Source organism: Acetobacter oryzoeni (assembly GCF_004014775.2).
Taxonomy (GTDB): domain Bacteria; phylum Pseudomonadota; class Alphaproteobacteria; order Acetobacterales; family Acetobacteraceae; genus Acetobacter; species Acetobacter oryzoeni.
Map to the genome: position 1 here is coordinate 115,344 of NZ_CP042809.1, position 114,476 is coordinate 229,819.

Sequence of the window (114,476 nt, forward strand, 5' to 3'; positions counted from 1 at the left end):
ACAATGCCGTGGATCGGCATGTTGAAAATGGTCGCGGCGGGCAGGCAGCATTAATCTGGCATTCCTGCGCCACCAGGGAACGGCAGGTGGTGACTTACCGGGAACTACAGGGCAGGGTGGCCGGTTTTGCTGGCGGCCTACGCTCGCTCGGCGTGGAAAAAGGCGACCGTGTCCTGATCGTTATGCCCACCATGATCGAAACAGCCATCGCAATGCTTGCCTGTGCGCGGATCGGGGCGGTGCATGTGGTGGTTTTTGCCGGTTATGCGGGGCCGGAACTGGCGCGCCGGATTGATGATGTGGCCCCCAAAGTCATCATCACCGCCAGTTGTAGCTTTCAGGGGCAGACGGCAATCCCATCTGCACCTGTCCTGAATGAGGCGCTGGACAAAGCGACGCATAGACCACAGGCCTGCGTGATCGTGCAGCGCAAAGCCTGTCCGGCCTCACTTCTGCCGGTGTGCGATCATGATTTCCACATGCTGGAGCAGTCCGCGCCAGCAGAGCCGGTCATACTGCGCTCCGAAGATCCCCTGTATATTCTTCATACATCCGGAACGACGGGTCATGCGAAAGGCATTGTGCGTGACAATGGCGGTCATGCTGTGGCCCTCGCCTTATCCATGGATTTGATCTACGGCTGCAAACCCGGTGACACCTTCTTTACGACATCAGATCTGGGCTGGGTTGTCGGTCACTCCTACGGCGTCTACGCCCCTCTGATCAGCGGCTGCACCAGCGTAATCGTGGAAGGTGGCGCATCTGCTTCCGCCATTCACACGCTCAGTCATGAGCACGAGGTGAAATGTCTGTTCACGACGCCAACACAGATGCGACTCATGCGACAGGAGAGCCGCCATCTGTCAGGAGCGATAGTGCCCGCGCTGAGCCGCATCTTTGTCGCCGGGGAATATGCGGACCCAACTTTGCTGGACTGGGCGCGGGCATATTTTCGTAAACCCGTCGTCAATCACTGGTGGCAGACCGAAACCGGCTGGAGCATTACCGCCCATTTCTTCGGCCTGCCCGAGCGTGAGCCGGTCTCGCTCATGAATGATATCGGGCGGCCTGCGCCGGGATTCCGTCCGGCCATAATGCCCTCCATACCGGCGGAACAGTGCGGCGAGATTGTTCTCTCCCTACCGCTGCCGCCTGGCTGTCTGGCGGGTGTCTGGAAGGACAGGGCGATCCATGCTCCTGCAGCGTATCTTGATGAAACACGTAGGCATTATCGCACCTTCGATGAAGGCATGATCGAAGCCAATCGCGCCGTGCATATGCTCGGACGTTCCGATGATGTCATCAAGGTCGCGGGCCGGAGGATTTCCGGCGTGCAGATCGAAAAGATCATTGCAGCACATCCGGCCGTTCATGCCTGCGCCGTGGTCGCGACCCCCGATGAACTGCGGGGACAGCGACCTGTCGCCTATGTGGTGACTGATCCCGGCATGAAATATGTTCCGTCTGCCGAGGAAATCGTTGCACGGGTCAACGAAGTCCTCGGGCGCTGGATTGGTCTGAAGGAGGTCCGCTTCGTCAGGCATCTGCCGACCACCGTATCGGGCAAGATCACACGCAAACGTGTTCTGGTGTCCTGATGTTATCGATGTTGGACCGGGTTATGCTTGTAGAAGAATGGAAAGCCATACCAAACACCTGTTGAACCGATGTTTATTGGTCGTTCGTAGCAGGGGTATCGGCCAAAATATCGTCGGGACAGGGATAGGTCCGGAAGATATTCTCAAGAAGATATCGTAATAATGGAGCACAAGAACCAGTTCATCTAAATACACCAATAATAAAACCGTCTTGTTTCCGATCGTTGATTATCACCAGATATAGATTTTCGATAATTACGGCCGGACCAGGATTTTTGGGGAAACACCCATGCAACCAACTCAAGATATAGCGTTGCTTCTTGCGCGTTTTCAGTTCGCCTTTACCGTAGGCGTCCATATTGTCTTTCCTGCCTTCTCGATCGGGTTAGCCGCCTATCTAGCGGTACTGGAAGGACTGTGGCTTAAAACCGGGCGAACGGCTTATCTGGATCTGTATCGGTACTGGATCAAGATATTTTCGATCGTTTTTGGGATGGGCGTCGTCTCTGGCTTGGTCATGTCGTATGAATTTGGCACGAACTGGTCGATCTTTTCCCGAAAGGCCGGCCCCATTACAGGCGTGCTACTGTCGTATGAGGTCATGACAGCCTTCTTTCTGGAGGCTGGTTTCCTAGGGGTCATGCTGTTTGGCATGAACAAGGTTGGACGCGGCCTGCATTATGCAGCGACATGCTGCGTTTCCGTTGGCACCCTCATCTCGATGACATGGATTCTGGCGTCAAATTCGTGGATGCAGACGCCACAGGGATATACGATTGATCCTGCCACCGGGCGCTTTATACCAGCAGACTGGCTTGCCATCATCTTCAACCCCTCATTTCCTTTCCGACTGGTGCATATGGGCCTCGCGGCCTTTCTTTCGGTTGCCTTTATCGTGGGAGCTACTGGAGCATGGCACCTGCTCAAAGCGCGCCGTGCAGGAACGCAGGCAAGTGAGCCGGTAAGACTGATGTTTTCCATGGCTATGTGGATGGCGGCGTTTGTAGCGCCCCTGCAAGTTCTTGCCGGTGACGCCCATGGGCTGAACACACTTAAATACCAGCCGGTCAAAATTGCCGCCATGGAAGGGGATTGGGAGTCAGAAAGGCGCGCTCCGGAACTGCTGTTCGGTATTCCCAATATGAAAACCGAGCATACAGATTATGCCGTCAAGCTGCCTCTGGTAGGATCACTTATCCTGACGCATAGCCTGAATGGCAAGGTCCCTGGCATGAAGGATTTCCCGCGTGACCAACGCCCCTTCTCGCCTGTTATATTTTTTTCCTTCCGCATAATGATTGCACTGGCCATGCTAATGGTCGTCGTCGGGTTCTGGTCGCTTTGGTTGAGGCGCAGAGGAGCACTATTCAGCAGTTCCGTATTTCATAGGGTCGCCGTAGGCATGGCACCTGCCGGCTTCATCGCTCTGCTATGCGGATGGATCACGACCGAAGTTGGTCGTCAGCCGTGGACTGTATACGGGCTTCTCCGGACATCGGATAGTGTATCCCCGATTGCCCTGTCCAATATGGCGCTAACGATGACTGTCTTTGTGGTGGTCTACGTGATCGTGTTCGGATCGGGGATCGGCATTCTATGTCGTCTTCTGACGCACGCGCCGGTGGAAGGTGAACATGAAACCAGCCCCTCTCATGCCCCGGACATTCTGGCCACAAGCACTCATCCCGAAGTCATCAATTCTTCGCCCGGTAAAGGAGCTTGAGCATGATGGACGTTGCATACTGGTTACCAATCATATGGGCGATCATCCTGATTGCAGCAATTTCGATTTACGTTGTCTTAGATGGATTTGATCTTGGTATCGGAATGCTCTTCGCCTTGGAGCGACAGGAAGCCCGCAGGGACGTGATGGTGAATACCATCGCACCCGTGTGGGATGGGAACGAAACGTGGATGGTCCTTGGAGGCGCCACTCTTTATGGGGTATTCCCAGGCGCTTATTCAACCTTACTCCCCGCGTTCTATCTTCCGATCGTCTTAATGCTGGTTGCCCTGATCTTCCGGGGCGTTGCATTCGAATTCCGCGTCATGACACGAGGAACAGGGCGTGAAAAATTGTGGGATATCGGCTTTATGGGAGGATCCGGCATCGCTGCTTTTTGCCAGGGTGTCATCCTCGGCGGGGTTGTACAGGGAATCAATGTGGTCGATGGGACCTTTGTTGGAGGTTCGATGGACTGGCTAACTCCATTCAGCGTGGTATGCGGATTGGCCGTCATGTGCGGTTATGCCCTCCTTGGTGCAACTTGGCTTATCTGGCGTACGACCGATGTGCTAGAAGCCTCCTGTCGTAAGTGGGCGAAGCTGCTTGCGATTGGGCTATTTGTATGTATCGTTGCTGTCAGTCTGTGGACGCCAATGTTGCATGCGCCCTATCTTCGCCGTTGGACCGAATGGCCCAATATCGCATTTGTCGCGCCTGTGCCTCTTCTCGTAATTATACTGGGCTTCCTGCTGACCATGGGTCTGCGCCGTGGGCACTCTAAAGGGCCGTTCCTGTGTGCACTCGGATGGTTTTTTCTCTGTCTCTCCGGCCTTGGGATTACAATATGGCCGTACGCTGTTCCGCCTGAGCTTACACTGTGGGATGTATCATCTCCCCCTTCCAGTCAATTTTTCCAGTTGGTCGGAACCGTCATTCTGTTGCCGATCATTCTTACATATACGGTCTACTCCTATCGTGTGTTTCGCGGAAAGGTAACGGAAGCAGATGGCTATCACTGAGTTCGTAGAAGGAAATGGGGACAACGCTCCCCAGCGGCTTGCTCGGCGCATCGGTTGGTTCGTCGCCATCTGGACGCTTAGCACGGTAGCATTGTTCGCAACCGCCTCGCTTATTCACATAATCATACCAAAATAATCGAAAATCCAATATCAGGTCTCGAACGGATAATATTGATAGACGCCGAGGCGGTCAGCTGGAGGGATCGAAGAACCGTTGATTGATGTGCTTGGCGGGTAATTTCTGGCTTTTGGCGATTTGATTGACGGTTTTTGCGATGGCATCCGGTCTGCGTTTTGAGCAGATTGGGAGCTGTTACCCGCTTGATAGCTACGCTGTGGTGCTGATCCGCTGCAGGAAGAGGAAGCGGCGCATGTTGTAGACGATATTGGCCAGCCCGATCCTCATGGTGGCCCGGGTAATACCGACAGTTCGGATGAACAATCCCGTCTGTGATTTCTGGTCGGCGAAAACATGCTCGACACGCGAGCGGATCATGGACTTTCCTGCATTGGACCGCTGGATATGGAGTGGCATGGGTTTGAGATGCGGCTTCTTCCTGTGAACCTTTGAGACAAAGCCATGCTTTTCCATGAAGTCTTCATTGGCTTTTGAGCGATACGCTGTATCAGCCCAGACGCTTGAGGCCGTATTGGTTTTATCCAGCAGCCCCTCTCTCAATCGCGCACCATCACTGGCGGCGGCATCCGTCGTCTTCCATTTTCGGATGAACCGAAACTTCCGATCGATGGAGACGTGGGATTTGTAGCCAAAGAACGGGATGGCAAGATCGCTGGATGGCATGGTTCCATCATCCTGCTGCTTCGCCTTCGTGAACTTCAGCGTCCATCGCGCATGCCTGTCCTTGTGCGACAGTTTAGATGGCTTGTCCTGCCAGTCTTCAGGAATACGGCCTGCTCGCAGATCCGCTTTCTCTGCGTTTGTATTGCGCTGCTTCGGAGCCGCTACGAGCGTGGCATCCAGGATCTGGCCTGACATCGGCAGATAACCAGCGCTGTGCAGGGTCGCATCAAAGCGCTCAAACAGTCTTTCAATGGCCCCCGCCTGTGTCAGGCGTTCACGGAACAGCCAGATTGTTTTGGCATCGGGCACCCGATCTGAAAGTCCCAGACCAAGGAAACGCATAAAGGAGAGGCGATCGTTGATGAGATACTCTGTCCGCTCATCAGACAAATTGTTGAGCGTCTGGATCACCAGGATCTTGAACATCAACACCGGATCAAATGTAAGGTTCCGGTGTGAGACGCCTTGTTGAGTTTATGGAGTGATGATGTGCTCTGTTCATGACAAAGCGATCAGAACAGAGAGATGCTTGTGTCGCAGCGACATTCGCTGCGACAGCATCGTGCGCCCCTCAACCGGTTATTGAAATTGTTGGCGAACGGCGTCGTGCCTATGATGACACGTTCAGGCGTCGGGTTGTGCTGGCGTCCTATGAAGCCGGTCAGTCAGTCCGTGCTATTGCGCGCCAGTTTGGTGTCCATGTCAGCGTCGTTTACCGATGGCGGCAGAAACTGGGTTTCGTAACCCCGTCTGCTAAAGAGCAGCTTTCTTTTGTGCCGGTTCATGTGACATCCCCTGTTGAAGGGCTGGGAGGAAACCCGTCCTGCAGGAGTGGACATGAAGCCAGCATTCTTTTCCCTGGTGGCGAGAAGCTGATGGTTGACAGCCGGATCGCGATTGAAGATCTGCGTAAACTCCTTCAGGTTTTACGCTCATGATCCATCTTCCCTCTGGCCTGAAGATATGGCTGGCGGCGGGGACGACAGACATGCGCCTTGGCATGCCCGGTCTGGCTTTGAAAGTTCAACAGTTTCTGGGGAAAGACCCCTATGTTGGTGATGTTTTTGTCTTCCGGGGTCGGCGCGGCGATCTGGTAAAACTGATCTGGCATGACGGGATTGGACTGTCGCTTTATGCGAAACGGATTGAACGTGGGTATTTTATCTGGCCCTCGGCAAAGGACGGGGCCCTCCATCTGAGTGCCTCACAATTAAGTTGCCTTCTCGAAGGGATCGACTGGCGTAATCCGCAGAAAACATGGCGGCCTGAACTGGCGGGATAACAAAAAGGGGAGCGGGTGTCATAGTCCTGTACCCTTTTGAACGGTTTTATGCTGAACTGTTTTTCATGACGGGAAGCATGGATGACATGACGGTTTTACGTGCGGCACTTGCTGCCGCCGAGGCGCGTGCCCGTGCCGCCGAAACCCGGGCCACAGACGCTGAAGCCCGAGCAGTCAGCGCCGAAGCCCAGATTGCCCATCTTAAACATCTTATTGCGCGGATGCGTCAGGACCGCTTCGGGGCATCCTCGGAACGGGGGCGGCGCCTGCTGAACCAGCTGGAACTTGAGCTGGAGGAGCTGGAAACAACGCAAGCCGAAGACACGTCCGAAAATGCGGCGGACCCCGCTGTCCGCGCAACAGCACCGCGGAATAACCGCGGTCGGCAACCCTTACCCGCCGACCTGCCCCGTGAACGGGTGGTTCTTCCTGCGCCAACACAGTGTCCGTGCTGTGGCGGGACGCGCCTGAGTAAACTGGGCGAAAGTATCACTGAGACGCTGGAAGTGATCCCACGCCAGTTCAAGGTCATCCAGACAGTACGGGAGAAGTTCACCTGCCGGGACTGCGAGAGCATCACCCAGCCACCAGCGCCTTTCTACCCGATTGCACGGGGCGTGCAGGGCCAGAACTGCTGGCGGGTATTCTGTGTGACAAGTATCTTCAGCATCTGCCTCTGAACCGGCAGAGTGATGCCTTTGCGCGCGAAGGGATTGATCTTGATACCTCCACTCTGGCCGACTGGGTAGGAGCCTGCACTGCAACGCTGGCCCTCTGAACGCGCTGATCCGGGCACATGTGCTGGCAGCCCAGCGTCTGCATGCGGACGACACCACAGTGCCGGTACTGGCGAAGGGGCGCACCGTGACCGGACGATTGTGGAATTATGTGCGCGACGATGCCCCATTTGGCGGTCTTGCGCCCCCAGCCGTGTGGTTCCGCTACTCCCGAGACCGTAAAGGTGAACATCCGGCCGACCATCTCACCGGCTGGACCGGAATCCTGCAATCAGACGCCTATGGCGGATACACCCACCTGGCAAAGCCGGGACGTCAGCCCGCGCCTGTTGTTCCGGCCGGCTGCTGGGCGCATGGACGCCGGGGACTGTTCAAGATTGCCGAAAAGGACAAGGCGCCACTCGCCATAGAGGCGGTGCGCCGGATCGACGCCATATTCGACGCCGAACGCGCGATCAACGGCAGTTCCGCCGCACATCGGCTGGATATCCGCAAGGAGAGCATCGCCCCGCTGGTCGAGGAGTTGCTCGACTGGATGCGCGATACCTGCCGGCGCATGTCGTCTAAAAACCCCGTTGCCCAGGCAATGAACTATATTCTCAGACGGGTCGATACATTCACGGTATTTCTTGAAGACGGTCGGATCTGTCTGACGAATAATGCGGCGGAACGTGCAATCCGCAGTATCGCACTGGGGAGAAAAGCCTGGCTGTTCGCAGGCTCCGATCGTGGCGGTGAAAGAGCCGCCGCCATGTATTCCCTCGTCGTCACCTGCCGCATCAACGAGGTCAATCCTCAGGCATGGCTCGCCGATGTGCTCGCCCGCATCAACGACACTCCCAACCCACGCCTCCATGAACTCCTGCCCTGGCATTGGAAACCCATTGCTCAAGGCGAGAATAACATCGCTGCCTGATCCCGCCCGCGTCTCTCACCGGATGGTTACGTGCAGTTCGCCCGATCTCCCGACAGACGGCCAGACACCAGGCCCATGACAGGATCATGACGCAAGGCATCATGATCGTTCAGGTCTTCGTAACCCAGAGCCAGCCCCATGATCCGCTGACGGACAAGGTCTTCAACCCGGTATTCCACATAGGCAGGATGCCGCTCATCGCGAAAACATGCTGCAAAACGGCGGCTGAACCCCAGACGATCATCAACCTGTTTTACCAGAATGACACCGCCATCCGAACTCATGCGACCCCCGTCAAAACGGGCCTGAACACGTCGCCCACAGGAGGCTGGAAAGTCATATGCGCTCATGCTACACTCTGTCTGCATCGGGTTTGTCTATTGGTTATGAAAACTTCTTTTCCACAAAAAAGACTTTTTCATAATCTAGCCCGATGTACAACCCTCGTGTGAGATATCCGCGTCGAAGGTTTCTATTACCCTAGGCAATTCGACATCCTGCACATTGGTTTCATCCAAAAGTCTCGCGAGGACGTCGATGCTCTCTATAAGCGCCTAAGTACCGATGGCTGGGAGGTGCAGGCTCCACGCGACACGCACGGCGCGTGGTGTTTCTACTTTAAAGCGAAGGGTGGCTACTTCATAGAAGTAACGACGTTAACACCGGTTCGGCCCACAGAAGCGTATCAGGGAAACCTACAATAATGCCCGGCATGAACGGCTGAGCAACCTGAACAGCCTGTCTGATCTACGATGCGGGATCAGACAGGCTGCAACTAACTTCATGTCGAACAATCCGAATCACAGAGGGATGATCTCAAAGCGGACGACGCTGGCCAAACTTTCTTGAGTGACTTTTATTCACTCAGGTGAGTATCAATGTCCGACAGGTCAATTTGGTATAAACTGGCGTTTCCTATCTGAAGGCTTGATAAAACGCGTGGCGAGCAACAGAGCGCCATGGAATAACGCGAGCAATGCAAATGTTTCAGCATAAGCTTCCGACCCGGCATGGGAGGGGCCGACCGTCGCAAGTCGCCACCCAAGGAACGTGGCGCATGCTGTAATCAATGTCGGCCCGCCAATCCTTTGCATGATGTTCAGCGCGGTCGTCGCCATCGGAATATCCTTGCGTGCGATCGAAGCGTATCCGGCGCTCATCGCCGGAATGCCGACGGCACCCCCACCACCACCACGCAATAACAATGCTATGGTCAGCAGGGTGACGTTCAGACCGTGATAGGCGAGCACCATCAAGACTACTGTTCCGACTAAGGACAAAAGAGCCCCGCAACCGGTCAGATCGCGCGCGTCAAACCGGTCACTCAGACGACCAATGAGCGGATAGACGCACATCATCCCCAGACCCAGGGGTGCCATGAACAGGCCCGTCCGCTCGGGCGAGACACCGCAGGCGTGGATCAGCCATACGGGTAGAAGCATCTGACCCGCGAACGACACCCCGTTCGTCAGAAACATGATGATCGCTGACACCGAAAAAGCGGGTGCACGCAGCAGGCGCAGGTCAATCAGCGCGTCATCGCCCTTGCGTCGCGCGGATCGGACATACAGGACGAACAGTACGAGGGACGCGCCTAAGGTCGCCTGTCCATAAGGCTGGGCGACATGATCCATGCCGTAGAGAAACGAGACGAGAGCGGGCGCGAGAAATCCGAGCCCTGTCAGGTCAAGTGGACGGGGGCGTTCGTCATGCCGATCGTCAGGGAGAAACAGAACGGCAAGGGCAAAAGCCGCAAGCCCGACCGGCACATTGAGAAGAAAGATCCAGCGCCAAGACGCGACGGAGAGAATGGCACCGGCGACGACGGGTCCAAGAAGCGGCGCGAGCAGAACAGGTGCCGTCATTGCGCTCGCAACCCTCGGCATCTGTCGGCCCGCGACACGAGCAACCGTCATCTGCGCCATAGGGGCAAGCAGGCCGCCCGCCATACCTTGCAGCAGACGGAATACGATCAGGGACGGCGCAGACCACGCCAGCGTGCACAGGCCTGATGTCAGCGTGAAGGCACCGAAGCACCATAAATAAACCGCTCGCCCCCCGAGGCGGCTTACGAGCCATCCATTCAGCGGCAACGTCAGGGCGAGCGCCAGCAGATAGCCGCTGACCACCCACTGTATGTGTGAAAACGGCGCGTGCAGGGTCGTAACGAGATCGGGGAGCGACACATTGACGATCGTGGCGTCCAGTTGCGCCATGAAAGATCCGACCGCCGCAACGCTCACGATTTTCCAGATTCCCGGAGGCAGTTGATCCGGGTCTGAGCCTGGCGACGACGTTCTGGCGTTCATGAATGATCTCGCTGGGAACTGCGAGACGCGCAGCCATGAGTCATGCGTTTACGCATTCAGCGCGATCGCGTCGCTCATCGTCACCCGGCCAAGACGGGGAAAAATCTCTTCGCAGGCAAAGCGGTGCATGTCTTCGGTGAATGTGGACATGACATCCTCGACCAGCACGACGTTGTATCCATGCTCATGCGCCGCTCTGGCGGTAGATTCCACACCCAGATTGGTGGCGATCCCGCCGAGCACGATGGTCGTGATACCACGTCGCCGTAACTGAAGATCGAGATCCGTGCCGTAGAAGGCACCCCATTGCCGTTTCGTGATGCGCAGATCGGTCGGTTCGGGAAGCCCCTCGACCAGTTCTGCCCAGTCTGGTGCGAAGCCGCCAGGCGGTGAAAAGGAGCGATCGACAACCGCATGCACGGCATCGGCGAAATCTGGCGCAAACGCTACATTAACCAGAATGACCGGAGCCCCGGCGGCCCGGAAGCGGGCTGCGAGTGCTTTCGAGCGCTCCACAATCGCCGCACCCGATGTCGGAGCCAGGGGAAGCCCCGTAATGCCCTTCTGGAGATCTATCAGAACGAGGGCCGTCCTGGTGGCCGGGAGTGAAATCATGGCAAGACCTTCCCTATCGGCGTTATACCAACCGTTGATTGCTATAACCCATGAGCCCAATTTCGCAGTCCGATTGACATGATGCGCCAAGGTTGATCGACGAGCTGGTTCCAGGCATGGCAGGCGATATCGATGATATCGTCATAGGTTCTGAATATCCTGTTTGAGAGCCACGTATTGCGCAGGAACTGCCAGAGATTTTCCACTGGGTTCAGTTCAGGAGCCCGGGGAGGCAGTGGGAGAATGGTGATATTGCAGGGAACATTCAGTTTCTGACTGGTGTGCCAGGCCGCCTGATCCACTATGAGGACGGCGTGAGCGCCCTGCGCGACCGTGCGTGAAATCTCCGCGAGATGGAGTTGCATGCTATGCAGGTTGCAGACAGGGAGCACGAGGCCTGCTGCCGTTCCCTTTTCAGGGCAGATAGCCCCGAAAATCCACGCGGATCTGGTGCGCAGGTCAGCTACAGCCCGGGGCCGGGTGCCCCGTTTCGCCCACCGCCGCGTCAGCTTCGTTTTCTGGCCGATCCGCGCCTCATCAGACCACCAGATTTCGATGTCTTTTCCCGGATGTCTGGCCCTGATTGCCGCCATGACACCGGGGAACTCTTTTTAAAAATGTCCTGCGCTTCTGTATCCTGGCGGTAGTGCCGTGGCCGGGCTGTCAGCAGACGAAACCCTTCACGACGTATAATCTGACCCAGACGGGTTTCCGACAGGGTGACGCCATAGCTCTCATGCAGCCAGGCGCACAGATCGCACAGTCTCCAGCGGACAACACCATGCACCGCAGGAATTGGCCCTTCTTCGAGCCGGGTTTTCAGGGCAGACAGCATCTGTGGTGTCAGGCGGGCTTTCTGTCCCCCGCCATGACGATCCACAAGGCCATCCGGGCCATCCGCATTGAAACGCACTACCCAGTCACGGATACTCTGACGGTCTGTCCCAGCAAGCAGGGCCGCCTCGCCGCGCGAGGCGCCATCATAAATCGCCGCAAGCGCCAGCAGGCGACGCGACTGACCTGCATGCCGGCTTCTGCGCGCAAGGCGCCGCAACTCCGAACTATCATGATCGTCACGCAGGGACAGAGGGCTGCCCATACAGAATGCCTCCTTCTGAGAATACTCAGCATCCTGTGAATCACATTTTTGACCCGATGGGTACCCCCTGAGTCACCTCAAGCAACGGTTGGTATTAGAACCGCCATCCCGAACCGTTGTCGGGAACATGCGGAAACGTTAAGAAGTTGAGTAGGCACTCAAACAGAGGTATTATTTGAGGATGGACTCAAATTCGTCAAGGGGTAAACGGACGTCTCTTCAGCCGATGCGCGCGGCTGGGCGTCAGCGCGTCGAGGAATTACTGGAGGCCGCGTCCGACCTCATGGCGGAACGAGGGTACGAGGCGACAACCATGGCGGAGATCGCCGCGCGCGCCGGGGCGAAGATCGGCTCGCTCTATCGCTTCTTTCCGAACAAGGAGGCTGTGGCGGACGCTCTTGTGCAGCGGCATATCGCCGTTCTGGAAGACGAATACGCGGCACTCGCCAAACGTGCCGCCACGCTATCTCCAGACGCTCTTGCGGACGTTCTGATCGAACTGCTTGTCACGCTTCATCCTCGCGTGAAATCTCTGTCTGCGCTGATGGAGGCACGGACTGACAAGATGGAGATCCGTGATCGTGCACGAGGACATGCCATAGTCGGAATTGCGGCAGCGTTGCGTGTCTGTGCGCCAGGGTTGGAGGAAGCACTGGCGAGAGATATTGCTGCGGTCGTTCTAAACACTATGAAAGTGTTGCGCGGCATGATTACGAAGAACGCGCCCACGACGCCTGACGCGCCTGACGAATTGCGGCGGATGCACCGTCTTTATCTAGCGGACCGGCTGGAGCCGTTTCGGCGTGCTCCAGACAGCATAACGGACGCAGAGCCATAATTTCGTGGATTGGTGCAGTAATCGCCCCACGACCTAAGAGCCTTGGTGCTGTCCCGGAGAGCGAGATGCCGTGGGAGCTTGCCCCGCATTGCTGCCGTTAAACGAACTGTTCGGCTTCTCCAATAGCGGCCCACTGCCGGTTTTTCTTGACGTAGGAAGCAGGAGCAGCCAGCGGTGAAGGTATGGATACGATCAGCCTTCTCGCTCTGCTTCTAACCCTCTCGGCAGGGTTCAGCATTCTCAATCACCACACATTTCGTCTTCCTGTAACGATCGGTGTGCTGGTCTTCTCATTACTGGCGTCCCTGCTGGTCATGATCCTGAATCCGTTAATACCGGCCTATGACCTTCAGGCTCTCCCGCGATCTGTGCTCGGAGCGATCAATCTCCCCACGGCCCTCCTGAATGGCGCGCTGTCCCTGCTTCTGTTTGCCGGGGCCACACAGGTAAACGTTGGACATCTGCGCGCAAAGCTTGCCTCTGTGGCTGCTCTCTCTGTTTTGGGAACCGTTCTGGCCGTTGCCTTTCTGGCGATCGCGGCATGGTATGTCTTCCCTGTGTTGGGTCATGCCATTCCTTTCACGTGGTGCATCGTCCTTGGGGCCATTCTCGCGCCAACTGATCCAGTTTCAGTTGTCGGTATGCTGAAACGTCTCGGACTGCCCGGCCCCCTTCAGGCCGTTTTCGCAGGGGAGAGCCTGTTCAATGACGGCGTAGGCGTGGTGATTTTCGGCGTCACGATCGGACTGGCAACCGGGGACAGTCTGGGAGTGACCGCCTCCGAGATTGCTCTGAGTTTCTGCCGTGAGGCAATCGGTGGCGGTCTGCTGGGCGCACTGACCGGATGGATTGCGCTCCGTGTGCTTAAGGGACAGCGGGATCCGCATATCGATCTGCTGACGTCGTTGGCTCTGGCGACTGGAACCTTCAGCATCGCCAACCAGCTTGGCATGTCGGGGGCTATTGCCGTCGTCGTGGCGGGACTGTGCTTTGGAACAAGCTATAGCCATTCCGTTTTCGATGAGGCATCCCGAAAGGAACTCGATATCGCGTGGACACTTATTGACGAAGTCCTGAACGTCCTGCTGTTCATGCTGATCGGCTTTGAAATCCTGGAGATCACGCCGCATCTGTTTACGGTGCTGGCGACACTTGCCGTGATCCCGCTGTCCGTTGCCGTGCGGGCATTGAGCGTGCTGTTTTCAACGTTTCCGGTTCACCTCAGGCAATGGGAACGAGGTCGTGTTCTTGGTATCCTGACCTGGGGCGGTCTGCGTGGTGGCATCTCGGTTTCGCTGGCACTTGGATTGCCACCAGGAAACTTACGCGAGCTGCTACTGCCTGTCTGTTACGGCGTCGTGGTCTTTACGATCATTGTGCAGGGACTAACCATGGAGCGAGTTGCCCGCAAGCTCTATCCGTCCTCTAAGCTTGGACCGCAATAATACGGCTTTGATTATTTGAATAAATATTCGTAGAGAGGAAAGTCATGGCAGCTTTTTCATGCTTTTCAACAGATAGAAGCCAGTCCGCTCCTTAGGCCAAATTTGTCATTCGTTACTCGTGAGGTTGTTGATAACTTGACGTAACAGATTCAGCAGTAATTCACCGTTTTCCACCGTTAGATGCATGTGACTTCTGGCATTGATTGCGGCAACGGCCGCAGAGATATCTGGCAATCTGTCCGCCGCCGAAGAAGACAATGATATCAAGGCACTTCTCCGGTCATTCGGGTCTGGGGTGCGCTGAATCAGTCCATCTCGTTCCATACGTGCGAGAGTCTTTGCCATGGTGGACTGCTCTACCGCAGCGAGACGCACCAGCTCCCGCTGTGGCTGCTGTTTTCCGTCGGCGAGGGCAAAAATTACGGGCAGTTGTCCCGACATGAGGCCAAATGGCCGTAAGGCTTCGTCCATCTCACGCGCAAAAAGTCTCGCTGCCCAGTTGACCATATAACCAAGCGATTGTTCCCGGGATTGCCATTTATATGGCTTGCTATCTTTATTCATGGCTAGCTATATAAATCTCCTAGGTTCATCGACGCAAGGACGATAACATGCAGAAGCTTCTCCGTCGCATCCACCCTCTGACAGGAGCGATGGCCATTCTGTGCATAGCCAGTTTCATGACAGCTTCCATCATTGCAGAACTATATGGAAATCCTCAGACCATAGCCGTCATGAAGCACGCCATTCTGTGGGGATTGCTGGTTCTCATTCCCTGCCTTGCTCTCACAGGCTTGTCTGGATACCGGACAACAGGGACAGCGCCACGCGGTCTGGCGCTCACGAAATTCAAACGCATGCGTGTCATTGGGATCAATGGTGTCTGTATCCTTGTCCCCTGTGCAGTTTTCCTTGCGCTCCGTGCATCTGAATTAAAATTCGACTGGTTATTTTATGGTGTTCAGTTGATTGAACTACTGGCGGGAGCAACCAACCTTGCGCTTCTCGGTATGAATTTTCGTGATGGACTACGCATGACTCGATCCTGATGAATGTCGACACGTAAATAGTATCTGCATATCTGAAATAACCTAGCTAATGACTTTATCCCGATTGTGAGTTGATGTCGGGTGTTCGCGCCGCTGTCCCAGAACCGGTCCTTCTGCTCTCCACCCCCCAATTGCTGCTGGTCGGCGCATGAATTCGAAGCAGACTGGCAGCTTCCGCCTCATGTCGGTCACAGAAAGAGCTATCAAAGTTCAGGGAAAGCAGACGATCTGCAACAGTCCTCGTTATTCGCCGATAATTGAGAGGGATTGTGCAGATTATGGGATGTGCAGTGTGGCCAGGAGCGTCAGGCTGATCCCGGTCAAGGCGAGCAGCGACAGGACCACCGCCGCCGTCACCCTGCCACCCGCTCTTGCCACGGTACGGATATCCACACCGAGTCCAAGCGCCGCCATGGAGACGACCGTCAGCAGCGTCGCAATGCGCCCGATCGGCGCGATGGCGGCGGTCGGCACCAGTCCCAGTGAGCGGCAGATCAGCAGCGCGGAGAAGCCGACAATAAACCAAGGTACGAGGTGGGCGATGTTTATCCGCCTGGCAGTAGGTGCATCGGATACGAACTCATCTTTCGGCGGCACACCCAGCGCAAGACGCGGCACTGCCAGCGACAGGACGAGACACACTGGGCCGAGCATCAGCACGCGCACCAGCTTGACTAGCATTCCCATCTGAACCGCTAGGGGACCCACCGGCGAGGCGGCGGCGATAACCTGCGGCACTGCGTAGACAGTGAGCCCGGCGAGAGTGCCGAAGGCGACCCCACTCAGGCCCAGGACCAACCCAAACAGCGGCAGGACAAACACGACCACCACGCCAAGTACCGCTGTAAAGGCAATGGAGGCGGCTACGTCATCGCTATCAGCATTGATCACTGGTGCTACCGCTGCGATGGCCGAATTGCCGCAGATCGAATTGCCGCACGCGATCAGCAACGCCATGCGCACCGGCAGGCCAAGCAGTCGGCCGATACCGAAACTGACAAGGATAGAGGTCGCCACCACGCCAGCGATTCCGATGAGCAGCGGCGCTCCAGCGGCCAGAATGATGCCGGTGCTGACGGAGGCGCCGAGTAGCACCACTGCTACCTCCAACAGATATTTGGCGCTAAAGACAATGCCCGCGTGCCACCTAGTGCCTGGCGTCCAGAAGCTACGCAACGCGGCGCCGATCACAATCGCGATCACCAATGCTTCCAGCCATGCCTTACCGACCAGCGCATATTCAGCCGCTTCCATCGCGTAGGCAACCCCGGTCACGGCAAGACAGAGGCCAATACCGGGCAGTAGCCTAAGCAAGAAGCCAGGCTGAACGATCGGGGAGGCGAGATGATGATGGGCGAGACTGGCCATGGCGGTATTCCTTCCGCCACACGATCTATGTCTTGGTAATCAATCAGTCCAACGCATTATTTATGTTATTCTGATCGCTATTATAGATTGTTTTATGCTATACAATGTTGCATGACGTTAGAGCAGCTTCGCATTTTTGTCGGCGTGGCCGAGCGCGAGCATATGACCGCCGCAGCTCGCGCATTGCACGTCACGCAATCGGCGGCTTCGGCGGCAATCGCCGCGCTTGAGGAGCGACACGCGATCGAGCTGTTTCACCGCGTAGGGCGTGGTATCAGGCTGACGGAAGCCGGACGACTGTTACTGACCGATGCTCGCGGGATTTTAGCCCAGGCGGACGCAGCCGAGGCGATGCTGGGAGAGCTCAGCGGTCTGAAGCGGGGTACGCTGCGCGTCGTTGCCAGTCAGACCATTGCCGCCTATTGGTTGCCGCCGATCTTGGCTGTTTTTCACGAACGCTACCCGGCGATCGATATCGAATTGGCGATCAGCAATAGCGAACAGGCTGCGACCCGCGTTCGTGACAGCAACGCCGATCTAGGCATCGTCGAGGGTGAAATCGACGATGCCGCGTTTGAGAACTGGTCGGTTAGCGAGGACCGGCTGCTGCTTGTCTGCGCCACGCCGTTTGGTGACGCTCAAATCGACGCCGGATGGCTACGACGAGCACGATGGGTGCTGAGGGAGCCGGGGTCGGGCACGCGTTCGACGTTCGACGGCCATCTGCGTAGCATAGGCGTCGATCCAACCACGCTCGATGTGACACTGACCATGCCATCCAACGAAAGCGTGCGAACGGCCGTAGAGGCCGGGGCAGGCGTTGCCGTTCTGTCGGCACTTGTGGTCGGGCCGGCTATCAAAGCAGGCATGCTGCATGTGGCGCCGATCACATTCCCTGCTCGCCCCTTCTTTGGATTGCGGCACAAGGAGCGTTATCGCACAAAAGCTACGGATGCGCTGCTTGACGTGATCGGGTCGTGGCAAAAATAGGTTCCGATGTAGGCATTCTCAGAACGTCATCGTCGTAGGAATGCTAGAGCACTTCCCACGGCAGCCAATGCTGCCTCTGTATCCAAAAATCGACAGTCGCCTCTCCCCTCCCAAGCTGTCTGTTGGCTTCAAGAACTAAGCAGACTGACTGCTTTCGCCTCACCTCGGTCATTAAAGGTGCCGTTCCAGTTTCCGTAAAGCGGACGGTCTGTAATGTTCTCGTTATCCGCCGATGTCCTCCTGCAGACTTCTGATTGCTGCATGTGCAGCTGATCAGGAGAAAGTATCATGGAAAAGAAAACGCGTTTTCCATCGCCTACGCTAAAGGCGTCCGTGCCTTGGAATGCAGGAAAAATGGTTGGCGCCAAGCGGGCGCTCAAAGAAAAGCACGTCTGGGCTATTCGGTTTTGGCTGGGGAGCGAACAGCGTGTCAGAGACAGAGCTTTGTTTGATCTTGCTCTCGATAGCAAACTCAGAGGCTGCGATCTTGTCAGCCTTCGTATCGGCGACATCGTTACCGGTGGTCAGGTGCGCCACCGAGCCATGGTCGTTAAGCAGAAAACCCGGCGACCTGTGCAATTCGAAATTACAGAAACAACGCGAGAAAGCGTGCGGGCGTGGCTGGAACATCGAGGTGGTGGCTTGAATGAGTATGTTTTTCCAAGTCGCCTAAGCGCCAAAACTCACCTGAGCACAAGGCAATACGCCCGGCTTTTGGATCAATGGGTCCAGGCGGTGGGACTGATCGCCGGGGAATATGGAACTCATTCGCTCCGCCGGACTAAGGTTGCCATGATTTACAAACGAACCGGTAATATCCGAGCCGTGCAGATCCTGCTGGGTCATTCAAAACTGGATAGTACGGTTCGATACCTTGGGGTGGATGTCGAGGACGCTCTGGCTCTGTCGGAAGCCACTGATCTCTGAAACAAACATGCCTCAGGAATTCTCTACCTCCTCCCTATGTGTACATGTTATGATGACACATAGGGAGGAGACCATGGGCCAGCATCTTTCAGATAACGTACCATTACCACAGAAAATCGGTGTTCGGGAGTTCCGGGGAAACCTGACAGCGTATCTGCGTCAGGTCAGGCAGGGCAGTACGATCTTGGTGACGTCTCATGACCAGGTCGTAGCCGAACTGCGGCCGCCAGCCTCTTCCTATCGCCCCCGTCGTCGACCCGGCGCATTGCGCGGACGGATCAGAATAAGCGAAGATTTTGATGAGACACCGCCGGACCTTCTTGAAAGCATGGAACGCGACTTGTGAAGGTTCTGCTTGATACGCATGCGTTGCTGTGGTGGCTTTCGGACTCCGACCGTCTGGGTGAGACTGCACGGGAAATCATCGCAGATCCGGTTCACGATATTCTGGTGAGTACCGTGTCTCTCTGGGAGATTGCGATCAAAATCCGTATCGGGAAGCTGGATGCGGATATGAACGATATTCTGGCAGCCATTCCTGAAGAAGGTTTCTCTCTATTACAAATACAGACCGAGCACCTACAGATCCTGATGTCTTTGCCTCTGCATCATCGTGATCCGTTTGACCATCTCCTTATGGCGCAGGCGCAAGCTGAACACGCCACATTTCTTTCGGAAGACGGACAAATGGATCATTACCCCATCAAGCGAATACGCTGTTCGTGAAGCAGAAACTGCCGTCAGAACCGCCTTCATCTCGGCCGTGTTCAGACTTGCTCAAAGTTTCGATAAGCAGACATTGTATATCGGCGACGCAAGCCAGGCCGCCAGTTGCTGGACCATGGATTTGGCGACACGGCCGGCGCCCAGCAGCGTGGCAGATGCGGGGCCACACCAGGAGCCATAACCCAGCAGCCAGAGACGTGGCTCCCTGACGGCCTGTTGCCCGTTAACACGAATCAGCCCATCCGGCTCGATCACGTCGAGTGATGCAAATACACTAAGCGCGGGTCGGAAGCCGGTACACCAGATGATCGTGTCGATGACTTCTTCCCGCCCATCGGGCCAGACGACGCCCGTCGCCGTCATACGTACAAACGGGCGCACCGCGTGGAGCACGCCCCGCTCCCGGGCGGCTCGCACTGGCGGCACCATGACGATGTCGCCAAAACCGCCGACAGGCATCGCGGATGGCACGCCGCATCACACGCCGAACAGGCGGCCAATCCCACCCGTCACGATCATCGCAACAATACCCCAGAACGTCACACGCAGCGCCGGGCGCAGAGGTGCCGCACCGCCGGCAAGCGCGCCGACGACGCCCAGAACAGCGAGAACCACGACGGATGTTAGGGACACGCCCCAGGATACCCACGCGACAGGGGTCAGAACAGCTGCCAGCACGGGCAGCAAGGCTCCGGACGAAAAGGCGGTTGCCGAGGCGAATGCCGCCTGTATGGGTCTTGCCGCCGTGGCCTCGGACAGACCCAGTTCATCCCTGGCATGAGCGCCGAGGGCATCGTGCTTCATGAGGGCGAGGGCAACCTTGCGCGAGAGGTCTCCATCCAGCCCTCTTTTCTGATAGATCCCGGCCAGTTCGGTGACTTCCCCGTCCCAGTCCGTGGCCAGTTCCTGTTTCTCGCGGGCGATGTCGGCGTGTTCTGAATCGGCCTGGGAACTGACCGAGACATACTCACCAGCCGCCATGGACAGGGCGCCAGCGACCAGCGCGGACAATCCCGCGACGAGAATGCTGCCGCGTGTCGCATGAGAGCTGGCAACGCCGACGATGAGGCTGCCGGTCGACAGCGTGCCGTCATTGGCGCCGAGAACGGCCGCGCGCAGCCATCCCAGTTTCTCGACGGCATGACGTTCGGCCAGAGGATGGAGACGCGACATAAGATGACCTGTTGCTTCTGATAAATACAAACCAGATTTAGGACCCTGTTTTTGCTACGGCAATAGGTATTTTATTCTGATATTGCGAGTTATTTCCAATAATATTTATGTTTTCGGAAAATCTGTTCTGTTCAGAATCCTGTCAGGTGAGGATGATATGAGAGTGGATTCAGATTCTTTTTGTGCCGAGAGATGTATGCCCTATCCAGTGCCAGACATTACCGACACCCTGCGCTACGACAGGCCGACGATCATCCTTCACTGGCTGACGGCTTTTCTGGTTCTGTTTCAGTTTGCCATGGGCGAGACCTGGAAGTGGCCGGCAAAACCCGTCCATCATCTGATGGTTGTCGCGCATCTGACCGCCGGTATCCTGCTGACGGTGATCATGGCGTTCCGCATAGTCTGGCGTCTGACGAAAGGGCGGCATCTGTCGGACCTTCTCCGTCCAGTGGACCGGGTATGCGCTCTCGGAGCGGAGTACGCGCTCTATGGGCTGCTTCTGGCGGAAATTTTGTTGGGCTACCTCTGGCGATGGGGAGCCGGGCAGACGATGAGTTTTTTCGGTCTTCTGATCCCATCCCCCTTCGCACGGTTCCCGGCGGAAACCGTGACGTGGTTTCACACGCTGCATGAGTGGAACGCCTGGCTGATCATGGGCCTTGCGACAGGCCATGGCGCGGCGGCGCTTTTTCATCAGTTCGTCCTGAAGGACAAAGTTCTCGGGCGCATGTTGCCGCAGTGTTCCTTGCCCCGTCAGTGAGGTTCTGTCCGTATGACCGGGCACACCGTGATGCTGGGCCGCCAACAAGTCAGAAGTGATGATTGTCTGTTGCCATCGGCAGCCACACATGAATGCCGGTGCATGGGAATTGTCTCCTGTCGAACGGGAAAATAAGAAAGTAACGACCGAATGACGATCGTGCCGCGTGGCGTGGGACCAGAAAGACCGGGGTCGGCTCTTGAGGTGCTCCTCATCTTCCTCAGACTGGGTGTCACCTGCTTCGGCGGGCCGATCGCGCATATCGGGTATTTCCGGGACGAATTCGTCGTCCGGCGCCGGTGGCTCAATGAGCGCGCCTATGCCGATCTCGTCGGGCTGTGCCAGTTTCTGCCCGGTCCCGCGAGCAGCCAGGTGGGATTTTCCATTGGCCTGATGCGGGCCGGTTATGCAGGCGGTCTTGCTGCATGGGCGGGATTCACTCTGCCTTCGGCGCTCATCCTAGTCCTCTTCGCCTATGGCGCGAACGCGTTTGTCGGCCCGACTGGTGCAGGCCTTCTTCATGGACTGAAACTCGTCGCCGTCGCCATCGTCGCACAGGCCGTATGGGGCATGGCGAGCACGCTATGTCCGGACCGGGCACGTGCTTCGATCGCGGTCACGGTCGCACTCATCGTTCTGTTCGCCATCTCACCGCTTGCCCAGATTGCGGCCATCGTTCTCGGGGGCCTCGCCGGCCTGTGGCTTTGCCGCTCTGTGCAGACGTCAGATGGCGAGCATATTACAGTGCCCGTATCGCGTCGTGCAGGGATCGTCGCACTGGCTCTCTTTCTGGCGTTGCTCTTCGGTCTGCCCTTTCTCGCCCGCCATGGCGCACCGGAGAGCATTTCCCTGTTCGACGCCTTCTACCGGTCAGGCGCACTCGTGTTCGGTGGCGGTCATGTTGTGCTGCCCTTGCTGCACGAGGCCTTTGTGGCCCCAGGCTGGGTGAGCGATGATGCCTTTCTCGCTGGTTATGGCGCCGCACAGGCGGTTCCGGGGCCGCTTTTCACGTTCGCGGCCTATCTCGGTGCGGTCGTCAGCCAATTTCCCCACAGTGTTGCCGGTGCCGCTTTCGGTCTTTTCGGCATCTTTCTGCCGGGCATCCTGGTCCTGATCGGAGCTTTGCCCTTCTGGGACACCTTCAGTAGCCAGCCGGCCGTTCGGGCGACGATGCACGGCGTCAACGCAGCGGTCGTGGGTCTGCTGGGGGCGGCGCTCTATACGCCGGTCTGGACGAGCGCGGTCAGGTCGGTGGCGGATTTCGGGATCGTGCTGGTCAGTTTCGTCCTTCTGACCGTCCGGCGGGCGCCACCCCTGGTGGTGGTCGGTATCAGCGCACTGGGAGGGATCGTCATTGGGCAGGTGGCATAATGAAATGTTCAGTCAGAGACCTACATCGAAGCGTGATCGCCATACCGTTTTTCAACGCACACATTCAATAATGATGCGTCGTTATATGGGCCGCGTTTCGTCCGTTTCCTGTGTAAGTCAGCCAGAAAACGGACAGGCAGTTTGCCCCCCCATAACTGTCGGAATAATGCGAGGCGGGTACAGTCATGTGAGATATCAATGATCTCGTGATACGGGATATTCTGGTTGGGGAGGGTACGGGAGTAAGAAGCAACGGCTACATGCTGTTTTTCCCTGAATCGTGAACCACGGATTTGCACTCAATGCTTTTTGGTGTCTTCTGGATCGCGGGAAAGGCAATCCATAGTCTCTGACATAGTAACAGACTGGCCGTAGGGCAGGGGGCATCCCGTTCTTTCGGACCAAGGGTGATAAAGGATCAAACGAAAGTAGAGAAAAATATTTCATTTTTTCAGTTAGTTAAATGTGCTGACAGCCGTTCAAGGAAGCCGCTGACAAGCGGCAGTTTTCTTTGGTTGTGTGCCCCCGCAACCATGTTTTCCGTTTAATATCAAACCCTTAGGCCGCCTCAAGGGCGGCCTTTTGCGTTTTAGCTCCACGCGCAGGATGCGTATAGGATGCAATCGGGAGTGAAACTCCAGCGTAGTTAGCGCTTAAAACGCGGCATTATCACGATAGCGTGATGCCCGTCCCAAGCCTCATTGCTCAGTGAAAATTGCGGGATCTGACGACGAGGTGTTCACTGCCAGAGTCTATGTCGGCGGTGGTATCTGCGGAGGATCGGTTCCCGACGTCCGCCAGTAACCCGGAGAGGTCGGTGATCTCCTTCGCCACCAGATGCACGACGTCGCCTTCTTTCTGGAGCATGCCTTTCACGGCCAGCATCTGGCCGCTAAGTACGACGCGCCGGTTGGCGTCGAATAGATCCGGCCAGATGATGACGTTCATGTTGGCCGTCTCATCCTCCAGCGTTATGAACACCACACCTTCGGCGGAGCCTGGCCGCTGCCGGACCAGCACCAGTCCCGCTACGGTGAGACGCTTGCCGTCCTTGGCGTTCAGGGCCTGTCGGCAGGGTAGGATGCCCTGTTCCTGTAAATCCTTGCGCAGAAAAGCTAGGGGATGATCCCGCAGGCTCAAGCCAAGCCGGTTGTAATCCCGCACCACCTCTGCCCCATCCCGCATGGGTTGGAGCAACACATCCGGTTCCTCTGCTTCCCGCGTGACCTGCGCTGCTGCAAATAACGGCAGCGGTTCATCGCGCAGAGCTTTGATCGCCCACAGCGCTTCGCGCCGTGCCAGCCCGAGCGAAGGGCGGAACGCATCCGCCTCGGCCAGATGGTACAGGGCTGCTGCTTTGACACCCGCCCGACGCCATAGGTCATCGACCGACGTAAACGGGCGTGAGGCCCGAGCGGCAACAATGCGGGCGGCATCGTCATTGGCCAGCCCCTTGACCAGACTCATGCCCAGTCGCACGGCGAACATCCCATCTGGTCTTTCCGGTCCTTCCAGTGTGCTGTCCCAGTGTGAGGCGTTGACGCAAACGGGCCGGATTTCCACACCATGTTCCCGGGCATCACGAACCAGTTGCGCGGGGGCATAGAACCCCATCGGTTGGGAATTCAGGAGTGACGCCAGAAACACGTCCGGATGGGTGCATTTCATCCAGGACGACGAATAGGCGAGAATGGCGAAACTGGCCGCATGGCTCTCGGGAAATCCGTAAGACCCGAACCCTTCGAGCTGCTGATAGATCCGTTCTGCAAAGTCCTCGTCATAACCGTTGGCGCGCATGCCTTCGATCAGGCGTGTCTGAAACTGCGAGACCGTGCCGGTATTTTTGAACGTCGCCATCGCCCGACGCAACTGATCGGCTTCGGCTGCGGTAAATCCGGCACAGATCATGGCCACCTGCATCGCCTGTTCCTGAAACAGCGGAATTCCAAGCGTCTTTTTCAGAACCTTTTCCAGTTCAGGTGTGGGATAGTCTTCCCGCTCTAGGCCCTCGCGGCGACGCAGATAGGGATGCACCATATCGCCCTGGATTGGTCCGGGCCTTACGATCGCCACTTCAATGACGAGATCGTAAAACACACGCGGTTTGAGCCGTGGCAGCATGGACATCTGCGCCCGGGATTCAATCTGGAACACACCGATCGTATCGGCCTTGCGGATCATGGCGTAGGTGCGCGGATCCTCCGCCGGGATGCTCTGGAGCGTGAAATGCTGGCCCTTGTGGTCCGCCAGAAGATCCAGCCCCTTTTTCATGCAGGTCAGCATGCCGAGAGCCAGAATATCCACCTTCATGAATTTCAGAACGTCGATATCGTCCTTGTCCCATTCAATAATCTGGCGGGCTTCCATGGAGGCCGGTTCGATCGGCACCAGTTCATCCAGCCGGTCATGGGTCAGCACAAATCCTCCGGGGTGCTGTGACAGATGGCGGGGCACGCCGATCAGGCAACGCGCCAGATCCAGCGTCAGGCGGATACGGCGGTCTGACAGATCAATGCCGCTGTCAGTCAGGGCATCATCGTCCAGCTTGCGCCCCCAGCCGTGAATCTGGCCCGAGAGTGTGCGGATCAGATCTTCCGGCAAGCCCATGACTTTGCCGACATCCCGCAAGGCCCCCTTGGCGCGATAGCGGATCACCACGGCCGTCAGGGCCGCGCGGTCACGCCCATAATGCTCATAGACCCACTGGATGACCTGCTCGCGTCGTGCATGCTCGAAATCCACATCAATGTCCGGCGGTTCGCCCCGTTCTTCAGAGACGAAACGCTCGAACAGCAGGGAGTTGCGGGCCGGATCAATGGCGGTGATGCCCAGCACATAACAGACTGCAGAATTGGCAGCCGACCCACGACCCTGGCAGAGAATGTCCTGAGAACGGGCATAGCGGACGATACTGTTTACGGTCAGAAAATAGGGCGCATAATTCATGCGCCCTATTAGGGCGAGTTCATGGTGCAGGCTTTTGCGAACCTCGTCCGGCACACCTTCGGGATAGGTGCGGGCTGCCGCCTCCCACGTCAGCGCTTCCAGCGCCTGTTGGGGCGTCTGACCGGGCACGGACACTTCATCGGGATACTGGTAGGCCAGATCATCAAGTGAGAACTGGCAGCGCTCCATGATATCCATGGTGCGGGCGACCGCTTCAGGGTAACGGCTGAACAGCCGGTCCATCTCCTGCGGGTGTTTAAGATAGCGGTCCGCGTGACGCTCCCGGACGAACCCGGCCTCGTCGATCGTGGTGTTGTGCCGGATGCAGGTCACGACATCCTGCAGGATGCGTCGGTCATGGGTGTGGAACAGCACGTCATTGGTCACAACGGTTGGCACCCGTGCCTGATGCGCCAGGTTCGCCAGTTCATACAATCGCATCTGGTCATTGGGACGGCGCAGGAGGGTGAGCGCCATGTAGGCGCGATCGGCAAAGACGTCCTTCAGCTTGCGCAGATGCAGACCGCAGGCATCATCTGCCGTGTCCGGGATCATGACGACGATCACGCCCGCGCCCCAGGCCACCAGATCTTCCCAGAGCAGATGGCATTTTCCTTTCCCGGCACGGGCCTTGCCGAGGCTCAGCAGGCGGCAAAGGCGGCCATAGGCGGCCCGGTCCGTTGGGTAGACCAGCACAGGCGGGAAATCCGCCAGATCGAGACGGCATCCCACGACAAGTCGGAGCCCGATCTCTTTTGCCGCGACATGGGCCTGCACCATCCCGGCCAGAGAGTTGCGGTCACAGATGCCTAGTGCCTCGATGCCAAGGGCCTTTGCCTGCGCAAACAGTTCGATCGGAGAAGACGCCCCACGCAGGAACGAGAAATAGGTTGTCACCTGCAATTCGGCATAACGCTGTGCCGAGGTGCTCATCCGAAAATCCCATGCAGAAACCAGCCCTGTGAGCCGGTTTCGCCATGCTCACCATCACCGGCCCGGTAAAGCCAGAACCGCTCGCCGCTCGTGTCCTCCACCCGGAAGTAATCGCGGGCAATGGTCAGTTCCGCGTCATTCTTCCACCATTCGCCGAAGACACGCTCCGGCCCGTCAGCGCATTTCACTTTCCGCCGCACACCCCGCCAGATGAAGAACAGCGGCGGCTGGTCCGGCAGTTCCGCCATGGCCTGCACCGGTTCCGGTCGTGCCAGCAGTCGGGTAGGGCGCGGCCAGTGCTCCGGCCAGTCCTTTGTCTCCTCGGGAGCCAGCGCGGGCACGCGGCAGAAGGAGCGTTCGGGGAGATCGCTTTCTACGGGGGCAAAGCGATACAGCGCCTGCATGCCGACACGGTTGGCCAGCGTGTCGATCAGGTCGGACACATCGGCTTCTTCCTCGGCGATCAGGGAAGACACGGTCTGTCGCCGATCCAAGGGCTCCGCCAGGGACGCGATCAGCACCATGCGCTCGATGCCGAAACCCGGATTGATCGTTTCGATTTTCTCGCACAGCAGGCGGGTCAGGCGCTTCACATCGCGTACCGGCATGGCGGTCGCGACCCGGATCGCCTCGGTGCGGCTGTCCACCCGATGCAGCAGCAGATCAAGACGGCGCACGCCCTGTCCGCGTTCGTCCAGCCCCGGACAGAGCAGCGGCACCAGTTTGCCGATATAACGGGCGATGGTCTCGGCTGCCCCGATCGGCTCGGCAAAATTACGGCTGACCTCCACGGGATCAACCGGGCGGACAGGCACGATGGCTTCACCAATACGTCCGAACGCCTGATCCAGCCTGCGGGCGATGTCGGGGCCAAACCGCAAGGCCAGCGGTGCGCGGGGCATGGCAGCCAGTGGCCCGATACGGGATACGCCCAGCGTGGCCAGACCCTCAATGATAGGGGAGGGCAGGCGGAGTGCTTCAAGGGGAAGATCGGCCAGAGCAGAGGTCGTTTTATCTGACGGGACAACAGCAATCGCTAACCGGCCATAGCGAGCCAGTGCGTGGGCCGCCCCCCAGGTGTCCGCGACTACGGCCCGAGCGCAAAAACCGGCTCCCGACATGCGGTGGACCATATCCTTGAGCATGGGAAGTTCGCCACCATGCAGGTGATCCGCCCCCGTCGTGTCCAGCACCAGCCCGTCCGGCGTATCGACGGCCACGATGGGCGCGATTCTGTGCTGGAACCACAGCGCCAGCTTTTCCAGTCCGAGCCGGTCGCCTTCGGGATCGGCATCCATCAGCACCAGATCGGGATAGAGCGCCTGGGCCTTGGCCACCGGTATGCCGGGGCGCAGCCCCAGCTTGCGGGCGGCGAGATCGACCGACAACACAACCCGTCGCCGTCCTTCACGTCCGACAAGGGCTAGTGGCGTCTCAGGCGCGGGCGCGTCTGGTCCAAGCCGCTTCCTGATCCGGTCGGTCGGCCAGAGCGGCAGGTAAAGCGAGACGATCCGCGACCGGGATATAGGGTGCGAGCCTTCCTTTGGCATCACAGGCCTCCACTTCAAAATCGGCACATTCGCCCGCACGGGCACGGATCAGTTCCAGCAGCCAACGGGGACGCCCCACACCGGGCACCGGTAAAGGCACGGATGGCAGGACGGACACCCGCCATCGGGTCACACTGGCAGTCGGCTGGCCAAAATCCGCAGCATCCGTCTGCCGCCGCCAGCGGCGGATGGCGATGCCAAGCGAACCAGACGTCTCGGCGGCGAGTTGCAGACGACGGGATGCGGTCATGGACAGACGCGCCACCTCGGCGACCACGGCCCCAAGGCCGCCATGCCGCAGTCCTTCCTCGAAACAGGCCAGCACATCGACGTCTGAACTGGCCTCGACAAAGATCGTTCGCCGTGCCGACAGCCCGACCTGTTTCAGGGAGGGGGCGAACACATCCTGACGGGTGACGATCCAGAGCACCTTGCCACGTGTGCGGGCCGCAATCCCGGCGCAGAACTGACCGGCGGCCGCGCTGTGAAGGGCATCATTGCCACCACCGGCCACCTCATGCAGGGCACCCAGCGCCAGACCGCCACCTGGTAGGCGGGCGTCGATCTCGCGCACGCCAAAAGGCAGCACCGTGCGACGTCGGTCGCTGTGCCCTTCGAGACGGCTGATCGCCGCCCGCAGCGTCTCCAGACCGGGTTTTTTATGGGTTTCAGCAGTCATGTCACGGCTCGGCGTTCTTTGTGCAGGCAAATTTCCTGATTATATGTTCCTGATTTGTTCCATACAGTCTGTCGGCGTCAACATTTATCTGTCGGGAGAGCGTATCGCTTCAAGTTTGTGGTAATTCGCAATCCGGGAAGATATCGTCCTAAGAAATTGAAAACAGGAAGCTTTGTCGGAAGAAGGCGAGCTGTTACCATCCTGCTCATAAAAAAGATCGCTGTCCGGGGGACGCCGATGAATACGGAGTCTCCTCATGCGCTCAGTCAGGATGGGAGGCACAGGTGCTTGTTCACGAGGGGGCGGAGCGTAACGCCAGCATCGACAGGCGTCTGGGCTGCTCGCTGGCGGCCATTGCCGGTGCTGTGAACGCCGCCGGTTTTCTGGCCGTGGGCTATTATTCGGCCAACATGACTGGCAATGTCTCCGCGCTGGCGAACGGCCTGCATGAAGGCCATCTGGAACTGGTCCTGTCCTGCTGCGGTCTGATACTGGCCTTTGTCGCCGGCGCGGTGCTGTCGGCGCTGCTGGTCAATGCAGGTCGTCGCCGTCATCTGCCGTCGATCTACGCACGGAGCATCCTTCTTGAAGCCTGCCTGCTCGGGCTTCTGGGGGCTGTGGATCTTCTGTTTTCGGCCCAGCCACGGGATCCGGTGCTGGCCTACGGGCTGAGTTTCCTCATGGGGCTCCAGAACGCCACGGTCACACGCATTTCCGGGGCGCGTGTCCGCACCACCCATATGACGGGAATGCTCACCGATGTGGGGCTGGAACTGGCGGACTGGCTGGAGAGCTTTTTCCATCCGGTTGACCCGGTCCGACGGACCGGTACGCGCGAACGCCTGGGTCTGCATGCCGCCATTGTACTGTCTTTCACGCTGGGCGGCGTGGCCGGCGCCTTTCTGTATGGCTGGTGGTCTGCTCTGTTTCTGCTGGCGCTGGCGGGGCTTCTGGCCTGTCTTGCCCTGCCGGGCGCGCTGTCGCATGAGCCTGTGGCGGAACATGAACCGGCGTTGGTTCCGGCTTGCGGGGAGAAGCATCGCTGATGTGCAATCTCTACGCCATGACATCAAACCAGAAAGCGATCAGGGAAATCGCAAAGGTTCTTGATGATCTGACCGGCAATCTTCAGCAATTGCCAGAGATATATCCGAATACAATGGCGCCTGTCGTGCGGAACGGGGAGGGTGGCCGTGAACTGGTCATGGCGCGCTGGGGCATGCCGACGCCGCCCGGTTACCTGAAGGGACACAAGGTCGACCGGGGTGTGACCAACATCCGCAATCCGTCCTCGACATGGTGGAAGCGCTGGGAGGGCGTGCAACATCGTTGTCTGGTGCCGCTGACGGCCTTCTCCGAGCCGGAACATCTGCCCGACGGGACATCACGACCGGCGTGGTTTGCGCGGAATGAGGGGGAGCCGTTGGCTTTTTTTGCCGGGATATGGTGTCGATGGACGTCCGTGCGCAAACTGGCGGACGGGGAGACAACGGATGATCTGTTCGGTTTTCTGACCACTGACGCCAATCGGGAAGTGGGCGCGATCCATCCGAAAGCCATGCCTGTGATCCTGGTGCAACCGGAGGATATGGAGCGCTGGATGACGGCACCGGCAGCGGAGGCTCTGGAGCTTCAGCGGCCGCTCCCCGATGGGCTTTTATGTCGGGTGCAGGCCGGCTCTGGCTGACTGGGGGGCGGGATCATACTGCCATGTTCGCGACGCTTGATACATCGCAACGACAGAGCGGCTTATTGGATCGTATGGATGATAAGATTTCTCGCTATCAGCTCTTTTCAGAAAAAGGACATGCGCCATGAGATACGCTCACAGTAATTACGAGGCTTATGTCCAGCCCCCGGCGCCAGAGGGTATGGAAGGACGATCAGCGTGGATCGTGGGCGGTGGTCTGGGAGGCATGGCAGCAGCAGCTTTCCTGATCCGGGACGCGGGCATGGCGCCTTCAGCCATCACCATTCTTGAGGCTTCGGACAGCGACGGTGGCGCGCTGGACGGAGCGGGGAATGCGGAGACCGGCTGGCTGATCCGCGGCGGTCGGGAAATGGAAGAGCAGTTCCAGTGTCTGTGGGATCTGTACCGCTCCATTCCCTCACTGGAAATTCCCGAAGCTTCGGTGCTGGATGAAGTCTGGCAGGTTAATCAGGCTGATCCGTCCACAAGTCCGGTCCGCGCCATGTGCAATCGGGGACGGCCCCTCGCCGATCGTGACAGGCTGACGCTCACGGGAAAGGCGCGGCGCGAGATCATTGCCCTGATTCTGACCGATGAGGATGAACTGGCGGGAAAGACGATCGCGGATGTGCTGTCCGGCGATTTCATGGCGTCGAATTTCTGGCTGTTCTGGCGGTCGATGTTCGCGTTCGAGACCTGGCACAGCGCCATCGAGATGAAGCGCTATCTCGCACGGTTCGTGCATCAGATCCTCGGACTGAAGGATCTGCATACGCTGAAATTCACCAGATATAACCAGCAGGAATCCCTGAGCAGACCACTGGCCACGTGGCTTGCCGATCAGGGCGTCGTGTTCCGTCATGGCGTGAAGGTGACGAATGTTGCCGTTGATGTGTCGGGCAGAACGAAAGTTGCGACCCATCTCGACTGGCTGGAAAATGGCGCGGCCGCCGGTGTTGACCTGGGTCCGGCCGATCTGGTGTTCGTGACCAACGGTTCCATGGTGGAGAATTCACGCTGGGGCGACCATCATACACCCGCGCCGATTGATACGACCATCGGAGAGGGGAGCGTCTGGCAGCTCTGGCGCAACCTCGCCACGCAGGATACCGCTTTTGGCAATCCAGATGTCTTCTGTGGCGATACAAAAAAATCCCGCTGGCTATCGGCAACCGTTACGACCCGGGATGCGCGGATTCCGGAGCTTGTAAAACGGATTACAGGGCGTGATCCGTTTTCGGGGAAAATCATCACGGGTGGCCCGGTCACGATCGCGGATTCATCCTGGCTGATGAGCTGGGTGGTCAGCCGTCAGCCTCATTTCAAGGGGCAGCCCGAAGGTCAGATGGTGGCCTGGCTCTACGGTCTGTTCAGTGACGTGCCGGGCGATTACGTGAAAAAGTCGATGCAGGACTGCACAGGTGAGGAAATCACCCGTGAGTGGCTGTTCCATATGGGCGTGCCAGTGGACCAGATCGACGACATTGCGGCGACAGGGACGACGACGCGTCCGTGCATGATGCCGTTCATCACGGCGCAGTTCATGCCACGCGCACCTGCTGATCGGCCGAAGGTGGTGCCGGATGGGAGCATCAATCTCGCCTTTCTCGGTCAGTTCGCCGAAACGCCACGCGATACGGTCTTCACGACGGAATATTCCGTCCGCACGGCGATGGAGGCAGTCTATACCCTGTGCGGCGTCAGGCGCGCTGTGCCGGACGTGTCGGACGGCATTTTTGATGTCCGGATGCTACTACAGGCGGCAGCGGAACTGCGGGATGGCGAGAAGGTCCCAGCGTCGGGGCTGATCAGGCACCTGACGCAGGGAACGGAGATTGACGATCTGCTGGAGCGCTACGGGCTGGTTTGATCTTATTGTCAGAAGCTGAAGCGGACTTACTGCTTTCGCCTCAACACAGACATCGAAGTGGTGATGGCGGTCGCCCGAAAGCCGACATTGTCAGGCGAACTGCGATAGGCAGAGTTTGGGACAAACCGGCCGTTCCGAGGTGGTGCCTCGAATGACCGCTATATCCCCGACATCCGACATAGAGAAAGTGTCGTCCGCTCCACGGAAATGTGCAAGACTGGCCGAATGCGGTCCTGGGCTATCCGTGGTCGAGAGTGGAAGCGGACGTCTGCAACGCTTAGATGTCATTTCAGTTTGACCAAGCCGACCTTGGCGTCCTACCAAAAACTTGGGGTTCGAAGCGTCTGGAGAGCACGCCCGAGACAGAGCGCTTAATGATCGCAACGGGCGAGTGCTGTTCGAGGCCCACAAGCTGAACGACGAGAGCCTCCCGCCGAGTTTGAGCCGCCAAGGGTAAGGGCACCCATGTTCAGCCTGTTGTCGCCGCGTTTGTGCCCGCCCGTTCTCGTAGGATTCGGCGCAAAAACTGAGGCGGCATGGTGCGGACGTGAAACTCCTCTTGCGGGATTACCCCGGCGTTCAATGCGGCGGTCATCCGATGAACGTGGAGGGCCCAGTCAGGATCTCGCAACGGCAACCTGCCCACGTTCACGAGAGGCGGTGGGGACATGCGATTCCGAAACAGAGGCATCTTAAGGGCCCGGCTTGGCCGCTGCGTCTGCACATTGATGACCTTCGCCCGCTTGGTTCCTTCGAGCCGGACCTCGTCCTCCCAGACCGACACCTGCTCATTCCCACGAAGTTCTGCAAGTCGATCGTGATCCGGCGTCCAGCGCGGCGGATCGTCGCCGGGCCTGAAGTAGATGTTGTCCAGCGCGTTGGCCCATTGAAACTCGTTGAGGGCCATCACGATGCTCGCCGAGGACAGCTTAACGACGTTACTGGCCGGATTACCCAGCGAATAGGCTTTTTCATCGTACAAGACGACTGCGTACTCGGGCGAGATGGGCATGACAAACTGCAGGCCGAGATTCGCCAACCCAAGAACCGAGACGTCCGCGCCGCTGTAGAGCCCGTTGTGCTTGACGGCCGGGTGGTCGCCCAAAACAAAGGGCGTCGAGCTCACATTGTGGAGAAGCTTGATCTTCAGATCGAGAATCACAGGAGTTTCCAGGAGCGCTGGCCGGAGCGCCTGCGCGGCGGGCTCGGTGAGTTCAATAGTTAGATCGTCGAGCACGGCGAGAAGTTCGGGCTCGGTCAGCGTGTACCGTAGCATCAATTTGCCGACCTTGCTGGCCATCTCATTAGCCGCGGCGGCGGCCTGTGCCGTACGCGCCGACTGGATGAGCAGGAAGGTTGCTAGCACGCGGTGATCGTCGCTGTATCGCGTCGGGGGCAAGCCAGTCGCGATCATCCGTCGCAGGACAGAGCTGGCACCGCCTTCGATCTGCCCCAGAACGTGCTCGGCCTTTCCGTCGCGGCCGTAGAACCAATCCCGGCAGGCTTGATGCTTGAGGCTCGCTCCTGTGACGATTCTGCCAGAGCGTAAGTTGTAAAGACCAACCGATGAGCCATTGACGGAGAAAAATCGCAGTAGGAACTGTGGCACGAAGTGATGGCTTTTGTTCTGCGGCATCGGATTTGAAATCCCCTTCCAAGCCCATAGCGACGAGCCTGACCGTGTATACAGGTGCACGCATTCTGCTCAGTCAAAGTTCGAATCTCACCAAGCGGACTAAGAACGATGAAGATGGGATCATGCTTACGTCATAGCGATCTTAGGCCTGCTATGATTCTCATCTTGGCGAAGGCAACGTTGGCGTGTCGGATTTCTGTCCAGAGATATTGTCAATCCAATCCAGAATTCCGTCGAGCACGGCGTGCTTCACGGGAAACCAAGTTCCAGTTCTCATGCGTGCAATAAGGGTATGAAGCGCACTGATAAAGGCATCCGCTGATGTGAAATGATGGGTGAAAGCGTGAAAAGAATTATAATCCATAACGAGGCCGCCGCCGCTCAACCCTGCGAGCTTCCCGCACGCCGTCGCATAGGCGTCACCCTCATCATCGAAAAGCTCCTTTACGATGGCTAGCCCGATGATCTGACGCCGTCCGATGGAGACTTCGACATCTTCACCGCCTACGACCAGTCTCGCTACCGCTTCGCGACCAAGATACCGAGCCGCACCGTTGATCTGGCGGATAGCGTCGTCGACTTCCTTACGGGTCGCAAGTCTCTTGCGATCAAGGGAGCGACTAAGACCAGCTTCCGTAGTCGGACTGTCCTTGGCCTGAATGAGAATGGCGACGGAGTCGGTCAGCACGAGATGGTCAAGTATCTCTTTGGACGTATCCTTACGTAGTGGATTCATCATGATACTCTCCGGCTTGAATGCACGTAACAAGCAAACCGAGATGTCGCGTTCCTGAAAATAGCCCGGATTAGTGCGCGTCAAAGAGTCGTGCCGGAATCCTGTACTTCCCTGGTAGCCATTCACTTCGGGTGTCATGTCGAGGACAAGGATATCATTGGGCGCCAGCTCACTCTTGAACACCGCTTGAATGGCACGATCATCGTCATCGCGCGTTCGCTGTCCGAACCAGTTTATCAAGACCTGATGAACGCTTTTAGCCGTCTCAGGATGGTAGGTGAGCAGATGAATATCCTCCTTGTCGGTGAGGCAGCTCCCACCATCCTCTAGAGCCGTCCTGAAGCTCATCCACTCATAGTTCTGGTCATCGAAGAAGTAGATATCGACTTCATCATACTTGAGAATGGCAAGTATCTCGCGGGAGAATGAGTCGTCTTCAAACAGAGGGGAGCGGATAATCAATGGCTGATCGTCATCATCAAAAAAGGCTGTAACTAGTGCGGTGGTCGTGACCGTCGTGGATGGCAGTGCCGGCAGGTACAGGGCAAATCCACCATTCATCTTCGCCGCTAATATTGCTTCTTTCTGCGTTTTTACAATCAGAGAATATTTTTCGTCCGTGCCAAGTCGAATAGGTATCAGGCCGTCGGCAAACTGCCCGACAAGCGACCTCACTTCAGGATGAAGGAGAGTCAGCATAAACGCCTCCGGGTTAGTAGGTTGCATTGCAGAATTTCACCGCCCGGGATCGACGCCCAAACTAGATGATATCGTCCGATACTGCAGCGGCAAAATAGAGCCAAGATATCGTCGGCTTTCAGTAGAGTCTTAAGGGTTTATCTGAACGATCGGAATAGAGTGAAGACCTTCGCGGGTATCGTCCATATGAATGTCCGGTTTTATCGATCGTCCTGTACAAAGCCGACAGTCCGCTTGCGCCCCATTGCGGTCAAATAGAGTTATTTTTGCAGCATCATTTCCGCCATCCCGTCCAGTTGAGCCTTATGTCGTTCCCAGTCCGGCATGGCACGTTCCATGAGCCCCCAGAAAGCAGGGCCATGATTGTGCTCCTTGAGGTGGCACAGTTCATGCAGGATGACGTAATCAATGCAATCACGCGGGGCTTTGACCAGATGCGGGTTTAGCGTGATGGTCCCACCCGGTGAGCAGTTGCCCCACTGGGTCTGCATCAGCTGAAGCTTCAGAGCGGGGGGCTTTGTCACCCACAGCGTTGTGGGAAGGAGGGCATTCAGACGGCTTCGAAACACCTCCTGCGCCCGCGTAAAATACCAGAGTTCCAGCATCTTCTGGATCCGCAGAGCGTGACGTTCCTGTACGGACACTTCCAGACGCCCCCGCAGCATCCGCACGGTCTCAGGCGTATCCGGCTGATGGTGCACTTTCAACAAATGCCGCCGCCCCAGATAGAAGTGGCTTTCTCCGCTGACATACGTGCGAGGCGTGGCATGTTCCTGCACCGCCCGGAAGTCCCGCAGCTTCTGCCAGATCCAGCGGGTTTTCTGGTGTAGCGCCTTGTCCAGATCAGCCTCTGTCGTGCCATCCGGGACAGAAGCCTCTACACGCAGATCCGGGTGCACCTTGATCCTCAGGGTTGTGCCGGGGCGCGCTCGGGGGATCAGGTTTACATGGATCTGCTCCCCTCCATAGGTCAGAATGCGAGAAGGGGTTTCTTCCATGTTCAGCCCCGTAGAGTATCAGCAGGACCAGCCCGCATGATCTGGATGACCTGCTCAATGATCTCCTGCGCCTTGTCCACGCCAAAGCCTGCTTTCTGGCCCGTGCTGAACAGCAGCGGCAGCAGTTCTTTCCTGACCGCCTTTTCCATATCCGGGCGACTGAGCGAGTTCTCCCGTACAGCCTTGTCCACGATGCTGTCGATCTCGAATGCCAGATCAACCCAGCGCTGGTTCTCCTCGTCCGTCTGCTTATGGTTGAAGATGGCCGCCAGTGTTTTGAGGAACACGCCATAATAGGCCTGCGCATGGCGATGCCCGTCAAAAACAGACGGAATATTGTTGAGTTTGCGTTTCGCTACCTGATCTTCAAATTCCTGAAACAGCATGAACTGCTTGAGAGGATGGTCGAACAGGCTCTCCGCCTCCTCAATCACCTTGCGCAGCAGGGCCGAGAACGCTTCCTTCGCGTACGGATCATCCTGCATTTCGTGGTCGATCATCTTCGTCACACGGGTGCGGATCAGGTCCGTCTCGTTGCGGGTTTTGTCCTCACTCCAGTTTTCGGGTTCGTTGTCTTCGGGCTTCTGGCCCATCTTGCCCACGGCATAGAGCCCCTGGGACTCATGCACTTTCACGCCCGCCACATGCCGGTCCAGCAGCTTTTTGACTTGCTCGGCATACTGGTCGAAGTCCACCGTCTCACCGGTATCCTGCATGACCATCTGGCGCAGGCTGGTCATCTGCTTCAGCGTTTCCTTGTAGGTGGCGCGGTCTTTTTCCGTAAAGCTGGAGTCTTCAAAGAAGGCCACAGATTGCAGCGCCACTTTCAGGCAGGCGGCAAACTTCGTCAGCGCTTCATAAAAGTCATCCCGACGCTTGAGGTTCACATCCACCATCTGGCCGTGTTCCTCCACCATGCGCGGCATCAGCACGGCGCGAAGCTGTTGGAGGTCGCTCCTGTTCTTCACGCCCTCAAAAATGGCCCAGAGTGCTTTGTGCAGAGCGGGGAGTTCGCGGTATTCCGTGCTCATCTGGCTATACAGCCCGGCAATGTCCTTCGGGTCATATCCGCCGACATTCTCGGCTGCCAGCTCGTCATACCGGGCCAGTGTGGTGTCCAGTTCCGCCAGAATACCCCGGTAATCAATCAGCAGCCCATGCTTCTTCTGGTCATGCAGGCGGTTTACACGCGCAATGGCCTGCAACAGGTTGTGCTGCTTGAGCGGCTTGTCGATATACAGCACAGCATTTTTCGGCTCATCAAAACCGGTCAGCAGCTTATCGACCACAATGATCAGCCTGAGGTCTGGATCCTTCTCGAAGCGCTCAATAACCCCGCGTGTGTAATCCTCTTCGTTCTGGCTGCCGACATTGTTTTTCCACCAGTCCTGAATCTCGGGCTGTTTGCGCTCATCGACTTCCGTATGGCCCTCGCGCGTGTCGGGCGGACTCATGACGATGGCGCTCTCAAACAGACCGACCTCATCCAGATACTGCTTGTAACGGATGGCAGACAGCTTGCTGTCACAGGCCAGCATGCCCTTGAGGCCGCTGTCGATATTGCTGTCAAAATGCGTCGCCAGATCCATGGCGATCAGCCTGATGCGGTCATCCGCCTTGTAAACCTGATTGGCGCGGGCAAAGCGCTTCTTGAGGTCCGTGACCTGCTCTTCGGTCAGCCCCTGCGTGATGCGCTCGAACCAGGCATCAATGGCGCGGTCATTCACATCCAGATCGGGCTTGCGCTCTTCATACAACAAAGGTGTCACGGTGCCATCCGAGACGGCCTGCTGCATGGTGTAGGAGTGGATGATCTTGCCGAACCGGCTGGTGGTCTCACTCCCCTTGAGCAGCGGCGTGCCTGTAAAGGCAATGAAGGCGGCATTGGGCAAAGCGTGCTTCATGCGGGCATGGTTCTCACCGCCCTGACTGCGATGCCCCTCATCCACCAGCACGATGATATCCGCACTGTCATTATGGCACTCGGGCAGCGTGGTGGCAGTGTGGAACTTGTTGATGAGCGAGAAGATGATGCGCTCCTGCCCATGTCCGATCTGCTGCGCTAAGCGGCGACCTGAAGTGGCCAGTGCCTCCTCCTTGTCCTTCTTGTCCGCCAGTTCGCCACCGGTGGAGAAGGTCATGCTTAACTGGCGTTCCAGATCCTTGCGGTCTGTGACGACCAGAATGCGGCACTGTTTAAGGTCCTCATCCAGAATGAGGGCACGGCTGAGGAACACCATCGTGAAGGACTTGCCGGACCCGGTCGTGTGCCAGACCACGCCGCCCTCACGCCCGCCGTCGGCGCGGCGGGACTTGATGCGTTCCAGCAGGCGTTTGATGCCGAAAACCTGCTGATAGCGCGCGACGATCTTGCCGGCCTTGCGGTCGACCAGCGTGAAGAACCGCGCCATGTCCAGCAGACGCTCGGGCGAGAGCAGGCCGATCAGCAGCCGGTCCTGATCCGTGACATGCAGCGGGCGAGACGTCCAGTCCTCGAACCAGTCCCGCGCAGGGGGCTTCCGGTCGGCAAACAGCGCGTCTTTCTGCGCTCCTGGAAGCGGCGTGTTCTTGAGCGCCTCCATCCGGCTTTCGGGAATGTCCTCTTCCTTCCAGCTTGCCCAGAATTTTTTGGGTGTGCCGCAGGTGCCATAGCGCCCGTCATGCCCGGTGATGGAAAGCAGAAGCTGGCTGTAGGCAAAAAGTTGAGGGATTTCATCCTTGTTCTGATTGCGGATGCTCTGGGAAATCCCGGCCTCCACTGTCGGGCCTTTGCCCGGCTGACCATCGGGGCGCTTGGCCTCGATCACCGCCAGCGGAATGCCGTTGACGAAACACACGATATCCGGTCTGCGCGTCTGTGTCAGATCCGTGCGTAGGACGCTGAACTCTTCGGTAAAGGTAAAGCTGTTATTGGCCGGGTTCTGCCAGTCGATGAGGGCGATGGTCGGGTTCGCCTTGCGCCCGTTGATGAACTCGGTAATGGCGATGCCGAACAGCAGATGTGTTGTCATCTTTTCATTGGCATCACGCAGGCCGGAGACGAAGTCCGGATGTGTGACGATGGAGACAAGCCGCTCAATAGCCGGATCGGACAGGGCGTGCTCCTGTCCTTCAAACGTAAAACGGCGTTTTTTCAGTTCCGCCCGCAGGAGTGTGTCCAGCACCACGGCACTCTGCTTGCCGCCCCGCAAGGCCAGTGCTTCGGACGGGGGCACAAATCGCCAGCCGAGGGTGCTGAGCAGAGCCAGTGCGGGCAGTTTGGCGCTGTATTCTTCCTGAAATTTCGGGGCGGGGGGCATAGTTTTCAAATATCCTGCGAATTGAAATGACTTAATCGACCGTCACGCGGCGCTTGCCGGTGAGAAGCTGTTGCATCAGGGCTTTCTTTTCCTGACGCAGACGGGAAAGGTCGGATTCAAGGACCATAATTTCTTCGTCTGCCGTTGTCAGGACGGCAGCGATGGCTTTTTGCTCAGGGAGAAATGGAGATGAAATTATAAAGTTTGAAAACGTTTTTTTGTTTATAATTGGAACAGCCTGCTTGGCCGTGAGCTTATCTATTTGTTCTTTGTTAGAAAAAATCTGATAATAAATGAACTCATTATTATAATTTTCTTTAACCTCTATAGCGTTAATTTGTTGATTTGTAATGCAATCCCGTGTTGCAATTCCCATTTTTCCAATGGTTCCGATACATGAGAAAAATATTGATCCTGCAGGGATCATACGAGAGATCGATGCACCTTTTTCACTCAACATCCGTTCTGATTTTTTTACATACTTGCAGTTGCCCAAATCAACAGGCGTAATAAATAGAAATTTTTCTCCGTACAGGCTTTCATCTTTTGTAGAAGGTGTGTTTCCTGTTGTTATATTTCCTACTTCATATAATTTGTAATTCTTCCACTCCCCCGTGAACCCCGGCAGGCGTTTTTTGCCTGTGAGGAGTTGCTGCATGAGGGCTTTTTTCTGCTGCTGGCTGTTGGCCAGAAGCTTCTCCGTCCCCTCAATCGCACGATCCCACGTCGAGAGGATCGCCGCGATCTTCTTCTGTTCGGGGAGAGGAGAATTGGGAATGTCTTAATCATTTCAGCGTTCAAGACGCCCATCGTGCCACCCTGCGCCCAACGCTTAAGAATATTTTGGGTAAAATTGGAAGCGAGAATGTACTGAATATACGCTGGAATAATACGGTCTTTATTTAACGAAATTCTTAAAAGACGTGGATTTATGATTCCTTGTTGGCACGAGTTCGATAGGAGTAGTGTTTGCCCAATCGTTCCGACAAGACTAATTAATATATCTCCGGGTGAAACGGAACAGGATTTTAGTTCATTATATTTATTTTCATCGATGAAATAGTCTCCATAATTTTCATCATTTGAAATTACTTGTTCTTGCCCGTAAATTTTATATCCGAATGGTTTATAATATTCTTTTTTTAGAGAAGATCCAAAAGGACCGGCTTTTACTGCTGGTTTCCCTTTTGCACCCAGATTTTCGATTGTAGCGTGTTTCCACCCTTCAGGAAGCATAACCCAGCTCCTTCAGATAAACGTCCATCTGGGCTTCCAGCTTCGCCAGTTCCGCCTTGATCTCCGCTCGTTCGGCCCGCACAGCGTTCAGGTCGATTTCTTCTTCTTCCTCAAACGTATCGACATAACGCGGAATGTTCAGGTTGTAGTCATTCTCCCTGATCTCGTCCGGCATGGCGAGATGGGCGTATTTGTCCACATCCTTGCGGGCACGGTAGGTGTCCACAATCTTGGTGATGTTCTCTTCGGTCAGCACGTTCTGGTTCTTGCCCGCCCTGAACTCGCGGCTGGCGTCAATGAACAGCACATCCTTCGTCTTGCGGTCCTTGCGGAAAATCAGGATGGCGGCCGGAATTCCCGTGCCGAAGAACAACTTTTCTGGCAGGCCGATCACGGCATCCAGCAGGTTTTCCTCAATCAGCTTCTGGCGGATCTTGCCTTCCGAACTGCCCCGGAACAGCACGCCATGCGGCACGACCACGCCCATGCGGCCCGTGCGGTCTTTCAGGGTGGCAAGCATGTGCAGGATAAAGGCGTAATCGCCTTTGGTCTTGGGCGGCACGCCACGGGCGAAGCGGTGATGCACGTCCTGCTCCGCTTCGTCATGCCCCCATTTGTCGAGACTGAAGGGCGGGTTGGCCGTCACTACGTCAAAGCGCATCAGGTGGTTTTTATCATCCAGCAGCTTGGGGTTGCGGATGGTGTCGCCCCATTCAATGCGATGGTTGTCTTCGCCATGCAGGAACATGTTCATCTTGGCAAAGGACCATGTGGAGCCAATGGCCTCCTGCCCATACAGGGCGTAATCCTTGCTGCCCTTGTGGTTCTGCGTCACCTGCCGTCCGCATTTCATGAGCAGCGAAGCCGAACCGCAGGCCGGGTCACAGATACTCTCGCCCGGTTGCGGGTTCAGAATACGGGCCAGAAGTTCGCTGACTTCCGGCGGGGTATAGAACTCCCCGGCTTTCTGCCCACCACTGGCGGCGAAGTTCTTGATCAGGAACTCATAGCCGTTGCCGATCACGTCCAGATTGCCCACGCGGGAAGGGCGCAGGTTCAGGTCAGGCTTGTGAAAATCTTCCAGAAGATGGCGCAGAATGGTGTTCTTCTGCTTCTCATCGCCCAGCTTGTCGGAATTGAAGCTGATGTCCTGGAAGACGCTCTTGCCTGCGTCTTTCAGTTTGGTGCCGTTCGCTTCTTCAATGGCGTGCAGGGCTTTATCAACCCGCTCACCGTTTCCGGGGGCGTTGCGCTCTTTATAGAGCGTATAGAAGTCCGAGCCCTTGGGCAGAACAAAGCGTTCCTGCGCCATCATGGCTTCGATCAGATCGGGGTTGTCGCCATATTCCTTTTTGTAGCTGTCATAATGGTCCTGCCAGACATCGGAGATGTATTTCAGGAACAGCATGGTCAGCACGTAATCGCGGTAGGTGTCGGGGCTGACGGTGCCACGAAAGGTATCGCAGGCGCTCCACAGCGCCTTGTTGATGGTATCCTGTGAAATCTGCTCGGTCACGAACTCAAATCCTGTTTCAAAACGTAAGGGAGTGTCAGCCCGCCAGAAGGTCTCTGGCAAGCCCGGTCATGATCTGTTGATTGGTCTGGCGCAGGCGGTGGAGAAGGTCTTCCTCGCGCTGCATGGCGCTGGCCAGACCGACAATCTGTTCCTGTCGAGGTAAAGAGGGCAGCAGAACGGGTGTGGCCTCCAGCACCGGCCGGGCAATGTTGCGGACGAGGGTGGAACTCTGGGCGTTCTGCTCCAGATGCCGCTGGGCGGGTTCCTGATTGAGCCACCACGCCAGATAGGCTGGCAGCACATCCGAGCGCGACACACGCAGCAAAAAGAAGTGCGGAGCGGCGACAGCCTGAAGGCTGCCGATGCTCTCATTGATCAGAACCGCCAGTGACACATTGCCACGGGCAGGGAAGAGAATATCGCCCGGACGCAGCCAGTCCGGCTCACGCCGTCCGGCCACTTCGGCACGCACGCAGGACGTCCAGTCCACCCCAGAAGGCGAGGTGTCACGCATCTGCACGACGAGCGTTTCCGCACCAGAAACGGGGTCAATCCGTCCTCTGAACGGATGGCCTGCCGAGATGCTGGCCACTGCCACAAGATCCGTTTTCTGTGCGCCATTTGGTTTCATGTTATTGTGGTAGGCGATCGTGAAAGCAACGTCAACAGGATTTTACCATTGGCTTTCGTGCAGAGAAACGCTCCCGTAAATTTTGTCTTTCTTGGGTTATGACACGTCATGACGGTGTCACGCAGGTGTCATTTCTATCGCGCCTTTGGTGCTCCCTTAAGTGCCAGAATGACGGCGTCATGACGCCACCTCAAATGGTGTCATGGGGCCAGTGACACTGTCAGGCCCTGTCATTGCAGCCGTCATGACGGGGCCATGACAGCTGTCACGCAAGGCGTCATTGATGTCATGAGTCCTGAAAAACGGCAGAAAACAGCCATTTCCCCGTTTTTCGGCTTGTCCTAGCTTTTGGGTGTGTGAGGGCACGCTACCTCAATTTCATACGCACCCTTCGGATGCATATGAAATTGAAGGGTTTTTTCTTCTCTATCGCGGCATTTTTGCGAAGCAAAAATTAAAGCCGCTCTTTTTCTTTGAGTTCAGGTCTCTTGCAGCTGCGCTGCGCCATGATGACGGGTGTGACGGTGTCATTTTTTCGAGCTGGGCGTTGTGAGGCGCATGACCCTAAATTCCCCAGAGGATTTTGTTCCCTGTATCGTTGGGGAGTGAGGATTGGGGTGGTGCGTCTCGTTCCTTCATGCTTTGAACGAGAGAAAACAATGTCTGATCGTACTACGATTTCGTCCGCCACCGAGGTGGACCTCATGCAAATTGTCGCCCTGCACAGGCTGCTTGATTTTGCTGCCAGTGAGGCTCTTGCCGGTAACGTGGATGACAGTGCCCTGGAAGGCGTGGTCATCCTGACACGCATGGTTGGCCACAAGGTCAGGCTGGTTGCCAACAGGGTGCTGGGTGGTGATGCCTTTTCCTGCGATAACTGCGACCCATACTGCGAATGAGCAGTAAGCCGCTACAGCTTAATTTTCCCTTTTCATAATACACGCATGTTCTCAGAATGCTCGCCGAGCAATGGGAAACGTGCGTCCACCTCACGGACACTTCAAATGACACCCGCTTTACCGAATAATGATCGTTTTAATAATGCTCTTCCCGCCTGGATGTTTGCTGGTTTTTTCCGCCCGAACGACATTGAGCGTTACGCTCAGCTTTCTCATGATCTGCTGGTGACGCCGACGCCGCAGATGCTGGAGTTCTGTGATGGAGGTCGCGAACTGGTCGAGCGATATAACCGCGACAAGGCCTTATGGCGCGCCTTTCGCCAGCGTGTGGCAATGTATCACCGCGATCTTCCCGCCTGGCAGGAGCAGGTTCGCGTCAATAACTACCGGATCGGCTCCATTGTGGAACTGGCTGTTTATCGGCGTTTGCTGCAAGAAAAGGAGAGCGGCCTCACGATCATGGTTCAGCCACCCATTCGAGGACTGGGAAACAGAGGATTTGCGGATTTCGGTCTGTATTTCAAAGGACACCCCACAGTCTACATTGAGGTCGCCGGGACCGTTACGAGTACCGGGCGGTCGGTCTCTGAAAATGCTGAGAAATTCCGTATTGGTATTGAGGAACGTCTGATGCGCTACATGGGCGTTGCACCTGTAGAGGTGATCCATATCGACGAGGTCTGCGATGTGTCCACACAGACCGAGCGGGTTCGTCAGGCAATTGAACGCGCAAAAATTGCATAATTCATTTTATCAAAAAACAACTGCTGACAGGGAAAATTGAATCTTACTGGATGGTCTCTATCCGGTGGCGCGGGCCAGTCGGTTCTGGCTGGTCCATATTGATAAACTCCCTATTGATCGTGAATTTGTGCAAATCTGTTTCCAGCAATCCTGGAAAGACTTGTCTTATGAAATCCGGGTCGCTGTATGTGCGATAAAGGCAGCAGTCAGGAGGTGGCCACCTCCTGACTGCTGGAGAGAGCGGGTCGGGTCAGGACAGGCCATAATGGGCCGCGAATGAGTATGACCGCCTCTTCTTTTCCTCGGGCCTGAACGGATACCTGGGAGAAAATCCCGGATGACAAGCATAGGACAATGGGAAATGGCACAAACATGCGCAAAGCTGGAGAGTAATGCCGTTGTTGTTGGCATTGACGTTTCCAAGGATCATCTTGATGCCGCTCAATATCCATCTGGTGACCTGATCCAGACTTCCAACGATACGAAAGGCCTCAGAACGCTTCTACGGTGGATTGGCAGGCAACGTGCTGTGCATGTTGTCTTCGAGGCGACCGGCCCTTTCCATCGTCAACTGGAGAGTCATCTGGCCAAGGCCGGCATCCCATTCTCACGGATCAATCCGCGGCATGCAAGAAAGTTTGCTGAAGCAACCGGAAAGCTTGCAAAAACGGATCGGGTAGATGCCGTGATGCTGGCTAGGATGGGGGCACTTCTCGAACCCAGGACGTCTGAAATCTGCAACGAGCAACAGTCTGCGCTCCAGGAACTGGCAGCTGCACGACGAAATCTGATCCGTGACAGGACAGCCCTGCTCAATCGCCAGCAAAACCTGCAGCTCAGTCTTCTGAAACGTCTGACACGCTATAGACTTCGTCAGATAGAAGCTCAGATCGCAGCCATCGATCAGGCAATCAGCGAACTGATCACGACAGACGGGAGCCTCTCTCGAAAACGCGCTATTCTGGTCAGTATTCCAGGTATTGGAGAGGCCACGGCAGCGATGCTAATTGCTGATATTCCCGAACTGGGAACACTGGAGAATGGACAGGATGCTGCGCTCGCAGGCCTGGCTCCTGTCACCAGACAGTCAGGAAAGTGGCAGGGTAAAAGCTTTATTCGGGGTGGTCGGATTCATGTCAGAAACGCCCTGTACATGCCTGCTCTGGTTGCTATGCGGCATAACCCTGATCTTCAAAGCATCTATCTTAGACTGACGGATAAGGGAAAGCATGCAAAAATGGCTCGGTAATCCCCCCACTTTTAGTGGGGTTCTGACTGAGAATTCAGGCAATTGCTTTTAGTTTCTGAGCGGGTGTGAACCCGGCGTTCCCCATGTTGGGTCTGTCATGGTTATATGTCCAGAGCCATTGTGTTGCGACCTCCTGTACGTCCTGAATGCTTTCAAACAGAGACTGCTCCAGCCATTCCTGCCGGACTGTTCTGTTGTAGCGTTCGATATAGGCGTTCTGTTGCGGATTGCCCGGTTGCCTATAGATCAAGGTAATTCCTTGTTTTGCGGCCCATGAAACCAACGTATGAGTGATATATTCAGGGCCATTATCCATTCTGATAGCCCCTGGCCTGCCGCGCCACTCCATAACCTGTTCCAGACAGCGGACAACCCGACAGGCCGGCAAGGAAAAATCAACCTCAATCGCCAGTCCTTCACGATTAAAGTCATCCAGAATGTTCAGGAGACGAAAAGCGCGTCCATCCAAAAGCCTGTCTGCCATAAAATCCATGGACCAGACCGTGTTGGGAAGGGTCGGAACCGAAAGTTTTTCAGGCTTTTCGCGAACCAGACGTCTGCGGGGTTTAATCCGCAGGTTAAGTTCCAGCTCCCGATAGATCCGATAAACCCGCTTATGGTTCCAGGGTTGTCCCTGCACATTACGTAGATACAGGAAACACAGGCCAAATCCCCATCTCCTGTGAGCCTGGGTCAGTCCCACCAGAAGAGCGGCAATCCGGTCGTTCTCCGCTGCCAGTCGCGGACGATAGCGAAAGCAGGTTTCCGATATCCCAAAAATCCGACAGGCCAGCGCAATGCTGACCCCGTGATGCGCCACAGCCTCTACGGCCAGTTCCCGGCGCTGGACTGGCCTCTTCATTTTTTTCCAAGGGCTTCCTTCAGGATATCCGTCTGCATGCTCAGATCCGCATACATACGCTTCAGCCGACGGTTCTCCTCTTCCAGAGCCTTCATTTGACTGATCATAGACGCATCCATGCCGCCATATTTCGCGCGCCACCGGTAAAACGTGGCATTGCTGATCCCATGCTCCCGGCACAGCTCTGGAACCGGGACGCCACCTTCAGCCTGACGGACCACACCCATGATCTGCGCGTCAGTAAAGCGATCACTCTTCATCAGAATCTCTTCATTCCATACGCTGAGAAAATTCTCATTCAAAAGCCACTCTTTTTATGGGGGGATTACCGGCGTGTCTGCACGGGCCGGCAACTCTATCATTAATTTCTGCACGTTTATCGCGATTAAGTGGTTTTTTCGATGATAAAAATCTCAGTCAGCAGAGAATTATCATTATCTTCTGGGTTTCAATAAATGTCGAAATACCTTAATTATGTTAGTCAATATTCTTATATTTCAGCATGTTAGTGATACCCTTAATTATGGGAAGGTCCCTTATTGATGCGAAAAAAGCCCATAATTAGGAGACAAAACGCGACCGCATGTTTATCAACGCACGGGTCTGCTTCCGCCTACATCTCGGTCGTTTGGACCACAAGATTATTTGTCAAATAGCGGACATCAGCGCTTCAAAGCCTCGTTGTAGAGCTTGTCTGGATTTCACTGATTACACCTATTGAATGATTCCAAGACACAGGCAGTCCCCCCATGGACGTTACGGTGAAAATTTCGGCGATACGGACTTTTGATCGGATCATATGACAAGCACATCCTTATATCCTTGTCATACTGCCCCATAGTATGAAAGGATACTCAAGGGCAGTATATTCGGAGTAAACGTTTCGTGCCGCACACACCAGCTGAGAAAAAGCGCGTTCTGACCCGCGTGCGCCGTATTCGCGGGCAACTTGATGCGCTGGAACAGGCTCTGGAGAAGGGGGCTGATTGCGGTCCGGTACTGCAACAGGTTGCGGCTATCCGGGGAGCGATCAACGGATTAATGGCCGGTGTCCTCGAAAGCCATCTGCGGGAAGAATTTGTTGAGTGTGCCGGTGATCGTGATGCTGCCAGTGGTTCGATCGAGAATGTGGTGTCACTCGTTCGATCCTATCTCCGGTAATGCCCTCGATGCTGGCTGATAGGTTATTTGGAGAAAAAATCATGAAATCACGGGCCGCAGTTGCTTTCGAGGCGGGTAAGCCCCTTGAGATTGTCGAGATCGATGTAGCGCCTCCTCGTGCTGGTGAGGTGCTCGTGCAGATCACGCATACGGGTGTGTGCCACACTGATGCGTTTACCCTGTCAGGGGATGATCCCGAGGGACTGTTCCCAGCCGTTTTGGGTCACGAAGGCGCGGGAATTGTCATCGAGGTCGGAGAAGGCGTAACCAGCGTTGCCCCCGGCGACCATGTCATTCCGCTTTACACGGCGGAATGCGGTGAATGTCTGTTCTGTAAGTCGGGAAAAACCAATCTCTGCATTTCAGTGCGCGCCACACAGGGTAAAGGTGTGATGCCGGATGGCACGACACGCTTCTCCTACAAAGGTCAGCCGATCCATCATTACATGGGGTGTTCGACGTTCAGCGAATACACGGTTGTCGCCGAGGTTTCTCTGGCAAAAATCAATCCCGCATCCAATCCAGGGCATGTCTGTCTGTTGGGATGTGGCGTCACCACAGGGATTGGTGCGGTACACAACACGGCCAAGGTGCAGCCGGGAGATACGGTTGCCGTCTTCGGTCTGGGCGGGATCGGTCTGGCGGTCATTCAGGGAGCGCGACAGGCAAAGGCTGGCCGGATTTTCGCTATTGATACCAACCCGGAAAAGTTTGAACTTGCCAAAGCATTCGGCGCCACGGAATTCCTCAACCCCAAGGATTATGACAAACCGATTCAGCAGGTTCTTGTGGAAATGACCGGCTGGGGTATTGATCATACATTTGAATGTATCGGAAACGTCAACGTCATGCGCGCGGCGTTAGAAGCCGCGCATCGTGGGTGGGGGCAGTCGATCGTCATCGGGGTGGCAGGGGCCGGTCAGGAAATTTCGACCCGTCCCTTCCAGCTTGTGACGGGGCGTTCGTGGCGCGGCTCGGCTTTCGGTGGGGTCAAGGGACGCAGCCAGCTTCCCGGCATGGTCGAAGATGCCATGCGTGGCGATATCGAACTTGCGCCTTTCGTAACCCACACCATGCCGCTCGAAGACATCAATACGGCCTTCGATCTGATGCATGAAGGAAAATCCATCCGTTCCGTCATTCATTTCTAAGGTCTGCGTCTCACCGCGCAACATCATTTCCAATGGTTGGAAATTACAGGAGAACGATCATGGCAGTTATTTCCGGTGACGGTGTTTTCTCTCACGTTTTTCTTGGGGCAGTGGATACTGCGGTATCCGCGAAATTCTATGACGCCGCGCTTGCGGCTCTGGGCATAAAAAACCTGGGGCCGTTCGGGCATGGGTGGATTCTGTATGGCCGCGAAAAGCCAGCCTTCATCATTGCACGTCCAGGCAACGGTGAAGCGCCCTCAAGCAACGGTGTCACCATCGGTTTTGCAGCAGCGACACCCGCCGAAGTGGAGGCTTTTCATGCCGCAGGTCTTGCCAATGGGGGAACCGATGAAGGCGCACCCGGCCCGCGAAGCCACTTACCGGGCGCTTACGCTGCCTATCTCCGGGATCCGGCAGGGAACAAGATCTGCAGTTATACCTTCACGGACGGTAACTGACATGCGCAAAAGGCAGTGAGAGCCATGGAACGCAAGGAAACACACGCCTCTTTTGGGGGTGTGCAGGAAGTCTGGCGACACAAGTCCGTGTCGTTGGGTGTGGAATCAAACTTCGCGATCTACCTGCCGCCGCAGGCAAAAACTGAAAAGGTTCCCGTTCTTTACTGGCTCTCCGGTCTGACATGTACGGAGCAGAATTTCATTGGCAAGGCTGGCGCGCAACGCGTGGCCGCAGAACTGGGCATCGCCATTGTCGCGTCGGATACCAGTCCACGGGGCGTGGGTGTGGCTGATGACGATGCGTACGATCTTGGACAGGGTGCCGGATTTTACCTCAATGCGACGCAGGAGCCGTGGGCTGCGCATTATCGGATGTATGATTACGTCGTCACGGAACTTCCTGCGCTGATTGAGGCGAGCTTTCCGGTTACGCAGCAGCGAGGCATTGCGGGACATTCGATGGGTGGATTTGGCGCCATCATGATCGCGCTGCGTAATCCTGGCCGCTATCGTTCTGTGTCAGCCTTTTCACCCATTGTGGCGCCAACGCAGGTACCATGGGGTGAAAAAGCATTCAGTGCTTATCTGGGTCCGGATCGTGCCAGTTGGGCAGCCTATGACCCGCTTGAACTTGTGCGGACAGCGAAGGAAAGACTGCCTGTTCTGATAGATCAGGGTCTGGCGGACCAGTTTCTGAAAGAACAGCTCAGACCAGAACTGTTCCAGGAAGCCGCACAGAATGCAGGGCAGGAACTCATCCTGAATCTTCGTCCTGATTACGATCACAGTTATTATTTTATAGCCAGTTTCATTGCAGATCATCTCAGACATTTCGTGAGTAAACTAGGATGAACAGATTGTCAGATTTTTTGGATCCGCGCTTTTCTGGCTTCGGGTGGAGACGAAATCTGTTAGGGGCGTCTTGGAAACTGTGGAATTAACTGGCGGCTTTCTGCATCTTTTGTCCGGAAGCAGACATTCCGTTTGCCCCTCAGAGCCGACATGGAGTGAGTCCTCGGCGTGAAATAAGCCCGACTAAGAACGGGCTTATTTTAACCTAATTAGAGGACTCGTTTTAACCCGAATAAGGGCATTTTCGCGGGGTTGAACGGCGCGAAAACGAGGATTCTCCTAATTGAGGAATTTCGACAAACCTTCCTTTTTCCGTGCGCCCACCTACTTGCAATAAAGGGGAGAAACGGACGTAGATTTTGTGGCAGAAAACCGTTGACTTTGGATATACAGCAAAATTCCTGGGCTGCTGTTTGTCTGAACAACCGCTATAAGCCTCAACATTCTGATTTATACGTCATTGACGTATGTGCTGTTGACGTATAATTTGCCGATAATGTCAAAGCTGCAGACCGTTGTCGAACTGCCTGAATTCATAAAACGGGCAAAAGCCCTGATGTCAGACGACGATCGTATGGCTCTGATTAACATGCTCGCGGCAATGCCAGAGTCTGGGGTTTCTCTGGGCGGCGGCCTGCGAAAGATTCGTTTTGCACGTGAAGGTAGCGGGAAGAGGGGAGGTTACAGAACTCTTTATGTCTTTGGCGGAAGACATATGCCTCTGTTCCTGCTGACTGTTTTTGCCAAAAACGAAAAAGACAATCTAACCCGATCCGAACAGGCCGCTCTAGTAGACTTGAGTAAGACACTGATTGCGAAATATGGAGAACCATCATGAGCACTTATGACAGCATTCTGCAGGGGCTGAATGAGGCTCTCGCATATTCGGAAGCTCAAGCACAAAACAGCATTACCCATAAGGTGCGTGTGCCGTCTGTGGACGTTGCTGCCATCAGAACCCGAACGGGACTGTCCCAGGCGCAGTTCGCCAGGAGCATCGGTGTCGCCAAGGGAACCCTTCTGAACTGGGAACATGGTCGTCGTCAGCCAACCGGACCAGCTCAGGTCTTGCTGGCGATGTTAGATAAGCGTCCATCGTTGGTCAGCGAACTGCTCTCTGCCGCTCGCTGATAAAACTGGGACCCTAGACGCTGATTGAAGCAGCTGCTTCGGGGGGGGGGGCGGGAGGTCCGGTTTCGGGTGAATAAATCGCAAAGATAACCTCTGATTGAGACTATAACCTTTTGAAATCTTCTACTAAAATCGATCAGAGAAACCGAAAAATTTATTGTCAGTTCCGCCCACCGAACTATAGCCCCAGAGACTATAATAAATCATGCTGAATACGTTTGAAATAAAAGACCTTCTGATATACTTCGGCTTCGAGTTTAACGAAGAAAAAACGCATGCCTTTGGTTTCAGTCATTCAACGTTAAGAAACTAAAGGGTGTATCTAAAAGTTGACCGCAAGCGTCTTGCAGACGAGCCCAAGCCAGTAAAGAAGCAGCCGCTTGTCGTTCATCTTGATGTCGGCCAAATTCTTGGTTTTGATGAAACTCGTGTGGGTAAGTCAGAACCCAATCGAGAGTACAAGAACGACAACATGAGTGCATTCCGCATTGGGGCGAGCTCCAAGGCTATGGGCATCGCTGTCAATGTCGAGGACGTTTATGCTCTGAAAGAGCTACTTGTTCTAATGGGCTGGCGGCATCCGCAAAATCAAAATAATGCCGAGCAGGACATTGCTGAAGCCACCGATCTGCCAGAACAGGAGACCGAACGGCAGGCGGTAATCGCTGCACGGCGCGGCCAAGGTATGTTCAGGGCATCATTGGATGAGCATTGGAAGTGCTGTGCGGTCACTGGCTGCGCCACGCGTGCGTTGTTGCGTGCCTCGCATATCCAGCCATGGCGAGATTCGAGCAATATTAACCGGCTCAACCCGTACAATGGTTTGTTGTTGGCCGCGCATCTGGATGCCGCATTTGACCAGGGCCTGATCAGCTTTGCGAACGACGGAAGCATCTTAATAGACGAGTATCGCCTTCCTCGTGAACAAGCGGCTTTGATAGGAATTACCTCAGGGATGAGACTAAGTCATGTAAGTCCAGCACATCATCCGTTTCTGGACAATCACCGCCGATTACATGGATTTGTTTGATGCTTAATACGCTGGCCATTTGAACAACCGGTTTGGAAAAATAACTGAGGGGCTTTGAATAGCCGAAATGCAGGCATTGCTGCCTGTCTGCTTCTGTACCACTGAGTAGATCTGGGGGGAAAGCGGAGTGTCGGGTTTTCGCCAGGAGCCAGCCGAAGCAGACATCTCCGGCAGATCAGGCTCGGTCTCAAAATACAAACACGAAGATGATCATTCGGCCCAGTAGTTCATGTGATGCACATGCACTTTCAGCTCAGGGTTTCGGGGACCTTGGAATAGAGCCGAATAAGGAGATAAGTATTTTGATTCGGGAATATTGAGTTTAGAGCTAGCGTCCTTATCCAGATCAATTGTGCCGTTGAAGCCAGAAATGAGAACAGAGCTGTTTCCATGGCCGCGATACAGTAGGCAGCCTGTTACGCCGAGGTATAATTCCGATCTCGGTTCTATCGTCAACACTTTATTTGCTTCTTTTTCAAGATCTTCAAACGTAAATTGAAAAGTATTATATCCTCCGTCATTACTGGTTTCTTGAGGAAACACTATATCTCCATCTGAATGAAGATGTTTTGCGTAGTTTCGGCAGAGTTCTTTTGGGTTTGGACCAGCTCCTATCACGTATATCCCTGCAATGAATTGTACGTCCTGAGCCAATCCGGACCCTAGGTTCTTGTATACTGGGTGAGCGTTGAATTTAACAACAGAAGCTATTTCATCCGAGTATTTGGATATGGAAGTATCGGTGATTGATACTATCTTCAGCCATGGTCGATTTTGAGAAAATAATGCCTCCCTCGCGATAGCAGTTTGTTCCACAGATGCCACTGCTTGGGTGTGAGCCTCGCCTACCGCACGCCATGCATAGAAGGCACTGAACCCACCTGCAATCGCGGCAATCATAGCGAACACCAGCGATATCGAGGCTATTAAGCGATCGGTTAATGGCACAATAAAAGCATTCGCAAGTTCTCTTATCTGACGCGGGCTATGATCCACGATGAAAATCTAACCCGTCAACAAAAAAAAGTGGTCATCTATGTCGAGCAGAACTGACTGTTAGGCGGCGCGCTCCAAAAGGCCTGTAGATTTCAAATCGATCGAAGTCTGCTTACGGGAGCATGGCGGGGAGTTCTTATGTCTTAGAAGAAGGCGGAAATCGACTGAAGCTGTCTCTCAGAAACCAGTTAAAAGCAGATCGATAGCCTGGGTTATTTCATCCTGATAAAGAGACAATGAAGTCACGCCTTTCTTCAGATCACGTTCAGGTACAGCAGCCATAAACTGCGTCATCATAACGAACGATTGGTCATCTATTGTGAAAACAGGATTCAGTCTCTTTGCTGGCTTGGGTGCCACTTTCTGTGCTAAAAGTGGCACCACGATGCGGGTGCCCAATTCATCAAGTAGATCTGCCTGTACATCTACAACAAAACGCGCTTCACCTCGTCTGGCCAAACGATACACATCAAAACGGGCCATTCAGAAGTTCTTATAATCTGCGAGTGGAAGACCATTCTCTTCGACATATTGTCTGGATGCTTCAAGGGATGAGCGATTCTCTGCGAGCCATTGTTGAGCACGGATTGAAGCGATCGCTGACTTCACCCCCTGCTCGCAGGCCTGCGATATGTTGAGATCAAGCGATTTGGCTTCTTCGAGTAACTGAGACGGCAACGTCACATTAGTCGGACGACGTGTTGGGCTGGCGGAATGCGGGCGAACCATAGCTTTACTCCATGTCCTGGAAACCGAAGTTTAGCACATATTTATGCGCATCTCCATATGCATACTCTTATCCCGACATATGGACACTTTCCAAGAGCTCAAGCAATTCTTTTGACGTCTGACCTGAGCGACACCGGAATGTCTGGGGCTGTCCGCTTAGTTGATGGAGTTTCCATGCGGCATGATAATTAGAATATTTTTTTATCAGTGAGTTATAAATCCATTTAATACGGATAATATTCTATTTAGCCGAGAAAAATTCACTGATTAGTGATAAAAACAGCAAGTGAAATTTGAGAGTTTATCTCTTTAGCGTTTATGTCGACAATGGAGGGGAAAGCGGAATGTCCGCAATGGAATTGAACGAGGTGAACAGCGGACATAATGGCAGCCCTAGAGGAAAGACCAACCCCTTCCATGGTCGTATGTCATCACTTTTCCAGCGGATGTCATCGGAAAATGCGATGTGAATACTGCTGCGGTGTGTTCGGCAGCATAATTCAAAGCCCATTTGCGCGATATGATGGCTATCTGAGGATCTGCATCAAAAACGGCACTCCACTCCGGAATACATACCTGAATGGGGTGATGCATGACATCACCCGTGAAGAGCGCACGCTCCATACCTGATTTCAGCACAATAAATGCGTGATGTGGTGTATGCCCCGGTGTGGGATGAAAGGAAATTCCTTCGAGAACATCCGATCCGTCCACGTCAATCTGATCTGCAAGACCCGCCGAGATAATCGGATCAACGCTATCAATGCGTGTCATGAAACTGGTTTTATTGCGGACGCTATCATGAGCCGGATTGCTGAAAAAATCATATTCGGCTCTAGAAAAGACATATCGGGCATTCGGGAAGGTCGGAACCCAGATGCCATTTTGCAGGCGTGTGTTCCACCCCACGTGATCAACATGCAGATGGGTGAGAAGAACAAAATCGATATCTTCTGGTCGGACGCCAGCGCGCATCAGATTTTCAAGCCACACGGTCTGCAAGTGATCGAAAAACAGAGCAGCAGGTCGAGCCTTGCTATTCCCGGCCCCGTATCCACAAGAATGTTCCGACCGCGATCCTTGATGAGCCAGCTATGAACGCTCAAAAGGACTTTCGTTTCTGAAGCATCCAGCGTTTCAGGTAGATCAGAATAGGCCTGAAGTGCCGTTGCATCATCCCAGCCAGGAAGCAACTGTTCTGGAGTGAGTGCTGCCAGCGTAAGATCCTGCATTTTTAGTATGCGGGCATCCCCTACAGCATACCACTGAAGATCGTTCATAATCCCAAGGCTCTCTTTTCGTTTTTATTTCTCAAAAAACACAGCGCTGTCGTCATGAAGGGAAAAGAGACTTCAATTCTTGCGGGAGTTTGCCTGTTGCATGATTTGACAGGCACCCGAATAGTGGGTCCCATTCTTCAATCCGCAGATCACAAATCAAACCTTCGGATGCAAAGGGATCACCGGCAATCATCGCGTCGATCTCTTGCCGATTGGCGCCTTTCATAATCAGAAAGCCGGAGCGCAATGGGGTCCCTTTCAACGGACCGGACGCCAGCAGGCTGCCTTCCTGAATAAGGCGCCTGAGATACAACACGTGTGCTGCGACATGCTGTCCCCATCCCTCGCCGTCAGGGTGGTCCATGCGCACAAGATAAACAGGCATTTCGAAAGTCTCCACCAGAACTGGACTTGCCAATCACTCGAAGCCTTCAGCATATTCTTCTTTTCCGCTGGATAAATTGTCGATACGAGACATCAGTCACAACTGAGGAGGATGAATGCTTGACCGGTTAACCAGCATGAAGATTTTTATCAAGGTCGTGGAATTGGGGTCCTTTGCTGCGGCCTCCCAGCATCTGACTTTGTCGCCGCAGATGGTCGCCAAGCATATAGAGGCTCTGGAGCATCACCTTGGTGCTCGCCTGTTGCATCGAACGACACGTCGGCAAAGTCTGACCGAAACAGGCCGGCTCTATTGCGAGCAATGTCGGCTTGTTCTGCAGGCTGCTGAACGAGCTGACAGTCTGGCAGCCAATACGCTTGGCACACCGCGCGGCACATTATCTGTTAGTGTTCCCGTCACCTTCGGGCGAACAGTATTGCTGCCATTTGTTCACAACTTTCAGAAAAGATATCCAGAAATTCAAGTCCATTTGTCCCTGTCAGACCAACTGGTTCATCCCACAATGGATGGTCATGAGGCTGTGATCCGAATTGGTGAACTGGAGACTGACCTTGCAGCGGTCAGTCGTCCTCTGACGGCCTATCGTCGGGTCATCTGCGCGGCTCAAAACTATCTAGAAAAACATGGTTTTCCAGGGCAGCCCGATGATCTGATGCGCCACGAGTGTCTCGTGTATGAAAATTCCGGCGGCCCTGTAACAACCTGGCACTTTTCTCAAGGAAGCGTTACGCGGCCTGTCACCGTCTCCGGGCGGATAATCAGTAATGATTCAAGTGTTCTGCATTCTGCAGCACTTGCTGGCGACGGCATTCTGCTGGGATATGAGCAGGCCCTGCTTCCAGATATTAAAAGCAAACGGCTTGTCCAGCTTATGCCGAGGTGGACAGTTCCGGCCAGGCCCATGCACCTGCTTTATAACGCAGGTCCAGTTATGACGCCAAAGCTGCGGGTCTTTGTGACCGAGCTTCAAGAGGCTTTCCAGCCTGAAGCCTCTTTTCGACGGTAGGGTGCCTGACTCCTAAGCTCAGTTGGTAATCAGTTCCTGTTCACCATCCCTGTTCAGTCGGAAGAACAAACAGTTCTGCAACATCCATACGTGCAGGTGATTTCAGAGCAAAAAGGATACTGTCTGCTATGTCCTCGCCCTCGAGAAAGGTCATGGACGCTGCAAGATCATCCATCTGTTTGCGGTAATCAGCATCTGTAATGTGGTCGTAAAGCTCCGATTTTACGGCTCCCGGCTGAATGCAGGTAACGCGGATATTATGCTTTGGTCCGATCTCCATTCTTAGGCCGTCTGAAAACGCTGTCACCGCAGCCTTGGTGGCACAATAAACGGCGAGACCCGTAAAGACCTTCCGGCCTGCAATCGAGGACATGTTAAAAATATGGCCCGAATGCTGTGCGATCATCTGCGGAAGAACGGCTGCCGTTGCATTAAGAACACCCGATATATTTACATCCACCATCTGCTGCCATTCGTCCACTTTCAGGCTGTCAACGCTAGATAGGGGCATTAGGCCCGCATTGTTGACCAGAACATCAATCCTTCCAAATTGGGCAATCAAGCTCTTTGTCGCTTCTTGACACGAGACAAGGTCAGTAACGTCCGTCACCAGAGGAATAGCTCGACCGCCAGCCTTGGTAATCTCACTGACAAGTGCATTCAGGCGATCATGACGACGTGCCGCCAGGCCGACTGTCATTCCTTCTGCTGCAAGTTTGCGCGCTGTTGCCGCACCAATGCCACTGGATGCTCCGGTCACCAGAGCAATTTTTCCTGCAATGTTCATAACCTTCTCCACACAACGAGCCTTCAATCGCCCTTGTTTGTCGAAGGAGGTGTAATTTATGCCAGAAGATATCTCTCTTGGCTTCTTGCTGAAACTATCGCGATTTTGCGCTATAGATAGTCGCGCATGGAAATGAGAGAGTGTAGCAGATGGTTTTGTCCTGCCTTCCTTCTCGGCGTGCTGCCAGTTTGACACTGGAGCAACTTCTCCCCGGGAAGAAAGTCGCGCAAAGTGAAGGGGATGTCTGGAAGGATGTTGACGTCCAGATATTCACTCGCCCGGTACAAGAAGACGAAATTCTTGTACCTGCCGTCGCAGAACCCCTGCTTGTTTGGGTTATCCGCGGAGAAGCAAATATTGAAGAGCGTGAACTGACAGGGCCTTGGGAACAGAGCAAGGCAAGAGCAGGAACATTTTACCTCACGCAGACGGACACACCCTATCTGATGCGGTGGCAGGGCAAGGGAAACACTTGTTTTGAAGTGTTGCATCTCTATCTTGGACTTGAGCTTGTCGATCGAGCTGCCAAGTCATTAAATCTGACTTCATCCCGTATTCGAATGCGGGATGTTTCGGGCGGGGAGGATGCTTTCATATCAGGCATTTTGAGTGGTCTGATAGCTGAAATGCAATCTTCCGTTATTACAAATTCCTTATTTGTAAATGGCCTTCTGGAAAGTCTGACAGTTCATCTTTTAAGACAGTATGCTGATGCCAGAGCTAAGATAAAGCTACGATCCACTCTCTTGCCCACATGGAAACTGCGTAGAGTTCTTGATCATATGGAAGCACATCTGGCTGAGCCATTTGATTTGGATTGTCTTGCTGCTTTGTGCGGCATGAGCCGTTTTCACTTCAGTCGCTCATTCCGTACAACCACGGGACAAACCCCCTCTGGTTGGTTCATGCAGCACCGCGTCCAGAAAGCATCAGAAATGCTTCGTAAGACCAATCTTTCCATTATCGAGATTGCCTTGGGGATCGGATACGACAGTCCAAGTCACTTTGCTCAGGTCTTCCGCAGAGTGACAGGTGTCAGTCCTCGTCACTATAGAAAACTGTAATCACTCTCTGAATAAGGTTTCAGAAAAAACCTTGGTAAAAAAGTTCACCTAAATACAGTCCCATTCCAAAGACAGCATGAGCGCTTATACTGAGAAATAGTCCTTTTCCAGGATTGGGAGCCCTAAGCCCGAAAAAACCGCCGCCCAGAGCAGGTTTCATAAACAGAAAAGGGGCTAAAAGGGTAACAAGTCCGAAGAGTAGACCATTTAGCAGTGTGGGGACTGTCTTTGCTATAACCACCACAAAACTGAGGTACAGTGCGGCATAAACAGCACCAATCAGATAATGAAATGCCCAGCCAACAGTGGCCTCTCCTTTCAGGGAGGGTCTTTTTCCAATCATTGGGTCATAGATCCTGCCGTCACGCCACCCTATGACCCAGCGGCCGGTGACAGACCAGTTGGCTGCAGGAATTCCAGTCAATGGTTTCTGGGCTTGTTGCCAGATATCGGATGCAGCAGTCGCCACGACGCCGACTGTCAGAATTTCGAGCAAATTCATACAGCATGTCCTCGAAGTAAGAGTGTTCGCGCACACTTTCATGTCACTTTTCGAGTTTCATGATATACTGACGAAATCGCACTCTAGCAACACATGAAGTTACATGAGACAAGATAACAGATTATCCTGTGTGCTCCACGTACTCCTGCATATGGCAGAAGCAGGTGGTCCCATGACGTCAGAAGCCCTAGCTCGCGCCCTTAACACCAACCCCGTGGTTGTGCGACGTCTTATGGGCGGTCTGCGTGAGCATGGATATGTGCACTCCGAGAAAGGACATGGCGGGGGGTGGACGCTTTCATGCCAGTTGGATCGGGTAACGCTGCGAGATATTTACGAGGCTCTTGATGCCCCAAGATTATTCGCCATAGGGAACCGGAGTGAAAAGACTGAATGCCTTGTTGAGGAAGCCGTTAACGATGCAATGAGTGGCGTCCTTGCGGATGCTACGGCCCAACTTCTCGCGCGTTTTGGCCAGATTACACTTGCAGCGCTTCATGCCGACTTCCATCAGAGGCTAGCAGCGCGCCATGCTCCGGCCACGCTCTGCAAGTAGACCAAGGACTGATGGCCAGGATTGATGCTGACCTTGTGCCTCCCGGAATTCAGATGTCGCAAACAGTGAGTGGTTTAAGCTACATGACGTGGAGGGTTCGAAAAACCTCTTGGCTCTGAGCTATTTTGTGTGATTCCATTTCTTCGGCGTTGATTGGGGATGGTGGAAGATGAAGCAGACCGGTTTCTTTGATGTTGAAGAGCGGCTGGCGCATCTGAGCGGGCTGGGGGATCAGCTCGAAGCCTTTTCCCAGACTGTGGATTTTGAGGTGTTCCGCCCTGATCTGGAGAAGGCTGTGGCGTATTCGGATGGAAGTAAAGGGGGTCGTCCTCCATTTGATGCGGTGCTGATGTTCAAGATCCTGGTGATCCAGACGTTGAACAATTTGTCTGATGAACGGACGGAATACCTGATCAACGACCGTCTCTCCTTCATGCGCTTTCTGGGATTGGGGCTGTCGGACCGTGTGCCTGATGCCAAAACGGTGTGGCTGTTTCGCGAGCGTCTGACACAGGCGTGTGCCATTGAAAGACTGTTTGACCGATTTGATGCGACCCTGCGCAACGCCGGCTATCTCCCGATGTCGGGCCAGATCCTGGATGCCACACTTGTGGCCGCTCCAAAGCAGCGCAATACCAACGCTGAGAAAACGGATCTCCGGGCAGGGCGTATCCCCGAAGACTGGCAGGACAAACCCGCAAAGCTGTCCCACAAGGACCGCCATGCACGCTGGACATTAAAGTTCACGAAGGCGAAGCGGCAGGACGATGGGACGATCCCCGCAACGGATCTCGCCATCCCGTTCTTTGGCTACAAATCCCACGTCTCCATCGACCGGAAGTTTCGGTTCATCCGGAAATGGAAGACGACGGATGCCGCCGCCAGTGATGGTGCGCGATTGAGAGAGGGGCTGCTGGATAAAACCAATACGGCCTCAAGCGTTTGGGCTGACACGGCCTATCGCTCAAAAGCCAATGAGGATTCCATGGAAAAGCATGGCTTTGTCTCGAAGGTTCACAGGAAAAAGCCTCATTTCAAGCCCATGCCACGACATATCCAGAGATCGAATGCAGGAAAGTCCGTGATCCGATCCCGCGTCGAGCATGTCTTTGCTGACCAGAAGTCACAGACCGGACTATTCATCCGAACTGTCGGTATCACCCGGGCCACAATGAGGATCGGGCTGGCCAATATCGTCTACAACATGCGCCGCTTCCTCTTCCTCGAAAGGTTGAACGCGAGCGCGTAGTTATCCAGCAGGGAAGGCAGTTCCCGATCTGCTCAAAACGCAGAGCGAATGTTACTTCAAGAACCGTAAATCAAATCGCCAAAAGCTCAAAATCAAGAGCCAGGCGCATCAACCAACGGTTCTTCGATCCCTCCACCTAATTAAGGAATTTCGACAAACCTTGTCGAAAACGAGAAGATAATGTTAATTCGAATGCTGTTTTATCAGTGAGTTATGAATCCATTTAATATGGATAATATTCTATTTGGCCGAGAAAAAACCACTGATTAGTGATAAAAACAGCAAGTGAAATTTGAGCTCTTATTTTATAGCGTTTATGTCGGCGATGGGGCGGGGAGTGGCATGCCTGCTTTAATTCTGTTAAAAAGATCGCGACAGAGCTTCTATGCAGCAATCAGGTCCGATATTGCAACATTTAGAATGCTGTAATCGTGGAGAATTTTCATTCCTGATTGCATATGAAATTCTAACCGGGCACCTCGACCTGACTTTTCCAACAGACTTCTCCAATAACAAACAAATTACAGTAATTCTGTCCTAAGACCGACATGAGGTCCTGCCTCAGCGAGGCGTCGATCCAGAGTGCATAACGTCGCTCCATGATCTGCGCAGACTGCGAGATGTAAAGCATCACCTGCTCGCAGCCCCAAAGTATATTGATCTGAGAAACGAGCTGCCGTTTTGAACTGCTGGGTGGTTACAGGCAGAAGTTCGAAGCTTTCAGCGGAAAGGCGGGTGAATAGGGCTAAAGCATTTGCACGATCGGTCACTGTGATCTGTGCTGTCCGTAGCTTGATTGAAAGTGCTGAAGAGAATTCAGTAGCAACCCAGTCACTGATAAACAAATCTTGTGGAGCTTGTCTGGCAAGCCACGACTGCATCCGCTCTGTCTCGGCTTCGTTGGTCAGCGCCGCAACCAGCACGGATGTGTCGATATAGACGTTCAATATCGTGCCTCGTCGCGCATATCCCGCATCATATCTCTTGCTGGTACTGTCTGGGGTGTCATGTTTGCCGTTAGAGCGCGTAAAGCATTCAAGTTTATAGGTCTACGCTCGCGTGTAATCTTGTTGATCTGTGCAATAACCTTTCCTCGACGCATAATGCGAACAGGCTCGCCCTGCATTGCCTGATCAATCAGGCGACTGAGGTGGGCTTTTGCATCTACCAAATTCACAGTCTGCATATCACACTCCTGACTACTAAACTGGTCACTTTATAGCATGAACATTCTTTTCAGTGTATCAAAATTCAGCCGAGATCAGCCGACTTACCGAGTGAATGTCCTCTTACAAAGAATTCTGTTGAAAAAAGTCGTTTACTGTGAGGAGAATCTGGCGCCATTTGGGCCCTTAATTGCAGTCAATCTAATTTGAGCCTCTGTTTGAGGCGAATGAACCACTCACGGCAGACAATTATATGGTCTGGCTTGCACCCCAAGGTGAGAATACGGGGCGACGGATCGTCACCGCACCGTTTGGCTTGTAGCCTCTTGTGTCTATTTATCATCAATCAGTGGATTTTTATCATTATCTTCTGCATTTTTATCGCGATTAAGTGGTTTTTTCGGCGACAAAAACGTAAGGTTCCGGTGTGAGACGCCTTGTTGAGTTTATGGAGTGATGATGTGCTCTGTTCATGACAAAGCGATCAGAACAGAGAGATGCTTGTGTCGCAGCGACATTCGCTGCGACAGCATCGTGCGCCCCTCAACCGGTTATTGAAATTGTTGGCGAACGGCGTCGTGCCTATGATGACACGTTCAGGCGTCGGGTTGTGCTGGCGTCCTATGAAGCCGGTCAGTCAGTCCGTGCTATTGCGCGCCAGTTTGGTGTCCATGTCAGCGTCGTTTACCGATGGCGGCAGAAACTGGGTTTCGTAACCCCGTCTGCTAAAGAGCAGCTTTCTTTTGTGCCGGTTCATGTGACATCCCCTGTTGAAGGGCTGGGAGGAAACCCGTCCTGCAGGAGTGGACATGAAGCCAGCATTCTTTTCCCTGGTGGCGAGAAGCTGATGGTTGACAGCCGGATCGCGATTGAAGATCTGCGTAAACTCCTTCAGGTTTTACGCTCATGATCCATCTTCCCTCTGGCCTGAAGATATGGCTGGCGGCGGGGACGACAGACATGCGCCTTGGCATGCCCGGTCTGGCTTTGAAAGTTCAACAGTTTCTGGGGAAAGACCCCTATGTTGGTGATGTTTTTGTCTTCCGGGGTCGGCGCGGCGATCTGGTAAAACTGATCTGGCATGACGGGATTGGACTGTCGCTTTATGCGAAACGGATTGAACGTGGGTATTTTATCTGGCCCTCGGCAAAGGACGGGGCCCTCCATCTGAGTGCCTCACAATTAAGTTGCCTTCTCGAAGGGATCGACTGGCGTAATCCGCAGAAAACATGGCGGCCTGAACTGGCGGGATAACAAAAAGGGGAGCGGGTGTCATAGTCCTGTACCCTTTTGAACGGTTTTATGCTGAACTGTTTTTCATGACGGGAAGCATGGATGACATGACGGTTTTACGTGCGGCACTTGCTGCCGCCGAGGCGCGTGCCCGTGCCGCCGAAACCCGGGCCACAGACGCTGAAGCCCGAGCAGTCAGCGCCGAAGCCCAGATTGCCCATCTTAAACATCTTATTGCGCGGATGCGTCAGGACCGCTTCGGGGCATCCTCGGAACGGGGGCGGCGCCTGCTGAACCAGCTGGAACTTGAGCTGGAGGAGCTGGAAACAACGCAAGCCGAAGACACGTCCGAAAATGCGGCGGACCCCGCTGTCCGCGCAACAGCACCGCGGAATAACCGCGGTCGGCAACCCTTACCCGCCGACCTGCCCCGTGAACGGGTGGTTCTTCCTGCGCCAACACAGTGTCCGTGCTGTGGCGGGACGCGCCTGAGTAAACTGGGCGAAAGTATCACTGAGACGCTGGAAGTGATCCCACGCCAGTTCAAGGTCATCCAGACAGTACGGGAGAAGTTCACCTGCCGGGACTGCGAGAGCATCACCCAGCCACCAGCGCCTTTCTACCCGATTGCACGGGGGCGTGCAGGGCCAGAACTGCTGGCGGGTATTCTGTGTGACAAGTATCTTCAGCATCTGCCTCTGAACCGGCAGAGTGATGCCTTTGCGCGCGAAGGGATTGATCTTGATACCTCCACTCTGGCCGACTGGGTAGGAGCCTGCACTGCAACGCTGGCCCCTCTGAACGCGCTGATCCGGGCACATGTGCTGGCAGCCCAGCGTCTGCATGCGGACGACACCACAGTGCCGGTACTGGCGAAGGGGCGCACCGTGACCGGACGATTGTGGAATTATGTGCGCGACGATGCCCCATTTGGCGGTCTTGCGCCCCCAGCCGTGTGGTTCCGCTACTCCCGAGACCGTAAAGGTGAACATCCGGCCGACCATCTCACCGGCTGGACCGGAATCCTGCAATCAGACGCCTATGGCGGATACACCCACCTGGCAAAGCCGGGACGTCAGCCCGCGCCTGTTGTTCCGGCCGGCTGCTGGGCGCATGGACGCCGGGGACTGTTCAAGATTGCCGAAAAGGACAAGGCGCCACTCGCCATAGAGGCGGTGCGCCGGATCGACGCCATATTCGACGCCGAACGCGCGATCAACGGCAGTTCCGCCGCACATCGGCTGGATATCCGCAAGGAGAGCATCGCCCCGCTGGTCGAGGAGTTGCTCGACTGGATGCGCGATACCTGCCGGCGCATGTCGTCTAAAAACCCCGTTGCCCAGGCAATGAACTATATTCTCAGACGGGTCGATACATTCACGGTATTTCTTGAAGACGGTCGGATCTGTCTGACGAATAATGCGGCGGAACGTGCAATCCGCAGTATCGCACTGGGGAGAAAAGCCTGGCTGTTCGCAGGCTCCGATCGTGGCGGTGAAAGAGCCGCCGCCATGTATTCCCTCGTCGTCACCTGCCGCATCAACGAGGTCAATCCTCAGGCATGGCTCGCCGATGTGCTCGCCCGCATCAACGACACTCCCAACCCACGCCTCCATGAACTCCTGCCCTGGCATTGGAAACCCATTGCTCAAGGCGAGAATAACATCGCTGCCTGATCCCGCCCGCGTCTCTCACCGGATGGTTACACAAAAACGGCAGTCAGCGGCGGATTATCATTATCTTCTGGTTTTCGACAACAAATGTCGAAATTCCTTAATTAAGTTAGTCAATACTCCGATATTTCAGCACGTTATTGATTCCCTTAATTAGGCGAATATTCCTTATTAAAGCGAAAAGTATCTTTAATTATGTTAAAGATTGCATCGACATTTTTGTAAGGGGACAGTCTGCTTTCGCCTCATGTCGGTCGTAAAGAGAGTCGCTCAAGGTTTTGGTAAGCGGACACCCTGTGCCGGTGACGCAAGCCAGGCCGCCAGTTGTCGGACCATGGATCGCGCGACACGGCCCGCCCCCAGCAGGGTGGCGCATGCGGGGCCGCACCAGGAGCCATAACCCAGCAGCCAGAGACGTGGCTCCCTGACGGCCTGCTGCCCGTTAACGCGGATCAACCCGTCCGGCTCGATCACATCGAGTGGTGCAAATGCAGAGAGTGCAGGACGGAAGCCGGTACACCAGATGATCGCGTCGATGGCTTCTTCCCGCCCATCGGGCCAGACGACGCCCCTTGCCGTCATACGTACGAACGGACGCAGCGCGTGAAGCACGCCTCGCTCCCTGGCGGCGCGCACAGGCGGTACCATAACGATATCGCCAAAGCCGCCGGTGGGCATGGCCGACGGGCCGCCGAGAACCCGAGCGGTCGCCCGCTCGAACAGGACCCGTCCGTCCACGTCATCGGGCAGGAAGACGGGGTCATGCAGCGTGACCCATGTTGCCTGGGCGACAAGGGACAGCTCCGCCATAATCTGCGCACCGGAGTTGCCCCCACCCACCACGAGCACACGCTGGCCGGTAAAAGGTGCCGCTTTACAATAATGGGAGGAATGGATTTGCGCCCCAGAAAATAACCTTTGGCCCGGATAATCGGGAACAAAGGGTGCAGACCATGTGCCGGTCGCCCCGATGACAGCGCGGCTGAGGAAATCACCCGCGTTCGTTCGGACATTCAGGAATTTCTGGTCAGCGCGTTCCACACGTCGGACCGTCACAGGACGGCGGATCGGCGGCGCATAGCGCGCCTCGTAGCGGTGCAGATAGTCAAGTACCTCGTCGCGGGTAGGGTAGCTGCCATCGGGCGTGTCGGGCATCGGCCAGCCGGGGAGCGAACTGTAGGACGCGGGCGAGAACAGATGCAGGGAGTCCCAGCCATGCACCCACGCACCACCCGCCTGCGTCCCGTTATCGAGAATGACGTAACGCAGCCCGGTCCGTCGTAGAAAATACGATGCGGCGAGTGCCGCCTGACCACCGCCCACGATCACAACATCGAACTGTTCCGCCATTGCCCGGCTCACAGGCTTTCCGGGAGACGGAATTCCGTCTTCCGTTCGCTATAGCGGTCCACAAGGTAGTCGGCCCGGTCGCGCAACAGCGATGTGAACTTCATCAGTTCCTCCATGACATCCACCATCCGGTCATAGAGGGGGGACGGCTTCATGCGGTCATCGTCACCGAACTGCGTATAGGCCATTGGTACGCTGGACTGGTTGGGGATGGTGAACATCCGCATCCACCGCCCCAGCACCCGCAGGGCATTGACGGAATTGAAGCTCTGCGACCCACCCGAAACCTGCATGACCGCCAGCGTGCGGCCCTGCGTCGGGCGGATCGAGCCTTCGGTCAGAGGCAGCCAGTCGATCTGGTTTTTGAATACTGCCGTCATGTTGCCGTGCCGTTCAGGGCTGCACCAGACCTGGCCTTCAGACCAGATCGAGAGTTCCCGCAGTTCCCGCACCTTCGAATGACTTGCGGGCACGGAATCCGCTACCGGCAGGCCGGTCGGGTCGAACACCCGTGTCTCGGCCCCCAGTACCTTCAGGATGCGTTCTGCCTCAAGCACCAGCAACCGGCTGAAGGATCGGGGACGCAAAGAGCCATAGAGCAGCAGGATACGCGGCGGATGGTCCACACGCGGTTGCGGTTCCAGCCGCGCGAGATCGACCCGTTCAAGATATTCGGGGTGGAGGGCCGGCAAGTCAGGTTCGGTCATTGTGATATTGGTCCATTCGTGCATTACGAGTGGCTGATCCAGGGCAACCACAGGGACAGCGCCGCGAGTGTGACCAGCAGGACGGGCGGGGTGATCGCCAGTCCAACTTTCATATACTGCCCCCATGTGACCCGATGGTTCCTGGATGCCAGCACATGCAGCCACAGCAGTGTTGCGAGACTACCAATCGGCGTGAATTTTGGTCCGAGGTCGCAGCCGATGACGTTGGCATAGATCATCAGGTCGCGTGTCAGCGGCGTGATGTCGTGAGCCTGCTGGATCGCCAGCGCCCCGACCAGCACACTCGGCATATTGTTCATGATGGACGACAGAACAGCCGCCAGAAAGCCGGTGCCGATGGTGGCCGTGAACGTCCCTTGATGACCGAGCCAGACCAGTGCGGTCGCAAGATAGTTGGTCAGCCCGGCATTGCGCAGTCCATACACCACCAGATACATGCCCAGGGAGAAGATCACGATCTGCCACGGGGCGCCCCGCAGCACCTTGCGAACAGCGATCACCCGGCCATACCCGGCGACGAGTAACAGGGTTCCGGCGGCCAGGCAGGCTACGACACAGACCGGGATATGAAACGGCGCTGTCAGGAAATAGGCCGCCAGAACGAGGGCCAGTAGCGGAAATGCCGCCCGGAATACATGAGGGTCACGAATGGCCGTGGCAGGTGCGGGCAGTTCGGCGACGGGATAGGTCGCAGGCACCTGCCGTCGATACCACAGCCACAGGACGGCAAGCGTTGCACCAAGGGCTACCAGATCGACAGGGACCATGATCGCGGCATAGCGATCGAACGCAATGCCGAAGAAATTCGCGCTGACAATGTTCACCAGATTGGAAATCACCAGCGGCAGGCTGGTGGTATCGGCGACGAAGCCCGTGGCGACAATAAAGGCCAGGGCCGCAGCAGGACTGAGGCGGAGTTGAGTGAGGATGGCGATGACAATGGGCGTGAGCAGCAGGGCCGCGCCGTCATTGGCGAAAACCGCTGCAATGGCCGCTCCCAGCACCACGATCAGCGGGAATAGCGTCCGGCCTCGCCCTTTGCCCCAGCGCACGACGTGCAGGGCGGCCCAATGGAAGAACCCGGCCTCATCCAGCAACAGCGAGATGACGATCAGCGCGATAAAGGTGAAGGTCGCGTCCCAGACGATGTGCCAGACGACGGGGATGTCGTGCCAGTGGATCACACCAGTTGCCAGAGCCACGGCGGCACCTGCCATTGCGCTCCAACCGATACCCAGCCCCCGAGGCTGCCAGATGACAAAAACGAGCGTGACAACGAAAATCAGAAGAGCCAGCATCAGGAGATCCGCTTACCGGATTCATCGACGATCTTCTCGCCATCCTCTTTGACGAAAGCACCCCGCTGCGGGTTGGGCAGGATGTCCAGAACCGCCTCGGACGGACGACAGAGTGCCGCACCCAGCGGGGTGACGACGATCGGCCGGTTCATCAAGATTGGGTGTGCGATCATGGCATCGATCAGCGCGTCATCGCTCAGGGCCGGATTATCGAGGCCGAGTTCGTGAAAGGGCGTGCCCTTTTCCCGCAGGACCGAGCGCACCGGAACGCCCATACGGGCAATCAGACTGACCAGTTCCTCACGACTGGGAGGCGTTTTCAGATACTCAATAATGCGAGGTTCCTCGCCGCTGTTGCGGATCAGTGCCAGCACGTTGCGCGACGTGCCGCAGGCTGGGTTGTGGTAGATCGTGATGGTCATGAGCAGGATTCCCGGGATGGGCAGCAGGAGGACAGGGTCGCGATCAGGGGCGCGCAGAGCTCGGGGCTGCCCGCACAGCAGTCCCTGACGAGGAAAAGCATCAGGTCCCGCAGGCTCGGAAGACAGGCGCGATAGACGATCAGCCGGCTATGGCGTTGCGAGGTCAGCAGACCGGCACGGGCCAGGGTGGCGAGATGGGCCGAGATCGTGTTTTGCGGGACATCGAGGTGCCGCGCGACGTCTCCGGCGGGCAGGCCGTCCGGTTCGTGGCGCACCAGCAGGCGGAAGATCTCCAGCCGTGTGGACTGCGACAGGGCGCTCAGGGCAGCGAGGGCGGATTCTGTATCCATATATCCTTGTTTGTGGATATATTGTCGTAAGTCAAGCTATCCTATGTGAGGAAACGGAGATCACGACTGTCGGCTTCCTCAATTTTTCCGCTCAGACCAGACATTCCGCTTACTCCCTAAACTGTCTGTCGGCTCAGCAGAAACAGAGCAGACAGGCGGTAGTCGCCTACATGTCGGACATAAAAGTGGGTTGGCTCGCCTTTCGCATAGCGGACATAGTCCGCGCAGTCCCCCGCTATCACTTGGAGCCGAGAGTGGGGTGATCGTTATGGGAAATAACCAGCAAGAATACAGGCGCTTAGGTTGGCCGTAGCAAGACCGCCCAAAGCCACTGGGCAGGGAGCATAAATCATTTGGATCGGGCAACGATACTTTCGGTTTTCGGCCTTGACACGATGATGTTCGGTGCGGGCGGCAATCCAGATTTTCTGGACAGCGTCAAGATTCATGAAGGCAATTCCGAACCCACCCAGATGGGGTGGACGGCCTCCCTGCGGCATCAATGTGCCATGATGGAGGTTCACTGACCATCAGGAGGAGACCGCCCGTATGAAAGCTAGCATAATTGGCCTTGATATTGCCAAATCCGTTTTTCAGGCTCATGGGGCTGACGCAATTGGAAAGTGCGTTTTCAAGCGCAAGCTTGGTCGCAGTGAAGTTTCAGCATTTTTTGCAAAACTTGACCCATGTGAAGTTGTTCTGGAAGCCTGCGGGTCAGCTCATTACTGGGCACGGGTGATCAGCAGGATTGGTCATGATGTCAGACTGGTTCCTCCTGATCGGGTCAAATCATTTGTCAAAAAAGGCAAGAAAAATGACGCTGTTGATGCGGCTGCGATCTGCATGGCGGCGACTCATCCTGATACGATGTGTGTTCCGATCAAGAGCGAAGAGCAGCAAGGTGTCTTGTCACTGCATTCTGGGGTCGTTTGCGGGAGGGGGCGAAATCCTACGCTAAGCTGAGAACGCGCTTCCCATAATCCCTGAGCTCGCCCTTCGGTCCGACATATCTGTATAGAGTGACGCGCTCGATCCCGAGTTCCTTGCACAGATCGGAAACAGACGTGTCGCGCTGCGCCATGGCGGCCTGGGCGAGACGCACCTGTGCTTTGGTCAGGGCGAATTTTCGCCCTCCCTTTCGTCCGCGCGCTCTGGCTGCGGCAAGGCCAGCCATGGTGCGCTCGCGGATCAGATCCCGCTCGAACTCGGCCAGAGTGGCAAAGATACCGAACACCATGCGGCCGGATGCGGTCGTGGTGTCGATCTGAGCGCCTTTTCCGGTCAGCACACGCAGGCCGATCCTGCGGTCTGACAGATCCTTCACGGTGTTGACCAGGTGGGCGAGCGAGCGCCCGAGGCGATCGAGTTTCCAGACCACCAGCACATCGCCGTCGCGCAAGGATTTGAGGCATGCAGCTAAGCCGGGCCGATCATCGCGGCTACCGGATGCACGATCATCATAAATATTACCTGGCTCGATACCGGCGGCACGCAGGGCGTCGTGCTGGAGGTCGAGGGATTGGGAACCATCGGCTTTGGAGACGCGGGCATATCCGATCAGCATGTTTCTTAAACGTTGGTTTGAAGCGGTGACGAACATGAGCACATAAGCTTGCACTATTGTGTATCTTAACCAGCATCGCAATCAAACTATCTCAAACCTTACCTTGGAAAGAATAAGGAGCATGTATGCCGCGTCGCGTGACCCTGACCGATCGACAGCGCGAGGCGCTGTTTCACTTACCGGTCGATCAAGGTGATCTGCTGCGGCACTATACCCTTAGCGATGAGGATCTCGGGCATATCCGCCAGCGCCGGCGCGCCCACAACCGTTTCGGCTTCGCGCTGCAACTGTGCGTCCTGCGCTACCCGGGCCGGGTACTCACCCCTGGCGAGCTGATCCCGGCACAGGTATCGGATTTCATCGCGGCCCAGCTCGGGCTGAGCCGTGACGATCTACTCCTCTATGCCGCGCGCGAGGAGACCCGGCATGAGCATCTGGCGGACCTACGCCGGATCTACGGCTATCGCTCCTTTTCGGGGCGGGGCGCACGGGATTTGCGCGATTGGATCGCTCGGGAAGCCGAGGCGGCGACATCGAATGAGGATCTTGCCCGTCGCTTCGTTGCAGAGTGTCGCCGCACCCGCACAATCCTTCCCGGTTTCTCAACGATTGAGCGCCTTTGTGCCGATGCACTGGTCAAGGCCGAACGCAGGATCGAAGATCGTATCGCCCATCGCATAACACCAGCCCTGAGCGAGAATTTGGCTCATCTGTTAGAGAATACGGTGGATGGTCGCATCACCCGCTTCGTATGGCTGCGACAGTTCGAAGTTGGCGCAAATTCGGCGGCGGCCAATCGGCTGATGGATCGACTGGAATATCTCCACAAGTTCGATCTTCCGGCAGATTTGCTGGACGGCGTTCCCGCGCATCGTGTGACCCGCCTTCGCCGGCAGGGCGAGCGCTATTACGCCGACGGCATGCGCGATCTGCCCGAAGGCAGGCGGCTTGCAATCCTCGCTGTCTGCACCATGGAATGGCGGTCATCTCTGGCTGATGTCATCGTGGAGACCCACGATCGCATCGTAGGCCGTCTCTATCGGGTCTCCGAACGCCTTTGCAGCACCAAGATCGCCGACGAAAAGGCGGCCGTTCGGGACACGCTGAAGTCTTTTGCTGAAATCGGTGGTGCTTTGCTTGGAGCGCAGGACGATGGCGCATCCCTGGACGGGATAATCACCACCGGTCCAGGCTGGGAACGGTTCAGAACCCTTGTCGCCACGGCCTCTGCGTTGACCAATGTGCTCGCTGCCGACCCGCTCAGCCGTGTGCTGGACGGCTATCATCGCTTCCGCCTCTATGCGCCCAGGATGCTGCGCCTGCTCGACATGCAGGCGGCGCCGATTGCCAAGCCTCTTCTGACGGCTATCGCGCTGCTACAGAGCGGGATCAAATCCGATCCTCCTATGGATTTTCTACGTCCCAACTCCAAATGGCATCGCCATCTTCGCGCTGCGCCCGCCGGCGACTACCGACTTTGGGAAATCGCGGTGCTGTTCCATATCCGCGACGCTTTCCGGTCCGGCGATATATGGCTGGCAAAATCGCGCCGCTATGGCGACCTCAAGCAGATCCTGGTCCCGCCACAGGCGATAGAGCAGACCGCGCGGTTCGCTGTGCCGCTGCAACCCGGCGAATGGCTTGCCGAGCGCAGGGCTCGACTGGATACACAACTGAAGGCGCTTGGCCGCGCGGCGCGAACCGGTACGATCCCAGGCGGCATCATCGAGAACGGCAAGCTGCACATCGACAAGCTGAAGGCTGACACACCCGAAGGCACTGAGGATCTCGTACTCGATCTCTATCAACAGCTCCCGTCCACGAGGATCACCGATTTGTTGCTGGAAGTCGATGAGCGAACCGGATTCTCCGAGGCTTTCACGCATCTGCGCACTGGCGTGCCTTGCCGCGACCATATCGGCCTGATGAACGTGTTGTTGGCGGAAGGCGTCAATCTTGGTCTACGCAAGATGGCAGCGGCGACCAATACGCACAGCTTCTGGGAATTGCTGCGGATCGCACGCTGGCATGTCGAAGGCAGCGCCTATGATCGGGCGCTCGCCATGATCGTGGAAGCCCATGCCGCTCTGCCTATGTCCGCCTTCTGGGGACAAGGGAAATCCGCATCCAGCGACGGGCAGTTCTTCCTTGCTACCGAGCAGGGCGAAGCGATGAATCTGATCAACGCGAAATATGGCAACGTCCCAGGCCTCAAGGGATACAGCCATGTGTCCGATCAATATGCACCCTTCGCTACCCAGGTCATCCCAGCAACGGTCAGCGAGGCACCTTATATACTCGATGGGCTGCTCATGAATGACGCAGGCCGCCGCGTCCGCCAGCATTTTGCCGACACGGGTGGCTTTACCGATCATGTGTTCGCCGCCAGCTCCTTGCTCGGCTACAGGTTCGCACCGCGTATCCGAGATCTCTCTCAGAAAAGACTCTATGCCTTCACGCCCAACGCGACGCCCGCCAATGTGCGAGCGCTGGTTGGCGGCAAAATCAATGAACCGCTCATCGAGCGCAACTGGCCCGACATCCTGCGCGTCACGGCAACGATCGCAGCGGGCATCGTCGCCCCCAGCCAGATTCTTCGCAAGCTCGCTTCCTACCCGCGCCAGAATGAGCTGGCCCTCGCATTGCGGGAGATCGGTCGCATCGAGCGCACCCTGTTCATGATCGACTGGATTCTCGACGCCGGTCTCCAGCGCCAGGCTCAGATCGGTCTCAACAAGGGCGAGGCCCATCATGCCCTCAAGCGCGCCATCAGCTTCCATCGTCGAGGTGAGATACGCGACCGCTCAGGCGAAGGGCAGCACTATCGTATTGCCGGCATGAACCTGCTCGCCGCCATCATCATCTTCTGGAACACCATGAAACTCGGGGAGGTCGTGGACAGACGCGCCGTGGACGGCATCATCATCCCGCCTGATCTCCTCGCCCATGTCTCACCGCTGGGATGGGAACACATCAACCTCACCGGCGAATATCGCTGGCCTAAATCCTTAGCGTAGGATTTCGCCCCCTCCCGCAAACGACCCCATTCCACCCGTGCTCTTCTGGTCAAACAGCAGACCATGTTGAGTAATGCGTTACGGGCTCTTGCTTCCGAGTTCGGGCTGATTGCCCCTCTGGGCACACGCCGGCTGCCAGTGCTGATGGCAAAAATAGAGGCATCAGCAGACCTGCCTGCTGCCATGAAGCAGAGTGCCATGTTGTTATTTGAGCATTACGAAAAAGTCGCTCAGAGCATTGATGCTTTGGAAGGGCAGATCCGGGCTCGTGCAAAAAACGATGATGATGCGCGTCGGCTGATGACCATTCCCGGGGTAGGTCCCATAACGGCTTCCATGATTGTCGCCTCGGTCGCGGATATTGGCTCCTTCGCCTCTGCGCGCCATTTTGCCGCATGGCTTGGGCTTGTGCCTCGTCAGCATTCTACAGGTGGTAAAACCCGTCTGGGAAGGATTACCAAAGCGGGCAACCGGCAGATAAGAACATTGCTGGTTCTTGGCGCCACGGCCATGCTTCATCGTGCCCAGAAGTGGGAGAGCGCTGCGGGTCAGTGGTTATGCGAACTCATGGCGCGTCGTCCAAGGCGTCTGGCAACAGTCGCACTTGCCAATAAAATGGCTCGTATCATCTGGGTCCTGTTGTCACGCAAAGAGATCTATCGTCCGATTGGGCACAGTGTTGCCGCAGCCTGATCTGCACCAGCAGGACGATGGACACTGGGGCTTGCTCCGGTAGATCCGGCAGTATGTATATGAACCGACGTGATGGGAAGACTGTCATTCAGAGACACAGTTCAGGCCATACCGTTCGACCGTCTGTGCCCTTGAGCACGCGATACCAGATTGGTGCCTGACACGTGAGCGCACACCCATGATGGCCAGCGCATAAAGTCGCACAAACAGGCCGGACATAAGAGCGCATCTGACCGGGTCTTCACGTTAAATCGGTATTCATCATCCAGCCGGTAGAATAATACGTTTTAGAAATGACATCGGGAGAACAATGTGAGGTATTGCGCTTAAACGGCCGTCCACATAAGAAGGTCGAGCCAGACCGAATGGTGGCCGAGCGTGATACGGAAGCAGTTTTCATTCTGGGTTCTATTGGCATATCGGACATAATCTTCAGGTAGTTCGGTGCAGCAGTGGCCCATACCTGTCACTTGAACAAGGTTTCCGGAACTCCCGTTTCGTTTTCAGAAAAATTACCAAATTTGACAGCAAGAATAGGCAAAACAAACAGGTTAAGTATCATTGATGTCATGAGCCCTCCAAGAATGACAGCAGCCATAGGTCCTTCGATTTCCCGCCCAGGCGCATTCATATCAACAGCCAGAGGCGCCAGTCCAAGCGCCGTAACGAGCGATGTCATGAGTACGGGGACGACGCGGTCTCTGGCCCCCCGGAGCGCTGTTGTTACTCCCCATGTGAGATCTTCCTGCTCGACCAAAGCCTCAAAATGCGAAATCATCATCACCGAATTCCGAAGCGTAATCCCGAATAGTGTAACGAAGCCGACTGTTGCCCCAAGAGTTAGCGTTGTGCCGGAAACAATGATTGTCAGAATGCCGCCCACAAATGCGAAGGGAAGATTGACGAGTATCAGAGCGAGATTGCGCCATCCTTGTGTGATTATTGAGAGCAGAATCATGACCGCTATGGCAGCGAGCCCGGAATTTATAAACAGTTCCTTGCGTGATTGTGATTCAGCTTCCGCTGCGGATGTAAACTGAACGTAGGTTCCAAGAGGCAGTTTGATATTTTTTGCTATAGCCGTGCGTGCGTCCTGAACGAAAGATTGAGCTGATCGTCCTGTAACATTTGCGGTGACAGTCTGTGTTCTCTGTGCTCCCAGATGTGACACCTGATAGCGACCGTTCGTCTCATATATGTCTGCAACAGCGCGGAGTGGTACGTAGTTTCCGTGAACAGTATGCAGTGGCAGGGAACCGACAGACGCAACATCATTACGACTTGCGTCATCAAGACGAACCATAACATTAAAAGCCGCAGAACGCTCGTATATCTGCCCCACGGTTTCACCCTGCCAGGCTGTATGGATGGATCGGAGTACATCCGCCGACCGAAGCCCCCAGCGCTCCAGATCAGCAGGGCGTAGCCGAATAGCAAGTTCCGGAACACCAGGAGGTGCTTCTATCCGGACATCTGTTGCGCCATGTATCTGATGCAACATGCGGACAATATTATTTGCCTGGATATCCAATACATCCAGATCATCGCCAATAATATTGATTGCCACAGCCGAAGACGAACCAGAAAGGGTTTCGTTTACGCGCATCGTCAAAAAACTACTGACAGAAAAACTGGCCCCAACGAACCCGTCAAGCGCTTTGCGAACGCGGGCATCAATCTGTCGGGAAGCCTTCCCATCCACCTGATTCAAATCAACCTCAAACTCGCTGGTATGTGGTCCAGACGTGTCCTCATCCAGCGAGGCGCGTCCGACTCTCTGAGCAACCGAACGGATTTCGGGAAGCTGACGAAGTTTTTCTGTAACCTGTCTACCTAATTTCAGAGACTGTTCCAGGGAAGTCCCCGGAACTGCCGTCATATGAATGATAAGGTGACCTTCCTTGAAATCAGGAATGAAATCGCTTTCAAGGAATGGAAGGGCCGCAAACCCTATCAAGGTGGTCAGGATCATCCCGCCTATAACAAATCGGGGATGGCGCATTAATCTGGCCAGAAGACGTTCATAAGCTCTGGCGGTCCACCCTGCCAGGGGGGGCTCTCTCCGGGTTTCTCCAGGCGTCGCCAAGAGCCATGCGCAGAGTGCAGGTACAACGGTTACAGCAGCGGCAAGAGAAGCCATGACCGCAAGAACATAAGCTGTTGCCAGTGGAGCAAACAGTCGTCCCGAAAGTCCGGGAAGGGCGATGACAGGCAAGAAAACGATAATGACAGCAAAGGTCGCGTAAACCACTGCACTGCGGACTTCAACGCATGCATCGAGTACGACGCGCGCTGTAGATGCGGGCTGGACCAGAAGCCGGTTTTCACGCAATCGGCGTGTAACATTTTCGACCCCGATCACGGCGTCATCCACGACCTCGCCGATGGCGATAGCAAGCCCCCCCAGGGTCATGGCATTCAAAGTAACCCCGAGTGTCTCCAGCAACGACAGGGCTATCAGAATAGCCAAAGGTATGGTGGCGCAACAGATTGCAGCGGTTCGCAGGTCAAAAAGGAAAAGAAAGATTACGGCAACCACCAGAAAACCGCCCAGAAGCAATGCTTGTGTGGCATTCCCCAATGCGGTCGTAATGAAATTGGCGGGTCGGAACAGGTCAGCATGCAATGTAATCCCCTGTCCCTGCAATTGCGGGCGGAAATCGGTAAGTGCCGCCTCGATTTCCCGGGTCACAGCCATCGTATTGGCACCGTACTGTTCCCATATATTAACCACAATGCCTGTCTTTCCCTCGATACTGGCCGCGCCGAAGGCGGGAATAGGGGCTTCAGTTACAGTGGCAATACTGCCCAGTGTGACAGCACCATTATCAGAGCGGACAATCACAGTGCGGGCCAGACTTTCTGGCGTCAGGGCCTGACCGTCAGACTGAAGAACGACTCTTTGGTTCGGGGTATCAATAAAGCCGGCCCCCTGTATGCCAGTTGCTTCCTGGGCAGCCGCAAGGACGTCATCAAGTCCGATATGATGCAAGATGAGTTGGTCTGGATGTACCTGTATCTGGAGTGACCGACGCTCCCCGCCAAACACACTGACTCCAGCCACACCAGGCAACGCCAGCAGACGCGGCCTTAATGACCAGTCAGCAAGCGTGCGCAACTGCATAAGGGACTGTTGTTCCGACGTCAGACCAATCACCAGTACCAGACCGGCGGATGAGGTCAGTGGCGTCATAGTCGGAGCATGAACACCGGCTGGCAATTGCTGTGCAACAACATTCATTTGTTCCCCGACCAGTTGCCGGGCGCGATAAATATCGGTCGATGTCGCAAACAGGACGTTGACGACTGACAGTCCCTGAATCGAAGTCGATTGCACGCGCTGAATACCCGGGAGGCCGCTCAGGGCAATTTCCATTGGGCGACTAACCAATGTTTCGACCTGTTCCGGCGTAAAACCAGCGGCTTCGGTCTGGATCGTGACCCGTGGCGGAATGAATTCCGGAAACACATCATAGCTGGCATGTCTCAAGCCATACAGGCCATAGAAGAACAACAGACATGCGGTTGCGATAACCACGCCCCGGAAGCGGATCGAAAACCCGATAATAGCTGCCTGAAGGCTGAAAGAACGTCCCGTCATCAGTCGTCATCGTCTCCTGATTCAAGCTGAGCTCGGAATTCTTCAGACAGAAGTAATTGCGTACCCTCTACGACGATTTGCGTTTCGTGTGTGATTTGTCCTGGAGTATCTTGGATCAGGTAGCCACCTTCTCGGTCCGGCACGTCGGTCGTAAGGGGTAGGCGTGTAAATTTTCCGTGTCCGTTATCACGGTATATCCACGACTTACCTTGCAGCCAGATAATAGCTGATGCAGGTATCCGGATACCGGGACGTTCCTCTTCGGTAGGCAGGAGAACGGAAACATTCATGCCCGCGACAAGCTGACTTTCAGCCGACGCAAAATAGAAAAAGCTACGCCCCTGAATAGCAGGATCGGTCATGGTTACAGGAGACAAATAGTGGAGCATTGTCCCGTGTCCACCCGTGTTTCCATAATCGGTCACATACGCCTGACTTGGTGGGGTTGGTAGATCCGTATCTGGTGGAAGGGTCACCTTGACCAAGACCACTTGTTGTTGAAGTAACTGTGTAATGAAAATTGTATTTTTTTCGGTAGCGTCAGATATGACCGAACCAAATTGCTGTCTGATAATATTAAGTGCGTTATTCACCCGGACCTGTTCTGCTTTTACCATAGCTGAGTTGGACTGAAATCTGGCTGTTGTCTCCTGGAATTGTTCCTGAGAGATATTCTGCCGGTCGCGATACAGTCCTTTGTCACGATCGAGTTTCGCACGGGCAAGCGTCTGCTGTGCCTGCATGCTCTCCAGCCGCGCTTTCATGTCAGCATAATCACTAACAAGAGTGATAAGTTGTGTTGCGTTCAGAACGTAACCATAGGCGGGAACCAACTTTCTCCAAGGCACGATGCTGGGTCGTGCAGAAGCGATGCCACTCTTCGTAACTGCTTCCGGGGAGACCGTCACGGTCGCCTCTGCGCCAAGAACCGAAACTGGTGGATCATCATCATCTGCAATAGCAATGTCCGCCACGTTTAGAACTAGGAAGACAGAAAGACCTACAAGAGGCAGCCAGAAGGCCCTCGCTTTCATGGTGAGTTCCTTTGGTTATTTTCAAGCAGGCCGGAAACCTGCGCGGCACTGGTGTGATCAAAAATGGGCTGCTGCATGCTATCTTCGATCTGACCTATGGCTTGCCGTTGCTGAATTTCTGCTTCAAGAAGAGCGGTCTCTGCTTGAATCTGCTCTATATGAGTCATAACCATCGTTGGTCGGTCGATTGCGCCTGACTGAAGGCGGTGCTGCATCTGGTTCAGCCTTACCCGTACGGTTTTGGCAAGTTCTTCCGCCTGTAGCAGAATTGATGTCGTGCCGCGGTAATTGGCCGTAGCCTGCGAGATGGACTTAAACACCGTGTTCTCTGCACGCCGGAGACGAGCCGCCGCCTCATGCTCCTGCCCAACAGCTTCAGCTATGGGGCCTTCGTTCTGATTGAAAATCGGAATTTGCAGAGAGGGATTTACCTCAAAGCGATTTGAAAAATCCCAGTTATAGGCGGGACTGATGGTGACATCGGGATAGCGTCGGGAAACTTCGACCCGTAGAGCCTGTCGGGCGGCGTCATAAGACGCAAGAAGTTCCCGCAGATCCGCGCGTTGCATTACGGCTTGGTATCTCATGTCCTGTGAATCGCGGTATTCCATGAGGTCGGGACAGACATCAAATGCTTTTGTATCAAGAGCAATGGAATCAAGTGCTTCGGCAGGAACCCCGATTGCTCCTGCCAGAGCTGCCTTACGGACGGCATACTCGCGCCGCAGATCACTGACAGACAACTCGGCATGGATCATTTCCGTCCGTACCTGCGATATTTCGAGAGCGGATGCTCGCCCCTGATCAAAACGTGCCTGTTCCAGGGTAAAGAGTTCGCGTTTAGCTGCCGCAGTCTCTTCCACAAGCTTGAGGCGCCCGGATACAGCCCAGACGCCGAGAAGAGCAGACCGCGTGTCGCTGCGTAGTTTCCATGCAGTATTGATGACTTCCCATTGCGCGACGGCAGCCCGATATCTGGCTTCTTTGATACGGTGATAACGCCTGCCGAAAAATTCGATCAGTATTGACGCGCCGTAGCCGACGTAATGAGCCGATGGGCCACCCAGCACCGTGAAACTGGGATTGGGCAGTTGACCGGCTGTCTTGATTCCAGCGCGAGCCGTTTCCAGTTCAGCTTTAGCTACAAGGATATCGGGATGAAAATACAAGGTAGCAAGCGTCAGGCGAGTGATGTCCCATGCGTTTTCCTGACTCGATACGTTTGGTCCGAGAACTTTTGTAATGAATTCTTGCAATCCGGCATCCGTAAATTGACGGCTGGAAAATTTCTGGACATCTGATTCCGGCGAAATATTTGAGTGATCACTATTTGTACAGCCACAGAGCAGGGGAAAAATCAGGAGAATGAATGCCGCATTATAGCGTGTGCGTCTCCTTACCTGCTTAATATATTCTAGAGTATTATATGATTTATACATTGATATGTCGTGATATATCTGATTTGTTATCTGTTAGTTCTACTCTCGATTGTCGCATAATCTGCACACCTCCACTAATACCAAGCATCGCAAGGATGGCAGCTACCGCAATATCCGGCCACGCAGAACGAGTGCCAAACACGCCCAGAGCTGCCAGCACAACGGCAACATTTCCGATCGCATCATTACGAGAGCAGATCCATACAGAACGGCGGTTGGCATCACCTTTCCGGTGTGTCCATAATATGAGGGCACAGGCCAGATTGACCGCGAGGGCAAGCAGACCAATGCCGCCCATTGCGTCTGGGTGAGGCGGATGGTTGCTGTTCATTACCATCCACCCAGCATTGGCCATTACCCATATCCCAGCCACGAACAGGGTCAGGCCTTTCAGAAAGGCCGCGCCAGCTCGCCATCGCAATGCCATTCCGGCAACACTGAGGCTTATTGCGTAGTTGGCGCTGTCGCCAAGGAAATCAATCGCGTCCGCCTGTAAGGATGCAGATCCAACCGACACGCCAGCCCCAGCTTCAACGGCAAACATGCTGGCATTGAGAAAAAGCGCGATCAGGAGCGCTCTCCGCCATGATTTATTGATTGGTAGCGGCGTATCTGTGCATCCACCACAGCATCCTCCTGCCATCCAGCGCCTCCCTGACGAATCATCTGTTTTAATGTATGCTCCCTGTAGCAACTACAGGGTCAAGAGGCAGGGAATGCGATCGATTGGCGCCTTGGGAAAGGCAACGAATACCAAAGTCGAGACGATCCGCTATTATGAACGGATCGGACTGCTGGCTCCGCCACAGCGGACCGATGGCAATTATCGCGTTTATGATGATGCGGCGCTCGCGAGACTGTCTTTTATTCGTCGATCCCGTGATCTGGGTTTTTCATTAGATCAGGTAAGAGTTCTATTATCCCTAGCGGATCAGGGAACCCAGGATTGTAAGACAGTTGATAGAATTGCTCGTGACCATATGGCAGAGATTGAGCACAAAATTGCGGATCTCAAGGCATTGCGTCATGAACTTTCTACGATAATAAAATCATGCCGGGGAGGTAATATTTCAGAATGCCGAATTATTGAAGCACTTTCTCCGTTTGATAATTAGTTCTCCTGACTTTTTTCGCAGCTAGTCGATTCTGCATTTGATGGGAAGATTACCCGAAATAATTATACGGCCTCATCCTCACGTGTCAGAATCTGAAAAATCCTCATCGAAAATTCAAGGACTATACGTGCTCCCATGGTGGCAGTTTATGATCAGGCCAGTTCTGAAGCAGACATTCTGCTGCCCCCCCAAACCTGACAGCACATTAGGTCATACGACGTTATTATTTTGTCCTTCATATCCTGAATTTGAATTGTAATTTGATGAAAAAATTTACGCAAAATAGTGGTAATTGTGGTAGCAGTGTGTGGAAACTCCCGTACATTGCTTGGCTTCTTTTCACACGAGAATGCGATGCGACAGACAAAACCGTCAATCACTTCTGTTAGTGAAGATGTTTGGTCAAGAGCATCCCATCGACATGCACTGCTGCGTGGATTGTTAGAGGAAAATCAAAGAAATCATCTTTCAGTCAAATTAGTCGCAAGCGACCTGGGTATCAGTGTGCAACACACTTACCGCCTTCTGAAAAAACTACGTGAGGAACAAACCACAGCGAGTTTGCTCCCATTACCTCGTGGCCCTCGTGTCGGGAACAGACGCTTAGCCGTAAATATAGAAAAAATAATCGAAGAAGTGATAAAGAAGATATATCTCAAGCGTGAAAAACCGACATTGAAACAGGTCCATCGATATATAGAGTGCGAATGCCAAAAATCAGGTTTCAATGTGCCGTCCATGAAAGCTGTTCGGTCACGTGTTGCAACTTGCAATTCAAAAACACTTATCAAGAAACGCGAAGGAAAAACGGCGACTGAAGCTGCGTTTCACCAGATTCAGGGAAGTCTCGAAGCAGATAGGCCGCTGGAGATCGTGCAGATTGACCACACGAAAGTTGACCTCATGCTGGTTGACGATATTACTCGTGCGAGCATCGGTCGGCCTTGGCTGACGTTGGTGATGGATATTCACACGCGTATGGTTCTGGGCTTCCTTCTATCCCTCGAAGCTCCCTGCACCACTTCAGTCGCACTTGCCCTCACGCAAGCGGTTCTCCCCAAAGATTCCTGGCGTGCGGAGCGTCTAATTGAAAACAGCTGGCCAACGAGTGGGATTCCTCGCTGTATTCATGTCGATAATGGAGCGGAGTTTCATGGTCGTTCTTTCGAGCGTGGTTGTGAGCAACACGGCATTCAGATTGCTTATCGACCGCCCGCCACTCCACGTTATGGTGGACACATAGAGCGTTTGATGGGCACGCTGATGCATCGCATTCAGGCATTGCCAGGCACCACATTTTCGAATGTTGTGGAAAGAGGGGATTACCGCTCCGAAGAGCGTGCATGCCTGTCGTTTCGGGAGTTTGAACGCATATTGGCGCTGGAAGTGCTTGGTCCGTATCATAATGAAATTCATCGCGGTCTTGGTCAGCCTCCTATAGCAAAATGGACGTCGAGCATCGAAACAACTGCTTCCCGACATCCTTTGGATTCTCAGGCCTTTCTTCTTGATTTTCTTCCCTACGAAACACGGGTGATACGACGCGATGGTGTTCGGTTATTCAATGTCCAATACCAGGATGGAGGTCTTGCACATCTGCTTGGGCATCCCGATACGCGTTTGCGGGTGAAATACGACCCCCGTAATCTCTCGTCTGTTTATGTCGAACTGCCAGACGGCGACCATGTCAGGGTCCCTTACGCAGATTTGCGTCGGGAACCTATTACTCTGTGGGAACATCGTAATGCGGTCCGGTGTCTGAAAGATGAGGGACGTCGCAGTGTAGATGAAACCTCAATCTTCACCGCCATCCGGGAGCAACGGGCAATCCTCGACGAAGCTCGTGGTCTGAGCCGCGAGGCACGCAGAAATGTTGTCCGTCGTGAAATCGCCCAGAACTGCGCTGATAGCCCGTCAGAACCGAACCAAAGTCAATTTCCTGCTGGAAAACCAGAAGACGATGTCGACCGCATCCCGATGCCGCCTCCAGGCGCTCATAGCGGTGTGGAGATCTGGTAATCATGTGCCGTGCAGAATGGTCGCATCTCCCAGAAGACGTGAGGCCACTTGCTGCATTGGGGAACGAAGAGAGGATCCGTCACATTCGCGCCAAGCGTTGGGTGGATTACCCACACGCTGATCGTGTAATGAGGCGCCTCAACGAGATTTATGTTCAGCCACGTTCAGAGCGTATGGAAAATATGCTTCTGATCGGTCAGAGCGGTATGGGGAAAACGACGCTCGTCAGAAAGTTTGAACGTACTCACACTGTCAGACTTGGGAACAACGGGACGTGCCGTTTACATCCCATCGTCGTCATGCTGATGCCACATGACCCAACAGGACCTCGCTTTTTTTCGCAGCTGCTCAAAGCAATCGGCGTTCCTGCAATCGACAATTTCGAGACAACGGCACCACGCGAGTCAACGGTTCTGCGCGTGTTGGCCGAGGTGCAGGTTAAAGTCATCGTTATTGACGAGTTGAATTCTGTTTTAGCGGGTACGGCCCGTCAGCAACGACTGTTTCTCCAATTGCTGCGCTGGCTGTCGAACGAATTGCGTGTCGCTCTGGTAGGGATCGGTGTGCCGGAAACACGGCATGCTCTGCTTTCTGATGATCAGTTACGAAACCGGTTTATGAATCTGGAGCTGCCCGTGTGGGAGAATGGCCAGGATTTTAGTCATTTTGTGACGAGATTGATCTGGAGTTTGCCACTGCGGGAGCCGTCTCCTGTCGACTCCCGGCGACTGATGCAAATGTTGGTTGGGCGCACGGGGGGCATTACTTTGGGCACCTGCAAGGCTATTGAACGCGCAGCGATCAGGGCAATTCGTTCCGGTACCGAGCGTCTTGATTATCAGGCTTTTGAGCATGAAGAGGTATGGGATGGTATTGAAGCGCCTGTAATAATGGGAGGACATCGACGGAAATCCCGTCGTGGGTAAAGAGGGGACACCGTCATCCCTTCCGCTCGTCCCATTTCCACACAGGGCAGAGGCGTTTTCCTCATGGCTATCCAGATTAGCCGCCCGCTACGATCTCCATGCTGACCATCTTGCTCTTCATGCCGGATACCCTCTCCGAGGAGCGCGAGAACTGGACTGCTACCTGTTGCCTCAGGCGGACTGTGCTCTTGCACTCATGACCGGCCTGTCACAACGTTCAATCAGGACAATGCGCTGTGGAATGCCACAAAGGCGTCTTTGGGTTCGAGATCATCATGTCTGGTGTCGAGAGTGTGTACGGGAAGCTCTGCTAGAGGGAGATGAGCCTTGGGAGCGGCGGTCATGGCGAACGGGGGCTACAGTGATCTGCAGCCGTCATCGGCGAGTTCTGGAAGAAGCCTGTCCACGGTGCAATAAAATAGGCAAGGGGTGTCTTTTTCTCAGTGACAAAGGTCGGGTACAGCCGCTGTGCGCCGTCAAAGGTGATAAAATCAATTTGTGGGGGGATGCATCAGATGATCAGCTTCCCTGGGGTCTGACGATAGACAGAACAATCTCCCGGTGCGTGAACGCTCTAAGCATTGATCTCTGTCGCAGTCTTGTCGGGCAGACACTTCGCGCACAATGGCGTGGAGTCAGCAGGGAACGTCGTCTGACGACAATTATTGAAGAGCTTACGCTGATTACCCTGATCACGATTGATTATCTCCCGAGGCCTCAACCGCCGCTTTACTGGATGCTGGAGCAGTCAGACTGGAAAGCCGCTTTCCATTATACGCCGGCCATGCTGCCAACTTCGCTGGCAACCGGCATCATCATGCTGGCTTCGGTAGTATTGTCCGATCATCAGTTTTTTGAAGACAGGGTTTTCTGGGATCCTTCAGAATGTCAGGTTGCCTGTGAACCACTCACGCCAGAGACTTATGTGATGTGGCTGCATCCGAAAGTAAGATCATGGGGACGACAGATCATCAGTGCACCATTTGGTGTGTAACCTAATTAAGGAATTTTTTCACCTAATTAAGGTTGTTTTTTCGGTGCTCAACCGGCGCGGAAACGGGGATTCTCCTAATTAAGGGTTTTCGACAAACCTCCCTTTTTCCGTGCGCCCGCCTAGTTGCGATAAATGGTATTAACGCAAGTAGATATGGGGAAGGGGGCTGTTTTCCATAAAAAAACGTAGTTTGAATTTAAGTATGCGATAAAGTAAGTTGGACCACAACATGAGGGTTTGGTCGTGCTTCATTTGAAGCTGAATGATAGATATCAATGATATCTACTCCAAGGAGTTGAATATGTCCGATACGGCCAAAATTTTTATGACCGGTCGCAGCCAGGCCGTTCGTCTCCCTGCTGCCTACCGATTTGATACTCCAGAGGTCACCATCCGCAGAGATCCACGCACCGGAGATGTCATTCTTTCGCCGCGCCCTGTAGGGTGGGGTGAGACACTCTCTGCCATTCGCCAGGCCAAAGGTGCTGAACTTTTCCCCGAAGGGCGGGGCCAAGCCCAACAAGATCGGGATCCTTTTGCTGGATCCGTGCCGTGATTGCTTATATGTTCGATACCAATACAATAAGTGATATCATACGCGCTGACGAGAGAGTGCTCTCTCACGTCGAAGCCCTTGATCCCGAACAGTGTTGTGTTTCAGCCGTAACAGCCGGAGAGGTTGCCTATGGACTAGCCAAGTGTCCATGGCGACCCGATTACAACGCTTGACACGCAGTGTCATGGATCGACTGATGACACTGCCTTGGGACACTGAGGTGGCAGAGCGCTATGGAAAATTACGCGCTGAGCAAGAGCGCCGCGGTGAAATCCTTGGTGCGTTGGATCTAATGATCGCGGCACATGCTTTGACGTGTCATTTGACATTGATAACCAGCGATCAGGCATTCACCCACGTCCGTGGACTTGTCGTTCAGAACTTTCGATGTGTCTAATAGAGTAATATCTTTCGCATATCCTGCTTTTACGCTGATTGGTTGATTGCTCACTCGATCCGAATGGTGGGTCACCTTGCCCTCGAGCAGGCTCTATGCCAGAGGCGGCCAAAGGGGAAAATGCCCCACCACTCCGACAGTCAAAAGATGGTCGCTAGCTTCCGGACGGTTTGTCTCACACTCCGATCGACCACGGTAGACTGGCACTGTGAGGTGCCCGGAACGGTTTGACCCGTATTCCGATCGACCGTTGTGTCTTTCCCCGGACCTGTCGACTGTCCGGAAACACCTCGCGGAAAGACTATGCCTTGGCCATTGCCTGTGACCCGAGAAGGGCCTGACCTGATGAGGTCTCATGACTGTCCTGTCCATGCAGCGGACCTTGGCCTGGCCATCACGACAGAGAAGCGCGAGGAACCGTCATGGACAAAAACGAAGAAAGACTGCGTCAGGTTGTTGGCGGTGTCGACACCCACAAGGATCTGCATGTTGCAGCCATTGTTGACGAGCAGGACCATGTGATTGGTACACAGAGTTTCCCCACGACAAGACAGGGTTATCGGCAGATGCTGGCCTGGATGCGAGCCGCAGGTGATCTCATGCGTGTGGGTGTTGAATCAACCGGCAGCTATGGTGCAGGCCTGTTGCGTTATCTTCAGGCTGCAGGGATCGAAGTTCTGGAAGTCACGGCACCTGATCGACATGATCGGCGTCTGGACGTGTCACGGTTTAGTTCCGGACCATGGGTTATCTGTTAAGCGGCGTTGCGCTCATAATCCAGAGGGCTTTTCCATTGAAGTGCGGAGTGCAGCCTTTGCGGATTATAGAAATCATTAATGTAGGATGTGATGGCCTGCTCGACGTCCTGACGCGTCATCCATGCTTGCCGCCACAGGAGTTCCGCTTTTAAGGTCTTGAAGAAACTCTCTGTCACCGCATTATCCCAGCAGTTTCCCTTTCTGCTCATGGATACGAGAAAGCCATGGGCAGAAAGGAGTTCCGGTAAGCCTCTGAACAATACTGGGCGGATTCAACTGGTCGTCGCAACACCTTAACATTGGAGGCGTAGACGATGGCAGGGAAACGGAAATCGGAGCGGTCCACACGGCGCAAATTGTGCTCGCCAGGACGGCGGCCTGTCTGGCAGCGTGAGACCCTTTGTCGGTTCTGGCAGTGAATTGCCCCGGGATTTGTGGAGACGTTTTTTATCTGATTTAAGCGGCTAATGCATGTGATTTCTGTTGCGCATAAAAGCGTGCTTCAGCTTCTGCTGGCGGGATGTTTCCAATGGAGGACAGGAGCCGCCGATTGTTGAACCAGTCGACCCATTTAAGCGTTGCCAGCTCAACCGCGTCCCTGTTTTTCCATGGCCCCTGCCGATAGATGAGTTCGGTTTTGTAAAGTCCGTTAATGGTCTCCGCGAGGGCATTATCATAGGAATCCCCAACACTGCCGACAGAAGCGACAAGGCCCGCTTCAGCCAATCTTTGCGTATAGCGAATGGACACATATTGACAGCCGCGATCTGAATGGTGGGTCACTTTTCCCTCTGGCCGCCTCTGGCACAGAGCCTGCTCGAGGGCATCCAGCACGAAGTCGGTATGGGCCGTTGAGGAGACACGCCAGCCCACAATGACCCGGGCAAACACATCAATGATGAAGGCCACATAAACAAAGCCCTGCCATGTAGAAACGTAAGTAAAATCCGAAACCCAGAGTCTGTTAGGGGTTGGTGCATGAAACTGGCGCTGCACCAGATCCTGTGGGCAGGGACGTTGTGGATCAGGACGTGTGGTTCTGATCCCCTTGCCACGAATGACGCCTTTCAGCCCCATCCGGCGCATCAGCCGCTCTACCGTGCAGCGGGCGACATCCAGACCTTCACGTTTGAGCTGATGCCAGACCTTGCGCGCTCCATAGACGCAGAAATTATCGTTCCAGACCCTGCGGATTTCATGACACAGATCTTTGTCTTTCTGGTTGCGCACACAAGGATTTTTCTGCCTGGCAACGGTTGCATAATAGACAGATGGTGCAATCGGCAGGATCTTGCAGATTGACCCGACACCATATGTCTGCCGGTGCTCCTCAATGAAGCGCGTCATGGCCTGAACCAGATGGGGTGGACGGCCTCCCTGCGGCATCGATGTGCCATAATGGAGGTTCACTGACCATCAGAAGGAGACCGCCCGGATGAAAGCTAGCATAGTCGGCCTTGATATTGCCAAATCTGTTTTTCAGGCTCATGGAACTGATGCGAATGGAAAGAGCATTTTCAAATGCAAGCTTGGTCGCAGTGAAGTTTCGGCATTTTTTGCAAAGCTTGCCCCCTGTGAAGTTGTGCTGGAAGCCTGCGGGTCAGCGCATTACTGGGCACGGGTGATCGGCAGGATTGGTCATGATGTCAAACTGGTTCCTCCTGATCGGGTCAAACCATTTGTCAAAAAAGGCAAGAAAAATGACGCTGTTGATGCGGCTGCAATCTGCATGGCGGCAACTCATCCTGATACGATGTTTGTTCCGATCAAGAGCGAAGAGCAGCAAGGTGTGTTGTCGCTGCATTCCACCCGTGCTCTTCTGGTCAAACAGCAGACCATGTTGAGTAATGCGTTACGGGCTCTTGCTTCCGAGTTCGGGCTGATTGCCCCTCTGGGCACACGCCGGCTGCCAGTGCTGATGGCAAAAATAGAGGCATCAGCAGACCTGCCTGCTGCCATGAAGCAGAGTGCCATGTTGTTATTTGAGCATTACGAAAAAGTCGCTCAGAGCATTGATGCTTTGGAAGGGCAGATCCGGGCTCGTGCAAAAAACGATGATGATGCGCGTCGGCTGATGACCATTCCCGGGGTAGGTCCCATAACGGCTTCCATGATTGTCGCCTCGGTCGCGGATATTGGCTCCTTCGCCTCTGCGCGCCATTTTGCCGCATGGCTTGGGCTTGTGCCTCGTCAGCATTCTACAGGTGGTAAAACCCGTCTGGGAAGGATTACCAAAGCGGGCAACCGGCAGATAAGAACATTGCTGGTTCTTGGCGCCACGGCCATGCTTCATCGTGCCCAGAAGTGGGAGAGCGCTGCGGGTCAGTGGTTATGCGAACTCATGGCGCGTCGTCCAAGGCGTCTGGCAACAGTCGCACTTGCCAATAAAATGGCTCGTATCATCTGGGTCCTGTTGTCACGCAAAGAGATCTATCGTCCGATTGGGCACAGTGTTGCCGCAGCCTGATCTGCACCAGCAGGACGATGGACACTGGGGCTTGCTCCGGTAGATCCGGCAGTATGTATATGAACCGACGTGATGGGAAGACTGTCATTCAGAGACACAGTTCAGGCCATACCATTCGACCGTCTGTGCCCTTGAGCACGCGATACCAGATTGGTGCCTGACACGTGAGCGCACACCCATGATGGCCAGCGCATAAAGTCGCACAAACAGGCCGGACATAAGAGCGCATCTGACCGGGTCTTCACGTTAAATCGGTATTTGTCATCCAGCCGATAGAATAATCCGTTTTGGAAATTACATCGAAAGAACATTATGAAGTATTGCGCTTAAACGGCCGTCCACATAGGCGGTCGAGCTCCGCCTGAGCAAAATAAGCCGAGGCCTTCTTGAGGATCTCATTGGCCTGACGCAGTTCACGAACTTCCCGCTCCAACGCCTTGATCCGTGCCGTCTCGGCCGTGGTCGGCCCCGGTTGCGCACCCGCGTCCCGCCGGGCCTGCTTCCACCAGTCATGCAGGCTGTCGCCCGAGCAGCCCAGCTTGCCACCAATCTCGCGACAGGCCGCCGATAGGCTCGGGTAATCCGAGCGATGCTCGTCCAGAAGGCGCACAGCGCGCTCACGGAACTCAGGCGAATAACGCGATGTCTTCTTCTTCTCTACCATAGGGCTCATCCTCCGAGAGTTTTACTCTCCGGTAAACCCGGGGCAGTTCACTTTCGATGATACCGCTTTTACACCAGCGGCCCAGACGCTGGTGCACGTTTTTCCAGTCCCCGAAACGGGCAAGAAGGTTGCGCCATGGAATACCCGCGCGATAGCGACACAGCACCGCCTCCACGAACAGACGGTTGTCCACCGCAGTGCCGCCGACATAGCCTTCTCGACTAGGAAGAATATCCTTTATCCGCTCCCATTGGTCATCGCGTAAACCATAGCGCCGCATCTGTCTGCCTCCTCCAAAAAACGGGAAAACAGTCAGCACACGCAGACACAAAGTACAACCCTTACCAGCCACACTCAGAGCTTAACTGACGACACGCCGTAGGCCTCCTGTATCTGAAACACGAACACCTTAGAACGACCATGTTGCATCGCAACTGAACCAGAGCATGTTGTTTGTGCCGTTATTAACAGTTGGGTTTTGCACAGTGCCTGCCTGGTTGAATGGATGCGTGCCGTTAAGGGATTTGTCCAGCCGAATTTCAGGCCGGATAGTAAAGCCGCCCAACGCCAGCCTTTTGTTCACGAACTCGGGCCTGTAGGAGACGCCCACCGTCAGCTCCCCATAGGTTGTGGGCAAGGCATTGTAATATGGGAAAGGCTGGTTGCTCAGAGCCTGCGTAAGAGAGTTAAAGCTGGAATATTCCGTAATCACCCCACCTGTATTGTCACGAAAGATTTCGCCGCGTGCATTAAATGTCAGCCAAGGGTGAATGTCGTAAGAAAAATAGGTTGTCACCCCATAAGCATCATCACGCAAAGAATCATCGTGCAGATAGGTACCATCCACAGAAACAGTCATCTTATCATTGATATGATACGTGGCCATCACATCCGCATTATACTGCATAAGGCTGTTGGCCTGCTTGCCAATGCCTGCACTCACCCACCCTGTGGGTGAAACAATGGTGCGGCCATTGTTGCCCTGCGGCCCAAAATGCCCGATGGCATGCACATCCAGCTTGCCATCCATCAGCTTGTTCCACGCCAGACCAAAATAGCCCTTGGGCTTGTTGTTGTTGCCAGAGGCACCAAAGGTTGTGGAGTTCCCTGCATCCACCCCCAAAATCCAGTCCATATGACGTGTCAGATGCATGGTGGCCAGAATGCCTACCGTCTGAAACGGTACGATATAATCTGAGGCGTAGTTATATGTGTAGAATGGCCGTGCAAGAGCGGGTGTGCCTTCTGCCCCCATAATGCCGTACATCTGGCCGATTTGCACATCAATGCCGCGCTTGAAGATCCACGGTAGATGTACATCCAGATGCGCCTGTGTGGGTGCCCATTGATACAGACCATGCAAAGACCCAGACCCCATACCGATTGTGGGGTCAAACCGTGCATCGGAACCATACATGGCCTCCAGCACAAAACCGATGCCGTATCCGCTGCCTACAGACGTGACAGGATGAGACAGAGAGCCAATGATCTGGTTCAGCGTGACCGTATTGGCACGATCTGAATAATACTGCGCAAAGTTGCGGCCAGAACGGGTCCAGGGGTTTCCTGAAATCCCTGCTTCAATGGAGACATGCCCTTCCAGACCTTCCCAGTATGTGGGTGTGTGTCCGGGTTTAACATGGAACAGGTTGCCTGCCTTGGGCTTCATGGCCTCTTCCTCTTCAGAAAGAGAAGTGGCAGGCGGCTCTTCTCCATCTGTTGGGGTACCTGCCCCCTTTTCTGCCTCTTCGGGCTTAAGGGTTTTGGCGATGTCTCCCACCTGGACCTGTGCAGGCGCAGATGTTTGTGCGTGAGCTACGGATGTACCTGTTTCACACAAAAATGCAGCGCAACATGATAGCAATACAAATTTGAAGGCACTTCGATCGGTTTTGGTCTGTCGCATGTATCACTTCTCTTGCGCAAAAGTATAATAACGATTTCGAAACATTTAGAGCAAAAAAATCCATACTCAAAGAATACTTTGTATGATCTTCATGTCAGGAATATTTCACGATCAGGTAATAATATAAATTAAAATCATATAGCGTAATCTTTCCTATTCTCCATTTCTGGAAAACTGAAGCATATCTTTAATTGGACAGCCCTCAATTTACGTTTCCTTCTGCACCAAAACTTATAGGAAGAAAATCTCCTAATTCAGGGTTCCCGGCAGTGGCTTTCCAGAAAGATCTTGTTCGCACATATCCAAAAAAGCTGAAACACGAAAAGGAAATTTCTGGTCCACAATTGTAAAAAGTCCATACAAAAGTGGTGCGCATTCATCTTCTAATGTTAGATAGGCTAAAGATTTGCCATCCAGTGCCTGCTGATTTCGTGGGCGCGCATTTCCTAACCCAAACCCCACACCTCTTGCAGCCAAACTACGGATCACATCCATACTTGGATAATGACCTGCAATACATGGTGTGACTCCCACTGAGGCAAACAACTGTAGAAAATATTCCTTCGAAAAAGGCAGATCAAGCAAAAGAAAAGGTTCATCTGCCAGATCTTGCAATCGCACACATTCTTTTGCAGCTAGTGGATGGTCACTTGAAGTAAATACATATGGCGGCAGTGCAGAAAGCGGCTGAAAACCTATCATGGGGGGCAATGTCATATTATAGCCGATCATGACTGATATTTCGCCATTTCGGAGTTTATCGATCAGTTCTTCATGATGTCCGGCAATGACACGCAAGCGTGCTTCCGGGTAAGCGGCCGAAAAATTCTGAATAAGATCGGGCGCAAGCAGAGGAAACAGCGTTGTCATGCAACCCACCGTCACTTCCCCTTGCACACGCTTGAGCATACCGTTCAGAGAGGTTCCTAATTCCTGAGCGTGCAATAAAAGTGTGCGCGCTTCCTGTAAAACCAGGCGTCCTTCTGCGGTGAGAGACAGACCTTGTGCATGATGACGTATAAAAAGTGACACCCCAAACACGCTTTCAAGATGCGCGATAGCGGCAGAAATTGCAGGCTGAGAGATCGGAATTTGGCGAGAAGCCTGCACAATGGAACCCAACTCTGCCGTGGCGACAAAATATTCAATCTGCCGCAAAGAAAACTTCACCTTTAACGCCTCCTTCTAGGTAGTGCTTGATAACCACCTATTTTCTCATCATGCCGTTCAAACCTTCTAATGTAAAAATCTTTCCATGTCGGGTTATTTTTATAGAAGTTTCTCTACTATTTTTTCTACAAACTGAACGCCCGCAGATAATTCATCCAAACGAATAAACTCATCTGCCTTATGTGCACGATCAATAGATCCTGGTCCACAAACCACTACCGGAATATCAAGATATTCTTTGAATAACCCACCTTCTGTGCCAAATCCAATATGTGAAGGCGCATTATCTCCTGTAATAGCCATAATCTCCTGCAAAAATGGCGTATCATCCAGCGTGTTTAATCCTGGATACGTATTAAGTGTTTCAATCTCTATACGTGCAGAGGGATACGTTGTGCAGAGACGAGATCCTTCCTGCTTTAATCGTTCAATATAGAGCGCAGGATCTACCCCGGGCAATAAACGCATCTCGAAGTGCACTTCACACAAATCTGGCACAATATTCAGCGCAACACCGCCTCGGATGAGTCCAGCCTGTAAGGTGTTATATGGCACCTCAAAACTCTCATCTTGCGCACCATTGTTTTGCAATTCATCTTGCAGGAACTTAATGGCCTGCACCATATCTGATGCAAGCAGGATGGCGTTAGAACCACGTGCAGGATTGGCCGAATGCGCAGCCAGACCGTGGCAGACAATGCATGCGGCCAGTTTACCTTTGTGGCCAGATACCACATGTAAATTGGTGGGTTCCCCAATAACACATCCACGCGCCTGAAATTTATGAGCAGCCAGAGAGCGTAAAAGTGAGTGCACTCCTACACAACCTATCTCCTCGTCATACGAAATAGCCAAATGCAACGGTGCTCGCAGGGTTGTTTTTTGGGCAGCATATCGCGCGGCCACCAACATACACGCGAGAAAACCCTTCATATCACTGGTGCCGCGCCCATACAGGTTTTCATTACGCGTAGTCAGGGTAAAAGGGTCAGTTGTCCATGGCTGCCCTTCTACGGGCACAACATCACTATGGGCTGAAAGCACAATGCCATCTGGGGTGTCGGGCCCAATACTGGCCAGCAGATTAAAACGACCAGCCTGCTCACCAGGCACACGCAGGCAACGCGCCCCACATGCACGCAGAAATGCTTCAACCCACTCAATAAGGTTCTGATTTTCTGTGCGGCAGATAGTGGGAAAAGCTACCAACTGTGCAAGAATGTCTTGCACAGATAGATCATACATCGAGGTCATACGGCCTCCGCCAAAATCATATCGGATGCTTTATCTCCAATCATCATCGTTGGTGCGTTGGTATTGCCACTTACCAACGTTGGCATGATGGATGTATCCGCTACGCGTAGGCCTTTTAGTCCACGCACCTTCAAATCAGGCGTCACAACACTCGTATCATCTGCCCCCATGCGGCAGGTGCCTGAGGGATGAAACACCGTGCTTGCCGATGCACGCAAATACTCTATCAACTGATCATCTGTCTGAATATTGGCTGTGGGCGCCATTTCCTTGCCTCGTATCGCATCAAAAGGAGATGCACGAAGAATAGAACGCGCCAGTTTTACGCCTTCCAGCAGCACATGCGTATCTCTTTCATCGGAAAGGAAATTGAAATCAATGTCTGGGTTTCGGCTTCCATCACGTGCCAAGCGAATGCTCCCGCGGCTATAAGGCCGTAGCACACATGTATGGAGGGCAAATCCGTGGCCCCATTCAAACAACCGTCCACGATGGCTGCGGTAACCTGGCACAAAATGAAACTGAATATCTGGTACATCCTTGGCGTAACGTGTGGATGCAAAACCTCCAGCTTCTACATAGTTTGTTGTCAGCCAGCCCTTACGCTTAAGCAGAAATTGCAAAGGTGATGGCACAACAGAGGAGAGCGAAGCTGTTGAAAAGCCAAGCGTTGAGGCTGAATCAGAGCGAATGGTAACCAACCCATCAACATGATCTTGCAGGTTGCGCCCCACTTCTGGCAGATCAGCCACCACGGGCACGCCAGCGGCCAAAAGTTCATGGGCGTTACCAATGCCTGATGACATAAGCAGATGTGGTGATCCGATAGCTCCTGCGGAAAGAATGGTTTCTTGCCGAGCGCGCAGAACATGGAACTGCCCATTCCGCTCTATGGTGACGCCCTGCACTTCCTTGCCATCGGTTACAAGGGAAACAACCTTGCAACCAGTAAGAACATGCAAATTTGGGCGGGAACGCACAGGCGCAACAAAAGCACGATAAGCACTTAAGCGTTTTCCGTCCTTTTGTGTCACATCATAAATACCTACACCATCAAGCTTTGCACCATTAAAATCAGTGTTCTCTTTCAGCCCTACCTCTTCGGCGGCTTTAATAAACAGGCGTGAAACCCCCAATGGATCACGCGGCTGATCTACAACCAATTCACCACCCGTGCCATGAAAATGCGGGTCTTGGTGCAGATGATTATCTTCTTCCCGCATGAAGTATTTTAGTACTGCGTCATACCCCCAACCAGTACAGCCCATGGCCTCCCAAGCATCGTAATCCGAACGCGCACCACGAATGTAAATCATGCTGTTCATGGAGGACGATCCACCTAGCATACGGCCCCGTGGCACATGGATGCGTCTATTATTCAAATATTTCTGCGGTGTGGAATAATACTGATAGGTATATTTACGGCTTTTATAAAGTGAGATCGTGCCTGCTGGAACATGAATACGCGGTGTATTGTCTGCTTGCCCTGCTTCCAGAAGCGCTACACGCAAATTGCTTCGCGCGCTCAAGCGGTTGGCAAGCACACAGCCAGCAGCGCCAGCACCCACGATAATGAAATCAAATTCTGTCGGAAAATCGTTCTGGCCACTCATTATTCTGCACTCCCTGCAACAGGCTGCGTATGCCGCTCATGCCGCATCAGCCAGACGTAAAACACAGTCACAAAGATCAACCCTACAATCCACGAAATGTCTGCCCCACCAAGCATGGTGGCTATCGGGCCGGTATAAAGACCGTTTGAAACAAAGGGGATCTGGATAAGGATGCCAAAAATATAGGCAATCAACGCTGGCCAGCAATAACGGCCATAAATGCCCCCATCAGCCCGAAAAAAAGAGGCAACATCATATTCGCCATGTCGGATCAAATAGAAATCAGCAAGGTTGATCGCAGTCCACGGTACCATGACGTAAAGCAGTAGAAGAATAAAGTTTGTGTATTCCTCCATAAAGTTTGCTTCTGTGCCAAGAGCGATAAGAAGAGAAAGGCCAGATAGAACAACAGCCGTGCCTGCGCGCCCTACATGCGTGGCTTTCCATAAAGGAAAGATGGTCTGAATAACTGTAATGGCCGACAACGCACCACAATAAAGGTTCATGGCGTTTGTAGAAGCAATGCCCAAGGACAGAACGGGAATAATAAAAAGTGCAAGTGGCCCAACTTCTTTTGTAAGTGTAGCGACCACATCTCCCCCACCCGCAATGACACCCAGAAGTGCGCCGAGGATCATAGGGAAGAGCGAGCCAAGCACACATCCCCAATAGCTTGCCATAAATGCCTGACGGTTACCGGTGCCAGGAGGCAAGTAACGTGAATAGTCTGAAACATAAGGCGCGTAAGCAATTTGCCACAAAGCAGCGGTAGACAGGCCGCCAAGAAAGCCAGAGATGGTAAATGTGCCGTGGGTCAGTGTGGCAGATGAAACACCGTTAATGCACAGTATCCATACGAAGCACAAAACCAATGCAATGCCGGATACAACCGTCATAAGCCGCGTATAGGCGTGGATTAGATCATGCCCATAAATAGTGGCAATCAAGCTGACGAGGCCAAGCAATATAACGCATGTTTTTTCAGGTAAAAATGTTGCAACAGTGTGCAGAGATTCTCCACCCAAAACGAGATTGGAAGCAAAGAAGCCAACATACATTATCACCACCAGGCAGATAACAGCCATAGCCCCTACTGAACCAAACTGCCCGCGTGTTTGCACCATTTGCGGCACGCCAAGTTGTGGCCCCTGTGCTGCATGTAGCGCCATGAACAGACCGCCAATCATGTTACCCAAGACAGCCGAAAGCATGGCGGGCCAGAAAGGCAGACCAAACACAGTTGTTGCAAGCGCACCTGTGATAATGGTCAGCATCATGATGTTTGAGCCAAACCACACCGTAAACAAATCACGCGGACGACCATGCCGCTGATCAAGGGGGATTTGATAAATGGTATGAGCTTCTGGCCCTCGTGCCGTCGTGGTGTCAGTCATCGGACGGTTCCTTCCTCTGGCATTCGGCAGCAATTGCTGTTTGTATGCAGGATATCATATTGGAATCGTAACATTAACAAGGCATAAAAACCCCGCCAAAGCATAGCGGGGTTGTTCGCAATCATTCACGCTCAGCGATAACATCTACCTCAATCAGCCATTCTGGACGCGCAAGAGCCACAACAACCAACCCTGTAAATACAGGGAATACGCCCTTCATGCGGCGCCCCAATACACGATAAGTGGCTTCACGGTAGCGAATATCTGTGAGGTATACTGTAACTTTGCAGATATCTGTTAGCTTTGCGTCAGCTTCAGATAGCAAAAGTTCAATATTATCCATTACCTTTTCAGCTTGAGCTGCCGGGTCTCCAACCCCTACATTCTCACGTGTATCAAGATCCTGAGGCACCTGCCCGCGCAGATAGATTGTATTTTGCGTAATAACGGCCTGACAAAGATCGTTATCAAGTTCCTGCTCGGGATAGGTATCCTTCGTATTGAAGGGACGAAGACGAGTATGAGCCATAATCTATGTGTCTCCTGTATGAACTGTTTCGATCCGGCGACACGGCACGTATCAAACGATCATATTGCGATTGTGGAATGTTTTGAGGTATCAGAAAAAGAAATTATTTCTGACCCTCTACTTCCAAATTCCTGATGTTAGTACTGAATCCAAACTGTTTTCAACGCGGTGTATTTATCAAAGCTATGCATTGATAAATCCCGCCCAAAACCCGATTGTTTAACGCCACCAAAAGGTGTCATGGGAGAAAGGGCATCTACGGTATTCACAGAAACCGTGCCAACCTGCAGTCGTTCCGAAAGATCAAGCGCTCGTCCAATATCTCGTGTCCAGACAGAAGCAGCCAAACCGTAAGACGTATCATGCGCTAGCTGAAGAGCATCTTCTTCATCGCGAAACGTTTGGATAGCCAGAACCGGCCCAAAAATTTCTTCACGCGCGATCAAAGCATTCCGAGGTACATCTGCAAAAACTGTTGGCTGAATAAAGGCGTCTGACGCACCAACCGTAATACGATTTCCCCCCGCAACAAGGCGGCTACTTTCCCGACCAGAGTTTAAAAACTCTGCAACACGTGCTGCATGGCGACTATCCACCATAGCGCCCATTTTTGTATCGGGGTTTAGCGGATTTCCTAGGATAATTGCTTCCGCCCGCAGCCGCATACGCTCAATCATTTCATCTACAATAGACTCATGCACCAACAGGCGTGAGTTTGCAGAACAGACTTCCCCCTGATTGAAAAAAATTCCAAAGGCCGCTTTGTCTGCTGCAACATCAAGATTTGCATCCGGGAAAATAATGTTGGGGCTTTTCCCGCCTGTTTCTAGCCACACCTGCTTCATGTTGCTCTCGCCTGCATAGCGCATGAACAACTTACCCACCGTGGTGGAGCCCGTAAAAACCAGACAATCTACATCATCATGCAGGCCAAGTGCCTGCCCAGCTTCTTCCCCCAGCCCTGGCACCACATTCAGAACGCCATCGGGTAGACCGGCTTCGGCTGCAAGCTCCGCCAGACGCAAAGCAGAAAGTGGAGATTGTTCTGCTGGTTTAAGAACTACGGAATTGCCTGCTGCAAGGGCTGGAGCTAATTTCCAGATAGCAATGTCCAGCGGAAAATTCCAAGGTACCACAACCCCAACTACACCCAGAGGTATACGCCGGATCATCGCAACATCACGACCACCCGTTGGAGCCACCTCATCGTATAGCTTGTCTATAGCCTCTGCATGCCACTGTAGGCATTGCGCCGCCCCAGGCACATCCACATTCGTGGTCTCGGAAATTGGCTTCCCCATATCCAGCGTATCAAGAAGCGCAAATTCATCAAGATGTTCACGTATCAGCACAGCAAGGCGCAGGAGTGTTTCCTTACGAGCGCCCGGAGTAAGGCGAGACCACCGCCCATCTTCAAACGCCCGACGGGCTGATTTTACAGCCCTATCAATATCCTCCACACCTCCTCGTGCTACCTGTGTCAGAATAGACGCAGTTGCTGGATTTATATCTTCAAAACACTTTCCCGATTTGGCGGGTACAAATTTCCCATCAATCCAGCAATTATTACGAAATTTCAGAGCATCCGCGCGCTGTGTATAATAGGATAGGCTTTTCATTATCCCTCCTCGCGCGATGGCTTGTAGGCCATATAACCACGCTGTTTAGCAATGTGATCTGCTACATATTTTGCATCATGCCACACGCCCCATATGAAGGACGAGCCACGGCGTGTCTGCCACGGCAGACCGAGAAAATAGATCCCGGGTTCAGCAGAAACGCCACGCTGGTGGTGTGGGCGCCCCTGCTCATCCAACGCTTCCACCTTTAACCAACTGTAATCTACTCCAAAACCGGTTGCCCATATAATGGTGTTAATACCAGCGTTTTGCAGATCCAGCTCCAAAACAGGATACTTCATGCATTCTGGATCTGGCAGCATATCACGAGCTGTAGGTTCTTCTGGCAGATCAAGACCATTACGCGTAACGTATGTATCTGCCTCCCCTAGCAAGGAAAGGTAGTTTGCATCCCCTTTGGCAATATTTTCGGCCAGATCTGGGGCAAACGTTAACACGCCATCATGAAATGTCTCGGTACGCCCAAGAAGTGTCATGCCCTCAGATGCAAGGTGCCGGAAATCAAGCGTATGCCCACCATTTGCGCCACTTACGGCAATTGTTGTGTGTTCTACCCCCGGCGTTGCTTCTGCATCCCATTTATTGAGAACACCTAGCCACCATACGAAATCACGCCCACGATAATGCCGAGGGGGACGATCATGCGGGCCGACAGACAAATAAACCTTCCGTCCACTCCGCATCAGCTCCTCAGCTATTTGTGCACCAGAAGATCCTGCCCCTACAACCAAAACAGCACCTTCAGGTAGTTGTTCTGGATTACGGTAAGACGCCGAATGAATTTGGGCAATACCGGAAGATTCTGGAACTACAGGAGGAATAACGGGTATTTGGAAAGGCCCTGTAGCAGCAACAACAGCCTTGGCCTCAATAACACCTTCCGATGTTTCCACAGTAAAGCCAAGGCGCCCGTCGTTACGCCGCACTTCTTTTACCTCTACCCCACAACGAATGGGAGCATCGATTTTTTGGGCATATGCAGCAAGGTAATCAGCAACACGCTCTTTAGGAACAAAATCATCCGGGCCATCATGCTGAAATTCCAAATGCGGAAAGCGATCATGCCATGCTGGACCATTGGCCACGAGAGAGTCCCACCGGCAACTGCGCCACCGTTCTGCCACGCGGTTACGTTCAAGCACTACATGCTCAATGCCATAGCTGCGCAAATGTTCGCTCATGGCAATGCCAGCCTGACCGGCCCCGACTACAAGAACTTCTGTTTTCTCGATGGTCATATTGGTGTCTTCTTCCAAAAATAATCGCTAATTTTTCAAGAAATCAAGAATCTATTTTTTACTCATCACCAGGAACGCCATAAGATGGCGCAGCTTCTGGGTTAAGGCAGCGTGTGACATAGTCATGCATTTGGGGCTGCCAAATGGTCCACAATTCTTCCAGCTTTGTTATCGGAGCTTCGTCCCAGTCCACACGCAGATCGGCTAAGGGCCAAGCTTCTTGATCCACCACTTGCAACCCGGCAGAACGAACGGGGCCAGCCTCTCCTCCTGCGGCAAGTCCGGCCTTCATGGCCGCAATAATGCGGGCTCCCAGTTCTTTGCTTTTTTCCGATTGTTCAAAGCTGCGAACAATGGCTTCCACTACACCTTTGGATGCGAGAAGATTTCCGGCAGATGCAATATTCACGCCACACAGATCAGCGCTCAGACCCAGCGCTTTGCTTCCAGAATACACTGCTGCGCGACCATCACGGTCAATTAAGCTCATCTGTCGGTAATGAGGAAAATTACAGTTGCGCACGATGATATCGCGCGCTTCTGTAGCCGATGCTCCTGCCTCTAGTAGGTCCAGTGCCCATGGTCCAAGGCGTGGGTCCGTCACATTTTGTGTTGTAACAGCTCCCACTCCTGCCCGCGCAAACCCACAACGTGCAGCAACAGAAGGAGAGGATGAAGATACAGCCACTGCGAATTGTCCACTTTGTGGGCAGCGCGCCACGATTGAAAAGGTCATGAAAGAACGCCTTTCTTAAGAGACATAATCTGACCAGACAGCAGGCGTCGGGTATGTCCTTACGGTGCCACCATCATTTCCAAACCGAAACATTGACTTTTGGAGGTTATGCTTTTGTTTTTCTGATTCAGAAAATATCTAGCATCTGGAATGCCGTGGATTTGCTTATCATTAAGAGGTTTATAAGCGGCGCAACGATGCAGGATTGCTAACATCCACACGGCACTGGAATCAGTCTGTTTGGCCAGCGCAAAACCATAAAAAACAGACTTTTTTGTAGAAAGAAGCCTACCCAAACATGTAGGATCACGAGGGATATTCATCCGTCCCGCTGCACCATCTTTGGTTATCCCTACGGCGTGTCGTCAGTTAAGCTCTGAGTGTGGCTGGTAAAGGTTGTACTTTGTGTCTGCGTGTGCTGACTGTTTTCCCGTTTTTTGGAGGAGGCAGACAGATGCGGCGCTATGGTTTACGCGATGACCAATGGGAGCGGATAAAGGATATTCTTCCTAGTCGAGAAGACTATGTCGGCGGCACTGCGGTGGACAACCGTCTGTTCGTGGAGGCGGTGCTGTATCGCTACCGCACGGGTATTCCATGGCGCAACCTTCATGACCATCTTCGGTCTTAAAGGTCCGGAACTAAACCGTGACACGTCCAAGAGTGGCATAATCACTTCCTGACCGGCACAAAACCGTTACAAGTCCAGATAGGGATCGGTTGACGTTCGTGCCTATTCTGCACTTTCCCCCAGAGCGGCCAATGCTTAGGAGTGCAAGGCTGTGATGTCATTTAGATACACCCGACTTTCAGGTGGAGGTGGTGGGACAACACCATAATGGTTCTCATAAGGGGAAGGCAGGTGAACCAGACACTCTCTGACGCCTCCAGTTAAGTCCTGACGGTTCATGAGAAAAACCTTAAACATGGGACAAAATTGCGATCCATATTTAAATTTTTTGTAGCAAACCTAATTTAAAATCTACCGCCTGATGCTTTATTTAAGTTTATTGAAAAGAATTTTATGCATCAAAAGACGGGTCGGATGGGAATTCTGTCATCGGTTTGAGTGTATCAGAGGAGCGGGCAATTCTGGAGACAGCACTTTCACTGAGCCCATAGGTTGTTGCCAAAGACTTAAGTGTCGTTCTGTTTTTTCTTTTTGCTCTGATGTCCCGTTTTTGCGCAACGGTCAGTCTGGATGGACGTCCCATTTGCTTTCCCTGCTGGATAGCTCTTACGCGACCCTCGGAAGTTCTGGTTCTGATCAGATCGCGTTCCACATCAGCAAGGCCTCCGAGGACAGCAAGCATTAGCCGCCCAGTGCTGGTGCTGGTGTCAGTCCATGGTTCAGCTATTGAATGAAACTGTGCCTTTTGATTCGTAATTTCTTTCACTATAGAAAAGAGATCGAAAGTACTGCGGGCAAGTCTGTCAATACGGGTGACAACCACGATGTCACCTTCAGTAACCGAAGCAATCAGCTTTTTGAGCTGTAAACGCTCGGCATTCGCACCGCTCGCTTTTTCGCGATAAATTTTCACGCACCCAAACTCTTTTAAAGTTTTTACTTGTATATCAAGGGTCTGACCCGCGCATATCCTATTTTTCGCCCCATGACCCACCCATTTACCTTGTAGAAAAGGGACACCTTATCACAATACTTGTTTGATTAATTCCTGATTTGCGCAAATCAGGATTTTTGCAAGGAACTTTTGAACATTCTCAGTCGTTTAAGCCCGAATGCAACCAGAGATAACACGTCGTAAAGTTGGATATGCCCGTGTCAGCACAGTAGGGCAGACTCTTGAACTTCAACTGAAAACACTTAAGGAATTCGGATGCCGTCGTATCTATCGTGAGAAAGCAAGTGGTGCAGATGCTACGCGTCCTGAACTATGTAAATTGCTTGCCAACCTTAAGCCTGGTCAAACCGTAGTCGTTACCCGTCTGGATCGACTGGCACGCAGTACATTTGATCTCTTCTCTATCGTAAAGACAATTACTGATCGTAAGGCTCAGTTTTACTCTTTAGCTGAACCCTGGACTGACACCAACACAAGTACAGGTCGGCTTATGCTTGCAGTCCTTGGTGGCTTGGCCGATGTGGAGCGCGATCTTATCCGTACACGCACCTCAGAAGGACGTGCACGTGCCATTAAGCAAGGCAAACGCATGGGAAGACCATCTCAGATTACAGACTTACAAAAGCATAAAATCATTGAAAGACGAAAAGAGGGGGAGTCCCTGAAATCGATCGCTGCTGCATTTGGAATCAGTGAAAGCACTGTCTCTCGCCTAGCTCGTGGCAGAGACAGCCATCACCATTATGGTCGGAAAATCGAGAAAGCTCGTAAATCTTACGGCATATCATGAGGTAGATAGCGCTTGGTGAACTCAAAGCTGTGATTTTGGCCATGTTGAGGAACGTACCGACAATGCGGGTTTTTGATTGATACCTGATGCATCTCATGCAGATCGTGCTTTTTCAGTCAGGAAGTAGCACAATGCAATCTGCATCTTCGGCAGCCGATATGGTAATGCCCTGGAACCTGAACTTTGCGGCCTATGGCTATTTCTCGTTGGATCACACGACAATTTCTTCTGAACGTCTGCTCCAAACCATTCTGGTTAAACAGCAATGAGCCCACCGGATGATGCCAGAAGATTATCGCAGACTCACGTTGCTGATTTATAACCACGTCAATTCTTAATGGGCATTTCGAGCTGGATCTGGACACGTGGATAGATTTTGACGTTCTAGCCGTATGAGAGGAAAAATTCTCATAACATTAGGGGGCTCTTTCTTTACACTGGGATTCAACGATCCCACGAATATTACCAGTAATATTCAACGCGGTAATAAGATATTATTTTGTATTATATGATAATTTTAAAAATTAAATAACAATAAAATTTCGAAATTTTGGCAAAATAAAATCATTATTATTGAGTTTTTTACTTAAGTTATCAATGATTTGGAATAATGGAAAAATGTCGGATCTTTTCTCAAACATTTCCTCTTCGCATTCTGGACCACTTACTGTGTTTCAAGCACAGTTAAAAACTTATCGGCAGCAGAACTGGTCCGAGGTTTTCAAGGGGTATTCTGCTTTACGTGCGATTACCTTTTCAAGTTCTCTGGAATTTTTGCTCGATCTGACAGAACAGTTTAAAGATATCGAAATTGTTTTTGGCTCTGAGCATATTCTGACCAAAACCCATATTGCTTTGGCTCAAGCCAGTCAGCTTTTTGAAGACTACGGGTTTAAGGACTGTCTCACAGATCAAAAATCGCTTGTAGAAAGCTTACGTCAACTTCTTGGGTTACGCAGCAGTCTCTTTCTTCCGCGTTTGCAAAATGGTACCTTGCGTTTCAGGCTTCTGACTGGCCGGCCAAGTCATGAAAAACTTTATTTGCTATCAGGTTCCAACGGTCAACGCGTTATCACAGGATCCGCTAATCTCAGTATAGCGGCTTTCCATGGGCATCAACATGAAGTCATCATCACTTTTGATGATTTAGCAGCGTGGGATGCTTTTGATGAATATTACCAACGTGACTACAAAAAAAGTGTTGCAATCGAAAGGGATATTTTGATCAGCGTGTCTTCTGACGGCAAGAATAAACAGCCTGATATCTCTACAACATCCCTTCCTTACGAGGATGTTCCCATCGTGCGTGCGATACGGGCCGGGCTGGTTCATGTCGAACAGGGTGGTATGTCGATTTCAGAGGGAATAACCATTGATACGTTACGAAAGGCTCAACGCTTACGGCAGGAACTTGAAACAATTTCTCTGCCGATGAGCCGCAAGGGGGTAACGTTGGTCACTCCCACAATCGTTTCAACTTTTCTGCAGGCACGCAATAATCTGCCTGCTGTGGACTCTCCGAAAGATGAAATTCCACGGGCCTCCCTCTCTGTTCGGACAGGAGAGATTTTTCTCAATGATCAGTTATGGCTTTCTGAAAAAGATACCATTTCAGAACATGACGTTGCCCGAGATGTACATCTGCTTGTGAATTATATCAGCAGTTTTTCGGCATTTTATGGAAATAGCCAAAGTGCCATCGCCTCCTACTGGGCATTTCTGGTCTGGCTTTACATGGCACCTTTTGCACCGTTTTTAAGACAAGGAGCCGTTAGTCATCATATCGATCCGTGGCTTTATCCCCCGTACGCGGTTTTATATGGCCGCTCCAGTGGTGGGAAAACCCTGTTTACGCAGATTATTGCACAATCCATGTTCGGGGTTGTCAAAAGTATTCAGTCATCAATGTTTACGGCACAACGTGTTTTGGGCTTACGTCAGCAATTAGGGGCCATTCCTCTGTTGATTGATGACGTGACGCCAGATCGAATGAGTAAATATGTGCCTGACATGGTGCGTACTGATCGGGATATGGCCGAATGCTACGCACCTATCGTCCTGACGACCAACAAGGACGTGACAAGCATTTCAGCTGATCTGACCAAACGGATGGTGACGTGTCACATTGATGCCTCTCTCCCGGATAGTCGAGCGCTTCAGACGGAAAGTCCCCGTCGTTTACAAAAAGAAATCGGGACAGCTTTATACCGGCGTTATCTGACTCTTATGTTCCCTCGCGTTCGAGATATGCGGATCGAGATGGATCAGAGTGATGGCAAGCAGATTCCAGATGTTTTTACGGTGTCGTCTCATCTCTTGTTGTCGTTGATAGAACAACACCTTCCTGTAAAGCCAGACTGGGTTTGTCCTCTTTCTTATCGAACCTATCAAGCTATGCGGGCTGTTCAGTTCCAACGTGTGCTTGTCGAAATGATTAGAAGTCATCCTGAAAACATCGCTCTGTCGCGAGACAAGCGCTTTATGCAAGTGCGCTTTGGTGGAGATATTCGCCAAGCCATGGCATTTGAAAAATCTGTACCAGAATTTGTTTCCAAAGGGCGCATTGCAGATACCGTCAAGCTGGATATTCAAGCAATGGAAAATGAGCTGGGATTTTCTCCAATTCATCATAGTTCACTGGTTGAGAGGCTTATGAAAGTTTGGAGGAAGCGTAAGTAATTAATGCATCAGAAGCTGGTGTTTGTTTCGTGACAAATTGGATTGTCCATGTCCTTGCGGCACAGTGACAAAGTAACTGAGGATTTCCCCATGACTGCCGATCTGAACTGGTATGTCTGGCTTTTGCCCTAAGTTCTTTGAAATCGCAATCAAGGCGGTTACCCTTGTCTTCCAGCGTTCCTGCTGGAAACCGTTGTCGTGCAGACGTAGTAAAGCATATTCCGGTCAGAATAGAGAAAACCGGGCGACATAGATAAGTCCCATAGAACGATTGTTTCTCACGTGGTGATGCCTTGCCAAACAGAGCCGAACAAACTCCGATCTGCTGTTGTTGTCGAAGATAAATAGTTCCCACCTGAATGGTCAAACATCATGCTTATTCCTCTGACCGACGACGAGAATCTCGTTATTCCAGATCTGGCGGTTCGGATTGATCCGAGTGCTAATAATGGATGTTCAAAGCTATGTTGGGCAGTCAGCGTCTTATTGACAACTACATCCAAGCATCGTCTCCGTGTAACCGGAAGCAAGGTGCGTCCTGACCAGTTACTCGCAATCAGACGTCAGATTGCTTTGTTGGTCGGAGCTGATGGCTAGATTGAATTGCCCCAAGTTTTGTGGTGACAGCAAGACCCGGAGCAACTCAGATAGAGCCAGCGGCAAAGCGGCAGTCAATGACGAGTGTCTTATGATGCATGCCATCGCGACGTTATTTAAGTCTGGTCGAACAATGACGCCCGACCAGGCGCGTCGTGAAGCTCTGTCGCTCCGTGAACCAACACGCCAGGAACTGCAATCCGGGATTGATGCGGACAACAGAACACTGAACGCAGGCCAGGCAGATAGTGCCACGTTGAAAGAACTCAGGGGCTTACGGGGAGAACTGAAAGCTTTGGAAAGCGACACGCAGGTTGGCGCCGTTCTGCGTCATATCGATCAAGCCCAAAAGGCGGGCATTGAAAAGCTGACCGTTCTCCCCGGCCGCGACGGTTCTGCGCGTGACGCCATTTATGCCATCGGGCGGGCTGCCGTGCGTAGTCTTGACTTGCAGGACGATCAACGAGCAGTGCAAGGTATGAGTGCCGAGCAGACACGATCACCTGCATCGTGGTTCAATCGGGCCAGCCAGAAACTTTCTGGGTCGGAAGAAACACCTCCTCAGCCAAATAGCCCAAAATCACGTGGCCCGCAGTTTGGCTAGTTCTTGCTGAATTTAATCAGGCCGATGGCGTCTGATCACACGTTCTGCGTGATCTATCGCACGCTCCAGTTCCTCATAATTAATGGGAGCAAACGTGGGCGCCGGCTCTACCGGCCGGATGTCCACGTTCTCATCTGGAGGACAGGTTTCCTGACTTTCTTTTTTTCTCGGTCGCCCACGTTTTCTGCCTGGTTGGGGTCTTTTAGGGGGCCTGACAATCTCGCGAAGAGGTTCCAGATCTTTCAGGGCGAACAGACGTCGCGCCGCGCGATGTGTGACTTCAACAATCAGCCCCATTTCCAGAAAACGTTCCAGATAGATGTAGGCAGCTTTGAGCGACAGGCCGAGCTCAGCTGAGAGGCGTGTTGCCGAGACCACTGGATAGGCTGCGAGAAGGTCTACCACCTTGTCAGCGCGCGAGGTGCGACGTTGGCCACCCGATTTTGATCTGGCCTGACGCCAGCTTTGTTCCAGAGTCCGTGTGCGGTCCTCAACGGCCGCGATTTCTTCATTCAGACAGTTCAGGAAAAAAGGGAGCCATGCAGTTGGGCTCCAAGGTGCTTCCGGTACGAAGGATCTGGCTCCAACAAGGGGAAGCGGAAAATGAAGAACATTGGTCAGGCGCCAGTGACGGATCAAAGCGGCGCGCATCGGGGCACGAGCATGTCCTGCTTCTATCCAGGCATGAAAGGCTCGGGCGGAGCCAAGAAGAGGGCCTAATCTGACACTATGCTTGCTGAGCCAACCTGAAGCCTCTTCTATCGCGTTGCGTTGCGTATCTGTTGGCCTAACCAACCACTGATATTGCTCAAACGCAGCGTGGAGAGCGTCCACAGACGTTCCGCGTTCATAAATATCACATCCGAGTGGTACTGATCTCAAACCTTCCAATTCCGCCGCCAACCGCCACGGATCTATGAGATGGCCATCGACTGCTGCACAGGCTCTTGCAGCTTCCAGCTGCTCCCGAAACAGGATTGCAGGGAGGAGAGGATGATGACGCAGGCGCTGATCAAGTCTGCCTATGGCCAGCCCCGTCTGGCTGAGGCTTTCGTATAACTTTCCGTCAGGAGATTTAACTGAGGCTGTCCGGAACATGCTCAGACGCGGCGGGTTGCATCGTCGTAAACCTCATTGGCATCCCTGCGTCCAATCGCAACAACCAGCACTATGAGTTTCCCCTCATGAACCTGATACACCAGCCGATATCCGGAAGCTCGACGTTTGATTTTATAGCAGCTCACAGATCGTCCAATGAAACCGGAATAGACGGTTCAGGCGAGGCAAGACGCTCTCGAACGACGGGAAGAAGCTCCAGACCGTCATCCGATACAACAGTGCGCCGGACAGGGAGCTTGCCAGTAGCGACGACATATTCAACGGTCTGGCGGATAAGATCTGAGGATGTCACGCCGAGTTCTGACAGACGATCGTATGCAGCTTTCTTCAGACTGTCATCGATGCACAGGTTAATTGAAGCCATGATGTGTCCTCCAACAAACACATCATCTGATTATGCCTTTACATTTGCAAAGACAAATTAATAAGGACTGTGACTAGGCTCAGGACTCATTCTTTAAGATAGAAGATGAAGCTTGCTGCAATGTGGATTGCGGACATGAATGTATGAGCACAGCAGTCATATCGTGTTGCCACCCGTCGCCAGTCTTTCAGCTTTGCGAACATGTTTTCGATCAGATAGCGCTTTTTATACAGATGCCAATTGTAAGGTGGCTTTGATTTCCTGTTCTTCTTTGGTGGAATACAGGTGGTGATATTCCGGCATGCGAGAGACTGTCTGATCTTATTGCTGTCGTATCCTCGATCACCGATGACTTCCTCTGTCTCATCGGGGTGGTCTGCCAGAAGCACGTCTGCGCCCCTGAAGTCACTGACCTGTCCAGCAGGCGGACAGGTCGGCTCTGATCATCGCACACGGCATGAAGCTTTGAGTTCAAACCGCCTCTTGTGCGTCCAATATGGCGGGGAAAAGCCCCTTTTTAAGCAGGGACGCCGATGTCCGGTGTGGACTTGTAACGGGTTTGTTCCATAAATGGTGTATGGGGATTCCGATTTTGTCTTCGGTTTGTTAGCCGGGTGGGAGGAGTAAACTGCAACCGATGGGTTACCCAGCTTTGGCGCTACAATCACCGTTCATCGATTCCATGGCATGACGCGCAGAAGAGTGGCCATGCCGCACCACCCTGTCACTCCGGCGAACATCAACCCTACACCGACGAACGCCGACAAGCCAAAAAAGCCAGGGGAAACAAACAGACCGAGCAGCACACCGGTCAATACCATTGTACCAGCAGTAATCTGGACCTGTCGCATGATTTCAAGAGGTTGTGACCGATCCGTGATGGTGGGCAGTCCTGCCTGCCGCCATGCATCGATACCTCCTTGGAGAATATAGGCCGGAATTCCGTCTGTTACTGCTTCGAGACGCTTTGTATTGGCAGAGGTGCGCATTCCGGACTTGCAGTGGAATACGATCGGACGACCGTCATGCGACAGATCGCCAATCCGGTCGAGCGGTACGTTCCTTGCACCGGGAATATGCTCGCGTGCATATTCATCCGCACTGCGGATGTCGACTAGGCTCGCACCCGCATCGATCGCTGCACGAGTGTCGGCGGGAGAAAGGGTCGCAAGCGTCACAGAATTAATCCTTGCAGTAAAGATGGCAGAGGGTGGAGAGCAGTGTTGCAACGCGGGTATCTGCAATGGCATACCAGAGCATCTGGCTTTCCCGCCGGTATACGACAAGGCCTTCATCGCGCATTTTGGCGAGGTGCTGCGAACAGGCTGATTGCGACAGCCCGATATCGCGTGCCAGATCTCCGACCGTTACTTCGCCATGGTCGACCAGCTTGCACAGCAGCATTAACCGTCGTGGGTTGGCTATCGCCTTCAGCATATTGGCAACCTGCCCGGCTTTCGCCTCGAAGGTCGATAGGTTCATTGACGGCTTGAGCATCACACCATTCCATTAGCTATATCTAATATATTATTATCTAATATATTTAGCAATCCCTAATGGAATGATGCATGATTTAGCCCTTCACGAGGTTACGACACGAAAGCGCGTTTTACGTAAGAGCTTAAGGTGGCCATGAGACACCTGCCAGATGTGCATCGGGATCCTTTTGACCGGATACTCGTGGCACAGGCCACGGTGAAAGGATTGCTTCTGCTGACCCATGATCCGCTGGTAAAAGCTTATTCGGGCCCGATCGAAGCAGTCTGAAGGAGATATGACATCTCTTACGGATGTTTTTCAGACTGCTTTTTCATCCTTTACTTTCTCAATTCCTCTGAAGTGGAATGCCACCCACACATTTAACCCCTTCGGGCTCTCACCCACAGGGCCGTAGTCTTTCTTTTCCGAGCATGAAGAAATCGCCCTAGAATGCGCACGCAAGACCGGGGTGCGTGCTATTGCCCGCAAGCTGGGACGTTCGCCCAGCACGATCTCTCGTGAGATCAGACGCAATTCCGCGACCCGCAACGGGGATTTCAATTACCGTGCCACCACCGCACAATGGCATGCGGATTGTGCGGCCCAAGGTCCCAAAGTGAGTAAGCTGGCACAAAAATCTACCTTGCACGATTATGTCCACGATCGCCTTGCAGGCCTGATCGCCACGCCAGATGGCATCGCACTGAAAGGGCATGGAAAAACCAGAGTGATCAGGAATGGTCCAGCCCTTGCTGGTCATGGGGCCCAGACCGTTCGTAACGCGATTACAGGGACCATCATGGAGCTACCTGTTAGTCTGCGCAGATCCCTGACTTGGGATCAGGGAGCGGAGATGGCACAACACGCCCAACTCCAGATTGATACCGGTCTTGATATCTATTTCGGCGATCCACAAAGCCCCTGGCAACGTGGCAGCAACGAAAACACCAGCAGGGGCACTCGACCAACTGCTCAAACAACATATAATCGAAGGTGTTGCGACGACCGGTTGAATCCGCCCATGATCGCTCAGTGCTATTAAATTTTTATTTAGAAATATACTTGGAACATAGATAGAATGCTATCAAAATCATTATATGTTCCTTTTCTATAAAATTTTGTGTGAGAATAATCTAACGAAAGTCTTAAAATATCTAGCGGATACCAATTTATATTTAAACTCCATATATTCTGTTTTCCGCCTGATATATCATTGCTTTCTAAATCCATTTGAGAGAATCTTGTCGCCAGTTCTATAACTCCAGTACCGTGGCAAAAAAAAGAATTTTTCTGATCGCATGATGGAGAAGTAAAACTAGCCGATGTTGCTTTCCAGCTACGCGCTTTTCCAACTAATGTGTAAGCTGCAGTCACGTACCATCCATAAAAATTTTGCCTAATTATCGTGGGGTTTGGCTTTGCATTAACAATTAAATTATAATATTCGCTCGTTATAAGTAATTTTTTCCAAGAAATAGCCCCTTCCAAACCAAAAGCACCCGCGCTTTTTGCGAGAATATTTCCCGTTTTTATGTATTTATCTTTCAGGCCGTCCCCATTTTCAGGTGTATCCGAAAACGATACCCCACCTTCCATCGAATTTTTGTGAGATGGTTGGAAAACCCATTCCCCTGAGATGCCTATGTGCATGAGAAAAGATTGGCTACGGATAGGTAAAATAACAGATCTGAAAACGATTGCCCTTTGATTGCCGTCTTTCCCAGGGCCAGCGGTTCCTGCTGTGCCAGAAATAGCCACGTGGTAGTGATTTCCATAAAATAATGCCTGAATGGCTTGCCGATTAGCACCAGCGGCAAGGCCACGAGTAATTGTTGAAACACTTGCTCTTTCAGGAAAAATACTATCACCTCTGGGCTGCATAGATGACAACCCAAAACTAGGATTAAAAACCCCAACTGAAAATTGGAAATGTTTCAATCCCGTATAACTAGCCGCTCCTTCGAAAAGACGCATTTGTCCTCCAGGAGCTGCTCCAAAATCCCAAATAGCACCTATTCTGACCTGATTAGCTATATTGACCCTCACGCCATTACGAATATGCGGACCGCTGGCAGAAGGAGAAGACGAAGATGTGTTACCTTGTATATTACTACCAACCTCAAGTTGGTCTTGTGCAAAAGGATGCACAATAACTTTTCCGATAAAAATATCTTTAACAGTTTCAGCAACGGCATCTGAATTTAAAAAACACAAACTTAATATAGTATGTAAAATATAATATTTATCTTTCCTCATGATTATTCATACGATTCATATCGTTTTCTTGCGGAACTGAATTTATCAGTATGTTTTTTTCTGTTAAATCAAGAAATTTTTTTGTCCCGGAGCGGACAATAGATAAGCCAATGCTAACAAAGTCTTTTTGTTTCCATGGTTTCTCTTTGCCCAAAGATAAGCACACAGCATAAGCCGCACCAGCTAGATATGAATCTAGTTCTTGCACTGTACGACTTTCTTCAAAGCATAACTGCCCGATTTGCTCTCCTATGAATTCAGGATCAAACCTAACTCGTAATGACATGACCGAAGATACTCACTTTCCAAAGATAAGCGAACCTTTCCTATCGTGTTTTTTTGGTTAAAAAAAGACATATTAAACTACAAATGTTTTGTTTATATTGCCCTTTTTTAAAAAGGCATAATTTTAGTTATATGATATATAAAACTATTATTTTTTGTTATTTGAAATTGTATTTTTCACTTAATGCATGAGGTATTTAGAGCATAATCCGATCTAACGGGCTAATTTTAAGACTCCCATACCTGCCGTTCAGCGCGTCAGGTGGGGCTTTTCTGTTCCATCTGCTCAGCCGTCTCTACGAGCGGACAAGTGTCATTATCACAACTAATCTGGGGTTCGGGGAATGGAACGATGTTTTCGGAGACCCCAAGATGACAACGGCGCTACTCGATCGACTTACCCATCACTGTCATATCCTCGAAACAGGAAATGACAGCTACAGGTTCCGTGCCAGTAGCGCCAAACCAAAAATCAGAAAGAAAAAG

At 53.8% G+C, this 114,476-nt stretch carries 106 protein-coding genes, 17 pseudogenes and 1 other annotated feature (3 of these 124 running past the window's edge); of the genes and pseudogenes, 59 read left to right on the forward strand and 64 right to left on the reverse strand.

All coding sequences use genetic code 11. The annotated features are described in order from the left end of the window. The 4 genes from EOV40_RS13430 to EOV40_RS13445 form a co-directional block, all read left to right on the forward strand. Positions 1–1,598: the 3' portion of an AMP-binding protein gene (locus EOV40_RS13430; RefSeq protein ID WP_128106329.1), read on the forward strand. The gene continues 175 nt to the left of window position 1, outside the view; 1,598 of the gene's 1,773 nt are visible here — the last part of the coding sequence; its start codon lies beyond the left edge, outside the window; the stop codon is at positions 1,596–1,598. A 289-nt stretch (positions 1,599–1,887) separates the two neighbouring features. After that, positions 1,888–3,321, forward strand: a complete 1,434-nt coding sequence (locus tag EOV40_RS13435; RefSeq protein WP_128106330.1) for a cytochrome ubiquinol oxidase subunit I — start codon at positions 1,888–1,890, stop codon at positions 3,319–3,321. 2 nt (positions 3,322–3,323) lie between these two features. Beyond that, positions 3,324–4,343: a cytochrome d ubiquinol oxidase subunit II gene (gene cydB, locus EOV40_RS13440; RefSeq protein ID WP_128106331.1), complete on the forward strand. Its 1,020-nt coding sequence runs from the start codon at positions 3,324–3,326 to the stop codon at positions 4,341–4,343. Beyond that, positions 4,330–4,479 carry a DUF2474 domain-containing protein gene (locus tag EOV40_RS13445; protein ID WP_128106332.1) on the forward strand — a complete coding sequence of 50 codons (150 nt, stop codon included), beginning with the start codon at positions 4,330–4,332 and terminating at the stop codon, positions 4,477–4,479. The genes cydB and EOV40_RS13445 overlap by 14 nt, the downstream gene beginning before the upstream one ends. Before the next feature lie 192 nt (positions 4,480–4,671). Here EOV40_RS13445 and EOV40_RS13450 read toward each other — a convergent pair. Next, positions 4,672–5,586, reverse strand: a pseudogene (locus EOV40_RS13450) (IS5 family transposase); the annotation flags it as partial. Between the two features lie 59 nt (positions 5,587–5,645). On the opposite strand from EOV40_RS13450, the gene tnpA (EOV40_RS13455) reads away from it, so the two are divergent. The 3 genes and pseudogenes from tnpA (EOV40_RS13455) to tnpC (EOV40_RS13465) all read left to right on the forward strand — a co-directional run bounded on the left by tnpA (EOV40_RS13455) (position 5,646) and on the right by tnpC (EOV40_RS13465) (position 8,080). Further along, positions 5,646–6,083, forward strand: coding sequence for an IS66-like element accessory protein TnpA (gene tnpA, locus EOV40_RS13455; protein ID WP_061487123.1), 438 nt, complete (start codon positions 5,646–5,648; stop codon positions 6,081–6,083). After that, complete coding sequence (gene tnpB, locus EOV40_RS13460) at positions 6,080–6,427, forward strand: IS66 family insertion sequence element accessory protein TnpB (protein WP_061487122.1); 348 nt, start codon at positions 6,080–6,082, stop codon at positions 6,425–6,427. Before tnpA (EOV40_RS13455) ends, tnpB (EOV40_RS13460) begins: the two co-directional genes overlap by 4 nt. A 65-nt stretch (positions 6,428–6,492) precedes the next feature. Next, positions 6,493–8,080 (forward strand): annotated as a pseudogene (gene tnpC, locus EOV40_RS13465) (IS66 family transposase). Positions 8,081–8,112: 32 nt separating this feature from the next. Here tnpC (EOV40_RS13465) and EOV40_RS13470 read toward each other — a convergent pair. After that, positions 8,113–8,448 (reverse strand): annotated as a pseudogene (locus EOV40_RS13470) (transposase); the annotation flags it as partial. Between the two features lie 144 nt (positions 8,449–8,592). Here EOV40_RS13470 and EOV40_RS13475 point away from each other — a divergent pair. Next, positions 8,593–8,784, forward strand: a complete 192-nt coding sequence (locus EOV40_RS13475; RefSeq protein WP_244297064.1) for a VOC family protein — start codon at positions 8,593–8,595, stop codon at positions 8,782–8,784. A gap of 186 nt (positions 8,785–8,970) precedes the next feature. Here the strand turns inward: EOV40_RS13475 and EOV40_RS13480 are convergent, their stop codons facing one another. From EOV40_RS13480 to EOV40_RS13490, 3 genes are all read right to left on the reverse strand, one after another. After that, the gene (locus tag EOV40_RS13480) at positions 8,971–10,389 is read right to left on the reverse strand and encodes a DHA2 family efflux MFS transporter permease subunit (RefSeq protein ID WP_128106333.1); all 1,419 of its coding nucleotides are present in this window, start codon (positions 10,387–10,389) and stop codon (positions 8,971–8,973) included. Positions 10,390–10,437: 48 nt separating this feature from the next. Beyond that, on the reverse strand, positions 10,438–11,004 hold the full coding sequence (locus EOV40_RS13485; RefSeq protein WP_128106334.1) for a hydrolase: 567 nt from the start codon (positions 11,002–11,004) through the stop codon (positions 10,438–10,440). Between the two features lie 41 nt (positions 11,005–11,045). Further along, positions 11,046–12,103 (reverse strand): IS630 family transposase gene (locus EOV40_RS13490; protein WP_128106158.1). Its coding sequence is split into 2 segments (ribosomal slippage): positions 11,046–11,599 and positions 11,599–12,103, totalling 1,059 coding nucleotides; the frame shifts between segments, so codons are not numbered across the junction. 181 nt (positions 12,104–12,284) lie between these two features. Here EOV40_RS13490 and EOV40_RS13495 point away from each other — a divergent pair. Together EOV40_RS13495 and EOV40_RS13500 are read left to right on the forward strand one after the other, a co-directional pair. After that, a complete protein-coding gene (locus tag EOV40_RS13495; protein ID WP_128106335.1) occupies positions 12,285–12,941 on the forward strand; it encodes a TetR/AcrR family transcriptional regulator in 657 nt (218 codons plus the stop codon). 182 nt (positions 12,942–13,123) lie between these two features. Beyond that, a complete protein-coding gene (locus EOV40_RS13500) occupies positions 13,124–14,386 on the forward strand; it encodes a cation:proton antiporter (protein ID WP_128106336.1) in 1,263 nt (420 codons plus the stop codon). Positions 14,387–14,491: 105 nt separating this feature from the next. Here EOV40_RS13500 and EOV40_RS13505 read toward each other — a convergent pair whose 3' ends face one another. Beyond that, positions 14,492–14,950: a MarR family winged helix-turn-helix transcriptional regulator gene (locus tag EOV40_RS13505; RefSeq protein ID WP_128106337.1), complete on the reverse strand. Its 459-nt coding sequence runs from the start codon at positions 14,948–14,950 to the stop codon at positions 14,492–14,494. A gap of 47 nt (positions 14,951–14,997) precedes the next feature. Between EOV40_RS13505 and EOV40_RS13510 the strand changes: the two genes are divergently transcribed. Next, on the forward strand, positions 14,998–15,435 hold the full coding sequence (locus tag EOV40_RS13510) for a hypothetical protein (RefSeq protein ID WP_244297039.1): 438 nt from the start codon (positions 14,998–15,000) through the stop codon (positions 15,433–15,435). A gap of 276 nt (positions 15,436–15,711) precedes the next feature. On the opposite strand, the gene EOV40_RS13515 is transcribed toward EOV40_RS13510, so the two are convergent. Beyond that, positions 15,712–16,803 (reverse strand): YeiH family protein, encoded by a 1,092-nt coding sequence (locus tag EOV40_RS13515; RefSeq protein WP_128106338.1) that lies wholly within the window; start codon positions 16,801–16,803, stop codon positions 15,712–15,714. Between the two features lie 111 nt (positions 16,804–16,914). Here EOV40_RS13515 and EOV40_RS13520 point away from each other — a divergent pair, with 111 nt between their 5' ends. The 4 genes from EOV40_RS13520 to EOV40_RS13535 all read left to right on the forward strand — a co-directional run bounded on the left by EOV40_RS13520 (position 16,915) and on the right by EOV40_RS13535 (position 19,446). Further along, positions 16,915–17,793, forward strand: coding sequence for a LysR family transcriptional regulator (locus tag EOV40_RS13520; protein ID WP_128106339.1), 879 nt, complete (start codon positions 16,915–16,917; stop codon positions 17,791–17,793). A 288-nt stretch (positions 17,794–18,081) separates the two neighbouring features. Beyond that, positions 18,082–18,720, forward strand: a complete 639-nt coding sequence (locus tag EOV40_RS13525; RefSeq protein WP_128106340.1) for a tyrosine-type recombinase/integrase — start codon at positions 18,082–18,084, stop codon at positions 18,718–18,720. Positions 18,721–18,727: 7 nt separating this feature from the next. Next, complete coding sequence (locus tag EOV40_RS13530) at positions 18,728–19,066, forward strand: type II toxin-antitoxin system Phd/YefM family antitoxin (protein WP_208729357.1); 339 nt, start codon at positions 18,728–18,730, stop codon at positions 19,064–19,066. Next, a complete protein-coding gene (locus EOV40_RS13535; RefSeq protein WP_094755956.1) occupies positions 19,063–19,446 on the forward strand; it encodes a type II toxin-antitoxin system VapC family toxin in 384 nt (127 codons plus the stop codon). Before EOV40_RS13530 ends, EOV40_RS13535 begins: the two co-directional genes overlap by 4 nt. A 51-nt stretch (positions 19,447–19,497) precedes the next feature. On the opposite strand, the pseudogene EOV40_RS13540 reads toward EOV40_RS13535, so the two are convergent. Together EOV40_RS13540 and EOV40_RS13545 are read right to left on the reverse strand one after the other, a co-directional pair. Further along, a pseudogene (locus tag EOV40_RS13540) lies at positions 19,498–19,920 on the reverse strand (pyridine nucleotide-disulfide oxidoreductase); the annotation flags it as partial. A 3-nt stretch (positions 19,921–19,923) separates the two neighbouring features. Beyond that, positions 19,924–20,619 carry a VIT1/CCC1 transporter family protein gene (locus tag EOV40_RS13545; RefSeq protein WP_128106342.1) on the reverse strand — a complete coding sequence of 232 codons (696 nt, stop codon included), beginning with the start codon at positions 20,617–20,619 and terminating at the stop codon, positions 19,924–19,926. 157 nt (positions 20,620–20,776) lie between these two features. Between EOV40_RS13545 and EOV40_RS13550 the strand changes: the two genes are divergently transcribed. Further along, complete coding sequence (locus EOV40_RS13550; RefSeq protein WP_244297040.1) at positions 20,777–21,382, forward strand: cytochrome b; 606 nt, start codon at positions 20,777–20,779, stop codon at positions 21,380–21,382. Positions 21,383–21,532: 150 nt separating this feature from the next. Next, positions 21,533–22,753: a chromate efflux transporter gene (gene chrA / locus EOV40_RS13555; RefSeq protein WP_128106343.1), complete on the forward strand. Its 1,221-nt coding sequence runs from the start codon at positions 21,533–21,535 to the stop codon at positions 22,751–22,753. 705 nt (positions 22,754–23,458) lie between these two features. Here the strand turns inward: chrA and EOV40_RS13565 are convergent. Genes EOV40_RS13565 through EOV40_RS13575 form a run of 3 tightly spaced genes read right to left on the reverse strand, consistent with a single transcriptional unit; the run spans position 23,459 to position 28,861 of the window. Further along, positions 23,459–26,632, reverse strand: coding sequence for an error-prone DNA polymerase (locus tag EOV40_RS13565; protein WP_128106344.1), 3,174 nt, complete (start codon positions 26,630–26,632; stop codon positions 23,459–23,461). Beyond that, a complete protein-coding gene (locus tag EOV40_RS13570; protein ID WP_208729359.1) occupies positions 26,629–28,182 on the reverse strand; it encodes a DUF6504 family protein in 1,554 nt (517 codons plus the stop codon). The genes EOV40_RS13565 and EOV40_RS13570 overlap by 4 nt, the downstream gene beginning before the upstream one ends. Beyond that, a complete protein-coding gene (locus EOV40_RS13575) occupies positions 28,067–28,861 on the reverse strand; it encodes an ImuA family protein (protein WP_128106345.1) in 795 nt (264 codons plus the stop codon). The genes EOV40_RS13570 and EOV40_RS13575 overlap by 116 nt, the downstream gene beginning before the upstream one ends. 284 nt (positions 28,862–29,145) lie before the next feature. On the opposite strand from EOV40_RS13575, the gene EOV40_RS13580 reads away from it, so the two are divergent. From EOV40_RS13580 to EOV40_RS13590, 3 genes are all read left to right on the forward strand, one after another. Further along, positions 29,146–29,907: a YoaK family protein gene (locus tag EOV40_RS13580; RefSeq protein ID WP_052051316.1), complete on the forward strand. Its 762-nt coding sequence runs from the start codon at positions 29,146–29,148 to the stop codon at positions 29,905–29,907. Then, complete coding sequence (locus EOV40_RS13585; protein ID WP_035379799.1) at positions 29,907–30,548, forward strand: SOS response-associated peptidase; 642 nt, start codon at positions 29,907–29,909, stop codon at positions 30,546–30,548. The genes EOV40_RS13580 and EOV40_RS13585 overlap by 1 nt, the downstream gene beginning before the upstream one ends. Positions 30,549–30,675: 127 nt before the next feature. Next, on the forward strand, positions 30,676–32,421 hold the full coding sequence (locus EOV40_RS13590; RefSeq protein WP_061487229.1) for an oleate hydratase: 1,746 nt from the start codon (positions 30,676–30,678) through the stop codon (positions 32,419–32,421). Between the two features lie 469 nt (positions 32,422–32,890). Here the strand turns inward: EOV40_RS13590 and EOV40_RS13595 are convergent, their stop codons facing one another. The 7 genes and pseudogenes from EOV40_RS13595 to EOV40_RS13630 all read right to left on the reverse strand — a co-directional run bounded on the left by EOV40_RS13595 (position 32,891) and on the right by EOV40_RS13630 (position 43,172). Continuing rightward, positions 32,891–34,057, reverse strand: a complete 1,167-nt coding sequence (locus tag EOV40_RS13595) for a DUF4238 domain-containing protein (protein ID WP_128106346.1) — start codon at positions 34,055–34,057, stop codon at positions 32,891–32,893. A 160-nt stretch (positions 34,058–34,217) separates the two neighbouring features. After that, positions 34,218–35,492 (reverse strand): hypothetical protein, encoded by a 1,275-nt coding sequence (locus EOV40_RS13600; protein ID WP_244297042.1) that lies wholly within the window; start codon positions 35,490–35,492, stop codon positions 34,218–34,220. A 260-nt stretch (positions 35,493–35,752) separates the two neighbouring features. Beyond that, complete coding sequence (locus EOV40_RS13605; RefSeq protein ID WP_128106348.1) at positions 35,753–36,490, reverse strand: M48 family metallopeptidase; 738 nt, start codon at positions 36,488–36,490, stop codon at positions 35,753–35,755. Between the two features lie 2 nt (positions 36,491–36,492). Next, on the reverse strand, positions 36,493–39,789 hold the full coding sequence (locus tag EOV40_RS13610) for a type I restriction endonuclease subunit R (protein ID WP_128106349.1): 3,297 nt from the start codon (positions 39,787–39,789) through the stop codon (positions 36,493–36,495). Positions 39,790–39,820: 31 nt separating this feature from the next. Next, positions 39,821–40,555, reverse strand: a pseudogene (locus EOV40_RS13615) (restriction endonuclease subunit S); the annotation flags it as partial. Between the two features lie 459 nt (positions 40,556–41,014). Continuing rightward, entirely contained in the window at positions 41,015–42,541 is a 1,527-nt protein-coding gene (locus tag EOV40_RS13625) for a type I restriction-modification system subunit M (RefSeq protein WP_128106352.1), read from the reverse strand. Between the two features lie 34 nt (positions 42,542–42,575). Beyond that, positions 42,576–43,172 (reverse strand): restriction endonuclease subunit S domain-containing protein, encoded by a 597-nt coding sequence (locus EOV40_RS13630; RefSeq protein WP_128106353.1) that lies wholly within the window; start codon positions 43,170–43,172, stop codon positions 42,576–42,578. A gap of 659 nt (positions 43,173–43,831) precedes the next feature. On the opposite strand from EOV40_RS13630, the gene EOV40_RS13635 reads away from it, so the two are divergent. The 3 genes from EOV40_RS13635 to EOV40_RS13645 all read left to right on the forward strand — a co-directional run bounded on the left by EOV40_RS13635 (position 43,832) and on the right by EOV40_RS13645 (position 46,064). After that, positions 43,832–44,071 carry a hypothetical protein gene (locus EOV40_RS13635; RefSeq protein ID WP_128106354.1) on the forward strand — a complete coding sequence of 80 codons (240 nt, stop codon included), beginning with the start codon at positions 43,832–43,834 and terminating at the stop codon, positions 44,069–44,071. A gap of 105 nt (positions 44,072–44,176) precedes the next feature. Then, a complete protein-coding gene (locus EOV40_RS13640; protein WP_128106355.1) occupies positions 44,177–44,815 on the forward strand; it encodes a hypothetical protein in 639 nt (212 codons plus the stop codon). Positions 44,816–45,152: 337 nt separating this feature from the next. Continuing rightward, positions 45,153–46,064, forward strand: coding sequence for an IS110 family RNA-guided transposase (locus EOV40_RS13645; protein ID WP_244297043.1), 912 nt, complete (start codon positions 45,153–45,155; stop codon positions 46,062–46,064). Positions 46,065–46,098: 34 nt separating this feature from the next. On the opposite strand, the gene EOV40_RS13650 is transcribed toward EOV40_RS13645, so the two are convergent. Further along, positions 46,099–47,186 (reverse strand): IS3 family transposase gene (locus tag EOV40_RS13650; RefSeq protein WP_128106356.1). Its coding sequence is split into 2 segments (ribosomal slippage): positions 46,099–46,925 and positions 46,925–47,186, totalling 1,089 coding nucleotides; the frame shifts between segments, so codons are not numbered across the junction. A gap of 625 nt (positions 47,187–47,811) precedes the next feature. On the opposite strand from EOV40_RS13650, the gene frmR reads away from it, so the two are divergent. The 7 genes from frmR (at position 47,812) to EOV40_RS13685 (ending at position 52,712) form a co-directional block, all read left to right on the forward strand. Then, entirely contained in the window at positions 47,812–48,087 is a 276-nt protein-coding gene (gene frmR, locus EOV40_RS13655; RefSeq protein WP_003626675.1) for a formaldehyde-responsive transcriptional repressor FrmR, read from the forward strand. 41 nt (positions 48,088–48,128) lie between these two features. Continuing rightward, positions 48,129–49,238, forward strand: coding sequence for an S-(hydroxymethyl)glutathione dehydrogenase/class III alcohol dehydrogenase (locus EOV40_RS13660; protein ID WP_003618980.1), 1,110 nt, complete (start codon positions 48,129–48,131; stop codon positions 49,236–49,238). 59 nt (positions 49,239–49,297) lie between these two features. Then, positions 49,298–49,699: a VOC family protein gene (locus EOV40_RS13665; protein ID WP_003618982.1), complete on the forward strand. Its 402-nt coding sequence runs from the start codon at positions 49,298–49,300 to the stop codon at positions 49,697–49,699. 24 nt (positions 49,700–49,723) lie between these two features. Next, a complete protein-coding gene (gene fghA / locus EOV40_RS13670; protein ID WP_075624153.1) occupies positions 49,724–50,551 on the forward strand; it encodes an S-formylglutathione hydrolase in 828 nt (275 codons plus the stop codon). Between the two features lie 496 nt (positions 50,552–51,047). Further along, positions 51,048–51,389: a type II toxin-antitoxin system RelE/ParE family toxin gene (locus EOV40_RS13675; RefSeq protein WP_086642061.1), complete on the forward strand. Its 342-nt coding sequence runs from the start codon at positions 51,048–51,050 to the stop codon at positions 51,387–51,389. After that, complete coding sequence (locus EOV40_RS13680) at positions 51,386–51,682, forward strand: helix-turn-helix domain-containing protein (RefSeq protein ID WP_035379786.1); 297 nt, start codon at positions 51,386–51,388, stop codon at positions 51,680–51,682. The genes EOV40_RS13675 and EOV40_RS13680 overlap by 4 nt, the downstream gene beginning before the upstream one ends. A gap of 316 nt (positions 51,683–51,998) precedes the next feature. Beyond that, the gene (locus tag EOV40_RS13685) at positions 51,999–52,712 is read left to right on the forward strand and encodes an HNH endonuclease (RefSeq protein WP_099540569.1); all 714 of its coding nucleotides are present in this window, start codon (positions 51,999–52,001) and stop codon (positions 52,710–52,712) included. A gap of 210 nt (positions 52,713–52,922) precedes the next feature. On the opposite strand, the gene EOV40_RS13690 is transcribed toward EOV40_RS13685, so the two are convergent. The 6 genes from EOV40_RS13690 to EOV40_RS13710 all read right to left on the reverse strand — a co-directional run bounded on the left by EOV40_RS13690 (position 52,923) and on the right by EOV40_RS13710 (position 56,102). Beyond that, positions 52,923–53,708 (reverse strand): hypothetical protein, encoded by a 786-nt coding sequence (locus EOV40_RS13690; protein WP_238331202.1) that lies wholly within the window; start codon positions 53,706–53,708, stop codon positions 52,923–52,925. A 177-nt stretch (positions 53,709–53,885) separates the two neighbouring features. Then, entirely contained in the window at positions 53,886–54,191 is a 306-nt protein-coding gene (locus EOV40_RS13695) for a CcdB family protein (protein ID WP_099540568.1), read from the reverse strand. Continuing rightward, complete coding sequence (locus EOV40_RS13700; protein ID WP_183172687.1) at positions 54,192–54,392, reverse strand: type II toxin-antitoxin system CcdA family antitoxin; 201 nt, start codon at positions 54,390–54,392, stop codon at positions 54,192–54,194. A gap of 438 nt (positions 54,393–54,830) precedes the next feature. After that, complete coding sequence (locus tag EOV40_RS13705; protein ID WP_238331201.1) at positions 54,831–55,412, reverse strand: MBL fold metallo-hydrolase; 582 nt, start codon at positions 55,410–55,412, stop codon at positions 54,831–54,833. Beyond that, positions 55,412–55,717: a hypothetical protein gene (locus tag EOV40_RS15385; RefSeq protein WP_238331200.1), complete on the reverse strand. Its 306-nt coding sequence runs from the start codon at positions 55,715–55,717 to the stop codon at positions 55,412–55,414. Before EOV40_RS15385 ends, EOV40_RS13705 begins: the two co-directional genes overlap by 1 nt. A 52-nt stretch (positions 55,718–55,769) precedes the next feature. Continuing rightward, entirely contained in the window at positions 55,770–56,102 is a 333-nt protein-coding gene (locus EOV40_RS13710) for a YciI family protein (RefSeq protein ID WP_003626994.1), read from the reverse strand. A gap of 115 nt (positions 56,103–56,217) precedes the next feature. Between EOV40_RS13710 and EOV40_RS13715 the strand changes: the two genes are divergently transcribed. Then, complete coding sequence (locus EOV40_RS13715) at positions 56,218–57,129, forward strand: LysR family transcriptional regulator (protein WP_116100388.1); 912 nt, start codon at positions 56,218–56,220, stop codon at positions 57,127–57,129. Between the two features lie 40 nt (positions 57,130–57,169). Here EOV40_RS13715 and EOV40_RS13720 read toward each other — a convergent pair whose 3' ends face one another. Continuing rightward, a complete protein-coding gene (locus EOV40_RS13720) occupies positions 57,170–57,916 on the reverse strand; it encodes an SDR family oxidoreductase (protein ID WP_116100387.1) in 747 nt (248 codons plus the stop codon). Positions 57,917–58,065: 149 nt separating this feature from the next. On the opposite strand from EOV40_RS13720, the gene EOV40_RS13725 reads away from it, so the two are divergent. Then, positions 58,066–58,980 (forward strand): helix-turn-helix domain-containing protein, encoded by a 915-nt coding sequence (locus tag EOV40_RS13725; protein WP_116100386.1) that lies wholly within the window; start codon positions 58,066–58,068, stop codon positions 58,978–58,980. Positions 58,981–58,999: 19 nt separating this feature from the next. Here EOV40_RS13725 and EOV40_RS13730 read toward each other — a convergent pair whose 3' ends face one another. After that, positions 59,000–59,482: a DUF2938 family protein gene (locus tag EOV40_RS13730; RefSeq protein ID WP_003618947.1), complete on the reverse strand. Its 483-nt coding sequence runs from the start codon at positions 59,480–59,482 to the stop codon at positions 59,000–59,002. 151 nt (positions 59,483–59,633) lie between these two features. Here EOV40_RS13730 and EOV40_RS13735 point away from each other — a divergent pair, with 151 nt between their 5' ends. Both EOV40_RS13735 and EOV40_RS13740 read left to right on the forward strand, forming a co-directional pair. Continuing rightward, positions 59,634–60,038, forward strand: a complete 405-nt coding sequence (locus EOV40_RS13735; protein WP_238331203.1) for an Rrf2 family transcriptional regulator — start codon at positions 59,634–59,636, stop codon at positions 60,036–60,038. Between the two features lie 169 nt (positions 60,039–60,207). Continuing rightward, the gene (locus EOV40_RS13740; protein ID WP_128106357.1) at positions 60,208–61,287 is read left to right on the forward strand and encodes an IS5 family transposase; all 1,080 of its coding nucleotides are present in this window, start codon (positions 60,208–60,210) and stop codon (positions 61,285–61,287) included. A 521-nt stretch (positions 61,288–61,808) separates the two neighbouring features. On the opposite strand, the gene EOV40_RS13745 is transcribed toward EOV40_RS13740, so the two are convergent. Together EOV40_RS13745 and EOV40_RS13750 are read right to left on the reverse strand one after the other, a co-directional pair. Further along, positions 61,809–62,234, reverse strand: coding sequence for a type II toxin-antitoxin system VapC family toxin (locus EOV40_RS13745; protein WP_116100384.1), 426 nt, complete (start codon positions 62,232–62,234; stop codon positions 61,809–61,811). Beyond that, the gene (locus EOV40_RS13750; RefSeq protein WP_063355034.1) at positions 62,231–62,473 is read right to left on the reverse strand and encodes a type II toxin-antitoxin system Phd/YefM family antitoxin; all 243 of its coding nucleotides are present in this window, start codon (positions 62,471–62,473) and stop codon (positions 62,231–62,233) included. The genes EOV40_RS13745 and EOV40_RS13750 overlap by 4 nt, the downstream gene beginning before the upstream one ends. 452 nt (positions 62,474–62,925) lie before the next feature. Here EOV40_RS13750 and tnpA (EOV40_RS13755) point away from each other — a divergent pair, with 452 nt between their 5' ends. From tnpA (EOV40_RS13755) to tnpC (EOV40_RS13765), 3 genes are all read left to right on the forward strand, one after another. Beyond that, positions 62,926–63,363 (forward strand): IS66-like element accessory protein TnpA, encoded by a 438-nt coding sequence (gene tnpA, locus EOV40_RS13755; RefSeq protein WP_061487123.1) that lies wholly within the window; start codon positions 62,926–62,928, stop codon positions 63,361–63,363. Next, the gene (gene tnpB, locus EOV40_RS13760; RefSeq protein ID WP_061487122.1) at positions 63,360–63,707 is read left to right on the forward strand and encodes an IS66 family insertion sequence element accessory protein TnpB; all 348 of its coding nucleotides are present in this window, start codon (positions 63,360–63,362) and stop codon (positions 63,705–63,707) included. Before tnpA (EOV40_RS13755) ends, tnpB (EOV40_RS13760) begins: the two co-directional genes overlap by 4 nt. A gap of 65 nt (positions 63,708–63,772) precedes the next feature. Next, entirely contained in the window at positions 63,773–65,362 is a 1,590-nt protein-coding gene (gene tnpC / locus EOV40_RS13765) for an IS66 family transposase (protein WP_128106358.1), read from the forward strand. 267 nt (positions 65,363–65,629) lie between these two features. Here tnpC (EOV40_RS13765) and EOV40_RS13770 read toward each other — a convergent pair whose 3' ends face one another. From EOV40_RS13770 to EOV40_RS15065, 6 genes are all read right to left on the reverse strand, one after another. Continuing rightward, a complete protein-coding gene (locus EOV40_RS13770) occupies positions 65,630–66,709 on the reverse strand; it encodes an ArsO family NAD(P)H-dependent flavin-containing monooxygenase (protein WP_014095370.1) in 1,080 nt (359 codons plus the stop codon). 8 nt (positions 66,710–66,717) lie between these two features. Continuing rightward, entirely contained in the window at positions 66,718–67,416 is a 699-nt protein-coding gene (gene arsH, locus EOV40_RS13775) for an arsenical resistance protein ArsH (protein ID WP_128106359.1), read from the reverse strand. A gap of 23 nt (positions 67,417–67,439) precedes the next feature. Next, complete coding sequence (locus tag EOV40_RS13780; RefSeq protein WP_014095368.1) at positions 67,440–68,735, reverse strand: arsenic transporter; 1,296 nt, start codon at positions 68,733–68,735, stop codon at positions 67,440–67,442. After that, the gene (gene arsC, locus EOV40_RS13785; RefSeq protein ID WP_014095367.1) at positions 68,735–69,157 is read right to left on the reverse strand and encodes an arsenate reductase (glutaredoxin); all 423 of its coding nucleotides are present in this window, start codon (positions 69,155–69,157) and stop codon (positions 68,735–68,737) included. Before arsC ends, EOV40_RS13780 begins: the two co-directional genes overlap by 1 nt. Further along, a complete protein-coding gene (locus EOV40_RS13790; protein ID WP_124298038.1) occupies positions 69,154–69,507 on the reverse strand; it encodes an ArsR/SmtB family transcription factor in 354 nt (117 codons plus the stop codon). The genes arsC and EOV40_RS13790 overlap by 4 nt, the downstream gene beginning before the upstream one ends. Before the next feature lie 266 nt (positions 69,508–69,773). Next, entirely contained in the window at positions 69,774–69,956 is a 183-nt protein-coding gene (locus tag EOV40_RS15065) for a hypothetical protein (protein WP_167506903.1), read from the reverse strand. A gap of 100 nt (positions 69,957–70,056) precedes the next feature. Here EOV40_RS15065 and EOV40_RS13800 point away from each other — a divergent pair. After that, positions 70,057–70,428 (forward strand): annotated as a pseudogene (locus tag EOV40_RS13800) (IS110 family transposase); the annotation flags it as partial. A gap of 28 nt (positions 70,429–70,456) precedes the next feature. Here EOV40_RS13800 and EOV40_RS13805 read toward each other — a convergent pair. Further along, positions 70,457–71,071: a recombinase family protein gene (locus EOV40_RS13805; protein ID WP_010512305.1), complete on the reverse strand. Its 615-nt coding sequence runs from the start codon at positions 71,069–71,071 to the stop codon at positions 70,457–70,459. A gap of 125 nt (positions 71,072–71,196) precedes the next feature. Here EOV40_RS13805 and EOV40_RS13810 point away from each other — a divergent pair, with 125 nt between their 5' ends. Further along, complete coding sequence (locus EOV40_RS13810) at positions 71,197–74,088, forward strand: Tn3 family transposase (RefSeq protein ID WP_099542122.1); 2,892 nt, start codon at positions 71,197–71,199, stop codon at positions 74,086–74,088. A 27-nt stretch (positions 74,089–74,115) separates the two neighbouring features. After that, positions 74,116–74,781, forward strand: a pseudogene (locus EOV40_RS13815) (IS110 family RNA-guided transposase); the annotation flags it as partial. A gap of 466 nt (positions 74,782–75,247) precedes the next feature. Here EOV40_RS13815 and EOV40_RS13825 read toward each other — a convergent pair. Genes EOV40_RS13825 through EOV40_RS13840 form a run of 4 tightly spaced genes read right to left on the reverse strand, consistent with a single transcriptional unit; the run spans position 75,248 to position 81,498 of the window. Further along, complete coding sequence (locus tag EOV40_RS13825; RefSeq protein WP_128106360.1) at positions 75,248–78,382, reverse strand: efflux RND transporter permease subunit; 3,135 nt, start codon at positions 78,380–78,382, stop codon at positions 75,248–75,250. After that, a complete protein-coding gene (locus tag EOV40_RS13830) occupies positions 78,382–79,416 on the reverse strand; it encodes an efflux RND transporter periplasmic adaptor subunit (protein ID WP_124296635.1) in 1,035 nt (344 codons plus the stop codon). The genes EOV40_RS13825 and EOV40_RS13830 overlap by 1 nt, the downstream gene beginning before the upstream one ends. Beyond that, a complete protein-coding gene (locus EOV40_RS13835; protein WP_208729361.1) occupies positions 79,413–80,855 on the reverse strand; it encodes a TolC family protein in 1,443 nt (480 codons plus the stop codon). Before EOV40_RS13835 ends, EOV40_RS13830 begins: the two co-directional genes overlap by 4 nt. Beyond that, positions 80,848–81,498, reverse strand: coding sequence for a cation transporter (locus tag EOV40_RS13840; protein WP_007284432.1), 651 nt, complete (start codon positions 81,496–81,498; stop codon positions 80,848–80,850). The genes EOV40_RS13835 and EOV40_RS13840 overlap by 8 nt, the downstream gene beginning before the upstream one ends. A gap of 73 nt (positions 81,499–81,571) precedes the next feature. Between EOV40_RS13840 and EOV40_RS13845 the strand changes: the two genes are divergently transcribed. The 9 genes and pseudogenes from EOV40_RS13845 to EOV40_RS13875 form a co-directional block, all read left to right on the forward strand. Further along, positions 81,572–81,970, forward strand: coding sequence for a MerR family transcriptional regulator (locus EOV40_RS13845; protein ID WP_063355018.1), 399 nt, complete (start codon positions 81,572–81,574; stop codon positions 81,968–81,970). Between the two features lie 354 nt (positions 81,971–82,324). Then, on the forward strand, positions 82,325–83,989 hold the full coding sequence (locus tag EOV40_RS13850; protein ID WP_147748158.1) for a Mu transposase C-terminal domain-containing protein: 1,665 nt from the start codon (positions 82,325–82,327) through the stop codon (positions 83,987–83,989). Positions 83,990–83,991: 2 nt separating this feature from the next. Next, on the forward strand, positions 83,992–84,915 hold the full coding sequence (locus EOV40_RS13855; protein WP_087652203.1) for a TniB family NTP-binding protein: 924 nt from the start codon (positions 83,992–83,994) through the stop codon (positions 84,913–84,915). Further along, positions 84,908–85,246: pseudogene (locus EOV40_RS15390) on the forward strand (TniQ family protein); the annotation flags it as partial. The gene EOV40_RS13855 and the pseudogene EOV40_RS15390, both read left to right, overlap by 8 nt. A gap of 234 nt (positions 85,247–85,480) precedes the next feature. Next, entirely contained in the window at positions 85,481–85,909 is a 429-nt protein-coding gene (locus EOV40_RS15395; protein WP_230455052.1) for a hypothetical protein, read from the forward strand. A gap of 301 nt (positions 85,910–86,210) precedes the next feature. Continuing rightward, entirely contained in the window at positions 86,211–86,465 is a 255-nt protein-coding gene (locus tag EOV40_RS13865) for an antitoxin (RefSeq protein ID WP_128106362.1), read from the forward strand. Positions 86,466–86,473: 8 nt separating this feature from the next. Beyond that, positions 86,474–86,638 (forward strand): PIN domain-containing protein, encoded by a 165-nt coding sequence (locus EOV40_RS15480; RefSeq protein ID WP_253534068.1) that lies wholly within the window; start codon positions 86,474–86,476, stop codon positions 86,636–86,638. Positions 86,639–86,661: 23 nt separating this feature from the next. Further along, positions 86,662–86,862, forward strand: coding sequence for a PIN domain-containing protein (locus tag EOV40_RS15485; RefSeq protein ID WP_253534066.1), 201 nt, complete (start codon positions 86,662–86,664; stop codon positions 86,860–86,862). A 422-nt stretch (positions 86,863–87,284) separates the two neighbouring features. Further along, positions 87,285–87,575: pseudogene (locus EOV40_RS13875) on the forward strand (IS110 family transposase); the annotation flags it as partial. Between the two features lie 41 nt (positions 87,576–87,616). Here EOV40_RS13875 and EOV40_RS13880 read toward each other — a convergent pair. Both EOV40_RS13880 and EOV40_RS13885 read right to left on the reverse strand, forming a co-directional pair. Continuing rightward, positions 87,617–87,888, reverse strand: a pseudogene (locus EOV40_RS13880) (integrase core domain-containing protein); the annotation flags it as partial. A 188-nt stretch (positions 87,889–88,076) separates the two neighbouring features. Continuing rightward, positions 88,077–89,003, reverse strand: a pseudogene (locus EOV40_RS13885) (IS3 family transposase); the annotation flags it as partial. After that, positions 88,893–89,013: a sequence feature (AL1L pseudoknot), on the reverse strand. Its footprint overlaps the pseudogene before it by 111 nt. A gap of 42 nt (positions 89,014–89,055) precedes the next feature. On the opposite strand from EOV40_RS13885, the gene EOV40_RS13895 reads away from it, so the two are divergent. Further along, the gene (locus EOV40_RS13895; RefSeq protein WP_128106266.1) at positions 89,056–90,087 is read left to right on the forward strand and encodes an IS110 family RNA-guided transposase; all 1,032 of its coding nucleotides are present in this window, start codon (positions 89,056–89,058) and stop codon (positions 90,085–90,087) included. 344 nt (positions 90,088–90,431) lie between these two features. Here the strand turns inward: EOV40_RS13895 and EOV40_RS13900 are convergent. From EOV40_RS13900 to EOV40_RS13955, 12 genes and pseudogenes are all read right to left on the reverse strand, one after another. Continuing rightward, positions 90,432–90,751: pseudogene (locus EOV40_RS13900) on the reverse strand (transposase); the annotation flags it as partial. A 67-nt stretch (positions 90,752–90,818) separates the two neighbouring features. Continuing rightward, positions 90,819–91,031, reverse strand: a pseudogene (locus tag EOV40_RS13905) (transposase); the annotation flags it as partial. Positions 91,032–91,160: 129 nt separating this feature from the next. Then, positions 91,161–92,657, reverse strand: coding sequence for an outer membrane beta-barrel protein (locus EOV40_RS13910; RefSeq protein ID WP_128106365.1), 1,497 nt, complete (start codon positions 92,655–92,657; stop codon positions 91,161–91,163). A gap of 249 nt (positions 92,658–92,906) precedes the next feature. Continuing rightward, positions 92,907–93,827 carry a LysR family transcriptional regulator gene (locus EOV40_RS13915; protein ID WP_128106366.1) on the reverse strand — a complete coding sequence of 307 codons (921 nt, stop codon included), beginning with the start codon at positions 93,825–93,827 and terminating at the stop codon, positions 92,907–92,909. Between the two features lie 99 nt (positions 93,828–93,926). Continuing rightward, complete coding sequence (argE, locus tag EOV40_RS13920; RefSeq protein ID WP_128106367.1) at positions 93,927–95,081, reverse strand: acetylornithine deacetylase; 1,155 nt, start codon at positions 95,079–95,081, stop codon at positions 93,927–93,929. After that, complete coding sequence (locus tag EOV40_RS13925; RefSeq protein WP_128106368.1) at positions 95,078–96,694, reverse strand: GMC family oxidoreductase; 1,617 nt, start codon at positions 96,692–96,694, stop codon at positions 95,078–95,080. Before EOV40_RS13925 ends, argE begins: the two co-directional genes overlap by 4 nt. After that, positions 96,694–98,088 carry a purine-cytosine permease family protein gene (locus EOV40_RS13930; RefSeq protein ID WP_128106369.1) on the reverse strand — a complete coding sequence of 465 codons (1,395 nt, stop codon included), beginning with the start codon at positions 98,086–98,088 and terminating at the stop codon, positions 96,694–96,696. The genes EOV40_RS13925 and EOV40_RS13930 overlap by 1 nt, the downstream gene beginning before the upstream one ends. A 121-nt stretch (positions 98,089–98,209) precedes the next feature. Continuing rightward, positions 98,210–98,617, reverse strand: coding sequence for a RidA family protein (locus EOV40_RS13935; protein ID WP_019088054.1), 408 nt, complete (start codon positions 98,615–98,617; stop codon positions 98,210–98,212). 137 nt (positions 98,618–98,754) lie between these two features. After that, on the reverse strand, positions 98,755–100,236 hold the full coding sequence (locus EOV40_RS13940; RefSeq protein WP_128106370.1) for an aldehyde dehydrogenase: 1,482 nt from the start codon (positions 100,234–100,236) through the stop codon (positions 98,755–98,757). Next, positions 100,236–101,495, reverse strand: a complete 1,260-nt coding sequence (locus EOV40_RS13945) for a flavin-containing monooxygenase (RefSeq protein WP_128106371.1) — start codon at positions 101,493–101,495, stop codon at positions 100,236–100,238. Before EOV40_RS13945 ends, EOV40_RS13940 begins: the two co-directional genes overlap by 1 nt. A gap of 58 nt (positions 101,496–101,553) precedes the next feature. Then, on the reverse strand, positions 101,554–102,231 hold the full coding sequence (locus tag EOV40_RS13950; RefSeq protein ID WP_128106372.1) for a DUF1028 domain-containing protein: 678 nt from the start codon (positions 102,229–102,231) through the stop codon (positions 101,554–101,556). A 59-nt stretch (positions 102,232–102,290) separates the two neighbouring features. Beyond that, positions 102,291–102,554 carry a hypothetical protein gene (locus EOV40_RS13955; protein ID WP_128106373.1) on the reverse strand — a complete coding sequence of 88 codons (264 nt, stop codon included), beginning with the start codon at positions 102,552–102,554 and terminating at the stop codon, positions 102,291–102,293. A 131-nt stretch (positions 102,555–102,685) separates the two neighbouring features. On the opposite strand from EOV40_RS13955, the pseudogene EOV40_RS13960 reads away from it, so the two are divergent. Beyond that, positions 102,686–102,841, forward strand: a pseudogene (locus tag EOV40_RS13960) (transposase); the annotation flags it as partial. A gap of 412 nt (positions 102,842–103,253) precedes the next feature. On the opposite strand, the gene EOV40_RS13965 reads toward EOV40_RS13960, so the two are convergent. Then, positions 103,254–103,775, reverse strand: coding sequence for a recombinase family protein (locus tag EOV40_RS13965; protein ID WP_341873046.1), 522 nt, complete (start codon positions 103,773–103,775; stop codon positions 103,254–103,256). Between the two features lie 199 nt (positions 103,776–103,974). On the opposite strand from EOV40_RS13965, the gene EOV40_RS13970 reads away from it, so the two are divergent. The 4 genes from EOV40_RS13970 to EOV40_RS13985 all read left to right on the forward strand — a co-directional run bounded on the left by EOV40_RS13970 (position 103,975) and on the right by EOV40_RS13985 (position 108,487). Beyond that, complete coding sequence (locus EOV40_RS13970; protein ID WP_128106374.1) at positions 103,975–104,607, forward strand: recombinase family protein; 633 nt, start codon at positions 103,975–103,977, stop codon at positions 104,605–104,607. A gap of 131 nt (positions 104,608–104,738) precedes the next feature. Continuing rightward, positions 104,739–104,876, forward strand: a complete 138-nt coding sequence (locus tag EOV40_RS15070; protein WP_167506911.1) for a hypothetical protein — start codon at positions 104,739–104,741, stop codon at positions 104,874–104,876. 349 nt (positions 104,877–105,225) lie between these two features. Beyond that, complete coding sequence (locus EOV40_RS13975; protein ID WP_244297045.1) at positions 105,226–107,286, forward strand: restriction endonuclease PLD domain-containing protein; 2,061 nt, start codon at positions 105,226–105,228, stop codon at positions 107,284–107,286. Between the two features lie 730 nt (positions 107,287–108,016). Beyond that, positions 108,017–108,487: a hypothetical protein gene (locus EOV40_RS13985; RefSeq protein WP_244297047.1), complete on the forward strand. Its 471-nt coding sequence runs from the start codon at positions 108,017–108,019 to the stop codon at positions 108,485–108,487. 12 nt (positions 108,488–108,499) lie between these two features. Here EOV40_RS13985 and EOV40_RS13990 read toward each other — a convergent pair whose 3' ends face one another. From EOV40_RS13990 to EOV40_RS14015, 6 genes are all read right to left on the reverse strand, one after another. Further along, complete coding sequence (locus EOV40_RS13990; RefSeq protein ID WP_128106375.1) at positions 108,500–109,585, reverse strand: Fic family protein; 1,086 nt, start codon at positions 109,583–109,585, stop codon at positions 108,500–108,502. Positions 109,586–109,587: 2 nt separating this feature from the next. Then, positions 109,588–109,731, reverse strand: coding sequence for a type II toxin-antitoxin system RelE family toxin (locus EOV40_RS15400; RefSeq protein ID WP_238704126.1), 144 nt, complete (start codon positions 109,729–109,731; stop codon positions 109,588–109,590). Beyond that, the gene (locus EOV40_RS14000) at positions 109,728–109,970 is read right to left on the reverse strand and encodes a type II toxin-antitoxin system RelB/DinJ family antitoxin (RefSeq protein WP_128106376.1); all 243 of its coding nucleotides are present in this window, start codon (positions 109,968–109,970) and stop codon (positions 109,728–109,730) included. The genes EOV40_RS15400 and EOV40_RS14000 overlap by 4 nt, the downstream gene beginning before the upstream one ends. A gap of 86 nt (positions 109,971–110,056) precedes the next feature. Further along, positions 110,057–110,359 carry a transposase gene (locus EOV40_RS14005; RefSeq protein ID WP_128106377.1) on the reverse strand — a complete coding sequence of 101 codons (303 nt, stop codon included), beginning with the start codon at positions 110,357–110,359 and terminating at the stop codon, positions 110,057–110,059. Positions 110,360–110,641: 282 nt separating this feature from the next. Then, complete coding sequence (locus EOV40_RS14010) at positions 110,642–111,148, reverse strand: rhodanese family protein (protein WP_128106378.1); 507 nt, start codon at positions 111,146–111,148, stop codon at positions 110,642–110,644. Positions 111,149–111,152: 4 nt separating this feature from the next. Next, positions 111,153–111,452, reverse strand: a complete 300-nt coding sequence (locus EOV40_RS14015; RefSeq protein ID WP_244297048.1) for an ArsR/SmtB family transcription factor — start codon at positions 111,450–111,452, stop codon at positions 111,153–111,155. Between the two features lie 144 nt (positions 111,453–111,596). Here EOV40_RS14015 and EOV40_RS14020 point away from each other — a divergent pair. Together EOV40_RS14020 and EOV40_RS14025 are read left to right on the forward strand one after the other, a co-directional pair. After that, positions 111,597–111,737 (forward strand): annotated as a pseudogene (locus EOV40_RS14020) (PIN domain nuclease); the annotation flags it as partial. A 74-nt stretch (positions 111,738–111,811) separates the two neighbouring features. Next, a pseudogene (locus EOV40_RS14025) lies at positions 111,812–112,401 on the forward strand (transposase); the annotation flags it as partial. 98 nt (positions 112,402–112,499) lie between these two features. On the opposite strand, the gene EOV40_RS14030 reads toward EOV40_RS14025, so the two are convergent. Further along, a complete protein-coding gene (locus tag EOV40_RS14030; RefSeq protein ID WP_128106380.1) occupies positions 112,500–113,705 on the reverse strand; it encodes an OprO/OprP family phosphate-selective porin in 1,206 nt (401 codons plus the stop codon). Continuing rightward, positions 113,692–113,991 carry a hypothetical protein gene (locus EOV40_RS14035; protein ID WP_128106381.1) on the reverse strand — a complete coding sequence of 100 codons (300 nt, stop codon included), beginning with the start codon at positions 113,989–113,991 and terminating at the stop codon, positions 113,692–113,694. Before EOV40_RS14035 ends, EOV40_RS14030 begins: the two co-directional genes overlap by 14 nt. A gap of 224 nt (positions 113,992–114,215) precedes the next feature. Between EOV40_RS14035 and EOV40_RS14040 the strand changes: the two are divergent. After that, positions 114,216–114,476 (forward strand): annotated as a pseudogene (locus EOV40_RS14040) (ATP-binding protein) (its annotated part continues 18 nt past the right edge of the window); the annotation flags it as partial. After that, positions 114,421–114,476 carry the start of a hypothetical protein gene (locus EOV40_RS14045; RefSeq protein ID WP_128106382.1) on the forward strand. Its footprint extends 136 nt past the window's final position, so 56 of the gene's 192 nt are visible here — the first part of the coding sequence; it begins with the start codon at positions 114,421–114,423; the stop codon falls past the right edge of the window. The pseudogene EOV40_RS14040 and the gene EOV40_RS14045, both read left to right, overlap by 74 nt.

Coding starts and splice junctions, on each gene's coding strand:
- EOV40_RS13575 (WP_128106345.1), bottom strand. CDS start 28,861: ATGACTGCTGAAACCCATAAAAAACCCGGTCTGGAGACGCTGCGGGCG.
- EOV40_RS13695 (WP_099540568.1), bottom strand. CDS start 54,191: ATGGCCCGTTTTGATGTGTATCGTTTGGCCAGACGAGGTGAAGCGCGT.
- EOV40_RS13710 (WP_003626994.1), bottom strand. CDS start 56,102: ATGCCTGTTTATCTTGTGCGCATGGACCACCCTGACGGCGAGGGATGG.
- EOV40_RS14015 (WP_244297048.1), bottom strand. CDS start 111,452: ATGAACCTATCGACCTTCGAGGCGAAAGCCGGGCAGGTTGCCAATATG.
- EOV40_RS13550 (WP_244297040.1), top strand. CDS start 20,777: ATGAGAGTGGATTCAGATTCTTTTTGTGCCGAGAGATGTATGCCCTAT.
- EOV40_RS13630 (WP_128106353.1), bottom strand. CDS start 43,172: ATGAAACCAAATGGCGCACAGAAAACGGATCTTGTGGCAGTGGCCAGC.
- tnpB (WP_061487122.1), top strand. CDS start 6,080: ATGATCCATCTTCCCTCTGGCCTGAAGATATGGCTGGCGGCGGGGACG.
- EOV40_RS13665 (WP_003618982.1), top strand. CDS start 49,298: ATGGCAGTTATTTCCGGTGACGGTGTTTTCTCTCACGTTTTTCTTGGG.
- EOV40_RS13895 (WP_128106266.1), top strand. CDS start 89,056: ATGAAAGCTAGCATAGTCGGCCTTGATATTGCCAAATCTGTTTTTCAG.
- EOV40_RS13605 (WP_128106348.1), bottom strand. CDS start 36,490: ATGGAAGAAACCCCTTCTCGCATTCTGACCTATGGAGGGGAGCAGATC.
- EOV40_RS13735 (WP_238331203.1), top strand. CDS start 59,634: ATGGCAGAAGCAGGTGGTCCCATGACGTCAGAAGCCCTAGCTCGCGCC.
- EOV40_RS13780 (WP_014095368.1), bottom strand. CDS start 68,735: ATGCTGGCTCTTCTGATTTTCGTTGTCACGCTCGTTTTTGTCATCTGG.
- EOV40_RS13970 (WP_128106374.1), top strand. CDS start 103,975: ATGCAACCAGAGATAACACGTCGTAAAGTTGGATATGCCCGTGTCAGC.
- EOV40_RS13585 (WP_035379799.1), top strand. CDS start 29,907: ATGTGCAATCTCTACGCCATGACATCAAACCAGAAAGCGATCAGGGAA.
- EOV40_RS13865 (WP_128106362.1), top strand. CDS start 86,211: ATGTCCGATACGGCCAAAATTTTTATGACCGGTCGCAGCCAGGCCGTT.
- EOV40_RS13945 (WP_128106371.1), bottom strand. CDS start 101,495: ATGACCATCGAGAAAACAGAAGTTCTTGTAGTCGGGGCCGGTCAGGCT.
- EOV40_RS13480 (WP_128106333.1), bottom strand. CDS start 10,389: ATGAACGCCAGAACGTCGTCGCCAGGCTCAGACCCGGATCAACTGCCT.
- EOV40_RS13910 (WP_128106365.1), bottom strand. CDS start 92,657: ATGCGACAGACCAAAACCGATCGAAGTGCCTTCAAATTTGTATTGCTA.
- EOV40_RS13495 (WP_128106335.1), top strand. CDS start 12,285: ATGGACTCAAATTCGTCAAGGGGTAAACGGACGTCTCTTCAGCCGATG.
- EOV40_RS13640 (WP_128106355.1), top strand. CDS start 44,177: ATGACACCCGCTTTACCGAATAATGATCGTTTTAATAATGCTCTTCCC.
- EOV40_RS13925 (WP_128106368.1), bottom strand. CDS start 96,694: ATGAGTGGCCAGAACGATTTTCCGACAGAATTTGATTTCATTATCGTG.
- EOV40_RS13675 (WP_086642061.1), top strand. CDS start 51,048: ATGTCAAAGCTGCAGACCGTTGTCGAACTGCCTGAATTCATAAAACGG.
- EOV40_RS15385 (WP_238331200.1), bottom strand. CDS start 55,717: ATGAACGATCTTCAGTGGTATGCTGTAGGGGATGCCCGCATACTAAAA.
- EOV40_RS13645 (WP_244297043.1), top strand. CDS start 45,153: ATGACAAGCATAGGACAATGGGAAATGGCACAAACATGCGCAAAGCTG.
- EOV40_RS13705 (WP_238331201.1), bottom strand. CDS start 55,412: ATGCGCGCTGGCGTCCGACCAGAAGATATCGATTTTGTTCTTCTCACC.
- EOV40_RS15070 (WP_167506911.1), top strand. CDS start 104,739: ATGCAATCTGCATCTTCGGCAGCCGATATGGTAATGCCCTGGAACCTG.
- EOV40_RS13990 (WP_128106375.1), bottom strand. CDS start 109,585: ATGTTCCGGACAGCCTCAGTTAAATCTCCTGACGGAAAGTTATACGAA.
- EOV40_RS13445 (WP_128106332.1), top strand. CDS start 4,330: ATGGCTATCACTGAGTTCGTAGAAGGAAATGGGGACAACGCTCCCCAG.
- tnpC (WP_128106358.1), top strand. CDS start 63,773: ATGACGGGAAGCATGGATGACATGACGGTTTTACGTGCGGCACTTGCT.
- EOV40_RS15485 (WP_253534066.1), top strand. CDS start 86,662: ATGACACTGCCTTGGGACACTGAGGTGGCAGAGCGCTATGGAAAATTA.
- cydB (WP_128106331.1), top strand. CDS start 3,324: ATGATGGACGTTGCATACTGGTTACCAATCATATGGGCGATCATCCTG.
- fghA (WP_075624153.1), top strand. CDS start 49,724: ATGGAACGCAAGGAAACACACGCCTCTTTTGGGGGTGTGCAGGAAGTC.
- EOV40_RS13845 (WP_063355018.1), top strand. CDS start 81,572: ATGCGATCGATTGGCGCCTTGGGAAAGGCAACGAATACCAAAGTCGAG.
- EOV40_RS13825 (WP_128106360.1), bottom strand. CDS start 78,382: ATGACGGGACGTTCTTTCAGCCTTCAGGCAGCTATTATCGGGTTTTCG.
- EOV40_RS13595 (WP_128106346.1), bottom strand. CDS start 34,057: ATGCCGCAGAACAAAAGCCATCACTTCGTGCCACAGTTCCTACTGCGA.
- EOV40_RS13435 (WP_128106330.1), top strand. CDS start 1,888: ATGCAACCAACTCAAGATATAGCGTTGCTTCTTGCGCGTTTTCAGTTC.
- EOV40_RS14030 (WP_128106380.1), bottom strand. CDS start 113,705: ATGAGGAAAGATAAATATTATATTTTACATACTATATTAAGTTTGTGT.
- EOV40_RS13840 (WP_007284432.1), bottom strand. CDS start 81,498: ATGGCAGGAGGATGCTGTGGTGGATGCACAGATACGCCGCTACCAATC.
- EOV40_RS13950 (WP_128106372.1), bottom strand. CDS start 102,231: ATGACCTTTTCAATCGTGGCGCGCTGCCCACAAAGTGGACAATTCGCA.
- EOV40_RS13805 (WP_010512305.1), bottom strand. CDS start 71,071: ATGCTGATCGGATATGCCCGCGTCTCCAAAGCCGATGGTTCCCAATCC.
- chrA (WP_128106343.1), top strand. CDS start 21,533: ATGACGATCGTGCCGCGTGGCGTGGGACCAGAAAGACCGGGGTCGGCT.
- argE (WP_128106367.1), bottom strand. CDS start 95,081: ATGACCTCGATGTATGATCTATCTGTGCAAGACATTCTTGCACAGTTG.
- EOV40_RS13525 (WP_128106340.1), top strand. CDS start 18,082: ATGGAAAAGAAAACGCGTTTTCCATCGCCTACGCTAAAGGCGTCCGTG.
- EOV40_RS13565 (WP_128106344.1), bottom strand. CDS start 26,632: ATGAGCACCTCGGCACAGCGTTATGCCGAATTGCAGGTGACAACCTAT.
- EOV40_RS13810 (WP_099542122.1), top strand. CDS start 71,197: ATGCCGCGTCGCGTGACCCTGACCGATCGACAGCGCGAGGCGCTGTTT.
- EOV40_RS13850 (WP_147748158.1), top strand. CDS start 82,325: ATGCGACAGACAAAACCGTCAATCACTTCTGTTAGTGAAGATGTTTGG.
- EOV40_RS15480 (WP_253534068.1), top strand. CDS start 86,474: ATGTTCGATACCAATACAATAAGTGATATCATACGCGCTGACGAGAGA.
- EOV40_RS13985 (WP_244297047.1), top strand. CDS start 108,017: ATGACGCCCGACCAGGCGCGTCGTGAAGCTCTGTCGCTCCGTGAACCA.
- EOV40_RS13515 (WP_128106338.1), bottom strand. CDS start 16,803: ATGGCCAGTCTCGCCCATCATCATCTCGCCTCCCCGATCGTTCAGCCT.
- EOV40_RS13715 (WP_116100388.1), top strand. CDS start 56,218: ATGCTTGACCGGTTAACCAGCATGAAGATTTTTATCAAGGTCGTGGAA.
- EOV40_RS13855 (WP_087652203.1), top strand. CDS start 83,992: ATGTGCCGTGCAGAATGGTCGCATCTCCCAGAAGACGTGAGGCCACTT.
- EOV40_RS13545 (WP_128106342.1), bottom strand. CDS start 20,619: ATGTCGCGTCTCCATCCTCTGGCCGAACGTCATGCCGTCGAGAAACTG.
- EOV40_RS13725 (WP_116100386.1), top strand. CDS start 58,066: ATGGTTTTGTCCTGCCTTCCTTCTCGGCGTGCTGCCAGTTTGACACTG.
- EOV40_RS13590 (WP_061487229.1), top strand. CDS start 30,676: ATGAGATACGCTCACAGTAATTACGAGGCTTATGTCCAGCCCCCGGCG.
- EOV40_RS13680 (WP_035379786.1), top strand. CDS start 51,386: ATGAGCACTTATGACAGCATTCTGCAGGGGCTGAATGAGGCTCTCGCA.
- EOV40_RS13500 (WP_128106336.1), top strand. CDS start 13,124: ATGGATACGATCAGCCTTCTCGCTCTGCTTCTAACCCTCTCGGCAGGG.
- EOV40_RS13520 (WP_128106339.1), top strand. CDS start 16,915: ATGACGTTAGAGCAGCTTCGCATTTTTGTCGGCGTGGCCGAGCGCGAG.
- EOV40_RS13570 (WP_208729359.1), bottom strand. CDS start 28,182: ATGCCAAAGGAAGGCTCGCACCCTATATCCCGGTCGCGGATCGTCTCG.
- EOV40_RS13600 (WP_244297042.1), bottom strand. CDS start 35,492: ATGCTGACTCTCCTTCATCCTGAAGTGAGGTCGCTTGTCGGGCAGTTT.
- EOV40_RS13750 (WP_063355034.1), bottom strand. CDS start 62,473: ATGCAGACTGTGAATTTGGTAGATGCAAAAGCCCACCTCAGTCGCCTG.
- EOV40_RS13730 (WP_003618947.1), bottom strand. CDS start 59,482: ATGAATTTGCTCGAAATTCTGACAGTCGGCGTCGTGGCGACTGCTGCA.
- EOV40_RS15065 (WP_167506903.1), bottom strand. CDS start 69,956: ATGAATCTTGACGCTGTCCAGAAAATCTGGATTGCCGCCCGCACCGAA.
- tnpA (WP_061487123.1), top strand. CDS start 62,926: ATGACAAAGCGATCAGAACAGAGAGATGCTTGTGTCGCAGCGACATTC.
- EOV40_RS14000 (WP_128106376.1), bottom strand. CDS start 109,970: ATGGCTTCAATTAACCTGTGCATCGATGACAGTCTGAAGAAAGCTGCA.
- EOV40_RS13740 (WP_128106357.1), top strand. CDS start 60,208: ATGAAGCAGACCGGTTTCTTTGATGTTGAAGAGCGGCTGGCGCATCTG.
- EOV40_RS13935 (WP_019088054.1), bottom strand. CDS start 98,617: ATGGCTCATACTCGTCTTCGTCCCTTCAATACGAAGGATACCTATCCC.
- EOV40_RS14035 (WP_128106381.1), bottom strand. CDS start 113,991: ATGTCATTACGAGTTAGGTTTGATCCTGAATTCATAGGAGAGCAAATC.
- EOV40_RS13770 (WP_014095370.1), bottom strand. CDS start 66,709: ATGGCGGAACAGTTCGATGTTGTGATCGTGGGCGGTGGTCAGGCGGCA.
- EOV40_RS13720 (WP_116100387.1), bottom strand. CDS start 57,916: ATGAACATTGCAGGAAAAATTGCTCTGGTGACCGGAGCATCCAGTGGC.
- EOV40_RS13955 (WP_128106373.1), bottom strand. CDS start 102,554: ATGAATATCCCTCGTGATCCTACATGTTTGGGTAGGCTTCTTTCTACA.
- arsH (WP_128106359.1), bottom strand. CDS start 67,416: ATGACCGAACCTGACTTGCCGGCCCTCCACCCCGAATATCTTGAACGG.
- EOV40_RS13930 (WP_128106369.1), bottom strand. CDS start 98,088: ATGACTGACACCACGACGGCACGAGGGCCAGAAGCTCATACCATTTAT.
- EOV40_RS13510 (WP_244297039.1), top strand. CDS start 14,998: ATGCAGAAGCTTCTCCGTCGCATCCACCCTCTGACAGGAGCGATGGCC.
- arsC (WP_014095367.1), bottom strand. CDS start 69,157: ATGACCATCACGATCTACCACAACCCAGCCTGCGGCACGTCGCGCAAC.
- EOV40_RS13610 (WP_128106349.1), bottom strand. CDS start 39,789: ATGCCCCCCGCCCCGAAATTTCAGGAAGAATACAGCGCCAAACTGCCC.
- EOV40_RS13835 (WP_208729361.1), bottom strand. CDS start 80,855: ATGTATAAATCATATAATACTCTAGAATATATTAAGCAGGTAAGGAGA.
- EOV40_RS13975 (WP_244297045.1), top strand. CDS start 105,226: ATGTCGGATCTTTTCTCAAACATTTCCTCTTCGCATTCTGGACCACTT.
- EOV40_RS13830 (WP_124296635.1), bottom strand. CDS start 79,416: ATGAAAGCGAGGGCCTTCTGGCTGCCTCTTGTAGGTCTTTCTGTCTTC.
- EOV40_RS13485 (WP_128106334.1), bottom strand. CDS start 11,004: ATGATTTCACTCCCGGCCACCAGGACGGCCCTCGTTCTGATAGATCTC.
- tnpB (WP_061487122.1), top strand. CDS start 63,360: ATGATCCATCTTCCCTCTGGCCTGAAGATATGGCTGGCGGCGGGGACG.
- EOV40_RS13505 (WP_128106337.1), bottom strand. CDS start 14,950: ATGAATAAAGATAGCAAGCCATATAAATGGCAATCCCGGGAACAATCG.
- tnpA (WP_061487123.1), top strand. CDS start 5,646: ATGACAAAGCGATCAGAACAGAGAGATGCTTGTGTCGCAGCGACATTC.
- EOV40_RS13635 (WP_128106354.1), top strand. CDS start 43,832: ATGTCTGATCGTACTACGATTTCGTCCGCCACCGAGGTGGACCTCATG.
- EOV40_RS13790 (WP_124298038.1), bottom strand. CDS start 69,507: ATGGATACAGAATCCGCCCTCGCTGCCCTGAGCGCCCTGTCGCAGTCC.
- EOV40_RS13940 (WP_128106370.1), bottom strand. CDS start 100,236: ATGAAAAGCCTATCCTATTATACACAGCGCGCGGATGCTCTGAAATTT.
- EOV40_RS13530 (WP_208729357.1), top strand. CDS start 18,728: ATGCCTCAGGAATTCTCTACCTCCTCCCTATGTGTACATGTTATGATG.
- EOV40_RS13660 (WP_003618980.1), top strand. CDS start 48,129: ATGAAATCACGGGCCGCAGTTGCTTTCGAGGCGGGTAAGCCCCTTGAG.